Source organism: Massilia sp. PWRC2 (genome assembly GCF_049896725.1).
Classification (GTDB): Bacteria; Pseudomonadota; Gammaproteobacteria; order Burkholderiales; family Burkholderiaceae_D; genus JAFCUW01.
The window spans coordinates 338344-436631 of the sequence record NZ_JAFCUW010000003.1 but is presented as its reverse complement, the minus strand read 5'-3'; the positions used below and the strand labels follow the sequence as shown (position 1 = coordinate 436631).

Annotated in this window: 65 protein-coding genes (1 of these 65 running past the window's edge); 18 read left to right on the top strand and 47 right to left on the bottom strand. The window is 60.5% G+C overall.

The window, feature by feature from the left end; genetic code table 11:
* Positions 1-76: 76 nt before the first annotated feature.
* Entirely contained in the window at positions 77-1249 is a 1173-nt protein-coding gene (locus ACP7BZ_RS09530; protein ID WP_426112408.1) for a restriction endonuclease subunit S, read from the bottom strand.
* The gene (locus tag ACP7BZ_RS09525; protein WP_426112406.1) at positions 1239-2792 is read right to left on the bottom strand and encodes a type I restriction-modification system subunit M; all 1554 of its coding nucleotides are present in this window, start codon (positions 2790-2792) and stop codon (positions 1239-1241) included. Before ACP7BZ_RS09525 ends, ACP7BZ_RS09530 begins: the two co-directional genes overlap by 11 nt.
* 407 nt (positions 2793-3199) lie before the next feature.
* Here ACP7BZ_RS09525 and ACP7BZ_RS09520 point away from each other — a divergent pair, with 407 nt between their 5' ends.
* The 3 genes from ACP7BZ_RS09520 to ACP7BZ_RS09510 all read left to right on the top strand — a co-directional run bounded on the left by ACP7BZ_RS09520 (position 3200) and on the right by ACP7BZ_RS09510 (position 5651).
* Positions 3200-3922: a hypothetical protein gene (locus ACP7BZ_RS09520; RefSeq protein WP_426112404.1), complete on the top strand. Its 723-nt coding sequence runs from the start codon at positions 3200-3202 to the stop codon at positions 3920-3922.
* Positions 3923-4213: 291 nt separating this feature from the next.
* A complete protein-coding gene (locus ACP7BZ_RS09515; RefSeq protein WP_426112402.1) occupies positions 4214-5143 on the top strand; it encodes a hypothetical protein in 930 nt (309 codons plus the stop codon).
* A gap of 316 nt (positions 5144-5459) precedes the next feature.
* Positions 5460-5651, top strand: coding sequence for a hypothetical protein (locus ACP7BZ_RS09510; protein ID WP_426112400.1), 192 nt, complete (start codon positions 5460-5462; stop codon positions 5649-5651).
* A gap of 363 nt (positions 5652-6014) precedes the next feature.
* Here the strand turns inward: ACP7BZ_RS09510 and ACP7BZ_RS09505 are convergent, their stop codons facing one another.
* Together ACP7BZ_RS09505 and ACP7BZ_RS09500 are read right to left on the bottom strand one after the other, a co-directional pair.
* Positions 6015-6791, bottom strand: coding sequence for a hypothetical protein (locus ACP7BZ_RS09505; RefSeq protein ID WP_426112399.1), 777 nt, complete (start codon positions 6789-6791; stop codon positions 6015-6017).
* Positions 6792-7494: 703 nt separating this feature from the next.
* Positions 7495-8001, bottom strand: coding sequence for a hypothetical protein (locus ACP7BZ_RS09500; protein WP_426112397.1), 507 nt, complete (start codon positions 7999-8001; stop codon positions 7495-7497).
* A gap of 547 nt (positions 8002-8548) precedes the next feature.
* Between ACP7BZ_RS09500 and ACP7BZ_RS09495 the strand changes: the two genes are divergently transcribed.
* The 6 genes from ACP7BZ_RS09495 to ACP7BZ_RS09470 all read left to right on the top strand — a co-directional run bounded on the left by ACP7BZ_RS09495 (position 8549) and on the right by ACP7BZ_RS09470 (position 14576).
* A complete protein-coding gene (locus tag ACP7BZ_RS09495; protein ID WP_426112395.1) occupies positions 8549-8755 on the top strand; it encodes a helix-turn-helix transcriptional regulator in 207 nt (68 codons plus the stop codon).
* Positions 8752-9696 carry a helicase RepA family protein gene (locus tag ACP7BZ_RS09490; RefSeq protein WP_426112393.1) on the top strand — a complete coding sequence of 315 codons (945 nt, stop codon included), beginning with the start codon at positions 8752-8754 and terminating at the stop codon, positions 9694-9696. Before ACP7BZ_RS09495 ends, ACP7BZ_RS09490 begins: the two co-directional genes overlap by 4 nt.
* The gene (repC, locus tag ACP7BZ_RS09485) at positions 9686-10594 is read left to right on the top strand and encodes a replication protein C, IncQ-type (protein ID WP_426112391.1); all 909 of its coding nucleotides are present in this window, start codon (positions 9686-9688) and stop codon (positions 10592-10594) included. Before ACP7BZ_RS09490 ends, repC begins: the two co-directional genes overlap by 11 nt.
* Before the next feature lie 2205 nt (positions 10595-12799).
* Positions 12800-13468 (top strand): ParA family partition ATPase, encoded by a 669-nt coding sequence (gene parA, locus ACP7BZ_RS09480; RefSeq protein ID WP_426112389.1) that lies wholly within the window; start codon positions 12800-12802, stop codon positions 13466-13468.
* Positions 13465-13824 carry a hypothetical protein gene (locus ACP7BZ_RS09475; protein WP_426112387.1) on the top strand — a complete coding sequence of 120 codons (360 nt, stop codon included), beginning with the start codon at positions 13465-13467 and terminating at the stop codon, positions 13822-13824. Before parA ends, ACP7BZ_RS09475 begins: the two co-directional genes overlap by 4 nt.
* A gap of 392 nt (positions 13825-14216) precedes the next feature.
* Positions 14217-14576: a hypothetical protein gene (locus ACP7BZ_RS09470; protein ID WP_426112385.1), complete on the top strand. Its 360-nt coding sequence runs from the start codon at positions 14217-14219 to the stop codon at positions 14574-14576.
* Between the two features lie 174 nt (positions 14577-14750).
* Here the strand turns inward: ACP7BZ_RS09470 and ACP7BZ_RS09465 are convergent, their stop codons facing one another.
* Together ACP7BZ_RS09465 and ACP7BZ_RS09460 are read right to left on the bottom strand one after the other, a co-directional pair.
* Positions 14751-15332: a hypothetical protein gene (locus ACP7BZ_RS09465; RefSeq protein ID WP_426112383.1), complete on the bottom strand. Its 582-nt coding sequence runs from the start codon at positions 15330-15332 to the stop codon at positions 14751-14753.
* 244 nt (positions 15333-15576) lie between these two features.
* Positions 15577-16644 carry an HAD domain-containing protein gene (locus ACP7BZ_RS09460; protein ID WP_426112381.1) on the bottom strand — a complete coding sequence of 356 codons (1068 nt, stop codon included), beginning with the start codon at positions 16642-16644 and terminating at the stop codon, positions 15577-15579.
* Positions 16645-17424: 780 nt separating this feature from the next.
* Between ACP7BZ_RS09460 and ACP7BZ_RS09455 the strand changes: the two genes are divergently transcribed.
* Positions 17425-19065, top strand: coding sequence for a recombinase family protein (locus tag ACP7BZ_RS09455; protein WP_426112379.1), 1641 nt, complete (start codon positions 17425-17427; stop codon positions 19063-19065).
* A 682-nt stretch (positions 19066-19747) separates the two neighbouring features.
* Here ACP7BZ_RS09455 and ACP7BZ_RS09450 read toward each other — a convergent pair.
* The 30 genes from ACP7BZ_RS09450 to ACP7BZ_RS09305 form a co-directional block, all read right to left on the bottom strand.
* Positions 19748-20650, bottom strand: coding sequence for a Brp/Blh family beta-carotene 15,15'-dioxygenase (locus tag ACP7BZ_RS09450; RefSeq protein WP_426112377.1), 903 nt, complete (start codon positions 20648-20650; stop codon positions 19748-19750).
* Positions 20647-21825: a lycopene cyclase family protein gene (locus tag ACP7BZ_RS09445; RefSeq protein ID WP_426112375.1), complete on the bottom strand. Its 1179-nt coding sequence runs from the start codon at positions 21823-21825 to the stop codon at positions 20647-20649. The genes ACP7BZ_RS09450 and ACP7BZ_RS09445 overlap by 4 nt, the downstream gene beginning before the upstream one ends.
* Positions 21809-22789: a phytoene/squalene synthase family protein gene (locus tag ACP7BZ_RS09440; protein WP_426112373.1), complete on the bottom strand. Its 981-nt coding sequence runs from the start codon at positions 22787-22789 to the stop codon at positions 21809-21811. The genes ACP7BZ_RS09445 and ACP7BZ_RS09440 overlap by 17 nt, the downstream gene beginning before the upstream one ends.
* Entirely contained in the window at positions 22786-24300 is a 1515-nt protein-coding gene (gene crtI, locus ACP7BZ_RS09435) for a phytoene desaturase family protein (protein ID WP_426112371.1), read from the bottom strand. Before crtI ends, ACP7BZ_RS09440 begins: the two co-directional genes overlap by 4 nt.
* Positions 24297-25178 (bottom strand): polyprenyl synthetase family protein, encoded by an 882-nt coding sequence (locus tag ACP7BZ_RS09430; protein WP_426112369.1) that lies wholly within the window; start codon positions 25176-25178, stop codon positions 24297-24299. Before ACP7BZ_RS09430 ends, crtI begins: the two co-directional genes overlap by 4 nt.
* Before the next feature lie 113 nt (positions 25179-25291).
* Positions 25292-26074, bottom strand: a complete 783-nt coding sequence (locus ACP7BZ_RS09425; RefSeq protein ID WP_426112367.1) for a bacteriorhodopsin-like — start codon at positions 26072-26074, stop codon at positions 25292-25294.
* Between the two features lie 84 nt (positions 26075-26158).
* The gene (locus ACP7BZ_RS09420) at positions 26159-26473 is read right to left on the bottom strand and encodes a hypothetical protein (RefSeq protein WP_426112365.1); all 315 of its coding nucleotides are present in this window, start codon (positions 26471-26473) and stop codon (positions 26159-26161) included.
* Complete coding sequence (locus ACP7BZ_RS09415; protein ID WP_426112363.1) at positions 26470-27117, bottom strand: sigma-70 family RNA polymerase sigma factor; 648 nt, start codon at positions 27115-27117, stop codon at positions 26470-26472. The genes ACP7BZ_RS09420 and ACP7BZ_RS09415 overlap by 4 nt, the downstream gene beginning before the upstream one ends.
* A 169-nt stretch (positions 27118-27286) precedes the next feature.
* On the bottom strand, positions 27287-28525 hold the full coding sequence (locus tag ACP7BZ_RS09410; RefSeq protein ID WP_426112361.1) for an MFS transporter: 1239 nt from the start codon (positions 28523-28525) through the stop codon (positions 27287-27289).
* Between the two features lie 145 nt (positions 28526-28670).
* The gene (locus tag ACP7BZ_RS09405; RefSeq protein WP_426112359.1) at positions 28671-29021 is read right to left on the bottom strand and encodes an energy transducer TonB; all 351 of its coding nucleotides are present in this window, start codon (positions 29019-29021) and stop codon (positions 28671-28673) included.
* Positions 29022-29075: 54 nt separating this feature from the next.
* On the bottom strand, positions 29076-29414 hold the full coding sequence (locus tag ACP7BZ_RS09400) for an energy transducer TonB (protein ID WP_426112357.1): 339 nt from the start codon (positions 29412-29414) through the stop codon (positions 29076-29078).
* Between the two features lie 77 nt (positions 29415-29491).
* On the bottom strand, positions 29492-31267 hold the full coding sequence (locus ACP7BZ_RS09395; protein WP_426112355.1) for a methyl-accepting chemotaxis protein: 1776 nt from the start codon (positions 31265-31267) through the stop codon (positions 29492-29494).
* A 501-nt stretch (positions 31268-31768) separates the two neighbouring features.
* A complete protein-coding gene (gene dusA / locus ACP7BZ_RS09390) occupies positions 31769-32779 on the bottom strand; it encodes a tRNA dihydrouridine(20/20a) synthase DusA (protein WP_426112353.1) in 1011 nt (336 codons plus the stop codon).
* Between the two features lie 360 nt (positions 32780-33139).
* Positions 33140-33337, bottom strand: coding sequence for a hypothetical protein (locus tag ACP7BZ_RS09385; protein ID WP_426112351.1), 198 nt, complete (start codon positions 33335-33337; stop codon positions 33140-33142).
* A gap of 186 nt (positions 33338-33523) precedes the next feature.
* Entirely contained in the window at positions 33524-34372 is an 849-nt protein-coding gene (locus ACP7BZ_RS09380; protein ID WP_426112349.1) for a hypothetical protein, read from the bottom strand.
* Positions 34369-35940 carry a hypothetical protein gene (locus ACP7BZ_RS09375; protein ID WP_426112347.1) on the bottom strand — a complete coding sequence of 524 codons (1572 nt, stop codon included), beginning with the start codon at positions 35938-35940 and terminating at the stop codon, positions 34369-34371. Before ACP7BZ_RS09375 ends, ACP7BZ_RS09380 begins: the two co-directional genes overlap by 4 nt.
* Positions 35941-35948: 8 nt before the next feature.
* On the bottom strand, positions 35949-37712 hold the full coding sequence (locus tag ACP7BZ_RS09370; RefSeq protein WP_426112345.1) for an OmpA family protein: 1764 nt from the start codon (positions 37710-37712) through the stop codon (positions 35949-35951).
* A gap of 520 nt (positions 37713-38232) precedes the next feature.
* The gene (gene typA / locus ACP7BZ_RS09365) at positions 38233-40065 is read right to left on the bottom strand and encodes a translational GTPase TypA (RefSeq protein WP_426112343.1); all 1833 of its coding nucleotides are present in this window, start codon (positions 40063-40065) and stop codon (positions 38233-38235) included.
* A gap of 180 nt (positions 40066-40245) precedes the next feature.
* Entirely contained in the window at positions 40246-41178 is a 933-nt protein-coding gene (truB, locus tag ACP7BZ_RS09360; RefSeq protein ID WP_426112342.1) for a tRNA pseudouridine(55) synthase TruB, read from the bottom strand.
* 99 nt (positions 41179-41277) lie between these two features.
* Positions 41278-41682 (bottom strand): 30S ribosome-binding factor RbfA, encoded by a 405-nt coding sequence (gene rbfA / locus ACP7BZ_RS09355; protein WP_426112340.1) that lies wholly within the window; start codon positions 41680-41682, stop codon positions 41278-41280.
* Positions 41683-41763: 81 nt separating this feature from the next.
* Positions 41764-44622: a translation initiation factor IF-2 gene (gene infB, locus ACP7BZ_RS09350; RefSeq protein WP_426112338.1), complete on the bottom strand. Its 2859-nt coding sequence runs from the start codon at positions 44620-44622 to the stop codon at positions 41764-41766.
* A gap of 46 nt (positions 44623-44668) precedes the next feature.
* Positions 44669-46234 carry a transcription termination factor NusA gene (nusA, locus tag ACP7BZ_RS09345; protein WP_426112336.1) on the bottom strand — a complete coding sequence of 522 codons (1566 nt, stop codon included), beginning with the start codon at positions 46232-46234 and terminating at the stop codon, positions 44669-44671.
* Complete coding sequence (rimP, locus tag ACP7BZ_RS09340; protein WP_426112334.1) at positions 46231-46719, bottom strand: ribosome maturation factor RimP; 489 nt, start codon at positions 46717-46719, stop codon at positions 46231-46233. Before rimP ends, nusA begins: the two co-directional genes overlap by 4 nt.
* A 312-nt stretch (positions 46720-47031) precedes the next feature.
* Positions 47032-49083 carry a 23S rRNA pseudouridine(2605) synthase RluB gene (rluB, locus tag ACP7BZ_RS09335; RefSeq protein ID WP_426112332.1) on the bottom strand — a complete coding sequence of 684 codons (2052 nt, stop codon included), beginning with the start codon at positions 49081-49083 and terminating at the stop codon, positions 47032-47034.
* Positions 49067-49852 carry an SMC-Scp complex subunit ScpB gene (scpB, locus tag ACP7BZ_RS09330; RefSeq protein ID WP_426112431.1) on the bottom strand — a complete coding sequence of 262 codons (786 nt, stop codon included), beginning with the start codon at positions 49850-49852 and terminating at the stop codon, positions 49067-49069. The genes rluB and scpB overlap by 17 nt, the downstream gene beginning before the upstream one ends.
* Positions 49853-50240: 388 nt before the next feature.
* Positions 50241-51251, bottom strand: a complete 1011-nt coding sequence (locus ACP7BZ_RS09325; protein ID WP_426112331.1) for a glucokinase — start codon at positions 51249-51251, stop codon at positions 50241-50243.
* A 132-nt stretch (positions 51252-51383) separates the two neighbouring features.
* Complete coding sequence (locus ACP7BZ_RS09320) at positions 51384-52316, bottom strand: VTT domain-containing protein (RefSeq protein WP_426112329.1); 933 nt, start codon at positions 52314-52316, stop codon at positions 51384-51386.
* 128 nt (positions 52317-52444) lie between these two features.
* The gene (locus ACP7BZ_RS09315) at positions 52445-54166 is read right to left on the bottom strand and encodes an ABC transporter ATP-binding protein (protein ID WP_426112327.1); all 1722 of its coding nucleotides are present in this window, start codon (positions 54164-54166) and stop codon (positions 52445-52447) included.
* A complete protein-coding gene (locus tag ACP7BZ_RS09310) occupies positions 54163-55191 on the bottom strand; it encodes an ABC transporter permease (protein ID WP_426112429.1) in 1029 nt (342 codons plus the stop codon). The genes ACP7BZ_RS09315 and ACP7BZ_RS09310 overlap by 4 nt, the downstream gene beginning before the upstream one ends.
* Positions 55191-56129, bottom strand: a complete 939-nt coding sequence (locus tag ACP7BZ_RS09305) for an ABC transporter permease (RefSeq protein ID WP_426112325.1) — start codon at positions 56127-56129, stop codon at positions 55191-55193. Before ACP7BZ_RS09305 ends, ACP7BZ_RS09310 begins: the two co-directional genes overlap by 1 nt.
* A gap of 545 nt (positions 56130-56674) precedes the next feature.
* Between ACP7BZ_RS09305 and ACP7BZ_RS09300 the strand changes: the two genes are divergently transcribed.
* Positions 56675-59458, top strand: coding sequence for a TonB-dependent receptor (locus ACP7BZ_RS09300; RefSeq protein ID WP_426112324.1), 2784 nt, complete (start codon positions 56675-56677; stop codon positions 59456-59458).
* Positions 59459-59546: 88 nt separating this feature from the next.
* Here ACP7BZ_RS09300 and ACP7BZ_RS09295 read toward each other — a convergent pair whose 3' ends face one another.
* Positions 59547-59750 carry a hypothetical protein gene (locus ACP7BZ_RS09295; RefSeq protein WP_426112322.1) on the bottom strand — a complete coding sequence of 68 codons (204 nt, stop codon included), beginning with the start codon at positions 59748-59750 and terminating at the stop codon, positions 59547-59549.
* A 433-nt stretch (positions 59751-60183) separates the two neighbouring features.
* Here ACP7BZ_RS09295 and ACP7BZ_RS09290 point away from each other — a divergent pair, with 433 nt between their 5' ends.
* The gene (locus tag ACP7BZ_RS09290; RefSeq protein ID WP_426112320.1) at positions 60184-62970 is read left to right on the top strand and encodes a TonB-dependent receptor; all 2787 of its coding nucleotides are present in this window, start codon (positions 60184-60186) and stop codon (positions 62968-62970) included.
* 109 nt (positions 62971-63079) lie between these two features.
* Here ACP7BZ_RS09290 and aroG read toward each other — a convergent pair whose 3' ends face one another.
* Positions 63080-64138, bottom strand: coding sequence for a 3-deoxy-7-phosphoheptulonate synthase AroG (gene aroG / locus ACP7BZ_RS09285; RefSeq protein ID WP_426112318.1), 1059 nt, complete (start codon positions 64136-64138; stop codon positions 63080-63082).
* Between the two features lie 55 nt (positions 64139-64193).
* Here aroG and ACP7BZ_RS09280 point away from each other — a divergent pair, with 55 nt between their 5' ends.
* Together ACP7BZ_RS09280 and ACP7BZ_RS09275 are read left to right on the top strand one after the other, a co-directional pair.
* Positions 64194-64619: a hypothetical protein gene (locus ACP7BZ_RS09280; protein WP_426112316.1), complete on the top strand. Its 426-nt coding sequence runs from the start codon at positions 64194-64196 to the stop codon at positions 64617-64619.
* Complete coding sequence (locus ACP7BZ_RS09275) at positions 64616-67498, top strand: TonB-dependent receptor (protein WP_426112314.1); 2883 nt, start codon at positions 64616-64618, stop codon at positions 67496-67498. The genes ACP7BZ_RS09280 and ACP7BZ_RS09275 overlap by 4 nt, the downstream gene beginning before the upstream one ends.
* Before the next feature lie 450 nt (positions 67499-67948).
* Here the strand turns inward: ACP7BZ_RS09275 and tldD are convergent, their stop codons facing one another.
* The 3 genes from tldD to ACP7BZ_RS09260 all read right to left on the bottom strand — a co-directional run bounded on the left by tldD (position 67949) and on the right by ACP7BZ_RS09260 (position 74600).
* The gene (gene tldD, locus ACP7BZ_RS09270) at positions 67949-69409 is read right to left on the bottom strand and encodes a metalloprotease TldD (protein ID WP_426112312.1); all 1461 of its coding nucleotides are present in this window, start codon (positions 69407-69409) and stop codon (positions 67949-67951) included.
* Positions 69410-69557: 148 nt separating this feature from the next.
* The gene (locus tag ACP7BZ_RS09265) at positions 69558-70355 is read right to left on the bottom strand and encodes a carbon-nitrogen hydrolase family protein (RefSeq protein WP_426112310.1); all 798 of its coding nucleotides are present in this window, start codon (positions 70353-70355) and stop codon (positions 69558-69560) included.
* 72 nt (positions 70356-70427) lie between these two features.
* On the bottom strand, positions 70428-74600 hold the full coding sequence (locus ACP7BZ_RS09260) for a YhdP family protein (RefSeq protein ID WP_426112308.1): 4173 nt from the start codon (positions 74598-74600) through the stop codon (positions 70428-70430).
* A 337-nt stretch (positions 74601-74937) separates the two neighbouring features.
* On the opposite strand from ACP7BZ_RS09260, the gene glnE reads away from it, so the two are divergent.
* On the top strand, positions 74938-77685 hold the full coding sequence (glnE, locus tag ACP7BZ_RS09255) for a bifunctional [glutamate--ammonia ligase]-adenylyl-L-tyrosine phosphorylase/[glutamate--ammonia-ligase] adenylyltransferase (protein WP_426112306.1): 2748 nt from the start codon (positions 74938-74940) through the stop codon (positions 77683-77685).
* Positions 77686-77811: 126 nt separating this feature from the next.
* Here the strand turns inward: glnE and ACP7BZ_RS09250 are convergent, their stop codons facing one another.
* The 3 genes from ACP7BZ_RS09250 to tkt form a co-directional block, all read right to left on the bottom strand.
* On the bottom strand, positions 77812-80619 hold the full coding sequence (locus ACP7BZ_RS09250) for a TonB-dependent receptor domain-containing protein (RefSeq protein ID WP_426112427.1): 2808 nt from the start codon (positions 80617-80619) through the stop codon (positions 77812-77814).
* Positions 80620-80996: 377 nt separating this feature from the next.
* Positions 80997-82010: a type I glyceraldehyde-3-phosphate dehydrogenase gene (gap, locus tag ACP7BZ_RS09245; RefSeq protein ID WP_426112304.1), complete on the bottom strand. Its 1014-nt coding sequence runs from the start codon at positions 82008-82010 to the stop codon at positions 80997-80999.
* 63 nt (positions 82011-82073) lie between these two features.
* Positions 82074-84071, bottom strand: a complete 1998-nt coding sequence (tkt, locus tag ACP7BZ_RS09240) for a transketolase (RefSeq protein WP_426112302.1) — start codon at positions 84069-84071, stop codon at positions 82074-82076.
* A gap of 162 nt (positions 84072-84233) precedes the next feature.
* On the opposite strand from tkt, the gene ACP7BZ_RS09235 reads away from it, so the two are divergent.
* Positions 84234-84956, top strand: coding sequence for a 16S rRNA (uracil(1498)-N(3))-methyltransferase (locus tag ACP7BZ_RS09235; RefSeq protein ID WP_426112300.1), 723 nt, complete (start codon positions 84234-84236; stop codon positions 84954-84956).
* A gap of 103 nt (positions 84957-85059) precedes the next feature.
* On the opposite strand, the gene ACP7BZ_RS09230 is transcribed toward ACP7BZ_RS09235, so the two are convergent.
* From ACP7BZ_RS09230 to ACP7BZ_RS09220, 3 genes are all read right to left on the bottom strand, one after another.
* Positions 85060-88140: a TonB-dependent receptor gene (locus ACP7BZ_RS09230; protein WP_426112298.1), complete on the bottom strand. Its 3081-nt coding sequence runs from the start codon at positions 88138-88140 to the stop codon at positions 85060-85062.
* A 451-nt stretch (positions 88141-88591) separates the two neighbouring features.
* Positions 88592-91657 (bottom strand): TonB-dependent receptor, encoded by a 3066-nt coding sequence (locus ACP7BZ_RS09225; protein WP_426112296.1) that lies wholly within the window; start codon positions 91655-91657, stop codon positions 88592-88594.
* 414 nt (positions 91658-92071) lie between these two features.
* Positions 92072-95155 (bottom strand): TonB-dependent receptor, encoded by a 3084-nt coding sequence (locus ACP7BZ_RS09220; protein WP_426112294.1) that lies wholly within the window; start codon positions 95153-95155, stop codon positions 92072-92074.
* A 370-nt stretch (positions 95156-95525) separates the two neighbouring features.
* Here ACP7BZ_RS09220 and ACP7BZ_RS09215 point away from each other — a divergent pair, with 370 nt between their 5' ends.
* Positions 95526-97154 carry an NAD(P)/FAD-dependent oxidoreductase gene (locus tag ACP7BZ_RS09215; RefSeq protein WP_426112292.1) on the top strand — a complete coding sequence of 543 codons (1629 nt, stop codon included), beginning with the start codon at positions 95526-95528 and terminating at the stop codon, positions 97152-97154.
* 381 nt (positions 97155-97535) lie between these two features.
* Positions 97536-98288, top strand: partial view of a TonB-dependent receptor gene (locus tag ACP7BZ_RS09210; RefSeq protein WP_426112290.1) — the 5' portion only. It continues 1959 nt past the right edge of the window; 753 of the gene's 2712 nt are visible here — the first part of the coding sequence; it begins with the start codon at positions 97536-97538; its stop codon lies beyond the right edge, outside the window.

Below are 98288 nucleotides of genomic sequence, written 5' to 3'. Positions count from 1 at the left end.
CGACGGCGAACCCGGCGTCAAGACTATCTGGCTCGGAATGAAGGATGTCTACGTTGCAGCCAAAACGATGGAGAAATTACGCGACCGAGCCAATGCCAAGACTTATGTATAACGAGGTGGGTTTAAGGACCAGCAATCGCTTCAAGTCTGCAACCGTTACATGTCCGAGTCCCGTTGTTTGTTTATTTCGGGCTAGCTCAGCAAAGACCGGGCGTAAATGCTTAAGCGTCCTTAGCAAAAACGACCGCTCGTGTTCCTCTTGCGGTAGTACCCGGAAGATATGCTGGTTCAGCCACGATTGGCCATGAGTCCACACGAATGTGTCAATCGACGTATCTGGGTTGCCCGACCAAGAGAACAATATGTCCGCAGTATTGATACGATACTTTTCGGGCATGACCACGTCTGAATAAGCTGTTTGGGAAGACACTCCGGCCTTGAGCTCAGCAATTTTTATGATTGGCAGTCCCCGACGCTCCAAATTTGGCGAAAACGCCTTGTATGCGGCTCCATTGATGTAAGTTGCCAAGTCGTACACAGGAACTCGCGACCACCCTCGCGGCACCAATCCGAACTCCGACGCCTCAAACCCATCTGGAAACAGCGCTGCCGTGGCCTCATCCATGCCGTCAGGAACAGCGCCCTCCATCTTGGCGTGCACCGGGTCGAAGTCGACAAACCACGATTTGAACAGCGTTTGAGCGATGGCCTCGAGCGTGGTATTTGTTTCTTGCAATAAGTCAATCCGGTTTTTAAGATTGTCGAAGAAACTGACAAGCTCAATTTGGTCGGCTTCGGGCGGGACTGGCACGGGGAAGTGCGAGATTGAGTCGAAAGTTATTTGCGGGAAAGTTCCCGACCGCGACTCGGCAACGCGCTGAAATTCGTTTAATGCATATTTGTTGGTCAGAACGTGATACAGGAATCGCGGCAAAACTCGACCAAGCGTCTGGATGACCATAAACTTGGTCGAAACAACATATTTATCTACGTCAAAATCAACATAGGCAAACCGTCCGTTTTCCGGTCGGATTTCAGTCAAGAGTATGTCGCTTTGACGAAGCGCCTTCTTCGCTTGACCTGGAAGTCCATCGCCACTGCTCAATGTCGAATGTAAAAACCTTCCATTAAGCACGTCACCTGTATTTACGAATACAACTTGAGGGTGAGTTTTGAATGAAAAAGGGCGTGATGCATTGATAGCTTCCTTCCCGAGTTCACTAACTGGCCACTCAGAATTAAAACTCATACCCCAGCCCTCCTAGCTTCTGCCGAATCAACTGGTCCAGTTCTGCGCCCTTAGCCATCTGCTCACCCAGCTTCTCAGTAAGCTGCTGCATCTTGGTGGCAAAGTCCTCATCGTTGTCTTCGACCTCTTCCGCACCGACATAGCGACCAGGCGTGAGCACGTGGCCATGCTCGGCGATTTCGGACAGCTTGACGCTCCGGCAGAAGCCAGCAATATCCTGATACTCGCCAGCATCCGCTTCACCACGCCAAGCGGCGACAACGTCCGCGATGCGCTCAATCACCTCGTCAGTCAGCTCTGACTGCACGCGGCTAATCATGGTCGCGACTTTGCGCGCATCAATGAAAAGCACTTCGCCCTTGCGGTGACTCTTCCGCTTGACCAAGAACCACAAACATGCCGGAATCTGCGTGTTGAAGAAAAGTTGGCCTGGCAGCGCCACCATCACTTCCACCACATCGGCATCGACCATGGCGGCGCGAATGACTCCCTCATTGTTCTGGCTGGAGCTCATGGAGCCGTTGGCCAGCACGATGCCAGCGCGGCCGGCCGGCTTGAGGTGATACAGCATATGCTGCAGCCAGGCGTAGTTGGCGTTGCCTTGCGGCGGGTCACCAAACACCCAGCGCGGGTCACCGGTCAGGCTACCGTGCCACCAGTCGCTGATGTTGAACGGAGGGTTGGCTAAGATAAAGTCGGCTCGTAAATCGGGGTGCTGATTGCGAGTGAACGTGTCGCCAGGCTCACGGCCAAGATTGAAGTCAATTCCCCGGATGGCCAAGTTCATTGCAGCCAAACGCCAAGTAGTGGGATTGGCCTCTTGCCCGTAAATGGAAACGTCGCCCAGCTTGCCGCCGTGTGCTTCGATGAATTTTTCGGACTGAACAAACATACCACCGGAACCACAGCACGGGTCGTAGACCTGGCCGTGATGTGGGCTGAGGATGGCGACCAGGGTTTTGACAATGCTTACAGGCGTGTAGAACTGCCCACCGCGTTTTCCCTCAGCGCTTGCAAACATGCCCAGAAAGTATTCATACACTTGACCCAGGATATCGCGGGCAACGCTGGGGTTGTCGCCAAATCCGATGGTGGAGACTAGGTCCACCAACTCGCCGAGCTTCCCGTCGGGCAGTTGGGCTCGAGCATAGCGCTTATCTAAGATGCCTTTTAGTTTCGGATTTTCCAGCTCAATATGCGTCAACGCGTCGTCAATACGCTTGCCAATATCAGCCTGCTTCGCGGCGCTACGCAGGGCTTCCCATCGCGCTCCCTCCGGCACCCAGAAGACATTGGTGGCCTTGTAGTAGTCGCGGTCCTCCAGCTCTTCAGCAACGAGCTCCGCATCGGAGTCGTGCAGAAAATAGTCGTCGGCCTGGTCTGCAAACCGCTTGGTCAGTTCAGCCCGGCGAGCGTCAAAGGTATCGGAGATGTACTTGAGGAAGATAAGGCCTAGGACAAGGTGCTTGTACTCAGCGGCGTCCATGTTGGTGCGCAGCTTGTCGGCAGTCGCCCACAGTGTCTTCTTGATGTCTTCGAGCATTTGGCAGCTAGTAATTTGTGATGGCAAGGTTCACATTATGACCATTTTTCCTATGCTGTAGGGAAATAGTGGGCGTGGCCGCAGCATCTAGGGCACGGTATCGTTCTAGTTGATTGCTCCGAAAGATTGTCACCAATAATCACGCCACTTTTTGGAGTAGCCGTCTCAAAAAATTGCGCCGAAAATCTCGTGGGGTTGTGAGTTTCAACGCCGAACAGCCCGCACTACCTGCTCGAGTTGCTTTTCCCCGTTCACAATCTAAGCCACTCACGCGCGCGGAGGGAGCGTCAGCTCTATTCGATGCTAATTGCCGGCGCATAGGTCCGGGTCGCGCAGCTCTCTTTGAAGACACTTCTCACTCGTGTCAGGCATGGCATACTCGACCTTCAGCCTTCCAAGGAGTACGCATGCCACGTTGTCACCTCTGCCACCTTGATAGAGAGCTTCGCAACTCTCACATCGTCCCAGAATTCTTGTACAAGAATTTATATAACGATAAGGGGCACTTAATGGCAATCAACGGAGTTGGAAGTCGAGGATGGGCGCCCTTGCAGAACGGCCTTAAGCAACAGCTTTTCTGTGAAAATTGTGAGCAACATTTCAATAATTACTTTGAAAAGCCGTTCCTTGAGCGATGGGTCCGAGGTAAGCCGCTTCCCGAAACATGGAATGACATGGAGTTCGTTCAGTGGGCGACGTTCGACTACAGCGCTTTCAAATTATTTCATCTTAGTGTTCTCTTTCGCGCTTCTGTATGTTCATTGCCGACGTTCAGCGATGTGTACTTGGGGCACCACGAAGAGCGCATTCGTGGTCTACTACTCGACCGAAAACCCGGCTTGCATTCAGAGTATCCAATATTCGGATATGCCGTTGTCCATCGCGAGAGTCACAAATTGATAGAGATGGTGACCAGGGCTGGAAAATCGAGCATCAACGGACATCGGTGCTGGGGACTTATGTACGGAGGGGTGCAATGGTGGATATCGGTCTCATCTCATAGGAATATTGAATTCGAAAAGGCGGGACTCCAACCTGATGGACGCATGCCATTCCACGCAGTGCCTTGGGACGAAGTCGACGTGATACAAATGGCGGCACAGGCACTGCGGGCGGTGTCGAAAAAATGAAAGTCAACATCGACGTTTCTGAACACCCAGTTCTGGCCAGTTGGTTCCAGCGGAAACGCAAAACTCGCGGCCAAGAGGACACGGACTTTTGGATAAAAAGTCAGGTCGTTACGATTGGCCAGTTTTCGCATGGCAGCGATGGCGTTGCGAATTGCATGTCCCGCCTCCGGGGTTGGCTGGGTCTCCCAGCCGCACACTGCTTGAATGTGCACATGGACGAGCGAAATTCCTGGTCGCCTAGAGCTCATAAATTACCAAATAAACGATATAAATAATTATCCAAAACACAGCATGAACACTGCAATAACCGACGCAACGTCAGCACTGTCCGACAGCTTTCTCGCCGTGCGTTCAAGCAAGCTGAAAGAGTTGCGCACCTCGATAGGTACTCTCCGGCAGCTCAATTACTCAATGGCAGCAATCGCGAAGATTTCTTTAGTAATCGACACGAATATAGTTCTCGGAGAACTGCGTTGGCTGACTTCAAAGCGACGCACTGGCGACGCAAAAACAAGTTTGATGGAGGTGATAGAAGCCGAGACGCTGCACCTGTATGGCCCGCCAATTTTGTTCGCAGAGGTCGAGGAAAAGATTCCGCTCATCGCTTCAATGCAAGGCCTGGACGCCGAGGTGATGCAAAAACACTGGCAGGTCTACAAAGCCAAAATTACGCTCGCGATTCCCGACGAGAACTTGGTCAAGTCACTCCAGTCTGGAGTCGACCCAGACGACGCTGAATTCGTCGCTCTGCAGCAAACGCTCGGGGCAGACGGAGTCCTCAGTAAGGACCAACATATCGCGGCTATGGGCGGGAATAAGGTCTCGCTCGATTGCATCTTTAACCTACGCGACTACTCGCGCACGGTCGCAATCGAACTAAACATCAAAGTCGCAGGCGTCAACTTTACCCTTGCCGGCCTGACCGCAATTCGCGCGTGCGTTGGTGGCATACAAGCGCTCTCGCGAAGCATCAAAGCTGCGCCCGACTGGCTGAAGTTCGCTCTGCTGCTCTGCGCCCTTCTCACGCTTGCAAATCCTCGCAGCAGAGCCAAAGTGGTCGGTGCCGTAAACAACCTGCTCGCAGGCGCTGCTTCGGCAGCACCTGCAGTGCTCGACTTGATTTCTGTCGCGGCGCAGCTAGCAAACGAAAATGCGAGTCAGGCAAAAGCTCACCTGGCTAACGCTCTCGCTGATATCTCAAAGGTCCCGAAGGCCAACTGACTGAGTTCGGGGTGCCTAGAACAATTTTTCCCAACATGGATTTGCTGGCCTGCGCGGTGAAGGTACAGTGAAGACCAAGTACCCGTCAGACGTGTATCGCGCTATTCGTCTGGAACGTAGCGTTCGACGATTCTATCGACCAGGCCTTCCCGTGTACAAAGGCCCTTCGATGGGTTGATGCTACGGCCCTTCGTTACAACGTCGAAAAGGAAGTCCGAGCGGAGTGCGAAATGTCCCTCCGTAAGAAGGCCCAGGAGTGGGAGGCTGCCAAGGCGCACAAGGACGCACTGCTCAAGCAACTCACCGCGATTGAAGAATGGCGAAGGACCTGGACCGTGCGGGTTCGCTTCGCCGATTTGTGGATGAGATTGCTGCGAGCAAAACGGCGCCGGCGGAGCTTGCACGAAGCCTTGAGCTGATGGCACTGATGGCCAACTGGCTTGACCCGGCCCCGTGGCCTGAAGTCGACCGCGTGGCAGAAAGCAATCCGTATGGAAGTCTTTGGTAATTTTCCCGCGGTACCCGCTCAAAAATGAATCGAGGGCACGGTTGGGGCGCGAACCTATAGAATTGTTAAGGTGATTTATATCGTTTATGCCGTTATAACTATCACTATCATGTTCATCACCAGCCTCGCAAGCGTGCTCAACCATCGTTGACAGACCCTTTCGTGCTGCCTTGAGGCTTCACACTACGCGTCGATTCTGGTTTTCAGGCATAGTCCAATATTTCCAGCGGGGTGACGTAGACCCAAGCCGCAGATATTTTACCGATAGTGACCGTGTGAGACATTCAGCGGCGAATACCTAGAGCACGGTAACTCCTCGCTGTCTCGACACCTAAAATAGTGGCGAGACGGCCCCTTGGCAGGTTAGGCTGTTTTCTTTGCCCGCGAGGCTCTTGCCTTCGTTTTCCCTACCACTTCCGCCACCGCTTTTAGTCTAGGTTTGACCTTCTTGGCTGACTTCGGAACTTCCGCAGAAATCAATTTGTCAACCTTTCTTACGGCTGTTATTGGTGGCGCTTTCACCGACTCATTCCTCGTCACCACGGTGCGAAGCTTAGTGACCTTCACCGACAATCCGCGTGCTGCAGCAGCCGCGGTTGCTTTGGCAAACTTGTCTTTATTTTCCTCGAGGTTCTGAATTGCGTCAGCAACCGAAGCGTCCCTTGCAATAAAAGCTGGAACATCTTTGATTTTTCTTCTAACGGCTTTTTCCTCAGCTGCGCTTTGATGTCTCTGCAAGACTGCATCTGCTGATTTTACTTGTGCCGTGAGCAGCTCGAGTTCGCACACAAGCTGTGTTTCCGTTTTTTCATTGCTGCCGGCGGGTTCCTGGGCAAATTTCGTCGTCCGCTCATCAAATTCGCAGAGCACTTTCATAAATTCGCGGTCTTCCTGACGTGCAATCCTATAGAAACGCTCACGCTCTTTGTCGGTTGCATGAGCGCTGCTAGACCGCAGGAAATAAAAATCGCTCCCTGCAGCGTGCTCTGCCAGCTTTGAAAGCATTTTGGTGATTACCCAGGCTCGTCGCCGGTATTCATTTGAAGCCTCGGTTTCCACCTCAACATCACCGCGTCTCCCATATTTCTTGATGAGGGCAAGCATCTCTGCCATTTTATCGACAGATTGTTTATTTATCATGAGTTCTTCCGATTAATGAGTGATTTTTTGAAATAATTATATCTTAGGGGAAACATGCTTAGGGGCATTATTGCATAGCGCCGAATAAAATTGGCCATGCACTATGCACTCTGCCGTTCAAACAGCCTCTTACAGCGCGGTTCTAAGGGGGGAATGCAAACAAGGGCACGCCTGGCACCAACCGCCATTACGACCAGCACAAGGAAATCGCGGCGTGCAACTTTCCTGCATCAAGGCCGCTGGACGCCTGCGTTGCTAGGCTGGATGAGTAGCCACATGCGTGCACTCAGGTGTTTCAGCGCCTTTATGAAGCTGTGCCCGCTCCCTGCGGCGCACTATCCCAGAAAACGGCACCATCCGGGCCTAGGACAAACGGGCCCCGGAAACTGTGCGGTATGGCGCTCGCCTGCGCCAAACAGACTCGCAGGACTTGGACCACTGAGAGCCACGTTGGTCGACCGGCTACTTAGTGAGCAGTATCACTTGCAGCGTGCCTCGGGATTCCACCGAAGCGCGTCACGGTGGACAAAGGCAGGACATCGTACGGTTGGAGACGGCCGGCTCCCTGAGTTCAACACAACAGTGTCGTCAGATGGACGCATGCAAGACAGCGCGCCCTCACCCATCGCACGCTGCAATCGGTGCCGCCATGTTGGAGAAAGCCATTTCGGGTGTGCAGCGTGCGAAAAACACCCGACCAGCGTTACGCCTTCTCCGGAAGCCAGGTCATACGATTACTCATAATTTCAACTTTGAGGTCAGCGATTTCCATCGTCCCAACATGCCCCCACCAATCCTTCTGGCTAGCGTTGACTTTTGTAGCAGCCTTCGCGAGGCCACGCCAGATTTTTGACTTCATCTTTGCCTCTTTCCGCAAGTGCTCGCCAAACTTGAGCCGGCTAACCGGGCAATGGAAGCGAACCAAACCACCAGCGATTTCTCGCAGCTCTTCCAGCGTCAGCATGCGAATAAAACCCCGAGCACTGTGTAAAGGCTTTAGCGCTGTAGGTTCAAACTTTGGGTGCGTAGAGAACCAAAGAATAGGACGTTCTGGTTCACTAACTCCGATGTCGGAAGGTAGAAGCAAACCAGATTTTTTGATGAGCTCGTATTTGTCGCCTGTAGTGTAATGCCAAGAAATCATCGAATCCTTTTTATTTGAATTTTTGCCGAGTAGTGGGAAAATTGAAGGTAAAACAAAATGGTCCATTTCCCGCGCCGGGCCTATAAACCTATTGCGCGTGGCTGTCCATTCTTTTGGTTTTTAAAGAGCAAAAGCCACCCCATAAGAAAACGTGGACAAAAAAAAACCTCTATTGCGTTAGCAATAAAGGTTTTTTCCCAAATCCTATTGCACATGGCAATAGGACCTGGAAAAGTCCACGTCCGCTTTATGGGGGGACGCCGCATCGTTGTGATGCGATGAATTGAGTATTCCACACGGAAACTTTATTGTCAAGTGTCGTTAGTTCCTTCTGCAACTCGTCGCTTGTTCTGTAAGCGTCGGCTCACGGCAGCACGCCCTGCCTCGCAACTTGGCGTCCCCTGTAGGTCGGCACATAGTGCTCGGCGCAGGAGGGACACAATAGACATACCGGCTTCAGAGGTGGCCAGTATCAATCGCCACCTGCCACGGTGGCCAAGCGCGCATATAAATTCATCCCTTATACCGCTCACCAGTACACCACGTACTGGCACGTATGGCCGGCAACAGACCGATGCAGGCCTGTACATCCACCGTCACCAATGGGAGCTGCATGAACAACGCACTATTAGATTTGAACGAACTCGGCGCCTTGCTTGGCCGCAGCCCGGAAACGATTAAGAAAGACATGAAGCGGAATCGCCTTGCTGTGCCGCCGCGGCTTCACATTCCAGGAACACGGTTGCTCCGCTGGCGGCAAATCGATGTGGACTGCTGGCTCGCCAGTCACGTTGAAAGCCGTCAGGGGGAGCTCGAATGAAGAAGATAATTCCGTTGGGCATACGCGCCGCTCTTAGCGCCAACGCACCAACGCTCGACTTCGTTCTTCCCGGGTTAACAGCCGGGTCCGTCGGCACTGTGGTCGGCGCAGGGGGGGTGGGGAAGACAATGTTGCTCACCCAACTCGGGATTGCAGTGGCGACCGGCTCGCCGGCTTTCGACAATCCGCTGACGCCGCGCAGCGCGCCGGCGCGCGTTGTGCTCATCGCGGCCGAAGAATCGTCCGACATCCTTCGCATTCGCCTACACGCGATTAAGAAATGGATGGACCTTCAACGTGAAAAATCTTCGGGCGCTACCGTGGCCACCGAAAGCGAATTCACGGCTCTGCTGGAAAAGAATCTACTGCTAGTCCCAGCGGCAGGACAGTCGGTGGCTCTCGTCAGCAATGGCGCAACGACCGAATTCTTCGAAACTCTTTGCCAGTTTTCCTTCGGTGCACGGTTAATCATTATCGACCCACTACGCAGACTTCATGACGGCGACGAGAACAGCTCTTCTGCGATGACCTACATCGTGCAGGTGCTCGAGGCGCTGGCAAAGCGTACCCGCGCCGCCGTGATTGTGGCTCATCACATAGGCAAAGCGTCGATGTTCAACGGGACCACAGATTTGGCGGCAGCGTCTCGCGGCTCCAGCGCACTTACGGACGCCGTACGTTGGCAAGTCAACCTGTCAGGCATGTCCGAGAAGGTGGCGTCGAAACACCGGCTATCGGGACAGCACAAATTGTATGCCTGCCTCGATTTTTCCAAGGCAAATTACATCGCGCCGGAACCAACGATATGGCTTAAGCGACTCGATGTTGGAGTGCTGACACACACGATTTTGAAGAGCGTATCGTCTGCCACGCAACATGGCGGTAAGAAAAGCAATATCGAGGGTACACACGTTACTAAGGAGAGAGTCTATGACTGGTGAGATGCGTTTCGAATTTGCCCTCCAGGAGCCGGCGCTGGCCATTGCTCCGGTGTTTTTAGTGCTGAGGAAAACAGCGCGTGGGAAGCTCGACGTTACCCGCTCGTTTGGCGAATCCGCTGTGCGGTGGCGTGGCCCCGATGCTTTGGGCATTCCGGAGCAGTCGGCACTACTAGCACTGCTGTCTATTGCGGGGCAACAGTCGTTTTCCATCGACCCAAATAGCGCCTTAGGCGACAAAGCAAAGCTGCTGAATCAACTATCCTGCGAGGGGCCGCAATCTGACGTCGCAGTCGTAATAGCACATTGGCGAAAGATTGAAATTGCAGCCGGTTATAGTTCTCATAGCGGGAAAAACATCACGAACATTAAATCCGCTGTGAAACGGCTGGCGGAAACCACTATTTGGGAATACCGTGACGGAATCGAGTATGAGTCGAGGCTACTGTCCTGGATTCGCGGGAATGATAATGGTGTGATTATTGCGCTAAATCGGAGAGCGACCGATGCCATCTACGGCAAGCAGTTCATCAAAATTTCGCTCGGAGAGCGCAACACGCTGCCGGAAGAATTCGCCAAGGCCTTGCACGCCTACCTCAGCGGTTCCATGCGCGCTGGCTCAAGCCGACGCCTGACAATAAGCAAGCTGCAGGCGCATATCTGGAGCGGCGAAGTGACAGGCAGCACACGCCGCAACAGGGACAAGAAACTGCGTGCCGCGTTACTGGCAATTGACCTGCTGCCCGCGTGGCGTTGTGTCCTGCTGCCTGGGGGACAGGTGGACATCCGGCGCATTAGTGAGAGCACTATCGAGCACAAAACGGCTGTGAATGACCGCGCGCCGAAAGGCATTGGCAAACGCGAAACGGTTCCGATGTCTTTGGTAACTACTGCTCTTTGATGGTGCGCGGCGGAGGCGATGTCCGCCCTGGTCTTGAGAATGCCGCCGCTATCGCTGCGCCGACGACCTGCGTGCGGTTCATGCGCGCGCGAAGAGCCCGCATACCTCGCAACGGCATGCGGGTTCGACCCTTCTTCAGACAAAGTAGCTGTCGAAGAGTATCGTGCAAGCCGGCTGGCCAGAACGGGCTTGTTGGGTGCGATGAGGCCCCTATCTCAGAGCGAGCGCGGCGCTCTCGCCGTACGTGTCCGGCGAGCGTCCCTACAACGGCCAACTGCCGGTCTCCGGACGTCGGCGATAGAGCGTATCTTTGACTGGTCTGAGCGCGTAGCGGTCGTGGCGTGAGTGGCGCTGTGCCAAGCGTACAGGCCGCCACTAACGTCACTACCCTGATTCGCTGCTGAGTGCAGCGACCTCAGGGCAAGCGAGCCGTGCTGCATGGGGGTACACGCGCAACGCCTCGGTCAACTGGAAGTTGAACGCCCTTCACGTCAGCGTGCTCTTTCCGCCGATTTCCGCCTCCCACGCCATGGCCGACCGCTCCCGCTACTGGTTACCTTCAAAGCTCCATATGGCGTCGCGGTGCTGCAGGCGTCGTGGAAAAACACGCGACCTCCAGCGACGGGCCACATTCCGCACCGAATGAGGAGGTGGGAACTATCGACGACGAAACCGGGAACTATCGCCGCGCGCCGGGAACTATCGACGACGGCAAAAAAACGCACAAAACACAGGAAAAACCTACCCCAAATAACGTCTGCGGGGCCGCTGCCGGGTCCCCACTAGGAATAACTACGGACGACGCTTCGGTCCGCGCCTATGGGCGCTGCCCTCGCTTAAAAAACGGGCGTGCGTGGCAAAGAGACCCGCACTCAGACCCCGTCTTAAAAAACTTATCTTAATAAAAGACGAAAGTGGCGCTGGCGCGCAGTTGTCCAATGTGCCGCGTATTCCGATTCGGCCTCGTGGCGCCGCTGAGGCATTCGTGCCAATGGATGACCGCTAGCATTCCTGACGGAACTGCGCGGCCTTCCTCGAAGTACGATGCCGGCCTCGGAGAAAAACGGGAACTATCGACGACAAAACCGGGAACTATCGCCGCGCGCCGGGAACTATCGACAACGGCAAGAAAATGCACAAAAGGCAGGAAAAAACCCAGCCAAAATTACGGTAGCAGGGCCACTGCCGGACCTCCACTATGAATAACTACGGCGACGCTTCGGACCGCGCCTATGTGGCGCCGTCCTCGCTTGGAAAAATGGGCATGCCTGGCAATGAAAGACGGGCGGGGACTTTCTTCTTATAAAACATTTTCTGAAAAAAAGTGCCCTAAATGCTGTTGACCAAGAGCGTTCGGCACGCACAGGAAGCCATCCGCAATCGATACGGCGACGCGTCAACGGGGGACTCAGACAGGGACCGGGACACGCAGTGCGCCATTGCAGTACGCGATTCCAGCGCCACCGACCGGCATCTGCCGGCCTTTGGCCAACGGAATTGGCCTGCCCCTCGCAATGAAGCCTTGGCCGCTACGGCGTGCCTCTCCCCCACTCTTATCCCACATGTTACTTCCACAACCCTCAATCAACGATGCCGGGTGTCGTTCCGCAGCGCCCGTCCTAGAGTGCACGCGCGGCTCCACGGCGGGCTGAGGTCGCACAGCAACCCACACATGATTAACGGCGCCCATCGCTCTGGTGCTGACCAGTCACCGACACTGAATTGGCAAACGCACTTAGGATGTTGAAATTATCATATAGACCATTAATATCGTTTATATCATTTATACCATAAAATTCATTCCATCCTGTCACGCGGGTTGTATCGTAATAGCTTGTTGCGTGCCGCTCCGCTTCTGGCCGGGCTAATACCGTCTCTCACCTCTCATCGCTGCCACCACCAGAAGTCGCCCGCACCCGGCCGGCCATTCGCAACCGTCATCCTCTGCTCAAAAATTTGATATCGCCAGCGCTGTTTCCACCGCGCGTTCGCTATACGTGCATAGACCCCAACGCGAACATGATTTGAAACATCGGTATGCGCGCCGTCGCGTTTTTCCGCTTCCTTCTGCGGTTGCCCGGTTCGCTCCGGTGACCGCAGTAGCTTGGGCCACGTCCCACCGCCGATATAAATCCATTCGCTACATATCAGTAGAACGAATACGACCGTTCCAACCGAAAGCATTGTCAATAAAAGGAAACCAATATGCGTAAAGAAGCCTTCCTAATCGCAGTAACGCACCCCAAGGGCGGGGTCGGCAAAACAACCACCACCATGGTCCTCTCGGGTGAGCTCGCTGAGCGGGGGTACCGTGTTCTCGTGGCGGATTGTGATGCGCAGGCATCAGCGTCCGCCTGGGCCAACGCAGCGCCGGAAGGTAAGCCGTTTCCGGCAGCAGTTGTAAACCTTTCGGCGTATGCGGGAAAAGTGCATCGCGAGATTCAAAAGCACCTCGATAACTATGATTTCATCATCGTCGACTGTCCGCCGGGATTGGATTCGTTAAGTCCGCAGTCGGCGATTCTCGTGGCTGACCTGGTCATCGTTCCAATGCCACCGTCACCCGCCGACCTCTGGGCGTGTCTGGGAGCCAAACGTCTGATTGAGCGGGGAATGGAATTAAATCCATGCTTGATTGCCGTCATTTTGCCGAACCGGGTCGTGCGAACATCGTTGTCAAACGCCATCATGAAGGAATTGAATGAGTTCGGCATTCCGTTGATGTCGTCGCGGCTGACGAACCGAACCGCGTATCAGGAAGCGGTCGTGAGCGGCGTTTCGGTTTCGGCGTTGGGTCGCGATGCGAAGGCGGCGGCCGATGAGGTCAAAGCACTCGCCGACGAGGTGTTGGCACTACTGGGAGAATCCAAATGACGAAAAAGATGTTCGACAATGTCAAGGTGCGGGCGACAGTCACGCAACAGGATGTGGCTTTGGTGGACCGATTCGAAAAGGCGGATTCTATCCTGCTGAAGGCCCCGGAATTCGTTCCAGAGCCGGTGCCACCCCCACAAAAATCGTCCGTCATACGGGATACGTTCTCGATGCCTCCGGATGACTATGCCAGAATCGAGGAGCTGCGCATCATTGCAAACAAGGAGGGCCGGAGTTCGACAAGTAAAAGCGAAGTCGTGCGCGCCGGACTACAAGCACTCGGCCTCCTCAATGGTCAACAATTGGTAGAGGCCCTTGGCCGGCTTGAAAAGCTGGTGCCTGGCAGGAAAAGCTAATTCATCTCATACCGTTATAACGCTCATCGCGCTATAACGGTATTTTTCCGCTGGACAGCACGCTGCCTAACCCGGCGCTGCGCCACATCCAAAGAAATTTCCGCGCCGGGGGAGTGAGACTGCATTGCATTCTTTTATCGAAATAAATTTTGACATCAAAACTTGTTAGAGGACTGCGGCAATGCGCCAACGGATTAGCCTCTAAATCCGCTCTATGGGAATTGCGCCTGAGAAAAAGCAGGATAGCCGCTCATGACGAGTCCCGGCACGACATGCTCCTCCTCTACCTTCAGTATTTTTACTAACCGACGCGAGCCTTTTTTGAAAAATGTACCTATACGGTACAAGCCCATCCGATTTTCGCTGGCGCTTCAACCAGAAAGGACATATCCATGAGCAACTTACAAACCAACTTGGCAGCACAATCCTCCGCATTGCGTCAGCACAGGACACTGACGCCTTCTCCTTGCGTCCAAGCTGAACCAAGTAATTTGCTCGACGCACTTATTGAGCATTTAGGTGTGAGGAATGATGCGGCACTGTCGCGAGCGTTATATTTGTCCGCACCGATGATTAGTAAACTTCGCAGTAAAACGCTCCCAGTCAGCGCCACCGTATTGGTTCGCATGCACGATGTCACCGGCCTGGGCATCCGAGAGCTTCGGGCGTTGATGGGCGACCAGCGCCGCAGATTCGGCATCGATGACTTTAATGATTTGCAAGAACACGAGTGCAGTGAACCATTGAACTAATAGAACAGGTACCCGAAGATTTCATTCAACAAGCGCCATCAACCAGATTTCTGGTGGGTGGCGCTTTTTCAACGGTGCATGTCCGAGCTGAACACGACATCGCAACGCAGCTTTGCTCCCACCGCTTAAGTTCAATTAAAAAAGGGCTCGCCGAAGCGAGCCCTTGAATTATTGTTATTTGGCAGGTTCGTCGTCGAGCACAACGTTCAAGCACACCTCTGACACCGGAATTCCTTCACAATCGCTCGGAATCGTCGAGAGCCGCATCATAGCTTGAACAGCCTGTCTCAATTCATTCATTGCCTCTTCACCTTGTGGCACCGGTCGCGCCTGATACAAGGTACTCAAGTTTGCAAGTATTCCAGGCTCGCACAAGAATTCCTGCAGGAGCGCATTGTTACTTCCTCGCTGCCCAAGAGATAGAAACACTCCGGTACGACAAGCCTGACCAAAAAACATCAAACTTTTTTCTGAGGCGAACGGTAGCAAGAACCTCAGCTGTTGGTCTTGTATTTGGAGGACAAACACCGCAAAACTTGCATGCCCTACAGTCGTGAAAACATTTAGACTGTGCACAATTTTCTCGTGTTTCTCAACCCGGCTGAAAAAATTATCTGACACATCACCGCACAAATACCAGCTCTGCTGATAAGCATGAGGCAAGACGCCGCCTCGCTCAAACATTTCTGTCCGAACCTCACTTGGTGACAACAAGCGCGCTTGGAACACCGACACATTTTTCTCAGCTAATTTCACATGACCTCCGACGACTCCATGGAGTGGAGTCTCCCTGCGTATAGCAATCTTCGCTAAAAAGAAGTTTCGCGAAATTCCGCATTGCCATTTATCGGATTGCTTCGATGAGCAAACGCATGGCGAACACCTCAATTTGCAAGCTTGATGCAGGACCGATTTGTCGGAAGTCGTTCCCATTCCCGAAATAGATGTATTTCTGTTCCAACGCTGACTTTAAACGCTGAAACTGCGCCCCACGGGCGGGCTATCGCTCGCGAAATGCTTCAGCTAACAGCAATACTTCTGCTAGCCGTCCCGATTCCAGAGCCTCGATGGGGGCTTGGCCTAGGCGCACGGATTTGCTAGTCAAGAAGTGGTATTTCGATGGCCCAGGCAGGCTTCCGAGAGCCAGCGACACGGCGTTGACGGCTTCTTTGGCATACCTTTTGTCCGCGAAGAAAGCGGGGTAGTAGCGCTCGCCATCAGGACCCTCGAAAAAGAATAGTTGACCAGATTCGATTGCCGCGCAGAGAGCATCCGCACTAACGCTGAGCCGAGCCGCGAGTTCAATGCCGTTGATGAGTTCCTTGCGCTTAATCCGGGCGAGGACAGCCATTGCCGATGCCTGCCGGAACTCAGCCATTATCTTCGCTCCAGCCACTATCGACCCAGCTGTGGCGAGTGGCACGACCTGACGGGTGAACGCCTGGCGCAGTATCTCGTGCACTCGCGCATCTTCCTCAAGAGCGTCAATCATTTCAGTTTCCGTGATGCCGGGAAGCCCCTGCAAGCGGTCCGCGGGCGGCAGAACATTGCCGACTTTTGTTATTAATTCAAGCGGCTGTCCCGTGCATAGTGCTTCGAGCATTGTCGCCAGCTCTGCTGCAACACCAGGCTGCGCAAGGCCAAGCACTGGACTCGTTGGCGCCACGACCTGGTGCTGTCGCTCTGCAGGCCAGCCACACACGTCATCGTCGAGCGCTAGCCACCGGGTAAGTCCTCTTTCTTCGGCATCGATATCGATGCTATCAAACCGCGTCGGTGCCGGAAACGTAGTGGCTCCGATAACCCGAGCCTGGAGCTTAGGCGAAAGCTGAGCGATAGCAAATTCATACCCAAAGGCGCGGACCCACGACGTGGCCAGAACGATTCTCAACTCCGGGTACGGTGCCAGCAGCAACTCGAGCAGTGACATGTACCGAAACAGCGGCTGGTCCGTAGGCTCGCCGCGCACAAATACGCGCGGTTGTAGTGGCGCTTCCGGCGTAACGCGCACGTCTGTCGGATGCAGAATTCCGTCATAGTCGAGGTAGAGAACGGGATTAGTAGTCATGCTAAAAGCATACGCTCCACCCAGCGTTTGCGCACGCAGATGTAGGGAGGAATTGAAGAAACCGCCGAAAACGCTATGTGACCCTTCCTAGTTTCGACGTCAAAACTGCGTAAGCGTTGAGCGGTTATGGACCGACGTAACTGCCCCGGCCGGCCGGGGCAAAGCCAGCGTGGCAATCTGTGCTATCCCTGCACGCCATTACGACGTCGATGCTACTGAGTTTCGACGTCGAAACTGCTTGCGGCGACGTTGATTAGACACCGAACCACGACCATTATTCAGAGGTATCGCTGAACTGTATGAGTATACAAATCTCGTATACTTTTGGATACCGAAGCCTCGGGCGCATGGCAGGGGTCGTCTGGAATTCGAAATATTTCTCGCCACGTTGACCTGAACGCCAACCGCACTTTCTTACAGCGCCGCCGCCAAGCGGCCGCAACCAGTGCGCCCAGCACATCCGTACTTTATTCAACGCAAATTTCATCTCCTCCCGCGCGACCGCCTCGCAGGGGTCGTCAGCTTGCGAAGCGATGTTGCAAGACTTTCGTGCCATTCAAATTCCTTAGCTTCTGGCCAACTTAGAAAATTGCCCCCCTTTATCAATTGAACAGGCATCTGTTTTGGATGAGCGGTGGCTACACGTAGTGCAGTTAGGCAAATAGGACATTTTAAGAAAGGAAAGAACAACGTGAAATCAGGTCACCCTATGTCGGATTTAATCGACATTTTTGTAGAGATAGCCGCCGCACTACCGCCGCAACCATTTCAGGAGCAAGCATGCAAAAATCAGCAATCTACGCTAGATATTCCACCGAAGAGCAAAAAGCCACCTCTATCGAGGACCAAGTCAGACGTGCCCGGGAAAAAGCTGAAGACCTAGGATATTCGGTGCCGGACGAGCTTGTCTTTTTCGACGCCAACATCACCGGCACAGCAAAGGGTTTAGCAAAACGGAGTGGCTACGAGAAGCTTCTACGTGCCTGGGAGCGTAAGGAATTTGATGCGCTCGTCGTTGACGAGGTGAGCCGTCTCGCACGTGACGCTGTCGCGCTAGCGCACTTGCAAGAACGCGTTGAGAACAGCGGTGTACGACTTTTGTCTACAGACGGAATTGACTCGGCCACCCCAGGATGGCAGTTACAGTTTGGCTTCTGCGGAGTGATGGCGTCGCATTTCGTCAGAGAGACAGGACACCGAGTCATTCGTGCCATGGTTGGCCAACTCGAGCGGGGGTTCATGATTGCCGCGCCCCCGTTTGGATATACCCAGTTGCGTGAGACAGAAGCAGGTACCGTTTGGCTTGTAGATGAGGCTAAGGCGGCCTACGTGCGCGAAATATTCTGTCGTCGCAGGAATGGAGCATCACTTTCAGCCATCGCGCTATGGCTAAACGAGGAAGGCGTCCCCACGCCAAGGAAGTCTAAGGACGCGGCAATACGTTATTGGCGCCCTGGAACAATATTTCAGATGCTGCGAAATACAATCTATCGAGGCTTATTTATATGGAACGGCAGCCCTTTCACTAAAGCGAAGCGGAAGCGCGGTGGAAAAACTCTAGCACCGGTAGATTATCCTCGGCCAGGGTTGAGAATTATTGACGACGAGACATGGTTCTACTGCAACCAAGAGGGAAAAGGACGCGTCGTGCGAGGCGGGGGAAGGCACCTCTTCGCAGGTCTGGTGCAATGTAGCAAGTGCGAAGCGACGCTAACAGTCGCGACCGGCGGTGCCGTACCATCATTGTATTGCGCGCAATGCCAACAAGCCGCTGCGGCGGGGGTGCCAGGACGCGCGGGAACGTATGTATCAGCGAACGGTTTGCAAACCCTGTTGACATATGTTCTCGAGCGTATGTTTGCCGGTGAAGCTGAACAGGTTTTCCGGGAGCGCTTGAGAACACGGCTCGAAGGTGGAAACGGGGTACGCATTCTTGAGCTCAAGCGGATTGTTGTCAAGCATGAAAATAAGCTCAAGATGCTCTTGCGTATGCTCACGGCGGCCGATACGGAGGACCCTGCAGTAGAGGCAGAATACCGCCAAGTGCTGGTCAAAAAACGTGAGCTCGCGGCCGAGCTTGCGCGTCTCGAAACTCTGGAAAGGAGCGTCGATAAGGTCACGATTGAGCGCCAGCTTGAAGTCAATCCAAGAGGGCTGACGCCGCGAATTTTTGGGCCTGAAGTCAAGCCAGAACAGGCACGAGCGGCGTTGCGGCACATTTTTCCGTCGATTCTCTACCTTGGAAAGCGCAGTAGATTTAGCTCAGAATTTATCCTCGAGTTTGCCCATGGTATCGCGCTCGCTGAGCTCAGCGACACGGCCGTCGTTGATGGTGAGATAACGCGGCTCCAGTACAGTGTTACAGGCGGCCCCAGCCGACCATCACGGTGGCTCATTGAAGAACAGGAAATCGCAGGTTAATTCTGAGGGCGCCCCCAACCGGACGCCTTTTTTTTTCTAGTACTCTTTCATCATATTCTGGGACCACAGTATGTTGAACTCATAATGGGAATGCAGGTATGCATTTTGGCAGCGGACCCCTCACTAGCGCTCAGATTGGCTCGGCTCGAAACAGCTGGTCAACCGACTCCGACTACGTATTTAGTGGCAGAGCGAACGTCGGCGTAGGCACCTTCAGCCCCGACGCCTTAGCATGCATGCCGCCTCAATAGGCCAGGTAACAAGTGCCCAGGCCAATCTGCGCGTTTCCATCGTCTTGTGTCCCAGGACCTTTGTCAGCTGGTTACTCTTGATGCTACAAACGCGCGACGCCCAAAAGTGAGGTTATCGCGTCTCCGGCATCAGCCTGAACTTAAAGTCATTACCCAGCCCCACCGGTTGCAAAAATTTGAAAAGTACGCTCCACGGGCGTCATCAGGAGCGAAAAACTGCTACACTTCCTGTTACACATAGCTGTGTAACAACACGCCGCAAACCCGCATGGATACTGGGGTCTGCGAATGGGTGGTGGTTCCCCATCAGCCACCCCACAGAATTGGTAGTAAATCAAAGACTTACAGGCGCAAGCCGGTAGGTCTTTTTTTCGGCCCTATGCTGCGCTGACGGCGCGCACTCAGGCAACCGCAGGCAACCTCAGACGACATCAGCCAACGCCGGCGCTTGGCCTGACCCAGTCACGCCAGCGCACCGGCTCCACCAGCGCCATGTGCGGCACCGTCAGCGCGGCCAGCCCGACAAACAGCCATTGCATCAGGGCCGCCTCGAGCGGCTGCGCGCGCCAGTAAAAGGCCGCAGCAGCACCCAGCCCGAGCGTGGCCAGCATGGGAAGCAGCGCGACCCGACCGAGGCGCGCCGCCGCATCGGCATCGGCGCCGACATACTGCCAGGTGCGCACCATGTGGCGCGCGCTGTGCATGGCGCAAAAAAAGACGGCGAACCCCAGCAATGGCGGCGCCATCAGGGCCAGGGCCGCCGTGACCGCCATTTCGAGGCCGCTCAGCCAGTTGCTGCGCGCCTGCCAGGCCGCCGTCAGCGCCGTTGCCAGCAACCATGGCCCGCTCAGCTGGTGCAACACGCCCGCTTGAGCGGCAGCCATTGGCGCCATCACCAGGAAGGCGAACAGACGCGCCATCTCCCCTTCATGGAACAGGGCCGGTAGCACGATGACAGCGCCGCCGTACAACAGGCGCGCCGTACGCCGGCTACCACGCGCCGGGTCGCCCGAAAAATGCAGCGCCGACAGCAGCAGAAAGCCGGCCAGGAACAGTGACGGCGCGTAACGCCACAGCAGCACCACCAGCAAGGCTGCGCCCACGTAGGCCAGCACGAAACCACACCATCGGCGCCTACCATGTACGCCGTAGAGTTCCTCGGCGAACAACGGATCGAGCGCGCCGTGCGGCACGCCCAGCAGGAAGATCAGTGCCGCGAGCAGCACCAACATGGCAGCACCGTCGAGCGCGGGCGCAAGGCCGGCGGCGGCGGCGGCGGCGACCGCGCCGCCGATGGCGCAATACAACAATCCTTGGGCACGCAGCAGCATCATGATGCGGACGCGGCGCGGCGACGCCCTGCCCGTTCTACAAGTGCGACCGGTAACTGGCGCAGGAATGGGCCGGCAGGCAAGGCGGCGACGATACGCGCGCAGTCGGCCAGGCTGCCCTGGTCGCTCAGGAAGCGTGTCAGACAGGCGCTGTCGACCGCCTCGAACAGGCGCAGAAACAGCGCCGGCGCGATATCTGGCCGGGCCCGCAGCAGCGACAGGAACAGTGCGTCGAGCGCGCGCAGCAGCGCTGCATCGAGCGCATGCCCAAGCGGCAATCCTCCCTCGCCGAGGCGCTCGGCGCAGCGTGCGGCCCAACGCTGGATGCGCTGGAATGCATAGCCGGTGGCCGGGCGCGCCGCCCCCTGCATGATGCCGGCATGCACATAGGTGGGGTCCGCCGCCGCGCCTTGCTCGTGCAGGCCCATCGGCAGGATACCGTGCTCGCTGCGCAGCACCCGGCAGGCAGCGCCGCCGGTGCGCCCGGCAATGGCCCGCTCGAGCGCGGCCCGCAGTTGCGACGGTCCCAGTGGTTGCGGACCAAATTGCGTCACTTCGACCAGCGCATGGCGCGCCGACAATGGCAGCACATAGGTGAACTCGATGCGCTGCGGCGCGGCGTGGCGAAAATCCATCAGCGCCACGCAGGCGGGGTCGAACAGATCCTCCGAGCAGGCAATTTCATGGCCGTAAAACGACTGCCACAGGGTGGCCGCACCACTGCGCGGTGTCGCAGTAGCACGGGTATCGACCACCCGCGCCGCGCGCACGGGGCCCTGCCGGGTTTCCATATGCCAGCTGCCGCCAGCCTTGCGCGGGTTGCTGGCGAGCGCTTCGCCCAGCCGCAGCGTGATCGCCGCCGTACGCCCAATCAGCGTGAGCGCCTCGGCGTAAAAGGCGCCGGCGCTGATCCGCTGGTAAGGCATGGCGCTGCAATCGACGCGCACCTGCCCGCCGTCGGTATGGATGGTCAGCGCATGCCAGCGCTGCTCGACCAGATGACGCAGCGGCGCTGCCGGTTCGCCCCAGAAACACCAGGTGCGATCGTTGCCATACGCGGGGCGCGCTTCGATGATCAGCGTGCGCGGACAGCGCGGCCCCAGCGCGGCCAGGCGCATGGCCAGACTCAGCCCGGCGCAGCCACCGCCGAGGATGATCAGGTCATAGTCGGTGCGCATGCGGACGTTCGCTGCGCGGCAGCGCATACGGCAAATCGGCAAAGTGGGCGTGCAGCGCCGGGTCGTGCAGGCGGTGCGCGCGCCAGCGGTGGGATGCCAGCGGCAAACTGCACAGGGCATGCAGCGTCAGCGCTGCCTTGCTGCGCGCCGGGACCACGGCGCGCGCGTGCCAGAAGGCGTAATCGTGACGCCGCAACTGCGCGCCAATGGCCCGGTACAAGCGCGCCGCGACGAGGATGGCGCCGCGTGCGCGCAGCGGCAGATAAGGCAATCCCTGCTCGCCGCTGCGATAATAAACGTCGGCCTGTGCCAGTAATGCAGCCACGCATTGGCGCAGCACCGGCTGCAGCGCTGCAGCCGGTGCAATGAGCAATTGTGGCGCCAGTGCCCCCACCCGCGAGGCCGGCAAATAACGCCGGCCGGCACGCGCGTCTTCGCTGACATCGCGGCAAATATTGGTCAGCTGCATGCCGATGCCAAGGTCGAGTGCATGGCGCAGCGCCGCTTCGTCGCGCACGTCGAGCAGCTGACACATCATCAAGCCGACCGTACCGGCGACCCGGTAGCAATAGCGCAGCAAGGCGGCGTCGTCGACGATGCGGACCGGCAACAGGTCGGAAGCCACGCCGCGAATCAGTTCGAGCATCAGCGCGGCGTCGATCGCGCACTCGGCCATCAGCTCGAGCACATCGCGCGTGGCCGGGTCATCCGAGCAGCCGGCAGCAATGTCGTCGCTCAGCCTGGCCAGTGCGCGCTGCGCCTGCTCGACGCAGGTCGCTTCATCGGCAAGGTCATCCACATAGCGGCAAAAACCATACAGGCGGGTCGCGCGCGCGGCGTGGCTTGCGCTGAGCAAATGCCCGGCCCAGTAGAAACTGCGCCCCTTGGCGCGCAGCGTGTCGGCGGCGTTGACCAGCGCAGCGCGCTGCGCGCGGGTGGGTGCTGGCGTGCTGGCGGGCGTCATGGCAGCGGCACCGCCACGCCGGCGGCAGGAATTAGCGCATCGACCACCTTGGCAGAACACAGCACGCCCGGCAAGCCAGCACCGGGGTGGGTGCCGGCGCCGGTCAGGTACAGGTTCTCGATGCCTTCGGCGCGGTTGTGGAAACGAAACCACGCCGATTGCCGGAACAGCGGCGCAACCGAAAATCCGGCACCGTACACGCTCAGGTAATCATGCTCGAAGTCGTGCGGGGTCTTGAAAAAATCAGCAGTGATGCACTGCTGCAGTCCCGGCAGCAAGGTCGCATCGAGCGCAGCCACGATGCGGTCGCGCAACAACGGGCCCTGTGCCTGCCAATCGATGGCCGCTTGCAGGTTGGGCACCGGGCACAGCACATAAAAACTGTCGCAGCCCGCTGGTGCGAAGCTGGGATCGGTGGCGGTGGGGCGGTGCAGATACAGCGAAAAATCGTCTGCCAGCACCTTGCGGTCAAAAATATCCTTGAGCAGCTCGCGGTAGCGCACCCCCATCGAAATGGTGTGGTGCGCCACCTGCGGATAGGTGCGCGTGGTGCCGAAGTACAGCACGAACAAGCCCATCGAATAATGCGCAGCAGCCAGTTTAAGACGCGCCGACAGCGCCTGCTGGCGCGGCTTGAGCATGGCGCCGTACAAGTGGGCGGCATCGGCGTTCGATACCACCAGATCCGCACCGAGCGCGGCGCCGTCGTCGAACTGCACGCCGGTGGCACGGCCGTGCTCGATGCGGATCGCTGCCACGGTGGTGTGCAGGCGCAGCACAATGCCCTGGCGCTGCATCAATTGCGCGAGGGCGGCGGTAATGGCGCCCGTGCCGCCCATGGCAAAATGGACACCATAGGCGCGCTCGAGAAAATGGATCAGGCCATAGATGCTGGTGGTGTTGAAGGGATTGCCGCCTACCAGTAGCGGCTGGATGGAAAACGCCTGGCGCAGTTTGGGACTCGACAGATAGCGCGATACCAAGCCCCACACGGTGTGATAGCTACCCAGTCCAATCAGACGCGGGATTTGCCGCAGCATGGTGGTCAAGCGGTCGAAGGGCTGGGCCGACAGTTCCGTGAAGCCGACCGCGAAAATACGTTTTGAATGGTCCAGCAAGGCCAGGTAGCCGGCGCAGTCGCGCGGCTCGATACGGGCGATCTCGGCCATGGTTTGCTCAAGCGTGCCGCCGTAATCGAAGGTGTCGCCATCGGCGAAACGGAAGCGGTACCAGGGTGTCAGCGGCACCAGTGTCAGATGGTCAGCCAGGCGCTCGCCAAACAGTGCAAACAATTCTTCGAACAAAAATGGTGCGGTGATGACGGTGGGCCCGGCATCATGTCGAAAACCACCGTGTTCGAACACTTGGGCACGGCCACCTGGGGCGCCGCCGCGCTCGATCAGCGTGACCTGGTAGCCCTTGGCGCGCAGCCGCAGCGCGGACGCCATGCCGCCGAAACCGGCGCCGATAACGATGGCGTGCGCGCCGCCCTCCGTCGCCGCGTCTCTCACAGGCGCCTCGCCAGGCGCTGTGCCAGTGCGATCAGCAAGTCGCCGCTGCCATCAGGCAATTCACCGGCGGCACTGATCGCCCGCTCAAAATGAAGGTGGGCAAGCCGCACTGCTGCCGCCCGCGCGGCCGCCTGCTCACCCGCCTGGAGCAGCACAATGTTGAATGATGCAGTTTTTTTGAGCGGGTTGGCATCGATGCCGATGTCCTCGATATCGTCCACGATCTGGTAGCCAACGGCGAAACTTTCGGCGGCGCGGCGGGCGCTGCCAAGCAGGTCGACGCGGCCGGCGGCCAGCAGGGCCAGTTCAGTCGGCAAGCTCAGTAAAGCGCCCGATTTGGCCATCGCCATCGCTTCGTAGCTGGCGATGTCAGAGCCGGTCGGGCCGCTCAGGTCGATGCACTGGCCGTGGATGGCGCGTGCGGTGCGCGCCACCGTCAGGCTGAGCAGGGCTGGCAGGCGCGCCGCCGCGCTGAACGCGCCGAGGGCGCCGTAGGCAGCTGCCAGCATCAGGTCGCCGGCGCAGATGGCGGTGTTCGCGCCAAACGCTGCCCACACCGTCGCCGCACCGTGACGCAGGGTGTCGCCGTCTTGTAAGTCGTCGTGAATCAGGGACGCGTTGTGCAACAGTTCAACCGCACTGGCCAGGGCGATGATGTCGTCACCCGCCAGTTGAAGGCTCAGCCCGGCATGGATGGCCAGGCGCGCGCGGATGCGCTGGCCGCCGCTGTGCAGATGGTAGGCAATGGCCTTGCCCACATCGGCATGGACTGGCTGCTTGAGCGCAGCGGTCGATTCGAAAAGATGGGCTTCGACCGCCGCGAGCAGGCGCTCGAAGGTGGCAGCCGGGGCGGCAATGACGGGCGTTGGAAGCAGCACCTGATCAGGTAATAAGACAGCATGCGGATACATGGTTTTGCTCCAGCGACTGGGAAAATGCCACCAGGGCCAGAAGCCCCGGTGGCTCATGCACTCACCTTCAGGCGGCGAACTCAGGCACCAAGCTTGCGTTCGGCAGGCGATACTGCGACATGCGCGTCGGCGGCAGATTTGCGCACGGCGATCATGTAGACCAGTACCCCGAAGACGGCTTTGGCGACGATGTCAGCGACGGTGTAGCCCACCTGGACGGCCGTGGTGGCAGCACCGCCGGTAAAGCCGATCATCGGGAACACGAACACCACCGGGTAGAAGCACCACGACACCACGGTCAGCCAGCGTGCAGCGCTGATCAGGCCGCGCGCCGATTCGGGTTGCGAGTCGATCGAACGCTTCAAACCGACGAACAGGTCGTAGACAATGATCACGAAGGGGATCATGGCCAGCGTCCACCAGAGCCAGCGGGTGGCTGGAATGGCAGAGATTTCACCCGGGTAGCCAAGCACGACCATCAACGCTGCCAGGATGCCCAGCTTGGTCCCTTTTGCCACCGTTTCGGCCGGCGACAAGCGCATGACCAGAATCAGTTCGATTAACAGCAGCGGTACCGTCAACAGCCAGTCGACGTAGCGATAGGCGTCGTTGAATTTGACGCCTGTTGCGGTCACCTGGCCTGCCAGCACCGTGTACGAGGCTTCCCACGAGGCGAAAATACGGATGTAATGGTAAGCCGCGATCAGCGTCACCAGACCGGTGACGGTAATGGCCGTCTTGTAGGGCGCGGCAACCTGCGAACGCCCCAGAAAAAAGAACACCGTCGCTGCGCCCATGACGGCAATGGCAAATGAAAACGCGTTAAACACTAATTCATACTGGTCTAGGGTGATGATATCCATGGATTCTCCGAATCTTGTGAGTTCACAAGCTGATTATTGTTATTCCGGTGCAAAGCGAGCCCAGCACGGATCCGCTTCCTCGTATCAAAGCCATTCGTTGCGATCGCTTTCGGGATCGATTTCGGCATCTCTTTCGGTACCACAATCGGTACCACATTCGGCAGCGTGCCCGGCTTCGGCAGCGGCGATGAATTGCATGATCGCCGCGCTGTAATTCCGGTCAGGACGACAATTGCCCTGCATAGCATCTTTTACACACTGCACTGCCATCAGGGACTCGATCAACACTGGTGCGGCATCGAGTTCCTCAATGGCAGCCTGGAATGCGGCAACGCTCATCTCTTCTTCGAGCAGTTCCAAAACGGATTCGATGTTGTTACTGGCTGCGATCGAATTCAAAGAGACCTCATTGAAATAGCTTTGCTAAGGATTGGACGTATATCGGAACCAATAGTTGCACGCGCACGGAAAATAAGTGAACGTACCGTATTGAGCGGCATCAGCAGCTGGTCGGCGATTTCCTGATAACTCAAGTCGTCACGCTCGCGCAGCAGGAAGGCACTGCGCATGTTGGGCGATAACTTGGCGATCGACTCATCGATGCCGGCAGCCAACTGGGCGCCGATCAGATAGTCGTCCGGCCCGGGCGCCAGACCTTCCCAGCTGGCGTTTTCCAGCGGCGTCACCGTTTCAAGCAGCACATCCATCGAGACGGCAGTTTCGGCCTGCACCTGGCCATCCCTGAAATACGAGGTGGTCAGGTTGCGGGCGATCGCGTACAGCCAGGTGGAAAATGCGCTTTCGAAACGGAAGCCTGGCAAGCTGCGGTACGCGCGCAGAAAGGCTTCCTGGGTCAGTTCCTCGGCCACGGCGCCATTGCGCACCGAGGTGTTGATCAGCGCGGCCACCCGGCGCTGGTATTTGGTTACCAGCACTTCGAAAGCGCGCAAGTCGCCGTCGCAAAAGCGGCGGATCAACAGATCGTCGACTTTGCCAATTTCGGACAGTCCGGGCCGAGGATGCGCCTGCAACAATGTGGACATGGGGTGCCTTCTACAAGCGTGTCCGGCGCGGTCGGATTCCGTCGTCTATGTATTTCTTAAACGACCATGATAATAACCATGTTTGGGTATTTATGTTTGACCAACTTTTTTGACCATCAGGCGCCCCAGTGCAGGGCGCGGTATCGAGCGCCGGTCCAACGCGCCAGCATTAAAAGTTGGTGCTGGTGGCCTGCTTGGGTCGGCCGTCCGGCTGGGCCGCCGGCAGCGCCTGCCAGCGCCACAACTGCCACCCCGCCCAGCCGGCCAGCAGCGCGCCCAGCGCCAGCACCAGGCGGGTGTCGACCAGCGCCAGTACTGCGCCCGCCAGCGCCATCAGGATGTTGGCCACGCAAAAGATCGTCGACAGCAGCCCCATCACCGCGCCTTGGCCATAGTGGCCGAAGCGGTCGGCGCACCAGTTCGGCATGATGGCGTTATAAAAGGCATTCGGGATGCCAAATGCCACGATGGCGACCAGCCCCATCCACAGCGTGCCCAGCGCCACGGCGGCGACCATCAGCGCCACGCCGAAGGCGAACCAGCCAGCGCGGCGCAGCGGCGCCACCTTGCTGGCGCGGCCGGCAAAGGTGAGTGCACAGGCAGTCATCAGGCCGCACAGCAAGGCCGTCATCCAGGCAATACCCCGGGCATCGTAATGGGCCACCTCCACCAGCCACAGCGGATAGAACTCGTAAAAGGCCGTCACTCCGCAGGTGAACGCCAGCTGGATGACGAACAGGGTGCGCAGTTCAGCGTGCTGGAGCAAGTTAAATGAATGCTGGCGGCGCGCCACATGCCACCAGGACGTCGTCGCCGTCGATGGCGTCTCGCGCGGCAGCACCAGCGCCACCAGGACAGCCATCACCAGCAGCGCCACCACGGCCACCCAGAACGGCGTGGTGATGCCCCACTGTAAGGTAAAGCCGGCCAGCAACGGCCCCGCCAGCCAGCCCGTATAAAAGGCGCCGTTCAGCCATGAAAACGCTTGCAGGCGCTGCGGGCCTTCGAGGCGGTCGGCCAGCATGGCGCGCGCCACCGCGCCATTGCCTTCAAGCAGACCAGTAACAAAGCGGGCCAGCAGGAACAGCGGGTAGGACTGGATGACCAGCGCCCACGCCGTCAAGGCATGGCCGATGGCCGCGCCCAGCGCCGTCGTCAACAGCACCGGGCGGCGGCCATAGCGGTCTGACAGCGGCCCCATCAGGGCAGCGCCGATCATCAGCCCCAGCGGGTTGATGGTCAATGCCAGGCCGAACAGCAGCTTGGGCGGCAAGCCGAGAAAGTGATTGAACTGGTTGACGGTGCCGGCGGCGAACAGCGGCGGCAGGATTGGATACGGCAGCGAAGCGCCGATGGTCGATAGTAGCGCCAGCATGCAGGCGGCGCCGATCAGGAGCGTGTTTTTCATGCCGCACAATATACGGACCGGCCTGGCGGGCGTCCATGCTTTCCGACTGTGCGCAAGCCGGGGTGCGGGTCAAACAACATGCAGCGGATGTTGTAATGCAAATAGCCGGCAGGCGCCGGCTATTGATGGGGAAACGCAAGTGAACTTAATCGAGCTTCCAGGCGTAATCGACCTTGGTCCAGGTCTGCGCTGGCGCGCCATCCTTGGTGCCGGGCTTGAACTTACAGGCACTGATCGATTTCATGGCGGCCTTGTCGAGGCTCTTGAAGCCGCTGGTTTTTTCCAGCTTCGCTTCGACCACCGCGCCATCGGGTGCCACCAGGAAGGACATCGAGGTGGTGCCCTGCTCTTCGTTCATCAGCGAGGACTTTGGATAGTCCGCCTTGCAGGTCTTCGAATCGAACACGGCCGGTACTTCAGCAGCAGCCACGGCAGCGGTCAGGCTCGACAACATCACAGCGGCAATGACACTCAGATAACGCGATTTTGCAGACATACCAATTCCCCCATTAATTAACTTAATTCAGCAACGCGTGCCGCGACCCGACGATCACAGCTTCCAGTTGTAATCGACCTTGGCCCAGGTTTGCGCGGGCGCGCCATCTTTCGTGCCCGGCTTGAATTTGCAGGCGCTCAGGCCTTTCAGCGCGGCCTTGTCGAGGCCCTTGAAGCCACTCGATTTTTCCACTTTCGATTCCACCACGGTGCCATCGGCAGCGACCAGGAAGGCCAGCGACACTTCGCCCTGCTCTTCATTCATCAGCGAGGCTTTTGGATAGTCGGCCTTGCAGTTCTTGACGTCGACGCTGGCGGGGACTTCGGCGGCCAGGACGGTGCTGGCGAAGCCGGTCAGGATCAGGGCGGCGGCGCTACGGATAAGCTTGTTCATGATTCAAGTTCCACTTCGTATTCAATAAGTTAATCAAAAAGGTCATACGCACATCGGTGCCGGAAGCCCGGCCTTGCTTAAAATTCTTCCCACTCGTCGGCGCCGCTGCTCGCTGCAGCGGTCGCTTTCTTCGGCTTCACCGGGGCCGCGGCTGCTGCCGGAACGGCGGCCGGCTTGCGCGCGGCGGCCGGCTTTTTCAGGGCCGGACGGGCCGCTGGCCGGCTGCTCGATGCAGCCGAGGCCGCTGGCGCCAGCGCCAGGCTGTGCGACGGCGCTGCCAGTTTGACCTGCTCGCCTTCAACCAGCTTGAAGATGCTGACCACGTGCGCCAGCTCGCTGGCCTGATCTTGCAGGCTCTGGGCGGCGGCGGCGGCTTCTTCCACCAGCGCAGCATTTTGCTGGGTCATCGAATCCATCTCGATGATCGACAAGTTAACCTGGGCAATCCCGGCGCTCTGTTCCTGGCTGGCGTTGGCAATTTCTCCCATGATGTCGGTGACGCGCTTGACGCTGGCCACCACCTCGTCCATGGTGACGCCGGCCTGGCCGACCAGCTTGCTACCGCGTTCGACTTTTTCGACCGAATCACCGATCAGGGTCTTGATTTCTTTCGCTGCAGCAGCCGAGCGTTGCGCCAGGTTGCGCACTTCCGAGGCGACGACGGCAAAGCCGCGGCCCTGTTCACCAGCCCGGGCCGCTTCCACCGCAGCGTTCAGCGCCAAGATATTGGTCTGGAAGGCGATGCCATCGATGACGCCGATGATGTCGACAATCTTGTTGGCCGAGGCGTTGATCGAACCCATGGTATCGACCACTTGCGAGACCACTTCCCCTCCCTTGCGGGCCACTTCGGAAGCGCTGGCGGCGAGCTGGTTGGCTTCACGGGCATTGTCGGCGTTCTGTTTCACGGTAGAGGTCAGCTCTTCCATGGCGGACGCAGTTTTCTCCAGCGAACTGGCTTGCATTTCAGTACGCGAGGACAGATCGATGTTGCCGGCGGCGATTTCACGCGAGGCCGTGCCGATGGTCTCGGTACCGACGCGCACCTGGCCGACGATGTTGACCAGGCTGTTGCGCATTTCTTTCATCTCGAACAACAGACTGCCCTTGCTGGCATCGTCGATGGCAATCGACAGGTCGCCGTGGGCGATCGAACCGGCAATTTTAGCCGTGTAGTCAGGCTCGCCACCGAGTTGCTTGAGCAGGCCGCGGGTAATTACCACGGCGGCCAGCACCGACAGGGCGACGGCGATGGCGCCGAGGATCAGCATGAAATTACGGGCGCTGTCGTAAGCCGATTTGGCATCGACCTGGCTCTGCGTGTTGAGCTTGTCTTCCAGCGCGGCCAGTTGATCGAGCGCATCCATCCATTTTTTCTGGGCTGGTTTGATTTCCTTGATCATCACGCGGGTGGCATCTTCGGCCTTGTTGGCCAGCCACAGTTCCTGCGCCTTGGCAATCGCCGGCAAAGCGATCGCTTCGAATTCCTTGGTTTGCGCCAGCAGGGCTTTTTCTTGCGGCGACGCTTCGATTGCAAATTTATCGGAGAGTTTTTTCTCCATCTCGTCGTACTTGCGGGTCTGGTCCTTGACGCGGTTCAGATCGGCTTCCATTTCGTCAGGACCCGACATCATGGTGAGAATGCGCAAGGAATTGATACGGTCGCTGACATTGCCACGCATATCGATGACGTAACGGGTGACCACGTTGTTGACGCCGACCACGCGGTCGAGGCGTCCCTGGATCTGCCCGGTACTGAAGATACCGATGATCGTCACGGCCACCAGGAAGAACAGCACCAGCGCAAAGCCAAGGCCGAGGCGCATGCCCACTTTCATATTGGATAAATTCATTTCGTATCTTTTTCTAGGAGACGTTGTAATCGGCTAAGCCAGTTATGCCGGCTGTTATTTGCTTCACGCCAACAGTTGACGTATCGCAAGTTGCTTAAAGGATAGAATAAATTTTTTGACTGCGGATGCAAATTCGAGAAAAGCCGCCATTTTGTTACAAAACAACAACAACCAACTGGCCCGGTCTCTGTTACAAATGGCTTTACTGAATGGTAATTATAGGAGGCTATATTGCCAGCGAGCAAGCGAATGCTTGCGTTACCGCAAGGACTGTTGTTTCTATGTGGAAACGAGATGGCCCTTGATGCACGCTTGAGTCACATTTGATGCAAGCGAGTCATTGGCCTCCCCATGGCAGGGCGACAACGCGCCGCCATGGTGCGACATGGCCGGGGCCGCGCACTGGCGGGACGGAGCGGGAAAGATCAGAGTGACAATGCTTGCGGGCGCTTGCGTTACTTCAAAGGCAATGCAAGCGCCGCGGCCTTGCCAGAGCGAGGGTCAGGCGCTGCGGCGCTGCATGGCGGCGGCCGCTTCCAGCAACAGGCGCGGGTCGGCGCTGGCCAGCCGGGTGGGATCGGACATCATCTGGCGGAACAGGCGCGCACCGGGCAAGCCCTGCATCAATCCCAGCATGTGGCGGGTGATGCTGTTGAGCTTCAAGCCCCTGCCACCGAAGGCATCGAGTTGCGCCTGGATGTACGGAATCATGGCTTCGAGCACTTGTTCGCGCGATTTGACGGCGCTGGCGTCGCCGTAAAAACGGGCATCGTACTCGGCCATGACGTAGGGGTTGTGGTAGGCCTCGCGGCCCAGCATGACGCCATCGACGTGCTGCAGGTGCAGGGCGATCTCGTCGCTGGTCTTGATGCCGCCATTGATGATGATTTCCAGCGCCGGAAAATCGCGCTTGAGCTGATACGCCGTGGCATAGCGCAGTGGCGGAATCTCGCGGTTTTCCTTGGGAGAGAGGCCCTTCAGGATGGCATTGCGGGCATGCACGATGAAGGTCTGGCAACCAGCGTCGGCAATGGTGCCGACGAAATCGCGCACAAAGCTGTAATCGTCGATCTTGTCGATGCCGATGCGGTGCTTGACGGTGACGTCGATATCGACGACGTCGCGCATGGCCTTGACGCAATCGGCTACCAGTTGCGGCTCTGCCATCAGACAGGCGCCAAACGCGCCCTTCTGCACCCGTTCGGACGGGCAACCGCAGTTCAGGTTGATTTCATCGTAGCCGTATTGCTGTCCCAGTTTGGCGGCGGTTGCCAAATCGGCAGGATCGCTGCCGCCCAGCTGCAGGGCGACCGGATGCTCTTCGTCATTGAAGCGCAGGTGCCGTTCGACGTCGCCATAGACCAGCGCGCCGGTAGTGACCATTTCCGTGTACAGCCAGGTGTGGCGGGTAATTTGACGGTGAAAGGTACGACAGTGGCGGTCGGTCCAGTCCATCATCGGGGCGACGCTGAGGCGGCGGCCGTTCACGGGGTTGTCGGTGTTATCTAGCATGCTGCTCTCTTGAGACCGGAGGGCGAACGCCGCATGGCGTGCCAACAGGGATGGTGGCGCTGGCGCAAGGGATGGTTGCGCCCGCGCCCGCGGGAGGGCCATTATACGCGAGGGCGCTGATCGCCCCGGCCATCGGCAGCGCCGGCAACACGCAGGCGCCCGCAATCCGCGCCGCGCGCCGCGCCAAGATCAGCTGGCCGGGTGGGCGCGGCTGCCATACTCGGCCTCGTCGAACAGGCAGGTCAGCGGTGCAGCGGCCGCCATGGCCGGTCCCTTTGTATAAAAATCCTCGGCGTCACTGGCCCAGGACAGCCGGCGCGCCGGCGCGTCCGCTAGCCAGGGACGGAAATTCGTCGCTGTCTAGGCGTGCAGGCCGGGGGCGATCTGGTAGCGTGTCGCCAGCGCCATCAGGGCCGCGACGGGTGCATCGAGCACGGTGCGGCCATCGCCGTCACCATGCGCGTGCCACTGGCCGTCGGCCGATACGGCGTCGATGGCGCCGGTATTGGCAATGCGCAGCTGGCCGGCCGCCAGGCGGTCGACGAATGCCTTGCGCAACAGACGCTAGAGGAAAATGCGCACCGCGCTCGGCAGGCGCGCATCGGCGGCGAGGGCAAGTGACTGGGAGTTGCTGGTTGCAGTCGGTATTGGGAAAATGTCGTTCAGTACACACATGGAACAGGTACCGCGGTGCCTGTCCCGTTTTTACTTGTATAAACGCCCTTCCCCGCAAGGCTGGCGTTTTCAGCGTCCCAGACTAATGTTATTGAGCAAGGCAGGCTGACCGATCTCGACCACGGTGGCATTCGATTTCTGGAAATACTGATTCCAGAAACTGAGCAGCGAGCGCATGGTCTTGGGATCGCGGTACTTGCTGCCCTTTTTGGCGTCGTCCGCCAGCAGGCCGGTACCGATCACGTAGATTTTGGCACCACCGAAGTCGCCGAACAGGTCGTTATCCGCAGCGAGCTTGAGTTCGCGGGCGCCATCGATGTTCTTGACCGACATACCCTTGTTCTCATAAAAACTGCTGACCGAGGAATTTTCCAGCATGTCGGAAGCGATCAGCACGATCTTGCGGCTGGCTGTCGAATTTTTCACCCGGCTCGACATCGATTTGAGCGACGCCATCACATCCGATTTGGCCAGGTCCGCATTGGCGCCGGCGAAGGCGCCGCGCAGGGCGGTGCCGATCGCTTGCATGGCAATTTGCGGCTGGCGCTTGGCGCAGGCATCGAATTTGTTGAGTACCGGCTTGGAAATATCGTCACGGGCGGCGGCCGCAATGGCCGGCTCGATGTTGCCGGCACTGACCACCTGGGCATAGTGCCCCTGCGAAAACGCCGAAAACGTCATGATCGAAAAGGCGTTACCCGGGCCCATGAAGAGGCGGCTGTTGTCGGCCACCTGCTGTTGCAAGGTTGCATCGAACAAGGTGGTTTGATCGACCAGAATGAATAATTCGGTGCTGCTGGCGGCCACCGTCACGCCCAGCTTGTGGTCGTAGCAGCTGGGGACCGCTTCTTCCACTCCGGCAAAGGCAGCGTTGCACAGCAGGGCTGCCGCCAGCATGATTGCTGTACGGGCGATCACAGCAAGTCCTCCATTTCGGCAGCGCGGCGCTTGGTGGCCGATTGCTTGGCCTGCTTGCGTTGCTGCAGTTCGGCTTTGACGGCGTCGTACAGCGTTTCACTCAAGGTGTCGAGAAACGCCAGTTTGGCCTTGGCATCCTCGCCCAGCTGGTCGAGCTGGTGCAGCGCGGCGTCGAGCTGCGCATCGTCATCGGTAACGTGCGCAGGCGCTGGGGCGACCACAGCGGCCGGCGCCGGCGTCACGCGTGGACTGCGCTGCTTGGCGATTTCGAGGTCTTCGTCGGCCTGGCTCTGCTCGGTGTGGCGGGCATCGCGCTTCTTTTTGCGGTAAGCCGTGTCCTGTTGCTCGGTGACGTCGAGAAATTCGAGGAAGGATTTATTGGGGTGAATGGCGACGCCATTGCCCTGCTCGGCATGGCGCTGGATCATGCGCTGGTGCAGGTTTTCCAGTTGGGTCTGTGCCTTGTCGATGTACTGTTGCGACGCGCTGCGCACATCGCCATAGGTGAGGAAGCGGCCCTTGCCCAGCGCCTTGAAGGCGGCCTTGCTGTTTTCACCGGCAAAGCCCCAGCGGTAACCAAAAAACACCCCCAGCGCTTGCAGGAACACGAACAGCACGGCCAGGATGAAGAAGGTCACCCAGTAGCCATGCAAATCATATTGCGCCGCTTCATCGACCGCTTTGCCGTCAGCATCCTGGCTTTGCTTGCCGTCGGCTTCGGGAATGACGTTCTGCTTGGCCAGATCCAGTCCGGCTGCCGCGCTGCCGCGCTCGCGCAGTTCAGCTTTCTGGGTGGTGACGATGTCGCCCATCAGCTTATTCGCGCTTTGCACCCGCACATAGGTGGCGCCGATGGCGATCATCAGCACGAAGGCCAGAGTGGCCCAGGCCACCACGAAGCTGGCATCGGTGCCCACGCGGTTGCTGACCTGGGTGTACTCGGGCTGGTCGTCGTCGAGGTGCTGGGGCGCCGTCAGCGGCATCGAGCGGCTGCGCAGTTTGCTCTTGCCGCCGTCTTCGATCCAGTCCTTGCGGGCGCGCTTGATTTTCATGGAAACGTACAACTCGTGGCCGGCAAAGTGGGTCAGCAACACGCACAGCGCCGAGACGATGAAGGCAATGCCGACGGCCGCATATTTTTGCGTGGTTTCGCTGGCGCCCGGCACCGTGTAGCCGGCCAGCACATAACTAAAACCCTGCGCTTCGATGAACACAAAGCCGATCACCAGCACCCAGATCGCCAGCGGCGTCAACGAGCGGCCGTTATCGCCCGCCTTGTGCAGATACGTCATGCGCTGCTCGAAATCGTTTTCCGACTGCACTTGCACGAAGGTTTTGTAATCCTGGCACAAGGTGCGTTCCGATTTGAACCAGCCACTGCCATCCTGCAGCTGGTGCAAGTCTTTCGACAGGCTATTGAGCTTGCCGATTGCAGGGAACACGTACCAGGTATTGAGCCACCACCATTTGAGTTTGTCCCACAACAGGGAAATGACAAGCGCCGCAATCAGCGTGTATACCAGCGTCCACAAGAGGACGGGATAAGTATGGATAAGGTCGGATAGCATGATAATTCTCAGTTGGCAATGGCGGGTTTGAAAGGAGAGACGTACAGGCGATTGTCATGGGCATAGACGATATTGCCGCCCTTGGCGACGCTGCCGCCATTGCGGTTGTAGACAATATCAACGCATTGCATGCCACCGGCGCCGCCGGTAAACATGCGGTACAAGATGCCGCCTTCGGCCAGGTAGGTATTGACTTCAGGGCGCATCGACACGTCCGGCTTGGGATTGCGATTGGCAGCCGGATCATAATTGGCGTACACCTTCAACTCCGGCATTTGCGCCAGCGTCGCTTCACTGGCCAGCACGGCGACGCGGTTGATGACGATCTGGTGGCCATTGACGCGCTCGCTCCAGCTCTTGCCGTACAGGCCGGGAACGTGCTCGGCCACTTTATAGGTGGCGCCATCCTTGAGTGCGCGCACGGCGCCGGCCACGCGCGGGCGGTCCTGCGAACAGTCCGACAGTACCGGGGCATCGTCAGCGTAGGCGCTGCTGATCAGGGAAAACAGGGGCCGCTGGTGGGCCAGTCTGCCGACGCTGCTGGCCGCCAGCGTCGCCTGCGCCAGCGGGGCGCCGCCGAAATCGAGCTGCTTGCCGCTGGTCTTGAGCAGTGGCGCCTTGGCGGCGATGACGGCGGGGGCGCTGGCCGCGGGGACCGTGGGGGCCGTGGGGGCCGCAGTAGCAACCGGGCGCGCCGCCGGTGTAGTTTTTTCAGCGGCCTTGGCCACCACTTTCGCGCTGGCGGACTTGTCGGTCCCAGCGCCGGCCGCCGCTGGCGTGGCCGGTTTTGTCGTGCGCGCCTCGCCCTTGGTGGTCGCTGGCGGCCGCGTCGGTTCGACCGCCGCCACGCTCACTGCATCGGTCCTGGCAGGCACCGCCCGGTAAAACTGGTAATTCGAGCGGCGCGCTTCGAGGTACTTGCTCAGATTGGCTGTGCTGCTCAATTCAACGATTTCGACCCGGCGGTTTTCCGCGCGTCCCGCTTCGCTGTTGTTGTCGGCCACCGGGTAGACTTCGCCGCCACCCTGATAATAAATCTGCTCGCGTGGAATGCCGCGGCGCTCCAGATACTGCGCCACCGCCTTGGCACGGCGCTCCGACAAATCGGCATTCAGGGTGGAGGAACCGGTATCGTCGGTATGACCGACCAGCAACAATTTGCGATCGGCGCCGGCGCGCAAGATTTGCTCGCGCTGGCCGGCATCGCTGATGCTTTGCGCCATCTTGGCCTGGTTGTAGACGTCGGCAATGGCGGAGAAATACTGCTCGGCGCGACGGGTCAGCACATCCGAATTGCTTTCAAAGTGACCGCCGGGGCCGCCCTCGTCCTGCACCGACACCACATTGCCGATCGCCGTTTTCTTCACTTCCGCAGCGTTGCCCGAGCGGCTCAGTGCGGCATCGCTCATCACGCCGCCATCGCTGGCGACTGCGGAAAACGTCATGCGTAACTGGTAATCCTGGGCCACCTTGGCCATGTCGCAACGGCGCTTGTCCATGTCGGCGCCGATCATCGCGCCCACCGTGGTGCCCAGCAATGCACCGGCGAGCATGGCGCCGCGGTCCTTGTTGCCCAGTTTAGCGCCAATCAGGGTGCCGACCAGGGCGCCGGCCACCATGCCGGTATTGCGCGCGTTATTCGAGCAAGGATCCGGATTATTAAAGGTATTCGTGAAGCTGCCATTACCCTGCTGCCCGGGCGCGGTGGCACATCCGGCCAAACAAAGGGCAACGCCAGCGGCAGTGGCCTGCTTGATTGAAGCAAATTTCATCGGTAAAAACCTTATCCGTGAGGTGAAAGCGGGCGACTGTCATCGAGGACAACACCTGGTATGCGCGCCAAAAGTTGAAAAACAGCAATAGTTAAAGAAATGGCTAATCATTTTAATTATTTCCCGATTGTAATGATGCTTTATCGCCACTGCAAGTTTCTATTCCGGCACTGGCGACGACGCCCATCAGCACGCCGATCGTCGACGCAATAATTGTGTCAATCCGGCCGATGAGCAGGGAGGTGGCGCGCGCCAACCAGGCCTGCGAGCACGTCAATCCTCACAAATCATCACCCCAGACACATTGAAAATGGCTAAAATCAAAAATATGTGACGATTTGATAGATTTTGCAAATGCCGCAAAATAATGACGGGGCGCCAGTGGCATGCACGCACGGCAGCCACGCACACGGTCGCCGTCGCGTACGGAAAAGGAAGAAGCAATCAACATGCGCTGCCGGCGCTGGCGGCAGGCGAAAAAAAAGCCCGCAGCAGCGGGCTTTTTGATGTCACCGAGGAATTACGCCTCGCGACCGGCGCGCTTGCGCTCGTTTTCTTTCAGGTAGCGCTTGCGCAGGCGGATCGATTTCGGCGTGATTTCGACCAGCTCGTCATCGGCGATGAATTCAACCGCGTATTCGAGCGACATTTGCACTGGTGGCACCAGGCGCACTGCTTCGTCGGTACCGGACGAACGCACGTTGGTCAGCTGCTTGCCCTTGATCGGGTTGACCACCAGATCGTTGTCACGCGAGTGAATGCCGATGATCATGCCCTCGTAGACCGGGTCATTGTGAACCACGAACATACGGCCACGTTCCTGCAGTTTCCAGATGGCGTAGGCGACAGCGGCGCCGTCATCCTGCGAGATCAGCACGCCGTTACGACGGCCAGCCATTTCACCGCGGGTATTGTCGACTGGACCGTAGGCATCGAACACGTGGCTCATCAAGCCGGTGCCGCGCGTCAAGGTCATGAACTCGCCCTGGAAGCCGATCAGGCCACGGGCAGGAATGCGGTACTCGAGACGCACGCGGCCCTTGCCGTCCGACTCCATGTTTTGCAGGTCGCCACGACGACGGCCCAGCTCTTCCATGACGCCGCCCTGGTTGACTTCTTCGACGTCGACCGAGAGGTTTTCAAACGGCTCATGGCGCACGCCATCGACCATTTTGTAGACCACGCGAGGACGCGAAACCGCCAGCTCGAATCCTTCACGACGCATGTTTTCCAGCAAAATCGTCAGGTGCAATTCGCCACGGCCCGACACTTCAAACACGGTGTCGTCGTCGGTCGGTGCCACGCGCAGGGCGACGTTGGCTTTCAGTTCGCGGTCGAGGCGGTCACGCAGCTGGCGGCTGGTAACGAATTTGCCTTCACGGCCAGCCAGTGGCGAGTTGTTGACCATGAAGTTCATGGTCAGGGTCGGCTCGTCGACGGTCAGCATTGGCAGCGCTTCCGGGGTGTCCGGTGCGCACACGGTCGAACCGATGCCGATGTCTTCCATACCGTTGATCAGCACGATGTCGCCGGCGACGGCTTCATCGACCAGCACGCGCTCGAGACCCTTGAAATTCAGCACCTGGTTGATGCGGCCCTTGATCGGGGTCGAGTCAGGGCCGTTCAGGATGATCACATCCATGCCCGGCTTGACACGACCGCGGTTGACGCGGCCAATGCCGATCTTGCCGACGTACGACGAGTAATCGAGCGAGGTCACTTGCATCTGCAACGGGCCGTCCGGATTGTCGTCACGCACAGGCACGTATTGCAGGATGGCGTCGAACAGCGGCTTCATGTCGCCGTCACGGACGTCTTCGGTCAGACCGGCATAGCCGTTCAGGCCCGATGCGTAGATGATCGGGAAGTCGAGCTGCTCGTCGGTCGCGCCGAGCTTGTCGAACAGTTCGAAGGTCTGGTTAATCGCCCAGTCCGGGCGCGCGCCTGGGCGGTCGACCTTGTTGACGACGACGATCGGCTTCAAACCCAGTGCCAGCGCCTTGCGGGTGACAAAGCGGGTCTGTGGCATCGGGCCTTCCTGCGCATCGATCAACAGCAGCACCGAGTCAACCATCGACAGCACGCGCTCGACTTCGCCGCCGAAGTCGGCGTGGCCTGGGGTGTCAACGATGTTGATGTGGGTGCCTTCGTATTCGACGGCGCAGTTTTTCGACAGAATGGTAATGCCGCGTTCTTTCTCCAGATCATTCGAGTCCATCACGCGGATATCGACTTGCTGGTTCTCGCGGAAGGTACCGGACTGACGCAGCAGCTGGTCGACCAGGGTGGTTTTACCATGATCGACGTGGGCGATAATGGCGATGTTACGAATTGCGCGTTTTTGAGTAGACATGTCGTGATGAACTGAGCGTAATGAACTGAGAGAGGCGTACGGGGTACGCGGTGTACGAGGGTGTACGATGATTCGAAATGCGGTAACCGACGAGTATAGCACGCCCGGACCGCAATTGCGTTGTGTCCGGGGAAATGTGCGACAATTCAATGGCTTGGCTGGGCTGCAGTGCCGGCCATCTCAGCCAGTAAAAGCGATCAGGCGCTCGGGTGCCAAAATGGCGTATTCCTGCAACTGGGCGGTGCCCAACAGCTTGTCACCGGTGTCACCACTTGCATACACGCGCACCCTGCCCTGCCCAGCCGGCACAACGACGTCTTCCTTGCCCAGCGCCAGCCGCTGGCCATTCAAGAAGCGCCTGGCCAGCTCCTCTGTCAGATGGATGGCAGGGAACGAGGCCAGCAAGGCGTCGACCGGTGCCAGCATCGACAGCGGCGCCGGATTGGCTTGCATGTCTTCCAGCGTCACCATGCCGGCCACCGTCAGCGCACCCACCTGGGTGCGGCGCAGGGCGTTCAGGTGGGCGCCGCAGCCGAGTGCATTGCCAATCTCTTCGCCGAGCACACGGATATACGTGCCCTTCGAACAGGTGACGGACAGCTGCAGAAAGGGCGCCTCGTAGCTGACAAACTGCAGGTCGTGAATGGTGACGGGACGCGCTTCGCGCTCGAGCGTGATGCCCTCGCGCGCGTACTCATAATATGCCTTGCCGTCGCGTTTTAACGCCGAGTACATGGGCGGCACTTGCAGAATGGGACCGCGAAACTGCGCCAGCACCGCTTCGATCTGTTCGACCGTGACGTTCACGTCATGGGTGGCGATTGCTTCGCCCTCGGTGTCACCGGTGTTGGTGGTGATGCCCAGGTGGACGGTGGTCAGATAGGTTTTATCGGCTTCCAGCAAATCCTGCGAGAACTTGGTCGCTTCGCCAAAGCACAGCGGTAGCAAGCCGGTGGCGAAGGGGTCGAGGGTGCCCGTGTGGCCGGCTTTCTTGGCGTTCAAGATGCGCTTGGCTTTGATGAGGGCGTCGTTTGAGGACAGGCCGACCGGCTTGTCGAGCAGCAGCACGCCGTCGACGAGGTCGCGGGGTTTTTTGGTGTGGGTTGGCTTCATTGGCTGCGGGGACTGGCACCCTGCGGGTGCCTGTCCCCATTCTGTGCGGTGTTGGCTGGGTAAATTGGGACAGGCGCCAGGCGCCAGTCCCCCTGCTAATTACGCTTCTGGCTCAGCATCGGGCTCGGCATCGGCCGCCCGGATCGCATTGGCCTGGTCGATCAGCAAGGACAATTCCATGCCGCGCGAGGTCGACGTATCGTGCACGAAATGCAGCGCCGGCAGCGTGTGGATGTGCAGCAGTTTACCGAGCTGGTTGCGGATGAAACCGGCCGCCGCCTGCAAGCCGTCATTGGTGTTCTTGATGACTTCTTTATTGTCGTTGAGCAGCGTATAAAACACTTTCGCGTGCGCATAGTCCGGGGTCAGTTGCACCTCGGTGATGGTGACCATGCCGATGCGGGGGTCTTTCAAGCCGCCGGCGATGATGACGGACAAATCCTTCTGGATCTGGTCAGCCACGCGCAAGCCGCGCGCGGGAATACTTTTGCTATGTTTGGCCATGATTTTCTGTGACTCGCGATAAAAACACGGGGCGCCGATCAGCATTGTGCCGATGGCGCCCCGGATGACTTCAGTTGCCGCTTACAGCGTGCGGGCGATTTCCTGCACTTCGAACACTTCCAGGGTGTCGCCAACCTGGATGTCGTTGTAGTTCTTCAGCGACAGGCCGCACTCGAGACCGGCGCGTACTTCTTTCGCATCGTCCTTGAAGCGCTTGAGCGATTCGATTTCGCCCGTCCACACCACGATGTTGTTGCGCAGCAGGCGCACCGACGAGACGCGCTTGACCACACCATCGGTGACCAGGCAACCGGCAATCGCGCCGACTTTCGACACCAGGATGACCTGGCGAATCTCGACCTGACCGGTAACGGTTTCGCGTTTTTCCGGTGCCAGCATGCCCGACAGCGCTGCACGAATTTCTTCGATGGCGTCGTAGATGATGTTGTAGTAACGGATATCGACACCGTTCGACTCGGCCAGCTTGCGCGCCTGTGCATCGGCACGGGCATTAAAGCCGATGATGACCGCTTTCGAGGCCACCGCCAGGTTGACGTCCGACTCCGTGATACCGCCAACGGCCGAGTGCACAACCTGCACGCGCACTTCCGAGGTCGACAGTTTCTGCAGCGAGCTGACCAGCGCTTCGAGCGAACCCTGCACGTCGGTCTTGACGATGATCGGCAGATTCTTGACTTCGCCTTCGGCCATTTGGTCGAACATGTTTTCCAGCTTGGCAGCTTGCTGCTTGGCCAGTTTGACGTCGCGGAATTTACCCTGACGGAACAGACCAATTTCACGGGCTTTACGCTCGTCAGCCATGACCATTACTTCTTCACCAGCGACCGGCACTTCGGTCAAGCCCTGGATTTCCACCGGGATCGATGGACCCGCTTCGGAAATCGACTTGCCGTTTTCGTCCAGCATGGCGCGCACGCGGCCAAACGACGAGCCAGCAAGGATGACATCGCCACGACGCAAGGTACCGGACTGCACCAGAATCGTCGCTACCGGGCCGCGGCCCTTGTCGAGACGTCCTTCGACCACCAGGCCACGGGCCGGCGCATCGATCGGTGCTTTCAGTTCCAGCACTTCGGCCTGCAACAGCACTTGCTCGAGCAAGTCTTCGATACCGGCGCCGGTTTTGGCCGACACTGGCACGAACGGCGATTCGCCACCGTATTCTTCCGGCACCACCTGTTCGGCAACCAGTTCCTGCGTCACACGGTCCAGATTGGCACCGGGCTTGTCGATCTTATTGATCGCCACCACCAGCGGCACGCCGGCTGCTTTTGCGTGAGCAATCGCTTCCTTCGTTTGCGGCATCACGCCGTCGTCCGCCGCCACCACCAGGATGACGATGTCGGTGGCTTTCGCACCGCGCGCACGCATGGCCGTGAACGCTTCGTGGCCCGGGGTGTCGAGGAAGGTGATCATGCCGCGCGGCGTTTCGACGTGGTATGCGCCGATGTGCTGCGTGATGCCGCCCGCTTCGCCGGACGCCACTTTGGCACGACGGATGTAATCGAGCAGCGAGGTCTTGCCGTGGTCGACGTGACCCATGACGGTCACGACCGGCGCCCGCGAGACCGACTCGAAGTGGGTGTGTTCACCCTGATCGGCCAGCAGCGCTTCCGGATCATCTTCCGCCGCGGCAAAGGCTTTGTGGCCCATTTCTTCGACCAGAATCATGGCCGTTTCCTGGTCCAGCACCTGGTTGATGGTGCACATCTGGCCCAGCTTCATCAATTGCTTGATGACTTCGGAAGCCTTGACGGACATCTTGTGGGCCAGTTCCGCCACCGTGATGGTTTCAGGGACGTGAACGTCCTTGATGACCGCTTCGGTCGGTGCCTGGAAATTGGTTTCGCGATCATCGGCGTGCGAATTGCGACGACCGCCCTTGGCGCCACCGCGCCAGCCATCACGGCCGCCGGTGCCGACGTTACCGCGCGGTTTAATTGCACCCGTGGTACCGCGTTTCTTGGCGTCGTCCGACCAGGTCGACGACACATTGGCCGACTTGATCGATTTCTTATCGGGTCCGAGAACCTTCTTGGCGTCAGCCGGCTTGTCGCCCGGCTTTTTGTCGGCCGGCTTGTGCAGCGTGCCTTCGGCCGTTTTCGGCTTGATCGCAGCCACTGGCGGCGCGACTGGCTCAGGGGCCTTGATGGCGCGACGGGGCGCGTTCATCATGGCCTTGATCTGGGCGACTTCGTCGGCGACCGCTTTGCGGGCCTTGTCGTTCGCTTCAGCGCGTGCAGCAGCATCCTTGGCAGCGGCGGCGAGTTTGGCTTTCGCTTCGTCGTCGGCGGCTTTCTTGGCAGCGGCGGCAGCGGCGCTGGCGGCGTCGTCGGCCGCAGCGGCGCCGGCGTTAGCCGCCGTCACTGCAGCAGCGGCGGCGCGCTTGCTCTCTTCCGCTGCCTGCTTCTTGGCATCGACTTCGGCCTGCTTGGCCTGGGCTTCTTTTTCGGCGTCGAGCTTGGCCAGGCGTTCCTGCTTTTCACGCAGGTCCGCTTCCTGGCGCGCAATCAGCTCCGCCTGGCGGCGCACTTCTTCTTCACGACGCGCAATTTCTGCGGCATCGATGACCGGTGCGACCGGCGCGACCGCTTCCACCACGGGCGCGGCCGGCTCTTCACGCTGCACGAAGGTGCGCGTCTTCTTGACCGCCACCTGGATGGTGCGGCTTTTGCCGGAAGCGTCAGCCTGCTTGATCTCCGAAGTTTCCTTGCGGGTCAGCGTGATCTTTTTCTTTTCCGTGTCGGCCGCCGCGCCGTGGGTACGGCGCAGATGGTTCAACAGCTTATCCTTATCATCTTTCGACAATGGATCTGACGTCGAACTTTTCTCGACGCCGGCAGAACGCAGCTGCGTCAGCAGCAAGTCTGCAGGCATCTTCAGTTCGGTGGCAAATTGGGCTACGTTGTTACTCGCCATTCAGTCCTCTTTTCTATGTGTCGCTGAGATGATAATGATTCGCAAATTAAGCCTTGGCCACTTCTGCCAGGCTCCAGGCTTTCGCCTGCAGCGCCTTGGCGCGGTCGTCATACTTTGCGTCGACCAGCTTCATCTCGTCGTCGGTCACATCGTTAAATTCATTCTTGATCAGGTCGCGGGCGCGCTCGCTTGGCAGTGCCAGGATTGCGCCGAACTCGTCGTATGCCAAACCGGAAAACGCTGCCACCGACTTGATGCCGGCCAGGCCGAGCTTGCCGGCGGTGGTGCGATCCATGCCTTCCAGGCCGACCAGTGCTTCGTCCATGCCTTCGAGACCTTCTTCGGAAGCGATCGCTTCCGTCACCAGGGCGTCACGGGCACGGGTACGCAATTCGTTGACGGTGTCTTCGTCGAACGATTCGATGTCGAGCATTTCCGAGATCGGCACGTAAGCGATTTCTTCCAGCGAAGCGAACCCTTCTTCGACGAGGATGTCAGCGACTTCCTGGTCGACGTCGAGTTTTTCCATGAACAGGGCGCGTACCGCTGCGGTTTCCGCCGCGGCCTTGTTCTCGGATTCTTCCGCCGTCATGATGTTGATCTTCCAGCCGGTCAGCTCGGCAGCCAGGCGCACGTTCTGTCCCGAGCGGCCGATGGCGATGGCGAGATTTTCTTCGTCAACGACCACGTCCATGGCATGCTTTTCTTCATCGACCACGATCGACGACACGTTCGCCGGAGCCAGCGCACCGATGACGAACTGGGCCGGATCATCCGACCACAGCACGATGTCGACGCGTTCGCCACCGAGTTCACCGGTGACAGCCTGCACGCGCGAACCGCGCATGCCGACGCAGGTACCGATCGGGTCAATGCGTTTGTCTGACGTGTACACAGCAATCTTGGCGCGCACGCCGGCATCGCGGGCAGCCGATTTAATTTCCAGCAGGCCCTGCTCGATTTCCGGCACTTCCAGTTCGAACAGCTTCATGATGAAGTCCGGCGCGGTGCGCGACAGGATCACCTGGGGGCCGCGCATATTGCGGTCGATGCGCAGGATGTATGCGCGGACACGGTCGCCAATGCGCAGATTTTCCTTCGGGATCATCTGGTCGCGTGGCAGGCGCGCTTCGATCTTGCCCGACTCGACAATAGCGTCGCCGCGTTCCATGCGCTTGATGGTGCCGGTGACGAGTGAATCACCACGCTCGAGAAAGTCGACCAGGATCTGTTCGCGCTCGGCGTCACGGACGCGCTGCAAGACGACCTGCTTGGTGTCCTGGGCGAAACGGCGACCGAACTCGACCGACTCGATCGGCTCTTCAATATACTCGTCGACTTCGATGTCGGGAATTTGCTCGACCGCTTCGAAGTGCAAGATTTCCTGATCAGGCAATTGCAGGCCGGCGTCATCTGGCACCACGTGCCAGCGACGGAAGGACTCGAACTCGCCGGAATCGCGGTCGATCGAGACGCGAATATCGACTTCGCCTTCGTAACGCTTTTTCGTGGCCTGGGCCAGGGCGAATTCGAGCGCGCCGAAGACGACATCCTTATCGACATTTTTCTCACGCGCCAGCGCATCTACCAGTAACAATACTTCGCGACTCATGCTTTGCCCTTCTTAAAATCCACCTGCGGCACCAAACGTGCCTTATCCAGGTCCGCCAGCGTAAACTCAAGCTGAGCAGGACCATCCTTGCTTTCAAATTCCAAACCGATCTTGTCGCCCTGCGGCGCCTGCAAGATACCCGTGTAGGTCTTGCGGTTGGCGCTGCCGGGAAACGCCGTGCGCAGCTTGACGGTGCATTCTTCACCGGCGAAGCGCTCGAAGTCAGCCATCGTGCGCACCGGGCGGTCGAGCCCCGGCGACGAGATTTCCAGCCGCTCGTAGGCGACGTTTTCCACCGTCAGCACATGCGAGAGCTGGTGACTGACCGTGGCGCAATCTTCCACCGTGATCAAGCCTTTTTCTTCGGCGTCGGCCGCGGTGAAATCGATATACACGCGCAAAATGCCGCGCTCGCCCCGCTCGACATCGACGAGGTCATAGCCCAGCCCGGTTACCGTTTTGGCGATCAAATCAAACTGCTGCAATCGACTTCTCCAGGTCCCACGTCCGGCCGCCCGGGGGCGCACACAGACAACAAAAACGTTTTACCAAAAAAAAATGGGCAAATGCCCATCCCTCCAAAATCTTTAACCACTTCAAAGCACTTGCTCGCCGGATCAATGTGTTGACATCAATGCGTCGCTTGAAAGGAACTTTTATTAGGTTAGCGATTATAGCGCTTTTTGCCATACCCTGCAATCGCGCTGACGTCAATTAAACAATCCAGCGACCAGAAAAAGACGCCACAGGGGCACTGGCACCTTCGGCGCCTGCCGCATGCCTGAAACGCCGTAAACTTAACCGCGCCGCCCGCGCCGCGGCATGCCCTGATCGGCATTGCGTGGCGTCTGCTGCCCCTGCGGACGGCGCGCCGCGCCACCGGCATTACCGAAACCGAAAGTCGTTTGCAGCGGATCGGGCTGGCGTGGCCCCTTGGCAGGGCCGCCATTCGGACGCCCCGAACCACCGGCACCGGCCGCACCGCCATTCGGACGGCCCTGCCCCGCTGGCTTGCCGCCCTTAAATCCCTTGCCGCGCGGTGGAGCGCCATTGCCAGGCGCAAACGATGGGGCATCGCCAGCGGTCGGGTGACCGCCCGCCATGCCGCCGTAACCGGCGCCCACCGGTGGCGTACTGCGGCCCTGACCACGCCCGCCGCGACCACGACCGGCGGTGCCGGCAAATGGATCGACATTGCGGTTGGTGTCGCGGTCGGCGCGATTGCCGTCGACTTCGCCAGGCACGCGGGTCAGGCCAAAGCCGCCGCTTGCCGCGGGACTGGCACGCTCAGCCTTGGCCCGCGGGCCACGACTGTCGGGCGCAACCTTGTCGCCCTTTTTTTCCACACCAAATGCGCCGAGCAGCGAGCGCACATCGTTTTCTTCCAGCTCTTCCCAACGACCGCGCTTGAGGCTGCTTGGCAGGGTCATGGCGCCGTAACGGGTACGGATCAGGCGCGAGACCGTCAAACCGACCGCCTCGAACATGCGGCGCACTTCGCGGTTGCGACCTTCGCCAATCACCACGCGGTACCATTTGTTGATGCCTTCACCGCCGCCATCGGCGATCTTGGTGAAGGAGGCGCTACCGTCTTCGAGCTCGACGCCGGCCAGCAATTTCTGGCGCATGCCTTCTTCCAGCTCGCCCAGCGTGCGCACGGCGTATTCGCGGTCGATGTTGTAACGCGGGTGCATCAGGCGGTTGGCCAGGTCACCCGAGGTGGTAAACAACAGCAAGCCTTCGGTATTGAAGTCGAGGCGGCCGACGGCCAGCCATTTGCCGGCCTTCATGGTCGGCAGGCGATCGAACACCGATGGACGGCCTTCCGGATCGTCGGCGCTGACGATTTCGCCGGCTGGCTTGTGGTACACCAGCACGCGCGGCGGCTTGGTGGTCACCTTGCGATGAATTTGCTTGCCATTGATGCGCACGGCATCGGATGGCAGGATGCGCTGGCCGATATGGGCCGGCTCGCCATTGACGGAGACGCGGCCGGCAACGATCAAGTCTTCCATGTCGCGGCGCGAACCGAGGCCCGCTTCGGCCAGCACCTTGTGCAGCTTGGGGGCGTCGTCGTCGGAGGTCAGGTCGCGCTTGGGTGCCTTGACGGGGCCGCCGCGGCCGCCATCGTTGGCATCGAAGTCGTCCGAGGTGACGTACGAAAAGACGGCGTCGGCATCGTCGCCGCCGCGGGCTTTCTTGTGGTGTTGCAGGCCGGGATTGCCCTTCTTGTTCTTTTTGACGCGCGGCTTGGCGTCGGCGCTGCGCTCGGGACGGGGAGCGCGCTCGGGACGGACGTGTTCGCCCGCAACGGCAGCGGCCACGCCCTCACCTGCCTCAGGCTGCTCGCCTTCGGCGCGCGGTGGACGCGCTTCGCGTGGCGGCCGCGCTGGCTTGGCGGGGCGCGCCGGCCGCTGCTCGCGCATCTGGCGCGGGCCGCGCGGGGCGCGGTTGCCGCGTTCGGGGCGGCCATCGCCGTCGCCGTCATCGGCGTCGCTGGCAGCGTTGAGCGAAGGATGGGCGGCAGCGGCAGCAGCGGCGGCCTGGGCGGCAGCAGCAGCAGCAGCGGCGGCGCGCGCTGGAATCACCTTGGCCGGGCGCGCCTTGCGCTGCACCACCGGGTGATCGTCATGGACAGCCGAAGCGGGGGCGGCGGCAGCCGCCGCTGCGGGGGCTACCGACACGGCGCCAGCGACATCGTCGCCAGCCGGCGTGACCCGCTTGGCGCGCGGCTTGCTGATGCCAGCGGCATTGTCCGCTTCGATCTGCGCCTTGGTGCGGCGTTTCGGTTTGATGGCGGCGTCGGCGCCAGACAGGTCGGTGTCAGTTGTTTTATTTGTGGTGTTCATCGTTTATGTCTGAAATGTCTGAGGTCTGCTGACCTGGCGCGGCATCAACCGGTGTGTCTGGCGCAGGGTCGTCAAGGGGAGCTTCACCAACGGAAGCATTGGAGCTGGCTGCAACAGTAATGCAGCCCGCGCCGTCGTTACTGGCGGCCGTCTGGGCCGCCGCTTTGTCAAAATTTTCTTGCAAGGCCGCTTCCAGCGCCGCCATTGCGTGGCCGTCGCCAGCGACGGCCACTTCCTGCAAGGGCGGCAACTGGGACAGGCTGTTCAATCCCAAATCATCCAAAAAGTGCCTGGTGGTACCCAGCAGCGCGGGCCGGCCAATGACTTCGCGGTGGCCAATCACATCGATCCAGCCGCGGTCCTCCAGCATCTTGATGGTCTGCGAATTGACCGTCACGCCGCGAATCTCCTCGATGTCGCCGCGGGTGACGGGCTGGCGGTACGCAATGATGGCCAGCGTTTCCATGGTTGCCCGCGAATATCTTGGCGGTTTTTCCGGACTGAGGCGATCGAGATACACCTTCATTTCCGGCCGGCTTTGAAAGCGCCAGCCGGTCGACAGACTGACCAGCTCGATACCGCGCTGCTGCCAGTCGTGGCGCAGCTCTTCGAGCATCAAGCGGATGCTGTCGGCCTCGACCCCGCCCCCCAGCGGCTGACCATGGTCGTCGACGTCGACAAACAGTTTTTTCATGCTGTTGATGGACAGAGGCTCACGCGCGCACAGCAGCGCGGTCTCGAGGACACTCTTGGCCTCATCAGTATTCATAGCAGTGTCAATGGATCTTGCAAAAGCGATGCAAAGAAAAATGGTCGTACACCGGTCAACGCGGCAGATCGGCCTGTGGCCGACCGGCACACGGCCGTCGTCGAAACTGGCATCACGCACCCGGATCGGGAACGCTGGCGCGATTAAAACAGAAATTTGTCAGATGGCGCGAGCGCCGCTCAGGGGCCACTCGATCAGCCAGCGGGGGGCGCGCGGGCCCTAAGCTGTTGATTATTCAGTGAAACGTTTGCGGATCACGGGCGCTGCGCCACCGGGGCGGCACGTGCGCTGCTAGCGATACGCGATAACGATCGACATCGTCACTTCGAACTGCGGCCATTGTACCCGATAAAACCGCCAGTGGCGCAGTGCGACTGTCGAAGCAGTGTCAAGGCGCCGTTGCCAGCTGTTCGGCCAACAGCGCCGACACGCCAAGAAACGCCGGATATTCGGCGGTAATGACCCAGGTCGGCACCTGCGCCAGGTAGTTGACAAAGCGGCCCTTCTGTTCAAAACGGCGGCGGAATGACGAGGCGGCAAAGCGCGCGCCCAGCCGCGGCACGATGCCGCCGCCTATATAGATACCGCCCTGCGCACCGAGGGTGACGGCGAGGTTGCCAGCCACCGTGCCCAGCATGCCGCAAAACGCTTCGATCACCTGGTCGCACAGGCTGCAACTGCCATCGAGGGCGCGCGCAACAATCGCCGGCGTGTTCAACTGTTCGTCTGCCACACCAAGGTGGTGCGCCAGCGCGCTATATATGAGCTCGATCCCGGCGCCCGACAAGAGGCGCTCGGCCGACACGTGTTCGAAGCGGCCCCAGGCAAATTGCAGGATCGCCAGCTCGGTGGCGTCGGCCGGCGAAAACGTCACGTGCCCGCCTTCGCTGGGCAGCGCACTCCAGCGCGTGCCACAAGGAATCAGGCCCGACACGCCGAGGCCGGTGCCTGCGCCCAGCAGACCCAGCGGACGGTGCGGCTGCGCCACGCCACCACCGACCTGGCGCTTTTGCGGCCCAAGGTGGGGCAAAGCATAAGCGAGCGCACTGAAATCATTGACCACCAGCAGGGTGTCGAAGCCGCACGCCTGTTTGAGGGCAGCAATCGAAAATTCCCAGTGATGGTTGGTCATGCTGACCAAATCACCCACCACCGGATTGGCAATCGCAATGGCAGCGTGCCGCAGCGGCGCCGTCAGCACCGCCGCTACTTGCGGCAGCGCCAGGTAAGCCTGCAGGGCCAGCTGCAGCGAAGGGTAGCTGGCGGCCGCCAGTACTTCGATCTGGCCGATGGCGCCGGGCGCGATTTCGAGGGCGAAACGGGCGTTGGTGCCGCCGATATCGGCCAGCAGCCGGGGACCGTCGGCGAAGGGATGGGCGGGGAAAGTGGTTGCATTCATGGTCATCAAGCTTAAGGAATTGCAGCCAATGACGCAAGCGCTGTTTGTAGCTTTACTACATTTTAACGCGTAAATATGGCGTTATTTTCACCGCCCGTACGCTATCGCAGGGGGTGCATCACCGTAATGATGCTACACGCTGGTCGCGGCGGCAGCCTGGTGGCGGTTCCATGCGTCGAGCCCGCCTTCGAGCGCGCGGGCCCGCTGAAAGCCGTTGGCGATGAACTGGCGCGCCACCTGAGCGGCAGTGACGTCATTCGGGCAACTGCAGTAGACGACGATATGGCGCTCGCGGTCGAGCGAGGCCATCAGTTCGCCAGGGGCGCACCGGGCAAAAGGCAGGGAGCCGGGAATGGCTTGCTCGAGTTGCTGGGCGGTCAGGCTGCGGGCATCGATGATGACGGGCGGCGCCGCGCTATCGAGCAGGCCGGCCAGTTCGGCCATGCTGATGCGCTCGATGGGCAGACTGCGGCGAAAGCGCTGCCGCTCGACATATTTATACAGCACGAAGGCCGCCAGCAGCGTCAACAGACCCATCAGCGCAAAGCCGCCCATCGTTTCGAGGGCATTGAGCAGGTCGGCGACGCCATCGCGGAACAGCATGCCCAGCACGATGCCAACCGCGCTCCACAGCACGGCGCCGGCAATGCTGTAGGCAAAAAAGACGGCCGTGGTGACGCCCATGGCACCGGACAGGGGCGGCGCCACCGTATTAAAACCGGGCACGAACTTGGCCACCACCAGCGACTTGGCGCCCCAGCGGCGGAATTTGTCTTCGGTCTGGCTGACGCAGTAATCGGGCGACAGCGAGATCTTGCACAGCAGTCGCAGCACGCGCTTGCCATAAAAGCGCCCTGCCTTGAACCAGAAATAGTCGCTGATCAGGCAGGCAGCGACGCTGGCAGCCAGGCACGCCAGCGGGTTGATTTCGCCGCCGGCGGCCAGCGCCCCGGCCACGATCAGCATCGGCATGGCGGGGATGGGCAACCCGATCTGTTCGAGCAGCACGGTGCCGAACACGATGAATATGCCGTAGGTTTGGATCAGGTAGACAAGATGGGACATGCATCGATGGTAGCGGAAATTCGCGCGCGCCGTTGGCTGCCGTTGGCTGCGACTGGCTGCTGCTGGCTGCGGCCGGCTGACAATCACCGCCGCCGGCCACCGACGGCAAGCGTCGCTCCCCTGCGCCGTCAGCGACCGCGTGGAATTGCTGCCAGCAGCGCCCGCGTGTATGGCTGCTGCGGGTGATTGTAGAGCGTATCGGCGGCAGCCAGTTCCACCACTTTACCGTTCTGCATCACCATCACCTGGTCAGCGATGTAGTGGACCACGGCCAGATCGTGCGAAATAAAAATGTAGCTCAGGCCAAATTCATCCTGCAAATCCTGCAGCAGGTTCAGTACCTGGGCTTGCACCGAGACGTCCAGCGCCGACACCGATTCGTCGCACACCAGGATCTCCGGCTGCATGGTCAGGCAGCGCGCTATGGCAATGCGCTGGCGCTGGCCGCCGGAAAATTCGTGCGGATAGCGGTGCATCGCCTGCACCGGCAAGCCGACCCGCAGCAACAGCGCTGCGGCCATGGCGACGCGCGCGCTGTCATTTAAACCGATGCGGTGGATGCGCATCGGTTCGAGCAGAATCTGGCCCACCGTAAAACGGGGATTGAGCGAGGCATAGGGATTCTGGAAAATGATCTGGAGGCGCCGCTTGTACGGTTGCCAGGCGGCCTTCGACAGGGCGAACAGGTCGCGGCCGTCGAACAGCGCGCGGCCGGCGCTGGCCTGGTGCAGGCGCAGCAGCGTCAAGCCCATGGTGGTCTTGCCGGAGCCGGATTCACCCACCACGCCCAGCGTGCGGCCGCGCGCCAGCGCAAACGACACATCGTCGACCGCCTTGAACTCGCGCTTGCCGAACAGGCCCTGGCGGACATAAAAACTTTTCGACAAGCCTTCGACCACCAGCACCGGTGCGCCAGCGCCCGCAGCGCGGCGCGCCACCGATGGCACGCTGCTGGCATTCGCGCTGGGCTCGGCAGCAGCGGCCATCACCTCGTCGATGACGGGCAGGCGGCGCGGATGCCGGTCCATGCGGGGCCGACAGGCCAGCAGCGCGCGCGTGTAGGGATCGGCCGGGCTGGCGAAAATTTGCGCGGCGCTGCCCGCTTCGCGCACCACGCCGTGGCGCATGACGATGACGTGGTCAGCGATGTCTCCCACCAGCGCCAGGTCATGGGTGATGAACAGTACCGCCATGTTGCGCTTGCGTTGCAGATCGGCCAGCAATTGCACGATCTGCTGCTGGATGGTGACGTCGAGCGCGGTGGTCGGCTCATCGGCAATGAGCAGTTGCGGCTCGCAGGCAATCGCCATGGCGATCATCACGCGCTGCTGCTGGCCGCCCGACAACTGGCTCGGGTAAGCAGCGCTCTTGTGGCTCGGGTCGGGAATACCGACTTCAGCGAGCAACTCAAGGGCGCGCGCGCGCGCCTGGCGCGCGCTCATGCCCAGGTGCAGGCGCAGCACTTCGGCAATCTGAAAGCCGACCGTGAATACCGGGTTAAGCGACGACATCGGCTCCTGGAAAATCATGGCGATGTCCTTGCCACACAGGCGGCGCCGTTCCGCCAGCGGCAAGCCGAGCAGCTCGCGGCCGGCAAAACGAATCCGGCTGCCCGCATCGATGCTGCTGACAGCACTATCGAGCAAACCCATCACGGCCAGCGAGCTGACCGATTTACCGCTGCCCGACTCGCCGACCAGGGCAACGGTGGCGTTACGCGGCACGTCGAACGAGATACCCTTGAGCGCTTCCACGCTGGTATGTTGATCGACGCGAAAGCGCACCCGCAGATTGCGCACCTGCAGCAGCATGGCCGCGTCAACGGCCGGCGTGGGATCGAAAGGCGTCATTTGAGCTTGGGGTCGAGGGCGTCGCGCAAGGCGTCGGTGAGCAGGGAAAAGGCGGTCACCAGCAGCGCCATGGCGATGGCGGCGGCCGTCATCTGCCACCACTTACCGAGGATCAGTTCGTTCTGCGCTTCGTTGAGCATGCTGCCCCACGACACCGTGCCGACCGGCACGCCAAAGCCGAGAAACGACAGAATCACTTCGGCCTTGATGAAACCCACCACCAGGATCGACAGCTGCACCAGCGCCACGTGGCTGACGTTCGGCAAGATATGGGAAAACATCTGGCGCGCATGCGAGGCGCCGATGGCGTCGGCGGCCATCACGTATTCGCGCGCCCTGTGCTTCATGTACTCTGCGCGCATCAGGCGAAACGGCCCGGTCCAGCCGGTCAATCCCAGAATCAGCACGATGGTGCCAACGCCCTTGTGCTGCAGCACCGCCGCCACGGTGAGGATCATCAGGATGGATGGAATCGCCGTAAAAATGCTGTAAAACCAGTTGAAGGCGTCATCGACCACACCGCCGTAAAAGCCGGCCAGCGCGCCGAACAGGGTGCCCAGCGCCACCGCCAGGCTGGCGGCGACCAGGCCGACGACGATCGAGGTCTGGCCGCCCTTGATGGTCTTGCCGATGATGTCGTGCCCCCATTTGTCGGCGCCGAACGGCAGGCTGGCGCGGCGCTCGGCAGGGGCGATGGCGCCGTGGCCGCCGGCGGCGCGGATCGCCTTGATGTCGTCCAGCAAAGGGTCGAAGCGGTTGTCGGCTGGTACTGCCGGCGCCAGCGGCGCGGCCGCATCGGCCACAGCATCGAGGTCGGCGCCGACAAACGATGGCGGCGCATAATTGACGCCCACTTCGCGCTCCCAGCCGGCGGCGACCAGCCCCAGGCTCGACAACAACACCAGCAGCAGGAAGGCGCCCACCACCACCAGCGCGCCGATGGCGACGCGGTCGGCGCGCAGGCGGCGCCAGGCCAGCGTCCACAGGCCGGCAGAAGCGTTGTCCGCTGCCATCCTGCTGGCCATCATTTGAGCACCACGCGCGGATCGACCGCCTGGTACAGCACATCGGTCAGTAAATTGAACAGCATGGTGGCGGCCGCCACATACACGGTGATCGCCTTGATGACGGGAAAATCGCTGCGCTCGACGGCGAGAATCACTTCGCGGCCAATGCCGGGAATCCCGAAAAAGCGCTCGAGCAAAAACGCGCCGATCAGCAGCGCCGGCAAGTTTGCCATCAGATGGGTGAGAATGGGAATGGCGGCGTTGCGCAACACGTGCACCCAGACGATGCGGCGCTCGGAGAGTCCCTTGGCGCGCGCCGTGCGGACATAGTCCTGGCCAGCCTCGTCGAGCACAAAACTGCGGTACAGGCGCAAGGTGGGCGCCAGCGAGACGACCAGGCCGATCAGGATCGGCAAGGCGGCGTAGCGCAGCAGGTTCTCGCCCAGACTGGCGCCCCAGCCCTGCACAGGGAACCAGCCCAGCTGGTACGCCAGGCCATATTGCAGCACTGCGATATACACCAGGATGGAAATCGACATGCCGACGGTACAGGCGAGCATGACGGTGCGGTCGAAGCGCGAGCCGCGCGCGAAGGCCAGCGCCAGCGCCAGCGCCACCGCCACGCCGGTCTCAAGGATCGTCAGGGGAATCAGCACCGTCAGCGACGGTCCCAGCCGGCTGGCGATGATGTGTGAAACGGGCTCGCCCGTACTCCAGGCATTGCCAAAATCAAAGGTCACAATCTGCCGCACAAAAATGCCCAGCTGCACCCAGACCGGCTGGTCGACCCCCAACTGCTGGCGGATGCTGGCGATCTGTTCCGGCGACGACATCTTGCCGGCCAACAGGTAGGCAGGATCGCCACCGACCCAGTTAAACAGGACAAATACCAGCAGCACCACCCCCGCCATCGTGGGCAGCATCTGCCACAGGCGACGCGCAATATAGGCAAGCATAAACATTCCGGCAGGCCGCGGCCGCTAAAAGGCGTAACGATAACGCAAATCAGCGGTGTCAGGGATCATTGCCGGGTCAGGCACATGTCACTGAACTGTCACAATAAAACAACAAAACCGGTGAATTCAACTTTGCCAATACGCAAGGTTCACAAAAATATTTTTGATATGTATCTTTTACTGCATCGCAGCATAAACACGGGACTCTCGACTAACCATTAATATCTGGGCGCTGTCCGCGCTCTACCCCTACAACATAATTTCACTGCTGCAGTGCAACATTAAATAAATTTACAGTTGCACTTACGCAAAGATGTGTTGTATCCCCACAAATTGCTAAGAGGCAAGGCATTGACACCCGCATACGTGGGTGGTCAGATGTCTTCCGCTGGAAATTTATTCTTACTAATATTTTCTCGCACCCCCTAATGCTGATGTGCAATTTGCCCGTCAGGCAGTTGAAATTTTCTCTTTTTTCGGGCTGGTGGCGAATACATCTACGCCGCGCCCCCCATTTTTAACCACCGCAATTCTCTGGAGTTCATATGTACAAGAAAACAGCTGTCGCCCAAGCGGTTTCGCTGGCCCTGGCGGCAATCGCCCTGGCCCAGCCTGCCCTGGCGCAAGAAGCCGTCTCGGGCGCGCCGATCCAGCGCGTCGAAATCACCGGTTCGAGCATCAAGCGCGCCAGCGCTGAAACCGCTTCGCCGGTGCAGATCATCACCGCCGCCGACCTTGCCAAATCGGGCAAGGGCACGGTCGCCGAGTACCTGCAAACCTTGACCGCCGACGGCGCTGGCTCGCTGCCAACCGGCTTCGGCAATGGTTTTGCCGCCGGTTCGACCGCCATTTCGCTGCGTGGTCTGGGTGCCACCTCGACCCTGGTGCTGCTCAACGGCCGCCGGATGGCGCCGTTTGCCCGCGCCGATGATGGCCAGAAAAGCTTCACCGACCTGTCGACCGTGCCGATGGAAGCTGTCGAGCGCATCGAGATCCTCAAGGACGGCGCTTCGTCGACCTACGGCGCCGATGCCATTGCCGGCGTGGTCAACATCATCCTGAAAAAGAATTACCAGGGTCTGACCGCCAAGGTCGAACTGGGCGAATCGCGCTACCGCGACGGCGAAACGCAAAAAGCCTCGGTTACCTGGGGCAAGGGCGACCTCGATACCGACGGCTACAACGTCCTCGTCAGTGCCGAGCTGTATCAAAACAACGAACTGCTCAACAAAGACCGCGCCGACCGCGCCTGGATCGGCCACGGCGACATCCGCCCATGGGGCTATCCGCTGGCCACCCAGTTCGCCGCTGGCGACGTCCGTGGCGGTGTGGCTGGTGCCACCCCGACCGGCGCCATCCGCAATCCCTTGACCAACGCCTACGAATACCTGCCAGGCTGCAGCACCTTCTCGACCTCGGTGCAACCGGTGCCAGCCAATGGCTGCGTATGGCACGCGGACCAGTTCCGCTCGATGCAGCCGCAAATCAATGGCGGCAATCTGTACGCCCGCGGCACCAAGATCATCAGCAGCGACCTGCAGGTCTACGCCGAAGCCGGCTACTCCAGGCGTGACACGGCGTTCACCCTGACGCCCGCGTCGATCACCCCGACCATCGCTTTCCCGCCCAACGCCACCTTCCCGACCGGGGTGAAGAACTTCGGTTCCGGCGCCGGCACCACCATCGTGCTAGCCGCCAATCACCCGCAAAACCCGTACGGCGTGCCGGTGCGCGTGCGTTACTCGGCATTCGACGTCGGCGCCAGCACCCGTTCGGCCGACAATGCCTTCAGCCGTTTCGTGGTGGGCGTCAAGGGCAACAAGTTCGGCTGGGATTTCGATGCCGGCTATGTGCACTCGCAGTCGACCCTCGATCTTGCCTACAGCAACATGCTCAACATGAACGTGGTGGCAGCGGCGCTGGGCAATCCGGCCAGCCCGTACTTCCCGTACTACATCGGTACCCAGGCTGGCAAGAACCCCGCTTCGCTGTACGCAGCGATGGTGACGACGGCCACCTCGCACTCGGTCACCAAGCTCGACATCGTCGACTTCAAGGCTTCGCGCGAGTTCTTCCAGCTGCCAGGCGGCGCCCTCGGCGTTGCAGTGGGCGCCGAACACCGCCGTGAAAAACTCGACAACCCATCGTTGTCGGGCACCCTCGACGGTTCGATCAACTCGTCCTACGTGGCCGCCAAGGGCGACACCAATGTGTCGGCCGTGTTCGTCGAAGTGGCAGCACCAGTGCTGAAAACGGTTGAACTGTCCGCCGCCGCCCGTTATGACAAGTACGCCAACTTCTCGGCCACCACGCCGAAAGTGGGCGCCAAGTGGACCCCGGTGCGCACCTTTGCCCTGCGTGGTACCTACTCGGAAGGCTTCCGCGCACCAGGTCCTGCTGAAGCCGGCGTCGATTCGCAGTCGACCGGCACCGCCACTGCCCGCGATCCAATCCGTTGCCCGAATGGCACGCCGGCACCGGGCGCCAGCACCAACGATTGCTCCGCTTCGATCGCCGCCGTCAAGGTCGGTAATCCGAATCTGAGCCCGGAAAAATCGAAAGGCGCCACCCTGGGCCTGGTATGGGATCCGCTGAACAACACCAGCCTGTCGCTGGACGCCTGGAAGATCAAGCGTAGCAACGAGATCAACCCGCTGCCGTACAGCGAAGCGGCGGCCCTGCCGACCGCTGTGCGTTCGGACAACAACCTGGTCGTCAATGGTGTGGTGATCCCCAACTCGGGTACCCTGCTGATCTCCAAAGCGCCTTACCGCAACTCGAGCTACACCGAGATCAAGGGCGTCGATCTGGACATCAAACAGCGCTTCGGCCTGGGCAGCTACGGTCGCGGCACGGTGGGCCTGACCTGGACCCACATCGCATCGTGGATGCGTGCTGAGTCAGAAACCGTCAAGTACCAGTTTGCCGGTACCCACGGCAATTGCGATACCTCGAACTGCGCCGGTACGCCAAAAGACAAGATCAGCATGGTTGCTGGCTGGGACTGGAATGCCTTGAACGTGACGGCCACCGCCAACTACCGTTCGGACATGAAAAACGTCCTGTTCGTCGGTGACGTCTGCGCGTCGAAACTGGCCAATGGCGCCGATGCACCGAACGGCTGCAAACTGGCATCGTTCACCACCATCGACCTGTCGGCCCGTTACAACCTGACCAAGAACATTCAACTGTTCGGCTCGATCAACAACCTGTTCGACAAGATCGCCCCGCTCGATCCGTTGACCTACGGTGGCCTGAGCTACAACCCGATGGATGCCAGCGGCGCCATCGGCCGTTACTTCAAGGCCGGTGCCCGTTATTCGTTCTAATCCCGTTCTACTCGTTGAGGCCGGCCGCAAGGCTGGCTGACAAACAAAGGGCGCTGAGAGATCAGCGCCCTTTTTTTTGCGGCTTTTTTTAGGCGGCGAACTTCCCCATGATCTCCTCGGCGCTGCCGCCAGCCTGCCGTAACGTGCCGCCACCATCGTCCGCAGCGTGTAACAAATAGCGCGCCAGGCGGTGCGCCGCATGGCATAAACCGATGGAAAATCCCTCTTGCGGGCGGCGCTGCTGAGCGCCACAGCAGCGGACGGCGGCGCTCAAACCGTCGCAATTAAACAACAAATGCCTCCTGTGGGCAGTGCCCGCGATACGCCATCGTAAAAAAATATGTGATGTGCACATTTTGCTGCACTGCAGCAGGACGCTGGCCTGCCGTGGGCACCAGCGAAAAAAAGCACCCCAGGCTGCGCAGTGTGGTGATTGCCTTGCACGCAATATTGCATCGCAATAATAATCAGATGGCATATTGTCAGCTGGCAAAGTTGTGTTGCATTCCCACGAATTGCTTAAATACAATGTGTTGACACCAATAGACCCGGATGGTCATATATTCAAACGCAAGGATATTTTCACTACATTTACTGAAAATGCAAATTGTAAATTTTCATTTAAGACATAAATTAGTTTTCCCATTCCATTCTTAGCCATCAACGCGAATACACATTCTTCGCAGCGTGACGTCTTTTAACCATTGAAATTCCCTGGAGTTCATATGTACAAGAAAACAGCTGTCGCCCAAGCGATCTCGCTGGCCCTGGCGACACTCGCCCTGGCCCAGCCCGCCCTGGCACAGGACACCGTTTCGGCCGCCCCCATCCAGCGCGTCGAAATTACCGGTTCGAGCATCAAGCGCGCCAGCGCTGAAACCGCTTCGCCGGTGCAAGTCATCACCGCTGCCGACATGGCCAAGTCGGGCAAGGGCACGGTCGCCGAGTACCTGCAAACCTTGACCGCCGACGGCGCTGGCTCGCTGCCAACCGGCTTCGGCAATGGTTTTGCCGCCGGTTCGACCGCCATTTCGCTGCGTGGCCTGGGTGCCACCTCGACCCTGGTGCTGCTCAACGGCCGCCGCATGGCGCCGTTTGCCCGCGCCGATGATGGCCAGAAAAGCTTCACCGACCTGTCGACCGTGCCGATGGAAGCAGTCGAGCGCATCGAGATCCTCAAGGACGGCGCCTCGGCGACTTACGGCGCCGACGCCATTGCCGGCGTGGTCAATATCATCCTGAAAAAAAATTACCAGGGTCTGACCGCCAAGGTTGAACTGGGCGAGTCGCGTTACCGCGATGGCGAAGCGCAAAAAGCCTCGGTTACCTGGGGCAAGGGCGATCTCGACACCGACGGCTACAACGTCCTCGTCAGTGCCGAGCTGTATCAAAACAATGAACTGCTCAACAAAGACCGCGCCGACCGCGGCTGGATCGGCCATGGCGATCTCCGGCCATGGGGCTATCCGCTGGCCACCCAGTTCGCCTCCGGCGATATCCGTGGCGGTGTCGCTAATGCAACCCCGACTGGCGCCATCCGCAATCCCTTGACCAACGTCTACGAATACCTGCCCGGCTGCAGCACCTTGTCGAGCTCGGTGCAACCGGTACCAGCCAATGGTTGCGTATGGCACCAGGACCAGTTCCGCTCGATGCAGCCGCAAATCAATGGCGGCAATCTGTATGCCCGCGGCACCAAAATCATCAGCAGCGATCTGGAGGTCTATGCCGAAGCCGGCTACTCCAGGCGTGACACGGCGTTCACCCTGACGCCCGCGTCGATCACCCCGACCATCGCTTTCCCGCCCAACGCCACCTTCCCGACCGGCGTGAAGAACTTCGGTTCCGGCGCCGGCACCACCATCGTGCTGGCCGCCAATCACCCGCAAAACCCGTACGGCGTGCCGGTGCGCGTGCGTTACTCGGCGTTCGACGTCGGCGCCAGCACCCGTTCGGCCGACAATGCCTTCAGCCGTTTCGTGGTGGGCGTCAAGGGCAACAAGTTCGGCTGGGATTTCGATGCCGGCTATGTGCACTCGCAGTCGACCCTCGACCTCGCCTACAGCAACATGCTCAACATGAACGTGGTGGCAGCAGCGCTGGGGGACTCGACGAGCCCGTATTTCCCCTACTACCTCGGTGCCCAGGCTGGCAAGAACCCCGCTTCGCTGTACGCAGCGATGGTGACGACGGCCACCTCGCACTCGACCACCAAGCTCGACATCGTCGACTTCAAGGCTTCGCGCGAGTTCTTCCAGCTGCCAGGCGGCGCCCTCGGCGTTGCAGTGGGCGCCGAACACCGCCGTGAAACACTCGACAACCCATCGTTGTCGGGCACCCGCGACGGTTCGATCAACTCGTCCTACGTGGCCGCCAAGGGCGACACCAATGTGTCGGCCGTGTTCGTCGAAGTGGCAGCACCAGTGCTGAAAACGGTTGAACTGTCCGCCGCCGCCCGTTATGACAAGTACGCCAACTTCTCGGCCACCACGCCGAAAGTGGGCGCCAAGTGGACCCCGGTGCGCACCTTTGCCCTGCGTGGTACCTACTCGGAAGGCTTCCGCGCACCCGGCCCTGCTGAAGCCGGCGTTGAATCGCAATCGACCGGCACCGCCACCGCCCGCGATCCGATCCGTTGCCCGAATGGCACGCCGGCACCGGGCGCCAGCACCAACGATTGCTCCGCTTCGATCGCCGCCGTCAAGGTCGGCAATCCGAATCTGAGCCCGGAAAAATCGAAAGGCGCCACCCTCGGCCTGGTGTGGGATCCGCTGGACAACACCAGCCTGTCGCTGGACGCCTGGAAGATCAAGCGTAGCAACGAGATCAACCCGCTGCCGTACAGCGAAGCGGCGGCGCTGCCGACCGCTGTGCGTTCGGACAACAACCTGGTCGATGCAAGCGGCGCCGTGATCCCCAACTCGGGCACCCTGCTGATCTCCAAGGCGCCTTACCGCAACTCGAGCTACACCGAGGTCAAGGGTGTCGATCTGGATGTCAAGCAGCGCTTCGGCCTGGGCAGCTATGGCCGCGGTACGCTGGGCCTGACCTGGACCCACGTCGCGTCGTGGTTGCGTGCCGAGTCGGCCACCGTCAAGTACCAGTTTGCCGGTACCCACGGCAATTGCGATACCTCGGACTGCGCCGGTACGCCAAAAGACAAGATCAGCCTGGTTGCTGGCTGGGACTGGAATGCCCTGAACCTGACCGCCACTGCCAACTACCGTTCGGACATGAAGAACGTGCTGTTTGAAGGCGACCTGTGCGCATCGAAACTGGCCAGCGGCGCCGATGCACCGAACGGCTGCAAACTAGCATCGTTCACCACCGTCGACCTGTCGGCCCGCTACAACCTGACCAAGAACATTCAACTGTTCGGCTCGATTACCAACCTGTTCGACAAGGTCGCGCCGCTCGATCCCCTGACCTACGGCGGCATGAGCTACAACCCGATGGACGCCAGCGGTGCCATCGGCCGTTACTTCAAGGCCGGTGCACGCTTCACGTTCTAATCCCCGTTGCCGTCGTTGAGGCCGGCCGCAGGGCCGGCTGACCAAGGGCGCTGAGAAATCAGCGCCCTTTTTTATGGTAGCCGGCCCGATTGCGCCGCAATGCTCGCCCTTATTCGCGGCACAGCCGGCGCTGACGCACCGCCGCCGCCAGGTTGTCGAGCACCAGCAGGCTGCTTTCCCAGTCGATGCAGCCATCGGTGACTGACTGGCCGTACACCAGCTCCTTGCCAGGCACCAGATCCTGCCGCCCCGCCACCAGGTTCGATTCAACCATCACGCCGATGATGCGGTCCGCTCCGGCCGCCACCTGGCGGGCGATATCGGCGCACACGGGCACCTGGTTTTCCGGCTTTTTCGAACTGTTGGCGTGCGATGCGTCGATCATCAGGCGCGCCGCCAGCCCCTGCGCGGCCATCTGGCGGCAAGCATCGTCGACGCTGTCGGCATCGTAGTTCGGGGTCTTGCCACCACGCAGGATGATATGGCAATCCTCGTTGCCGTTGGTCGACACAATGGCCGAGTGGCCGCCCTTGGTCACCGACAGGAAGTGGTGCGGCTGCGAAGCGGCCTTGATGGCCTCGACGGCGATCTTGATGTTGCCATCGGTACCGTTCTTGAAGCCAACCGGACACGACAGCCCCGACGCCAGCTCGCGGTGCACCTGCGACTCGGTGGTGCGGGCGCCGATCGCTCCCCAGCTGATCAGGTCGGCGATGTACTGCGGACTGATCACATCGAGAAACTCGGTACCGGCCGGCAGCCCCAGCTCATTGATATCGCGCAGCAGCTCGCGCGCCATGCGCAAGCCATCGTTGATCCGAAAACTGTTGTCCATGTAGGGATCATTGATCATGCCCTTCCAGCCGACGGTGGTGCGCGGCTTTTCGAAATACACGCGCATGACGATTTCCAGTTCGCCGGCATAGCGGCCGCGTTCGGCCGCCAGCCGCGTGGCGTACTCCATCGCCGCTTTCGGATCGTGGATCGAACAGGGGCCGATCACCACCAGCAGGCGGTCATCCTGGCCGTGCAGGATGCGGTGCAGGGCCACGCGCGCATTGGCCGCAGTGGCACCGGCCGCTTCGCTGCAGGCGAACTCGCGGATCAGGTGCGAGGGCGGCGTCAGTTCCTTCATTTCGCGGATGCGTAAATCATCGGTGCGTTGCATGCGGTTCTCCGGGCAGGTAAGGACAAGAATCAAACGATTCGATATAAACGTCGGGATGAAAAAAAACCGCCATCTGGCGGTTATCGAGTTGTGCTGCTTCGGGTTCTGCTGTTACGAACACCTGCCGCTACTCCACCGCCTGCTGGCTGGAATGGCTAAAGTAAAAAAAGCAGGTAAACCACAGTGGTGTATGCATGGCGAATCCGAAAACGATGGACTGACTATAACAACAAGGGGCGCGGCTTGGCAAGCGCTTTGTCGGACGGAAAAATCAGCGCAACAGCGTTGCAGGTATCCCACAGCGCCGAAGGCGAACGGCGAGCCGTTTGATTTGCCGCAGCGTGAGCACGGCGGCCGATGCAAAACTCGACCCATCACCACCAACGAATCACGCTGCTGCTTGAGAATCGGCAACTTTTCTTTAGGGATTTGTTGCGCCAAGTTCAGAAAAGCCCATGCCCACAACTGGAGTTCGACATGAATGAAACCATCCTGTCCCGCGCCCTGCGCCAGCTCGCCTTGCGCCACCTAACCACCGGCGGCGCCGTTGCAGCGCTCGGTGTGGGCGCGTTTTCTGCGCCGGCCCTGGCTCAGGTTGAGCCGGTGGCCCAGCCGGGCCAGCCCATCGCCCGCGTTGAAATCACCGGTTCCAACATCCGCCGCGCCGAAGCCGAATCGTCGAGCGCAGTACAAACCCTGAACCGTGCCGACATTGAAAAAACCGGCCGCACCACGGTGGCCGAACTGCTGCAAACGCTGGCCGTCGACAACCAGGGCTCGGTGCCATCGAACTATGGTGCCGGCTTCGCCCAGGGTGCCTCCGGTATTTCGCTGCGCGGCCTGGGCGCCGCCTCCACCCTGGTGCTGCTCAACGGCAGGCGCATCGCACCGTATGGCCTGGCCGATGATGGCCAAAAGGTGTTCGCCGACCTCAACATCATTCCCAGCGACGCCGTCGAGCGCGTCGAAATCCTCAAGGGCGGCGCCTCGGCCATTTACGGTTCCGACGCCATCGCCGGCGTCGTCAACGTCATCCTGCGCCGCGATTTCGTCGGCACCACGGTGCGCAGCAGTTACGGCACGTCGCGCTACTGGGATGGCCGCGACGGCCGCGTCGCCATCACCCACGGCTTCGGGCAGCTCGACAGCGATCGCTACAACATGCTGTTCAGCCTCGAATTTGGCGGCAAGCGCGAAGTCTACAACCGCGACCGCGACGATCGTCGCCAGATCGGCCGCGGCGACCTGCGCGACCTGGGTTTTTCCGCCCAGGAAGCGCTCGGCGGCACCGGCGCCATCACCACCAACAACGCTGCCGGCAGCGCCGTCAACGGCAATGTGCGCAACCCCGGCACGCTCGATTACTACAACCGTGGCAACCTGGCCGGGGTCGGCTTTACCCGCACCTTCCCGAATGCCGACTGCCGCAATTTTACGCGTCATCCACAGGGCGACCCGGGCGGCGGCTGCCTGACCGACGCCGCGCAGGAATACAGCCAGATCCAGCCGCGCCAGAATTCCTGGAACCTGTTTAGCCGCGGCACCTTCCAGATGTCGCCGGCCATGCAGGCCTACGGCGAACTCAATTACTACTGGAGCGAATCGAGCTCGGTGACGACGCCGTCGGGCATCAGTGGCTCGGTCGGCTACCCGGGCGGGCCGGTCAGCAATGCCGGCGTCGCGCTCGGCGCCAGCCATCCCGACAATCCGTATTTCGGCACCACCGCGCGGCTGCGCTACCTCGCCGCCGATGTCGGTCCGCGCATCGGCGACGTCACTTCCAAATTCGGCCGCGCGGTTGCCGGTATCAAAGGGACCTGGCTGGACTGGGACATCGACAGCGCCCTGCTGTTCTCGGCCAACCGTGTCAACCACGACCAGTTCGGCTTCCTGCAGCGCGACGTCACCTTTGCCCTGCTCAACCCGAGCGCTGCCAATGTGGCCGCCGCCAGTGCCAATCCGCGCTATGCTGCCCTGCCCGCGGGTAGCCTGTGGCGCATTGGCGAAAATGCCGGCCTCAATTCGGCGGCGATTTACGCCGCCCTGTCGCCCACCGTCAGCAACAACGCCGAAACGCGCATCGCGCAAATCGACTTCAAGGCCACCCGCGAATTCGGCCAGCTGGCCGGTGGCCCGCTGGGCGTGGCGCTGGGCGCCGAATACCGCCACGAGCGCACCGAACTCAATCCGCCGTCCGGCACCGAGACCGGCAATATCATTGGGCTGGGCTACTCGGCCTACTTCGGCCGGCGCAACGTCAGCGCCGCCTACGCCGAAGTGCTGGCGCCGGTGCTCAGCACGGTCGAGCTGTCGGGCGCGTTGCGGGCCGACCATTTTTCCGATGTCGGCAATGCCTACACACCGAAGGTGGCGGTCAAGTGGACGCCGCTGCGGGTGCTGGGCTTGCGCGCCAATTTCGCCAAGGGGTTTCGCGCCCCCAGTGCGGCGGAAAATGGCGTCGGCGGTCTGGCCGCCTTTTCCACTGCCAGCGATCCCCTGCGCTGCAATCTGGGGGTGACGGCCGCCTGTTCACCGGCGTCGATCGCCTTCATCACCTCGCCCAACCCGGCGCTCAGTCCCGAAAAATCGCGCAATTGGTCGGTGGGCGCCATCTGGGACCCGCTGCCGCGCACCAATGTATCGGTCGACTTTTGGCAAATCAAGCGCAAGAACGAAATCAACCAGGAGCAGACTGACGCTGCCATTGCCGCCGGCCATATCGCGCGCGACCCGTCGACCGCCTCTGGCATTGCCGGTGACCCTGGCGCCATCACAGCGGTGCTGGCGCGCTACGTCAACTCGGCGCAGACGCGGGTACGCGGGGTCGATCTGGACGGACGCACCGCCTTTAATCTGGGCAGTGGCAACGGCACCCTGGGCATGGACATCAAATGGACGCACCTGTTCAAGTGGGAGCGTACCGAGCAGGACGGCAGCACACGCGATTTTGCTGGCACCCACGGCAATTGCGACGTCACCAACTGCATCGGCACGCCCGACGACCGCGTCAACCTGGGTGCCACCTGGGACTTGGCGCCGTGGCGGCTGTCCGCGGTGGTCAACTACCGGGCGCCCATCAAGAACGTCCTTTTCAAGAACGACCCCGACGGTTGCGCATCGCACTTTGCCAATGGGGACGACGCCCCCAATGGCTGCCGCATCGCCTCGTTTACCACGCTGGACTTGACGGGCCGCTGGACCCTGGGACAGAACAGCGAACTGTTCGCGACGATCCAGAACGTGCTCGACAAGGTCGCACCACTCGACCCGCTCACCTATGGGGCCACCTCCTACAATCCGCTCGACTATAGCGGGGCCTTAGGACGTTATCTGAGCCTGGGTTTCCGGCACAAGTTCTAAAACCGTCAAACAAAAGTACACCCCTACTTTTGTTTGGCCCGACATGAGAAGCCAAGGTAAAACCGGCTTGGAGGCGCAAAGATGGTCAGGTAATCATCACTGGCGGAGCCAGTGATGATTAGGGCGACGCAAACCCGACTTTGCGCAGCGGCGCCTCGGGGCTGAGCGTCTGTGGCGCGCGCGCCGTCAGAGCGAGGCTGCAAGGCGTAAAGCGAAAATGAAAGTCGAAGCAGTAGTAAAAATCGAAACGTAAAGGGGGTAACCACATGCGAACTAAAACGCTTGAGCCCCGAGGCGAACAGTGAGCAGAATCGGGGTTGCGTCTCCTAAATAATTACTGGCTTTACCGGTAATTATTTCCCATTCATCTTTGCGCCTATCAGCCGTTTCTACCCTCCGCTTCTCATTTCGGGCCAAACAAAAGTAGCGGTGTACTTTTGTTTGATGTTTTCATCCGGTCCCACCAACGGTGACATCTTCGATACGCAGGGTGGGCTGGCCGACGCCGACAGGGACGCTCTGGCCTTCTTTGCCGCACACGCCCACACCGGAATCGAGGCGCATGTCGTTGCCGATCATGGAGACGCGATTAAGCACGTCAGGACCATTGCCGATCAGGGTGGCGCCCTTGACGGGGTAAGTCACCTTGCCGTTTTCGATCATGTAGGCCTCACTGGCCGAAAACACGAACTTGCCATTGGTGATGTCGACCTGGCCGCCGCCGAAATTGACGGCATACAAGCCATTCTTGACGGAGGCGAGAATTTCCGCCGGATCTTTGTCGCCGGCCAGCATGTAGGTGTTGGTCATGCGCGGCATCGGCAAGTGGGCAAACGATTCGCGCCGGGCATTGCCCGTCACCGGCATTTTCATCAGGCGCGCATTCATGGTGTCCTGGATGTAGCCGCGCAGGATGCCGTCTTCGATCAGCGTGGTGCACTGGGTGGGATTGCCCTCGTCGTCCATGTTGATCGAACCACGGCGGTCCTGCAGGGTGCCATCGTCGACCACGGTGACGCCCTTGGCAGCCACACGCTCGCCAATGCGGCCAGAAAACGCCGAGGACCCCTTGCGATTAAAGTCGCCTTCGAGACCGTGACCGATCGCTTCGTGCAGCAATACACCGGGCCAGCCCGGTCCCAGCACGATCGTCATCGGACCGGCCGGCGCCGGCCGCGCGTCCAGATTGACCACCGCCGCCTGCACTGCTTCCGTGGCGTACTGCTCGAGCACGGCGTCGCTGAAATAGCCATAACTGAAACGGCCACCGCCACCGGACGAGCCCATCTCGCGACGGCCGTTCTGTTCGACGATGACGGTGACCGATACCCGCACCAGCGGGCGAATATCGGCGGCCAGCACGCCGTCGCTGCGCACAACCAGCACCACGTCGTATTCACCGGCGAGACCCGCCATCACCTGGACCACGCGCGGGTCCTTGGCGCGCGCCATTTTTTCCACGCGCTCGAGCAGCTTCACCTTGGCGGTGGCATCGAGCGAATCGAGCGGATCATTGGGCAAATACAGCGAACGCCCACCGGTCGGCACGGTCACACCGGCCACCTTGATCTTGCCGCTACCGGCACGGGCAATCGTGCGGGTCGCGGCCGCCGCTTCCATCAGGGCGAATTCGGAAATTTCATCCGAATACGAGAACGCCGTGCGGTCGCCCGACACGGCGCGCACGCCGACGCCCTGGTCGATTGAAAAGCTGCCGGTCTTGACGATGCCTTCTTCCAGGCTCCAGCCTTCGCTCTTGGTAAACTGGAAATACAGGTCGGCATAGTCGACCTTGTGGGTGAACATGCTGCCCAGCGTTTTGAGCAGCTTCGATTCGTCGAGGCCGAACGGTGTGAGCAGTACGTCACGGGCCACGGCCAGCGTGGACAGATTCGGTTCAAATGGGATCATGGTGTGTCCTAAAATATTCACCCAAAAGTATAAACCACCTTTGGGCTGGTGCTAATGACGGCGCAGCGAAATGCTGCTGCAGGGTGGCGATGGTCAGACTATGTCCCTGGCAACGGCGGACACACGGCGGGGCGCACGGGGCGGCCCCCTATAAACGACGATGTTGCAGCGCTGGCAAACTGCTGCGGATGCCGTCGATCAGCGCCTGGTCGATCGCGCCCGTGATCAACCCTTCCCCTTCAGCCAGCAGGGCGGTCACTTTGCCCCACGGATCAATCAGGACGCTGTGGCCATAGGTGCGGCGGCCGTTGGCGTGCTGACCGCCCTGCGCCGCTGCCAGCACATAACACTGGTTTTCAATGGCGCGCGCGCGCAACAGCACTTCCCAATGGGCGCTGCCGGTGGTGTACGTAAACGCCGCCGGCACCAGCAGCAAGGTGCATTGCCCCATCGCGCGAAACAGTTCGGGAAAGCGCAGGTCATAACAGACAGCCAGCCCGACCTTGCCAAACGGCGCCTCGAAGGTGACGACGTCGGCGCCCGGCACGATGGTACGCGCTTCGTCGTAGGTTTCGGCACCCTTGTTAAAACCGAACAGGTGGATCTTGTCATAGCGCCGCGCCACCTGCCCTGTGGGGTCGTAGATGAGGGTGGTGTTCATTACCTTGCCAGCCTCGGGCGACTGCAAGGGAATGGTACCGCCGGCGAGCCAGATGCCGTGGCGGCGCGCCGCCGTTGCCATGAAATCCTGGACCGGCCCGGCGCCTTCGCGCTCCGCCTGGGCCACCTTGTCGGTGTCGTTCATGCCCATGATGGGCCAGTATTCAGGCAGGCTGACCAGGGTCGCACCGCGCTCGGCCGCGCTAGCGATCAGGCGGCTGGCGGTGGCGATATTGGTGGCAACGTCTGGCGTCGAAATCATCTGGATCGCGGCAACTGTAGTCATGGTGTTCCTTGTTCACGAATTACTGCGTCCCGAAGCACGGCGTCAGCCCCGGCGGCCAGTGTAGCGCAGCTTTTATTTTGCCGTCGGCTTGAGCGCTGTTCGCTGCGCCAGCTTGGTCACCACCGGCGCCTTCCACGGCCCCTCCACCTTCATTTCGTAGGTCAGGGCCGCCATCATGGGCGCCCGCAGAAATAGCTGGGCCAGGAAACTGCCGATGCCAATCACCGGATTGACCGCCAGCGCATACACCAGCGGTCCCGTGCCCAGATTAAATTCCGGCACCACCACCACACGCAAGTTGGTCGATTCGTTGGCAATGTCGGCACTGCCGTCCATTAACACGGTGGCGGCGACGCCGTACATCTTCAAATTCTCCGTTTTCAGCACGCCCTTGCTGATGACGGCCGTGGCGCTGATGCCATCGAAGGCCAGCCCTTCGGAAAACACATCGTGGAAATCAAGCTTGAGCAGGCGCGGCAGCGCTTGCAGACTGAGCACGCCGAGCAGCTTGGCAGCACCCGGGTCTTTCTTCAGAAACTGGCCGGCGGCAACGTTGAGGGCGATGGCGCCGGACAGGCTGGCGGCGTCTAGCGAATAGGGCAAGCCATTCCAGCTGACGTCGCCAGAGAGCTTGCCCTTGCCGCGCTTTAGGGTGTCGGGAAAGCCCAGCCGGTCGAGCAGGCGCCCGGCATCGGCGATGTCGAGGTTGAAATTCAAATTGGTCGCACTCTTGCCGTCGCGGATCAACCACTTGCCAGTGGCCTTCAGTTCGCCATCGGGATTGACCATCGATAATCGGTTGATGCGCCATTCGCGGCCGGCGGCGACCCGTTCATTGCTGGCCGCCAGTTCCAGCCGGCCCAGCGGCTTGTTGAACAGCTCGAAACGCTCGGCAATGATGTCGAGGGCGGGAATGGTCGACGCCGCGCTCTTGCCGCTCTCGAGCAAATCTTTGACCTCGGCTGCGGCTGACTCGGGAATGATCAGGGTGGCCAGGCGCGCCGTCACCTTGCCCAGGCCCTGGCCATTGGCCGGCTCGTCCCAGGTCAGGTAGCCGGACGCCTGGCGTGAATCGATATTCGCCTGCCAGCTCGATTTCAGGTGCGAGACGCCCACCACCACGTTATTGAGCTTGCGTTCGGTGATGATCAATTCGTCGGCGCGGCCGGCCAGCACGTCGGCGGTGACGTATTGCGCCAGCCCCTGCGGTCCCGCCGCCGGCTCGGTCGCCGTTGCCGCAGTTGCCATCGCCGTCGCGGCCGGCCCCGCAATGGCGCTGCCCAGCGCCAGCCACTGGTCGACATTGAGGGATTTCATGTTGACGTTGAACATGACGCCACTCTCGTGCTCGGGCGCCGGCACATTGACGCCTACACCGCCGCGCAACACCATCCACGGCCCCTTGCCCTGCTTCTGGCGCAGGTAGCGGGCGCTGATGGCAGAACCGAGCGTCAATCGTATGTCGTCGCGCACCACATTGGCGTCGCCGGTGGCCAGGCCGCTGAGGACAAAATGCAGTGGCATCGTGTCTTGCGCCGGCGCTTTCGCCAGCGGCGCCGGAAAGCCCAGGCCGAGACCGGCGAGGGTCGAATCGACCGTCACTTCGACCCGGTGTTCGCGCACGGCGATGGCGCCGGTAAACCGCGTCTCGCCGCTGAAATACGAGGTCAGGCGCTGCACTTCGGGCACCGGCCAGGCCTTGCGCAAGCCGTCAGCGCTGAGCTGGCCGGCCAGCTTGATGAGGATGCTATTGTCTTTCTGGCTGCCGCCCGTCAGCGCCAGCGGACCACCGAGGAAACTGGCGCCCACCCCATTGAGGTTGACCCCGCGTTCGTTAAATTCGATCTTGCCGATGGCCGCCTGCAGCGGCGGCAGTTCGTCGAACAGCACGACGTCATTGTTCAACAGCTGCAGGGCGCCCTGCACCTTGGTGTCGAGCGCATGGGCGAGCGGCATGCGCAATTTTAAATTCAGGCGCGCACCGTTGCTGGCACGGGCGTCGTCGGTAAAATGGCCGATCCATTCGCTCACCGGGCTGAGCGTGACGTAGTGCAGCAAGTCTTGCAGTGGGCCGGCGGCGCTGCCGTCGATTTCCAGCTGCATGTCGCGCGAGAGCAAATCGGGGACCACTGCCTTGACCGCCGTGAGGGCGACGCCGGCGGTGACGGCGGTATCGGCCTTGATTTCCATGCGGCTGCGGTCGAACACGATGCTACCGTTGATGTGCTCAGCCTGTGGCCACAGGGGCGCCTTGCCATCCCTGGCAAAGCGCCCCGGCGTGTAATTCAGGCGGGCATTTTCAAGCCGGCCGGCGACGCGAAATTCACCGCGGTTGCGCTCGGCGATGGTGTCACCCTGAAACGGAAAATGCGACAGCTCGCCGCGCAGGCGCAGGCTGGTGTCTTGCAGGGTGCCGTCTTCGAGCGCACCAACGAGCCACTCGCGCAGATGCGGCGGCGTTTGCAGGGGCAGATAGCGCGCCAGCGTGTTGATGGAAAATCCCGTCAGGCTGCCTTGCAGATCCGCTTCGCCGGCAGACTTGCCATGCACCAGCGGTAACAGATACTTGCCGTGTAAATTGACCTTGAGGGTGCCCTGCAGGGCGTCGAACTGGTCGATCTGCACGGCCAGCTGTTCGCTGCCGACAAAATTCCAGCGCGCGCGCAGCGCCAGCTGGTCAAATTTCATGGTCGGTTCGGCAAACCATTGGGGCAATTCGACTGCCAGCTGGGGAGCATCGAGCAGCACGCTGCCGCCGCGCTCACTGGCGTCGATACTGCCAGTGAGTTGATCAAAGCCGGGAATGGCGGCCATTGGCGTGACCGCTTCGCTGCTGGCGGTTTTGGCCACGGCCAGCCGCGCTGGCCGCGCATTCACGCCCAGCTGCTCAACCTGGCCGCGCACGCGCCACGCACGCAGCGACGGGTAGCGCCCTTCCCATTCGGCCGACAAATTTTGCAGGCGGCCACGGGGCGCCAGTTCGGCCAGCAGGCTGCGCTCGGCCGGTGCCAGCGGCAGTTGCGCAGCCAGCTGGGCCACCAGCGCCAGATCGAGCTGACGGGCGCTGACGACGGTTTTTTCGCGCTTGCCCGCCGTTGCCGGCGTGTACGACTCGGACAGCGTGGTGGGCGGCAAAATCAAGCCGTCGCTGGTGATGACGGCGAAGCGGTCAAGGGCGATGCGGTGGCCGTATTTGCCGAAGGTGGGCGTGCCTTCGGCTGCCACCGGGGCGATGGTTTCGCTGGCCGACAGGCGGCCGCTGACCTGCGCCAGCGCCAGCGGCGGGCCGCCTGGCGCCAGCCGCGCGGCAACGTCGGCCAGCGCCAGATCGGCGGTGAAGCCGGCCAGGCGGGCCTGGTCGAGCGTCAGCCAGGCGCGTACCGAGCCTTTGCCCTGCGCCAGTTCGAACGGGTAATCGAGGTAAGGCTTCCAGGCCGCCAGATCGGTGTCGCGCAGGTCAGCGTACAGCTCGCCTTTCCACAGCGCCACGTTGGCGCGGCTGGCGCCGAAGCGGGGGCTGGCGAAATCGGCGCGCAGATCGAAGGGCGCGGCCAGGCTCGCTGGCGGCGTGGCGCGCACGGCCAGCCGGTGGCGGTTCCAGTTGTTGGTCAGGGTCAGCTCGACCTGGTCGAGTGCCAGCGTCGGCGCGCCCCGTTGCAGGTCGGTCCAGTCGATGTGGCCGTCACGGATGACGATGTGGTGCTGGCGCAGTGCCCAGTCATTCGGCGCGCCTTTGCTGCCGGCGTCGAGCACCATGCCAGCCACACTGATGCGCCCGGCCCCATCGCGGCGCACGTCGAGGCGCGGACGGATCAGTTCGAGTGACTCGAAGCGGGCGTCGCCGGCCAGCAGCGTGCGCCAGCCGAAGGTGGCCGAGACGCTGGGCAGACTGAGCGCTGTTCTGCCCTGGGCGTCGCGCAGCACGACGTCGCCCAAAAACAGATTCGGCCGCATGCCCTGCCACGACGCGTAGATGCGGGCAATCGAGACCTGGTTGCCGACCGCGCGGCTGGCCAGCTGCTCGATGTCGGTCTTGTAATACTCGATGTTGGGAAGAATGGCGTAACGCAGCAGCAAAAACAGGATGGCGAAGGCGAAATACAGCAGCAAGGCCAGCCGCACACTCCAGCCCAGGATATGGTGCGAGGCTTGATCGCACAAGCGCCAGGCCGCACGCACACTGCGCCAGCGCTGCGCCAGGGGCGGGTGCGTGGTGACGCCCTCGGTTTCCTGGCTGTCGATCAATTGATTAATATAATACTCGCGAGTAAGAACCACGGCGGCCGTGCACCACCGGGGTTCGTCATAATGTGGTTCCACCGTGGCGCTTGCACCATCGCCGCCGCCTGGCTTACCATCGTTGTGCTACAACCACGGGACGGATTTTACCGCATAGCTCGCCACACAGAAACGCCGCTGGCACCTAGGCATGCAGAACCGTTGCGGTGATGCCGCCAGCGTGCCACGATCGAGCATGTTTTTTGCATGGTCTGGCATTTTTGCTTCGACCGCGCCCGCCACCGTCCCCCCTCAACCTCACCCTCCCCTTCGCCACCGCGCCGCCCCGATGAACGCAGACCCCATGAACGCAGCCACCGAGCGCCTCGCTCCCGTCAATTGTTCGCACTTTTACCAGCGCTGGCTGGCGGCCGATCCGGCCCGCGCCGCACGGGTGGCGACACTGGCCCAATTATCGCTCGAACAGTGCGACTTCGGCGCGCAACTGCAGCGTGAACTGAGCGAGGCACGCGCGCCCCTGCCGCTGCCACGCGGCCTGCGGCGCCTGCGCAACCTGGTGGTGTGCGCGCTGATCGAACGCGATCTGGATGGGCGCGCCGACCTCGCCGAAGTGGTGGCAACGATGACGGCACTGGCCGATTTTTCCATCACCACCGCGCTGGCGCCTTTGATGGCCGAGATGGTGGCCCTGCATGGCGAGCCGATCGGCAGCGAGTCCGGCTTGCCGCAGCAATTGATGGTGCTGGCGATGGGCAAGCAGGGCGGTGGCGAATTGAATGTGTCGTCCGACATCGACCTGATTTTTGTGTATCCTGAAGATGGCGACAGCGCCGCAGGGGCCGGCCAGCGCAGCCTGTCGAACCAGGAGTTTTTCAGTCGGCTGGGCAAAAAGCTGATTGCCGCCCTGTCCGAAGTGATCGAAGATGGTTTCGTGTTTCGCGTCGACATGGCGCTGCGGCCAAACGGCAAGTCGGGGCCGCTGGTGGCCAGCCTGTCGATGGTCGAACACTACCTGATCGTCCAGGGGCGCGAATGGGAACGCTACGCCTGGGTCAAGGCGCGCGCCGTCAGCGGCAGTGCGGCCGACATTGCCGCCCTCGACGCCATCGTCCGCCCCTTCGTCTACCGCCGCTATCTCGATTTCGGCGTGATCGATGCCATCCGCACCATGCACGGCCAGATCCGCGCCGAGGTCGACCGCCAGGAGCGATTGCACCCGGACCGCAGCAACAACGTCAAGCTGGGCCGCGGCGGCATCCGCGAAATTGAGTTTTTGGCGCAAGTGTTTCAGCTGATCCGCGGTGGCCGCGATGCCGCCCTGCGCGAACGCTCAACCCGCGCTACCCTGGCGGTGCTGGCCGACAAGCAGTTGCTGCCGCCCGACACCGTTGCTGCCCTGCTTGATTCCTACACCTTCCTGCGCAACCTCGAACACCGCCTGCAATACCGCGACGACGCCCAGACCCACACGCTGCCCGGCAGCGACAGCGAGCGCGCCATCCTCGCCAGCATGATGGGGATGGCGGACGCCCCTACCCTGCTGGTGGCGCTGGCGGCGCACCGCGCCTTTGTGGCGTCCCAGTTCGACGCCATCTTCAGTGAAAAAGTTCCCGACCAGGCCGAGCAGCAGGACAGCATGCAGCTGCAGTCGAGCACCGGCGAGGCCGATCTCGACAATCTGGCGGCGGTGGAAGTGCGCCTGGCCGCGCTCGGCTTCGACGACGCCGCCGCCGCCGCCCGCCGGCTGATGGCAACCTGGCATGCGCCGCGCCTGCAGGCGATGCCGGAAGCGAGCCGCACCCGCCTGCTGGCCCTGCTGGGCACCGCCCTGCCGCTGATTGCCCGCGTGCTCACCGAAGCCGGGGTCGGCCGTCCCAGTGCCACGCTGGCGCGCCTGCTCGATTTTTTCGAAGCGATAGCGCGCCGCTCTTCTTACCTCTCGCTGCTCACCGAATATCCGCACACGCTCGAACGGGTGATCCGCATGATCAATGCATCGGGCTGGGCCGCCACCTTCCTGTCGCAGCATCCGATCCTGCTCGACGAACTGCTCGACGACCGCATGCGCGGCAGCGCGCCCGACACGCTGGCGCTGGCGGCCGAACTGCAGGCGCAGCTCGACGGCGCCGCCGGCGACACCGAGCGCCAGATGGACATCCTGCGCGACTTTCACCACGCCCAGCTGTTTCGCCTGCTGGCACAGGATCTGGCTGGCACGCTGTCGGTCGAACGGCTGGCCGACGATTTATCCGCGCTGGCTGACCTGATCGTCGCCGCCACCATCCAGGCGGCCTGGCAGACCATTGCCAGCCGCCACCGCGCGGTGCCGCTGTTCGCGGTGATCGCCTACGGCAAGCTGGGCGGCAAGGAACTGGGCTATGTGTCCGATCTCGACGTCATTTTTCTGTTCGACGACGACGACCAGGAAGCGCCCGCCAATTATGCCAAGCTGGCCCAGCGCTTCATCACCTGGATGACCGCCCACACCTCGGCCGGCATCCTGTTCGACATCGACACTGCCCTGCGTCCCGACGGCGCCTCCGGCATGCTGGTGTCGTCGCTGGCGGCGTTCGAACGTTACCAGGCCAGCTCGGCGTGGGTGTGGGAACACCAGGCTCTCACGCGCGCCCGCTTCGGCGCTGGCGACGCCGCCATCGGTGCGCGCTTCGAAGCGATCCGCGAACAGGTGTTGACCAAGCAGCGCGATGGCGCCGTCCTGCGCACCGAAGTGCAAGCCATGCGCGCACGCATGCACAAGGCGCAGGCAGGCGGCAGCGGCTTCGACCTCAAGCAGGGCGCTGGCGGCATGATCGATATCGAATTCATGGTGCAATACTTGGTGCTGCGCCACGCCCATGACTGGCCGCAACTGACCGCCAACAGCGGCAATATCGCGCTCTTAAAAACCTGCGGCGAACTCGGTCTGATCGATCCAGTGCAGGCGCGCCAGGTGGCCGACGCCTACCGTGCCATGCGCCGCCTGCAGCACCAGATCCGCTTGCAGGGGCAAGACAACGCGCGCGTCGAGTCCGCGCTGGTGGCCAGTCACGCGCAGGCCGTGATCGCCTTGTGGCAGACGCTGTTCGCCTGAGCCGGCCGGCCGGCAGCGCGCAGTCGACGAATTGATGGGCGAAAAAAATCCGGCGCGCACGCCGGATTTTTACAAGCAGATGGACTATTTACAGCACATTAAATGCAGCACAGTAAATGCGGCACATTAAAACGCATAACGTGCGCTGACATTGAAGTAACGGCCAGTGTTGTTGGCCAGACCAGCGTTGTAGCCGACCAGTGGCTGAGCCGGATCATATGGCGCCTTGGTATCGAGCAAATTCTGGATATTCAAGTTCAGCGTCAGGTTCTTGAAGCCCGTGTAGGTATAGCCCAGGCCGACCGTGGTCCAGCTGTTGACCGAGCAGCTTGGGTAAGCGGTCTCGTACAGCGGGATGGTGGTGTTGCGGTTCGGCTTGGCGTCGCTTGGCTTGGCGGTACCGTAATAGCAGAACGGCTGGGCGTAGGTGACATCGCCTTCTTTTACGCGCAGCAACGAGATCGGGCCGACGTAGCGGATCGACGCGTTGACCGAGTGGTCGCCCAGCGTCCAGTTGGTCGACAGCGTGGTTTTCCACTTCGGATTGTCGATACCGGCATTCAGGTTCCAGTCGTAGATACCGGCACGGGCACCGGCGACGTTGTTTTCAACGGCGCCAACGCTTTCCGAAATCAGGTAGCGGTAGATGTAGGTCGAACGCAGGGTGGTGGCAAACTGGCCGCGCTCGCCCAGGTTGTTACGCAAGCGGAATTCCAGATCGACGCCCTGCACTTCGGTCGCGCCCTGGTTTTGCCAAGGGGTCTTGACCGACAGCAGGATGCCGGTGCCCGGTACCGGCTTGCCGCTGGCATCGGTGACGAAGTTGGCCGGGTTCGGATCACGCACGATATTGCCTGGCGTCTTGTCTTCGTTCTTCAGTGCATCGAACGCGGTGCCCAGGGCAATTTCGCCTTCTTTGCGGATCTTGTAGAAGTCGACCAGCATGTCGAAGCTGCTGCTCGGCGAGAAGATAAAGCCCAGCGAATAGCTCTTCGAGGTTTCTGGTTTGAGGTCAGGGTTGTAGCCGCCCGAACCGGAGACTTGCTTGGCGCAATCGGCAGCGGTTGCGCCTGGCTTCGGTGTGGTCTCGTCTGCTTCGCAACGCTTCGGATCGAACACGCCCGACAGGAAGAACTGGGCGCCGCCCGGGGTCACCTGGATCAGAGCCGGGGCACGGAAGCCTTCGGCATAGGTCCCGCGCACCGCAAAGCTGTCGCTCACGGTCCACTTGGCGCCGGCTTTCGGCACGAAGTTGGTCTTGATGCCAGGATACTTGTCGACGCGGCCGGCAAAGTCCATCTCGAAGTTTTTCAGGATCGGCGTACGCAGCTCGACGAAGGCCGAGTGGACGTTGCGCTCGCCATCGATGATAGTGTTCGACAGGCCATAGATATCGCCGCGGGCCACCAGTTCATCGGGATTGAGCTTGATCTGTTCCTTGCGCGTTTCAAAACCGATTGCCAGGCCCATTGGACCGCCGGGCAGACGGCCGAACTCGGTGGTGGCCTTGCCATCCCACTGGGCGATCTGCGAATAACCATTGGTCAGCACATCGTGGCCAATGGTCGGATCGGCGGCCAGCTGCGCCAGCGTGGTGCCGGTGTTGAGCTTGCGCAGGGTGGGCAGGTAGAGGCGGCCGTAGCTGGTCTCATCCTTCTTGGTGCGGTTCCACAGCACCGCGGTTTCCCAATCCCACGACAGGTTGCTGCCACGCAGGCCAGCGAGCACGCGATAGCCGTCATTGACGGTTTTCGAGCCGCCGCGCAGGTTTTCGAAGCGGTAACCGACCGACGCGCGGGCATCGGTGAACGGGTTGTCCGGGTGGCCGATCGGCAGGATCGCCTGGAATGGCAGGCCGACGCCGGTGGACGTGAAATTGGTGACACTGCCCTGGCCGATGGTGATCGGCGCGCCCGTGTACTCGCGCTCGCTGCGGGTGGCGGCCACTTCGGCAAACGCCGAGGTGGTCTGGCCCAGCTTGATTTCGCCGCGGCTGAGGAAGCTGGCATCTTTGCCGGCGCCCTGGCCTTCGAGGAACTGGTCAGCGTTGTAGTTACAGAAGGTACGACCGATCAGCACGCTGGTCGGCAAGATGCCATCCTTGGTGCCGCCGGTGATTTGCTGCGAAGCCGGGCAATCGGTCTTGAAGATCAGGTTGGTCGGGCCGGTGGCCTGGGTCACGCCGAAGTTTTTCGAACCGGCCGTGCGCTCACGGTAAAACGCCGGGTGCGAGGATACCGAACTCGAGTAATCGGAACGGAAGCGGCCGTTCAGGTCGACGTATTGCTGGTACTCGATATCCTTGACGTCGCGGCGGGCCACGCGGTCGCGCGAGCTGACGTCGACGGTGGCAAAGACGTTGTAGCCGTCGGCGTTCAGGTCACCCTTGCCGGCGATGAAGTTGACGCCCTTGGCACCGAAGCGGCGGTCATCGTTGGCGCCGTAGCGGGCCGCCACTTCGACACCACGGAAGTCCGAGCGGGTGATGAAGTTGATGACGCCGCCGATGGCGTCGGAACCGTAGACGGCGGAAGCGCCGTCTTTCAAAATTTCAACGCGGTCGATGGCTGACAGTGGAATGCTGTTCAAGTCGTACAGGGTCGAGTTGCCGTCGTTCGGATCGGCGTAGGCCGACGGCGCCATGCGGCGGCCGTTGATCAGGATCAGCGTCGAGGTCGAGCTCAGGCCGCGCAGCGAGGCGGTCGCCACGCCGCGGGCAAAGCCGGAGCCGCCTTCGAAGTCGCGGTTGGTGTCGGTACCCATCGACGGGACCTGGCGCATCAGTTCGGCAACCGTGTTGGCGCCACTGGCCTTGATGTCCTTGGCGGTCAGCACTTCGATGGGCGAGGTGCCTTCCTTGTCGGCGCGCTTGAGGTTCGAACCGGTGATGGTGACCTTGGTCAGGGATTGTTCACTGGCCAGTTGTTGTGCCATCACGGCTGGGACGGATACAAGCGTCAATGCAACTGCGATCACGCTACGCTTGAGTAAAAATGGATGTGTCAAAAGATTCCCCTGTGTAATTTTAATGTGGTCGCTGCGCTCACCCCGCCTAATGCGAAAGGGGTAGTACGTACGAGCCATGGAGGCAGAATCTCACACAGTGTTAATTTTCGTAAAGATGCTTTACGCAAATATGACAATATGGTGACAAAGTGTTGTATTTATTCACAATAGCGTTATCAGAAACTCTAGCTGAAACGCTTCATTGAGCACCACGTCGAGCCTCTGATCGCCAGTAGCGCGCGCCTGTTTCAACGGACGAAAAAAAACCCGGGCCATGGCCCGGGTTGTTGAATTTATGAAACCTATTACTTGGCGTTCATCAACGCCACGGTGGTGTCGAGCATGCGGTTCGAAAAACCCCACTCGTTGTCATACCACGACGATACTTTCACCAGGCGGCCCGACACCTTGGTCAGGGTCGAATCGAAATTCGACGATGCCGGGTTATGGTTGAAATCGATCGATACCAGCGGTTCGGTCTGGTAAGTGAGGATGCCTTTCAGAGGACCTTCGGCGGCCGCTTTTTCCATCAGTGCATTGATTTCTTCGACTGTCGTATCGCGCTTGGCGATGAAGGTCAGGTCGACCAGCGACACGTTGATGGTCGGCACGCGAATGGCAAAGCCATCGAGCTTGCCGTTCAGTTCGGGCAGCACCAGGCCGACCGCGGCGGCAGCGCCGGTCTTGGTGGGGATCATGCTCATGGTGGCCGAACGGGCGCGACGCAAGTCTTCGTGCATGACGTCCGACAGCACCTGGTCGTTGGTGTAGGCGTGGATGGTGGTCATCAGGCCGGTTTCAATGCCGATGGCGTCATTGAGGGGCTTGACCAGCGGCGCCAGGCAATTGGTGGTGCACGAGGCGTTCGAGATGACGGTATCGGTCGCCTTGAGCACGTTCTGGTTGACGCCATAGACGATGGTGGCGTCGACATCCTTGCCGCCCGGCGCCGAAATGATGACTTTCTTGGCGCCGCCCTTGAGGTGGGCCGAGGCCTTTTCCTTGGTGGTGAAAAAGCCGGTGCACTCCAGGACGACGTCGACACCGAGCTCGCCCCATGGAATTTCTGCCGGGTTACGCTGGGCGAACACGCGGATCGGATCGCCGTTGACGATCATGTTGTCGCCATCGACCGTCACGGTGCCGGGGAACTTGCCGTGGGCCGTGTCATAGCGGGTCAGGTGCGCGTTCGACTTGGCGTCGCCCAGATCGTTGATGGCGACGATCTGGATATCCTGCTGTTTACCGCCTTCGTAGAAAGCGCGCAATACGTTGCGGCCGATGCGGCCATAGCCATTGATGGCAACTTTGATCGTCATTCTCTGCTCCTCAGTAATAAAAACTGTTGTCGGCGCCGCAGGCCGGCTGCGGCTGCGCTTGTTTTATTGCGCCAGCACGATCATGGCCTTGGCCACGACGTTGTCGACGGTAAAGCCGAAATACTTGAACAACTCCGGTGCCGGAGCCGATTCGCCGAAGGTGTCGATGCCAACCACGGCGCCTTCCAGGCCCACATATTTGTACCAGAAGTCGGTGACGCCCGCTTCGATGGCCACGCGTGGCACGCCACGGGTGAGCACGCTGGCTTTGTACGACGCATCCTGGCGGTCGAACACGTCGGTCGACGGCATCGACACCACGCGCACGGCCACGCCCTGCGCCGTCAAGGCGGCAGCGGCCTTGACCGCCAGTTCGATTTCCGAACCGGTAGCGATCAGGATGATTTTGGCGGCGGCGGCGTCTTGCAACACGTAGCCGCCGCGGGCGATGTCGGCGATCTGTTGCGCGGTGCGTTCCTGGTACGGCAGGTTTTGGCGCGAAAAGATCAGGGTCGACGGGCCGTGCTGGCGGCGCACGGCGGCGCCCCAGGCGACGCTGGACTCGACCGTGTCGCACGGGCGCCAGTTGTCCAGGTGGGGAATCAGGCGCATCGACGAAATATGCTCGACCGACTGGTGGGTGGGGCCGTCTTCACCGAGGCCGATCGAATCGTGGGTGAACACGAAAATCGAGCGCAGCTTCATCAGGGCCGCCATGCGCAGCGCATTGCGGCTGTAGTCAGAGAAGGTGAGGAAGGTGGCGCCGAATGGAATGAAACCGCCGTGCAGGGCGATGCCGTTCATGATGGCGCTCATGCCGAATTCGCGCACGCCATAGTTGATGTGATTGCCAGGCTTGCCGGAACGAACGTTGACGCTTTCTTTCCAGTTGGTTAGATTCGAACTGGTCAGGTCGGCCGAGCCGCCGAGAAATTCTGGCAGCACGGGGGCCAGCGCCTGGATGGCATTCTGGCTGGCCTTGCGGGTGGCGATGGTTTCTTTCTTGTCGACGCAGGCGGCAATGGCGGCGGCCAGGGTGGCGTCAAAGTCGGCAGGCAGCTCACCGGCCATGCGGCGTTCCAGCTCGGCCGCTTCAGCGGGGTACTGTGCGCGGTAGCTGGCGAAGGTGGTGTTCCATTCGGCTTCAGCAGCGGCGCCGCGGGCCTTGGCATCCCAGGCGGCATAGACTTCCTGCGGCATGACGAAGGGCGCCGCATCCCAGTGCAGGTTGTCGCGCACGGCCGCCACTTCTTTCTCGCCCAGCGCGGCGCCGTGGACCTTGTCGCCACCTTGCAGGTTGGGCGAACCCTTGCCAATGATGGTTTTGCAGCAGATCAGGGTCGGCTTGTCGGCCTGGCGCGCCTGCGTCAGGGCGGCGTCGACGGCAGCGACATTGTGACCATCGACGGCGCGGATAACGTTCCAGCCATAGGCTTCGAAACGTGCCGGGGTGTCGTCGGTGAACCAGCCTTCCACCTTGCCATCAATCGAGATGCCGTTGTCGTCATACAGGGCGATCAGTTTTTTCAGGCCCAGGGTGCCGGCCAGCGAGCACACTTCGTGCGAAATGCCCTCCATCAGGCAACCGTCGCCGAGGAACACATAGGTGTGGTGATCGACCACGGTCAGATCGGGCTTGTTAAATTGCGCGCCCAGCAGGTATTCGGCGAGCGCCATGCCGACGCCGTTGGCCAGGCCCTGGCCCAGCGGACCGGTGGTCGTTTCGATGCCGGGGGTGACATCCACCTCCGGGTGGCCCGGGGTCTTCGAGTGCAGCTGGCGGAACGCCTTGATGTCATCCATCGACAGCGCGTAACCACTCAGGTGCAGCAGGGCGTAATGGAGCATCGAGCCGTGGCCGTTCGACAGCAGGAAGCGGTCGCGGTTGGCCCAGTGGGGGTTGGCCGGATTGTGCTTGTAATGGCCGTCCCACAGGGCGACAGCGATATCGGCCATGCCCATCGGCATGCCAGGGTGGCCCGAGTTGGCTTTCTGGACTGCATCCATTGCCAGCGCGCGGATTGCGTTGGCCATCAAGGTGGTGGTGTGCGTAGGTTTCATCGGTCGGTGTGGTGGAGTCTGGGTGGGGTCTGGGTGCATCGTGCAACGGCAAGGCGGCAAGCGGGCAGCAGTAAACTGCGGCGCTCAGCCAACTATTTTACCAGAGTGGGGGGCTGCGCCTTAAAATGCGGCACACTATTTAGCCCGTCCCAAGGTCTGCGCATGCCCCGTTTCTACTGTCCCCAGCCGCTTGTCCAGGGCGCCACCATTGCCCTGCCCGCTGCGGTAGCCCATCACGCCCGCGTGGTGCGCCTGCAGCCGGGCGCACCGTTGACGCTGTTCAATGGCGAGGGCGGCGAATGGTCGGCGCAGTTGGCCAGCCTCGACAAGCACGGCGCCAGCGCCGTGCTGCTGGCGCATGCAGCGCGCGAATCCGAGTTGCCGTACGCGATCACGCTGGCGCAAGCGCTGCCGGAAGCGGCGAAGATGGACTGGATCATCGAAAAGGCCGTCGAACTGGGGGTCGCCGCCGTGCAACCGCTGGCAGCGCAGCGCAGCGTGGTCAAGCTGTCGGCCGAGCGGGCGGAAAAGCGCCATGCGCACTGGCACGGGGTGATCGTGGCAGCGTCCGAACAGAGCGGGCGCAACCGTGTTACCACCCTCGCCCCGCTGGCCCGCCTGCACGACTGGCTGGGCGCGCCGCGCGCGCAGACGGTGCTGCTGTCGCCGCGCGCCACGCAGTCGCTGTCGCAATGGGCGGCGGCGACGGCGTCGTGTGCGCTGGCGCTGGTGGTCGGTCCGGAAGGCGGCTTGACGCTGGAAGAAGAACAGGCGGTGGTGGTGGCCGGCGGCCTGGCGCTATCGATGGGGCCACGCATCTTGCGCACTGAAACGTGCGCGCTGGCGGCGCTGGCCATGCTGGCCGCGCACTGGGGTGAGGTGTAAGAAACTGCGGCACAACAACCGGGTAAACAAAATAAAAAAAGCCGGCAAATTCGCCGGCTTTTTTGCGTGCTCGCCGTAGCGGGCAGCGGTCAGATCAGAACGATCAGAACTTGTGGTTGAACTCAGCCGTCAGACGCGCCGAACGTGGTGCGGTGTAGCTGATCACGCGACCAAAGCTGGTCGAGACGTTGGCGGCGTTCGAGTTGTAGATCTCGCTGATGTTCTGCACGGTCTGCTTGTTGAACACGTTGTAGACGTCGATCTTGAACATGAAGTCCTTCATGAACGCTGGCTTGTAGGCGAAGTTCATGTCCAGACGGGTATCCCAGGACAGATTGCCCTGCGAACCGCGTGGGGTAGCCACGCCGTCGCAGAAGAAGAAGGCCGAGCCATAGTCACGGGCCGGGTTCAATGGGCCGTAGCTGTCTGGCAGGTTACCGATACAGTTCTTCGGACGACCCGACGACAGCAATGCGTTACCACCGAGCGAGAATTGCGGGGTGATTTCGTAGTAGCCGAAGGCCTTGATCTGGTGCGTACGGTTGTTTGGCGTCAAGCCAGCCGAGTTCAGACCGATTTCAGGGAAGTCGAATACCTGGGTGGTGGCGACGTCAGCCTGGCCGATGTCAGACAGGGTCTGACCTTCGGTGTTGCCGTACGAACGCGACCACGTGTAGTTGACCTTGGCGTACCAGCCATTGCGGAAGCCGTGCTCAAGCGACAGATCGACTGCCTTGTAGGTACGGACCACTTTGTCGTAGCCCAGATCGGCCGCGCTCAGGTGAACTGGCGTGAGCGCATTGCCTGGACCGGCGTATTCGACCAGGAAGTCATTGGCGATACCTGGATTGAACAGGGCGCAGTTGAAGCCTTCATACTTGCTGATGTCGATCTTGTGATCGGTCGCATACTTGTAGAAAGGACGCGCATCGCAGAAGTCATCGACCGTGCTTTTCAGGGTACGGTAGGTGGCTTTACCGCCGATGGTGTACTCAGGGGTCAGTTGCTTGTCGAAACCGATCGACACTTCATCCTGGTAGTGCGACTTCATGTTTTGCGCGGCAACAGTGCGTGGATCTTTTGCCTGGCCGAACTCATTGTTAGGCGACACCAGGGCGGAGATCGGATTGAGGCCAGTCGGTTCGCCGGTGGCTGGGTTGACACCGGTGTAGGTGTAGTACTGGACCGCTTGCAGCGAGCTGCCGGCGCCACGGACGGCGACGTTGGTCGGGATCTGCAGGTGATAACGGCCGCCGTTGGCGTACAACTTGGTCGACGAATCGCCCATCACATCCCACGAGACGCCCAGACGCGGTGCCAGCTGATGGCGCTGCGAGTAGTAAGCAAGGTGGTCGCCGTTGTAGTTGGTGAACTGCTCATTACGCAGGCCAGCAACGAACAGCACATCCTTGTTGATCTGCCATTTGTCTTCGACGTACTGGGCAGCCTGCTCAACCGTTGGGGTCGACACGCGGCTGAGCAGGTTTTTGCTGACGAAGTAACCCTGGGTACCCAAACCGCCACCGGAAGCAGGCGAATTCGAGTTCGATGCCGGGGTGGCATTCGGGTTGGTCAGGCGGTCATAGATCCACGAACCGCCGCCGGCGGTCTGAACACCAGCGAGCGAGCTGATATCGTTGTGGTCGAGACCGGCGCGCAGCAGGTGGTTGCCCAGCTTGTACTCGGCATCGATTCGGTAGACGCGCTGTTTATCCTGCGCGCCAGGGGCCAGCAGGGTGCCGGTGGTTGGCTGGGGCAGGGCATAGTCGATGCCTGGGTATTTGATGCCGGCGGCATTACCACCGGTCACAACACTGGTCTGGAACACGCCCGGCACGAAGCCGAACGGCGACTGCGAGTGCTTGACGATCGAATCGCCATACATGGCGGTCAGGGTCAGGTTGTCGGTCAGGTTACCGGTGTATTTACCAATGCGGAATTCGCCGCCCTGGGCAGCAGCAGCCGGGGTTGGGCCCCAGTTGGTGTAATTCTGGCCGCTGGTCTGGGTGGCGCCCACTGCATGGGTATTGAAATCGTAAGAGTAGTACTTACGATCCGATTTCGGGGTATCGCCGAACTGGGTGTATTCCAGGCGGTGATTGTCGGTGATGTTCCAGTCCAGCTTGACCAGGTAACGCTCGGTCTGGTTGGCGATGGTTTCCCAGCCGTTCGAGTAGGGAATGGTACGGGACGGGACGGTGTTGGCGACGCGGTTGTCGGCAAAGTTACCCTTGATCGACTCGTAGTCGACGAACATGAACAAGGTATCCTTGATCAGCGGGCCGCCCAGCGACACGGAACCGCTCTTGCGCTCGGCCGTGTTGTTGTTGTTGTACAGGTAGATCTTGCCATCGGTGCCTTCCGTTCCAGGCTTGCCCACGGTTGGGTAATAGATATTCTTTTCTTTGGCACGCAGATTGTTTGGAGAAATGTACGCTTGTGCGCCGATTTCCCAGTTGTTGGTACCGCTCTTGGTGGTGATGTTCGACACACCGCCCGTTGCACGACCGAACTCGGCGCCGTAGCCGCCCGACAGGATCTGCGCATTGGCGATGGCGCCAAACGGCAGTTCGGCAGCGCCGACCTGCAGCAGCACGTTGGTGACCGGGAAACCGTTCACATAGAACGAGTTTTCCGACGCCGATGCGCCACCGATACTTGGCGCATTGATGTCGCCGTAACGGGAGTCGCCGCGGGTGGTACCCGGGGTCAGCTGAATGATGGCACCGACGCTAGGGGCAATCGGCAGCGCTTTGAGTTCGCGCGCGGTGAAGGTGGCGCCGTTGGTGGTGTTGGAAACGTCAATGCGGCTGCGGCGACCGGTAATCTGTACCGCTTGCACTTCGGTACCGGAGGCGAACGAGGCGTCCACGCCCTGACCGACCAGTACTTCGACGTTGATGGTGTTGACAACGGCACCGGCACGAACCAGTTCCACTTTGTAGCGGCCGGTTGGCAGTGCGGTGGCTTGATAGCGACCGTTCGCTTCAGGCGTGATGCTCCGCTTCAAGCCCGTATCAACGTTCAGAACGTTGACCGTGACACCGGCGGGCGAACCCACGTTACCGAGAATGTTACCGGTGGCGTTCGACTGCGCAACTGCCGGCGACATCACAGCGGCGGACAGGGCCGCGGTGCTGAATGCGATCGTCAGTGCACGTGCTACAACAGTTTTTCTAAACATGTGATTTCCTAATTTGTTTTTTAAGCGTTTCTTGTAGAGCGGCTCTGGTAAAGGTAACTTCAAATCACGGCGAATATGCGTTATTCCCCCGTACAGTACAAACGCCCGCGCAAATGGACGAAGAACAAACATCGTTAAGTCGGCGTTAACAATATTTATGCTATACATGGAAGCATGCCGAAACAAGCAGTGTCAATGTTACTTAGATGCTCATGTGCATATAAACAACAGTTAATTTTTTTCATACTTGTATTGCCCCAACGTGCACAACCCGCGCACCGGAACGGCGCACGGGCGAGCGCGGAAGTCGCCATGCGCACCAAACTGGCCGGGCCGGCCGTCACATTTCAGTCAGCCCCTTATCGACGGTCCCCCAGGGCAAAAAAAAACCGCAGACCAGGGTCTGCGGTTTTTTTTGCGCCACCGGCAAGCCGGCGGTAAAACGCAACAATCAGAACTTGTGATTGAATTCGACGCCGAAACGCACCGTCCGTGGCGCCGTGTAGCTGATCACCCGGCCATAGGTGGGGCTCACTGCCGCTTCGGTGGTGTCGCTGTTGTAGGTCTCGTCGATGGTTTGCACGGTCTGCTTGTTGGCGACGTTAAACACATCGAGCTTGAATGCCAGATCCTTGAGCATCGCCGGGCGATAGGTCAGGTTCAGGTCGAGCCGCACGTCCCATGGCAGGGTGCCGCTGGTGCCGCGTGGACGGTCCTGGCCGGCGCAGTAAAAGAACACCGAACCATAGTTCTTGTTCACATCGGCAAAGGCGGGCGACTGATTGGCACCGAAGCAGTTGATCGGCCGGCCGGAGGCGGCCAGGAAGTTGCCACCGACAGTCCACGACGGCGTGATGTCGTAGAAACCATAGGCCTTGATCGAATGCTCGCGGTCGTTTGGCAGGCGACCATAGGCGCCCACCATCAGCTCAGGCGTATCCCAGGTCGAAGTGGCAGCGACGTCGGTCTGGGCATTGTCGGAACGGGTCTGACCTTCGGTGTTGCCCTTGCTGCGCGACCAGGTGTAGTTCACCCGACCATACCAGCCATTGCGCAGTGGATGTTCGGCGAACAAGTCGACGGCGGCATAGGTTCGGCGCGCCTTGTCGAAACCGAGCTGCTGCTTGGTCAGGTGCACCGTGGTGTAGTTGCTGGCGGTGCCGGCGTAATCGACCAGGAAAGTGGCATCTTCGCCCGGATTGAAGGAGACGCAGCCGGTGCCACCATAATTTTTGGTATTAATGCCATGGTCGACGGCGTACTGGTCGAACAGGGTGCTGTCGCAGTAATCGTCGATGGTAGCGCCAAGGCGACGGAAAGTGACTTTGGCGCCCATGTTCAGGCTCGGGCTAAAGGCTTTTTCCAGGCCCAGTGTCACTTCATCCTGGTATGTCGCCTTGATGTCGGTGGCGGTCAGGGTCTTGGCGTCTTTCGGCTGGCCCAACTCGTTGTTGGTCGAGTAGACCGGCGACAGTTCCACCAGCCCAGTTGGCTGGCCGTAAGCGTCGGTGCCGGTGTAGGTAAAGGCCTGGCGAGTGTAGGTCGAACGCGAAGCACCGCGCACTGCCAGGTGGGTCGGGATTTGCAGCGTGTAGCGGCCGGCACTGCCGTACAGCTTCAGGCTCGAATCGCCGTTGACGTCCCAGCTGGCGGCCAGCCGGGGCGACAGGGCATTCTTTGCGTCGAGGAAGGTTTCGCCGTCACCGTTGGTGTTCTTGAAGCTTTCGTTACGCAGACCGGCCGTCACCAGCACGTTCTTGGTGACTTGCCACTTGTCCTCGACGTACTGGGCCGACTGCTCGGAACCGGCACTGGTGACGGTGTCGAAAATCGTACGGCGCACATAGTAGCCCTGGGAACCCAGACCGCCGCCACTGGCTGGCGACACGCTGACCGGACCAAACGGGATCTTCACGCTCGGGTCGGCTGCCTTGAAATACGTCCACAGGCCGCCACCGCCATAGTTTTGACCGATGTCGGACGATTCGAGCTTGTTGTTGTCCAGACCGGCGCGGATGGTGTGCTGGCCCAGCTTGTATTCGAGATCAAAACGCTTGGACTTGATTTTGCTCAGCGATTCGCCATTGTCGACGGCGCCCGACAGCACTTGCGGGCTGAAGTAATTCAAGCCAGGGGCGCGCGTCGCAATCGGTGCGCTGACCTGGAAGATATTGGCAGGAACATTGCCAATCGCATCGTAGACGCTCGAGCCTGGCGTGCGGCTTTCGCCGGCCAGCGCCGTCACCGTCAGCGCATCGGTCAAATTGCCCGTGTAGCGCAAGATCTTGACATCGGCGCCCACCGAAGGTGAGAAGTCGGCATTGTTCTTGTAGTGCTGGGACGCCGTTTGCGCACCGATCACGCCTTTGGCGCCGTCGGCGGTGGGATATGTATAACCGAACAGCTGGCGGTCGCTGCGGCCGACGTCGCCCATCAGGGTCGCTTCGAGCCGGTGATCATCGCTCAAATTCCAGTCGAACTTGCCCAGGTAACGGCTGGTCTTGTCCTGGGTTTTTTCGAAGCCGGACGAAGCGAGCGAGGACGAGGTGCGAATGCCCAGCACGCGTTCCTGGTCGGCTTTGCGCTCTTCCACGGCGACGAACATGAACAGCTTGTCCTGCACGATCGGGCCGCCGATATAGGCGCCGGTGATCGACTCGTTGCGCTTGGTGTTGTCAGCCTGGCGATACAGGGTGCCATCGGTCTGCGCGTTTTGCGCGTAGCCGGTCTTGCCGTAATACAGGTCTTTGTTTTTCGCGCGCGTCGAGTCTGGCGTCACGCTGGCGGTGGCGCCGACTTCCCAGGTGTTGGTACCGCTCTTGGTGGTGACGTTGACGACGCCACCGACCGAGCGGCCGAACTCGGCGCCGAAACCACCGGTGAGGACCTGGGCTTGTGCAATCGCGCCGAACGGCAGCTCGGAGGCGCCCAGCTGGGTGACCGGGTTGGTGACAGGGAAACCGTTAATGTAGTACGAGTTTTCCGACGCACCGCCGCCGCCGAACGAGGCGCCGGCCGTGTAGCGCGAATCGGCACGGGTGGTGTTGGGCGCCAGCTGGATGATGGCGGCCACGCTTTGCGTGGTGGGCAGCTTGGCCAGTTCGCGCGCGGTGAAGACGGCGCCATTGTTGGTATTGGACACATCGATACGGCTACGGCGCGCCGTCACCTGCACCGATTGCACTGCAAGGAAAGAAGCATCGACACCCTGGCCGACGATCACGTCGACTTCCTGGGTGGTGACGACCTTACCATCGCGCACCAGGTCAACCTTGTAGTGGCCGGGGGCCATGGCGGTCGCGCTGTAGCGGCCCGAGGCGTCAGGGGCGACCGAGCGACGGGCGCCCGTGTCGGTGTTGAGCATGTTGACGGTCGCACCGGCTGGGGCATCAACACGGCCATTGATGCTGCCTGCAGCGTTCGACTGCGCCATTGCCGGCGACATCACGGCAGCGGACAGGGCCGCCGTGCTGAACGCCAGCGTCAGGGCGCGTACTACAACAGTTTTTCTAAACATGTGATTTCCTAATTTTATAAGCCTCACGCGTGGTTCGGCTGGTTAAGTCTGACTCTTATTCACGGAAAAATTGCGTCATTCCTCCGTTACCGCAACGACTCGTCCTTGGACGAAATAATGCATACGAACTAATCCGTATTGCATATATGCAGTGCATGGAAACATATCGCTTAAACCAGTGTCAATGCTTCCAGGCATGTCATTACGCCAAGAAACAACATTGTGTTAAATGTATTTTTTTGCCGCAGTCAATTTACTTTGTAGTGAGCGGAAAGCACTATTGCCGGGCTTGGCCGGTACACTTCGCGGGAACATGGACAGACCGATTAGCGGTGGGGAAGAAATGCGTGGCGGTTCGGGCGTAAAAAAACCCGCTGCACGGACGCAGCGGGTTGCAGGAAAATCAGACGAAGGTTAGAAACGGTGGTTGTACTCGGCCGTCAGGCGCACGGTGCGGGGGGTGGTGGTACTAAGGGTGCGACCGTAGCTACTGCGCCCCGCATTGCCACTGTTCCAGCGCTCTTCGACGTTTTGCGTCACTTGCTTGTCAAATACGTTGAATACGTCGACCTTCAGCGCCAGGCCGGTAATCGCGGCGGGACGATAGACCAGGTTCAGGTCCAGCCGGGTATCCCATGGCAGGCGGCCCAGCGTGCCGCGCTCGACCAGCACGTTGGTGGCGATGGTGGTGCCGAAGCAGTAGTGCGGACCGTTGCTGTAGTTGGGCGTGGTGCCATCAAACAGGTAGCGGCCAATGCAGCTGCGCGGACGGCCCGAGGAGGCCAGCGCGTTGCCGCCAATCGTCCATTCTGGCGTCAGTTCATAGAAACCATAGGCCTTGATCTGGTGCTCACGATCATTGGGGAGCAAACCATTGGCGCCAATCATCAGCTCGGGATAGTCCCAGGTCTGGGTGGCGGCGACGTCGGTCTGGCCCACGTCAGAGAGCGTCTGGCCTTCGGTATTGCCCTTGCTGCGCGACCAGGTGTAATTGATCTTGCCGTACCAGCCATTGCCCAGGGGATGCTCGGCGAACAGGTCGATGGCGCGGTAGACCCGCTCTGCTTTTGGAAAGCCGAGGTCCGCCGCCGACAGGTTCACCAGCGTCAAGTCCTTGGCGGTACCGCCATTGTTGGTCGAGCCGCTGTAATCGACGTAGAAAGAATTTGGCTCGCCCGGGTTGAAGGTGGCACAGCCGAAACCGCCCCAGTTGGCCGTATCGATCTTGTGATCAGCGGCGTATTTTTCAAACGGACGGGCATCGCAAAAGTCATCGATGGTCGAACGCAGCTTGCGGTAAGTGGCCTTCACGCCGAAATTGAGCGCAGGCGAGAGCACTTTTTCAAAGCCCAGCGTCACTTCATCCTGGTAAGTTGGCTTCAGGTCGACGGCCGACAGGGTGCGTGGCTCCTTGGCCTGGCCATATTCGTTGTTCGACGACGCCGGCGCGGACAGTTGAATCAGACCGGTTGGCAAGCCATTGGCATCGACGCCGGTGTAGGCAAATGACTGCACGGTATTGGTCGAACGGCCGGCACCGCGCACGGCCAGGTGGGTAGGAATCTGCAAGTGATAACGACCGGCCGAGCCGTACAGCTTGTTGGCGGCGTCGCCGGTGACGTCCCACACCAGGGCAAACCGGGGGGCAATCTGGTGCTTTTGCTCCAGGTATTTGACGTGGTCGCCGTTCTGGTTGTCAAAGCCTTCCACGCGCACACCGGGGGTGATCAGCAAATTTTTGGTGATCTGCCATTTGTCTTCCAGGTACTGGGCATTTTGATTCGAGTAGGCGTTGGTGGTGTCGAAGAACAGGTTCCTGGTGACGTAATACCCCTGCTGACCGAGCGGGCTGGTGGTGGTGCCGGGTCCTTTTGAGATGCCGCCGCCCAGATCGAAGTCGGCCTTGGGATCGTCGTTGCGCAGGTAAGTCCAGGAGCCACCGCCTGCAGTGACTTCGCCGGCATTGTTTGAACTGAGCTTGTTATTGTCGAGGCCAAAGCGGATCGTGTGGTCGCCCAGCTTGTATTCGAGGTCCAGGCGGAAGGACTCGATCTTGTCGCGCGCATTGTCCGGCAGCACGGTGCCGGACACAGTTTGCTTGTTCACATAGTTCAAGCCCGGGGCTTGCGTGTCGGGCGTAAAACTGGTGCTGAACAGGGTCGGGTTATACCCTTCAAATTCGTTGACATGCTTCGATTTCGACTGGCCATACAGCGCTTGCACCGTAAAATTGTCGGTCCAGTTGCCCGTGTACTTCAAGATTTGCACTTCGGCGCCATTGTCGTTGACGTTCGATTCGGTCTTGCGCGACGACACAATGCCATTGCGGGTGGGCGTGAACGGCGCGGTAGTGCTGTAGGGATAGCCGCTGTAGGTGGTTTTCACTTCCGGGGTATCGCCGATGAACGATGCTTCGAGGCGATGGTTATCGGTAATGTTCCAATCCAGCTTGGCAAAATAACGATCGACCTTGCGGCTCGACTCATTCCAGCCGCCCGCCGCTGCGCCACCGATGCGCACGCCATTGACAGAGTCGCTGCCACTGGTGCGGGTGCGCGTGGTCTCGCCCGAGACAAACATGAACAGCGTGTCCTTGACGATCGGACCGGAAAGGTAAGCACCGACCTGGTCGAGTGTCTGCGTATTGTCGTGACGGGTGCGATAGATGGTGCCGTCGGTCTGGGGAAAACGGCCAGTATTATCGTAAAACAGGTCCTTGGTCTTGGCGCGCAGCGAATTCGGTTCCGTGCTGGCGGACATGCCGATTTCCCAGTTGTTGGTACCGCTCTTGGTGGTGATGTTGACGACACCGCCCACCGAGCGGCCAAACTCAGCGCCAAAACCGCCGGTCAGGATCTGCGCCTGGGCGATGGAGCCGAATGGCAGTTCTGAGGCACCCAGCTGGGTCAAGGGATTGGTGACCGGAAAACCATTGATGTAGTAGGCATTTTCCGAGGCGCCGCCACCGGCGAAACTGGCGCCGCCAGCGTAGCGCGAGTCGACCCGGGTGGTGTTGGGTGCCAGCTGGATGATGGCGTCGACGTTTTGCTGGATCGGCAGCTTGGACAGTTCGCGCGCGGTAAACGTGGCGCCGTTGTTGGCGCTGGAGACGTCGATGCGCGAGCGGCGACCGCTCACCTGCACCGTCTGGATACCGCTCGAGACGCCGGCAAATTCGGCTTCGACCCCCTGGCCGGCCAGCACTTCCACCGTCGTCGTCTGGCCGGCGACGCCGCCCTTGAGCAGCGTCACGCTGTAGCGGCCAATCGGCAGGGCCGTCATGGTAAAGGCGCCACCGGCGTCCACCGTGGCAGTACGGGTCTGATTGGTATCGATATTTTTGACGACCACGGACGTCGCCAGTCCCGGCGTAATCTTGCCATACACATTGCCCGAAGCATTCGACTGCGCCATCGCCACTGGCGTGACGGCGGCGACCAAGGCAGCAGTACTGAACGCCAGCGACAGCGCACGCACCAACACGGATTTTCTTAACATAGTGATTTCCCTGATTCTAAGAAGCGGGTCTGTCGTTTGCCCGCATGATTGTTAAACGCTACATCACCGAATTTTCACCACCTGCTTCTTCCTCGCTGCCGAACAAGAAACAATTAAACATGTTTTATTTAAAAACAATATTTACGTTATACATAGAACCATGGCGCCAAGTTTGATGTCAACGGAACAAAATCGAACGGTGCATATAAACAACAATTATTTTTTATACAGATTATGCTTTTTGCATTTTCGGATGGCTGTGGCGGGACCGCGCTCAGCGCCTGACGGCTGATCGCCGGCCCTGATGCCGCAGGGCCAGGCGGGTCGGTTAAAATGCCCGGTCTTACGGCATTTTTCGATAGCTATCTCCATGTTGCGAATTAACGAAATCAAACTCCCTCTCGATCATGACGACAGCGCCCTGCGCGCGGCCGTCGTCGCCAGGCTTGGCGTGAGCGACGCCGACGTCATTGCGCTGACCATGTTCAAGCGCAGCTACGATGCCCGTAAGAAAACCGCCATCGTTCTGATTTATTCGGTCGACGTGACCGTGCGCGATGAGGCCGCCGTGCTGGCGCGGCTCAAGCACGATGCCCACATCGGCCCCTCGCCCGACATCAGTTACCAGTTCGTCGCCGGCGGCCAGCGCCTTGCCGGTCATCACCAGGGCGAGCGTCCGGTGGTGGTGGGCACCGGCCCGTGCGGGCTGTTCGTCGCGCTGGTGCTGGCGCAGATGGGTCTGCGGCCGATCATTCTGGAGCGGGGCAAGCAGGTGCGTGAACGCACCGTCGACACCTTCGGCTTCTGGCGCAAGCGGGTGCTCAATCCAGAGTCGAACGTGCAATTTGGCGAAGGGGGCGCCGGCACCTTTTCGGACGGCAAACTGTACAGCCAGATCAAGGACCCCAAGCACTACGGCAGGAAGGTATTGATGGAATTCGTCAAGGCCGGCGCGCCCGAAGAAATTTTGTACGTCAGCAAGCCGCACATCGGTACCTTCCGGCTGGTCAAGATGGTTGAGCAAATGCGCGAGACCATCATTGCGCTCGGTGGCGAATACCGTTTTTCCAGCAAGGTGGTCGATGTCGAGATCGAGCGCGACAGTGCCGGCAACGGCGAGGTGCGCGGCGTCATGCTCGCTGGCGGCGAGCACATCGCCACCCGCCACCTGGTGCTGGCGATCGGCCACAGCGCCCGCGACACCTTCGAGATGCTCTACGAACGGGGCGTGTATATCGAAGCGAAACCGTTTTCGGTGGGCTTTCGGGTCGAGCACCCGCAGTCGCTCATCGATGCCTGCCGCTTCGGCCCGAATGCCGGCAACAAGATCCTCGGCGCCGCCGACTATAAACTGGTGCATCACGCCAGCAATGGCCGCTCGGTCTACAGTTTTTGCATGTGCCCCGGTGGCACCGTGGTGGCGGCGGCGTCCGAGCCGGGCCGCGTGGTGACCAACGGCATGAGCCAGTATTCGCGCAACGAACGCAATGCCAACAGCGCCATCGTGGTCGGCATCACCCCGGCCGACTACCCGGGCCACCCACTGGCCGGCATCGCCCTGCAGCGCGACCTCGAAGAGCGCGCATTTGCCCTCGGCGGCGGCACTTACGATGCACCAGGCCAGCTGATGGGCGACTTTGTCGCCGGCCGCGCCTCCACCGCATTCGGCGCGGTGGTGCCGTCGTACACGCCGGGGATTCACCTGACCGACCTCGCCACCGCCCTGCCCGATTACGCCACCCTGGCCATGCGCGAAGCCTTTCCCGCCTTCGACAAGCAGATCAAAGGATATTTCCAGCCCGATGCCCTGCTCACCGGGGTGGAAACGCGCACCTCGTCACCGATTCGTATCAAGCGGCGCGATGATGATTTACAAAGCTTGAACACGCGCGGCCTGTTTCCGGCCGGCGAAGGCGCCGGCTATGCGGGCGGCATCCTGTCGGCAGCGGTCGATGGCATCAAGGTGGCAGAAGCGGTGGCCATGGCCATGGCGCCCTGATACAGCACGCCCTGCCCAACCAAACCGGACTGCCTGTCCGGTTTTTTTTCGCCTCGCAGATCCTTGCATATAAATGATTAAAACGATAATAACCATTAAGATTTTTACCTGTAACAGACTGTATCAAATGTAATTTTTTGACTTTACATTGTCAGCAAAAAACACCTAATGGTTTCGAGCTAGCCTTACGGCGGGCTGGCTTACTTTCTGTGTCAAGGCGCACACGATAGCGAAACAATTGCGTTGTATCCCCGCGTACATATCTCGTGCCGCCTTGACCGTGCTGATCAGCGGATGGTGTCATGCGGTGCCGCCCGTTTCGGGCGACGGCGCGGTGCCCCCGGGCGCCCCGCCGAGAACAGTTCACGAGGAGTTGTAACCATGATGGAAACCGTATTGTCCCGCTCACTGCGCCTGATGTTCTCCAGCAGTGTGGCCGTCGGCCTGGGTCTGGCGAGCCAGGCCGCGCTGGCACAGGAAGCGACTGCACCGATGCAGCGCGTTGAAATTACCGGCTCGGCCATCAAGCGCATCGACGCCGAAACCGCGGTGCCCGTGACCGTGCTGAAAATGGATGACCTGAAAAAACAGGGCGTCACCACCATCGAACAGGTGATGAGCAATCTGGCCATTTCGCAATCGCAGCAGGGTACCAGCCAGGTGGTCGGTCTCGGTACCGGCGGCGCCTCGTTCGCCGACCTGCGCGGCATCGGCGCCAACAAGACGCTGGTGCTGCTCAACGGCCGCCGCCTGGCCAACAACGCCTTCGACAGCTCGGCGCCCGACTTGAACATGATCCCGTTTGCCGCCCTCGACCACGTGGAAGTGCTGCGCGACGGCGCCTCGTCGCTGTACGGCTCGGATGCCGTTGGCGGTGTCATCAACTTCATCACCAAAAAAGATTTCCAGGGTGGCGTTGCCACGGTCGGCTACGACCAGCCGAAGCAGGCTGGCGGCGTGTCGAAATCGATCAACGTGGCCTTCGGCAAGGGCGACCTGGCCAATGATGGCTGGAACATTTACGGCATCATCGACCACCAGGAACAAAAGTCGATCAACGGCTTGCAGCGCGACTACAACCGGCGCTATCCGGGTGGCCTGTCGTCTTCGACCAGCCCGGCCAATTACTACCAG

What these genes read in the sequence shown, in the direction of transcription:
- infB (WP_426112338.1), bottom strand. Translation starts at nt 44,622, where the DNA reads ATGGCGAGTAACAACGTAGCCCAATTTGCCACCGAACTGAAGATGCCT.
- tldD (WP_426112312.1), bottom strand. Translation starts at nt 69,409, where the DNA reads ATGATCCCATTTGAACCGAATCTGTCCACGCTGGCCGTGGCCCGTGAC.
- ACP7BZ_RS09505 (WP_426112399.1), bottom strand. Translation starts at nt 6,791, where the DNA reads ATGATAAATAAACAATCTGTCGATAAAATGGCAGAGATGCTTGCCCTC.
- gap (WP_426112304.1), bottom strand. Translation starts at nt 82,010, where the DNA reads ATGACGATCAAAGTTGCCATCAATGGCTATGGCCGCATCGGCCGCAAC.
- typA (WP_426112343.1), bottom strand. Translation starts at nt 40,065, where the DNA reads ATGTCTACTCAAAAACGCGCAATTCGTAACATCGCCATTATCGCCCAC.
- aroG (WP_426112318.1), bottom strand. Translation starts at nt 64,138, where the DNA reads ATGCAACGCACCGATGATTTACGCATCCGCGAAATGAAGGAACTGACG.
- rbfA (WP_426112340.1), bottom strand. Translation starts at nt 41,682, where the DNA reads ATGGCCAAACATAGCAAAAGTATTCCCGCGCGCGGCTTGCGCGTGGCT.
- ACP7BZ_RS09300 (WP_426112324.1), top strand. Translation starts at nt 56,675, where the DNA reads ATGTACAAGAAAACAGCTGTCGCCCAAGCGGTTTCGCTGGCCCTGGCG.
- ACP7BZ_RS09320 (WP_426112329.1), bottom strand. Translation starts at nt 52,316, where the DNA reads ATGTCCCATCTTGTCTACCTGATCCAAACCTACGGCATATTCATCGTG.
- ACP7BZ_RS09440 (WP_426112373.1), bottom strand. Translation starts at nt 22,789, where the DNA reads ATGACGCCCGCCAGCACGCCAGCACCCACCCGCGCGCAGCGCGCTGCG.
- repC (WP_426112391.1), top strand. Translation starts at nt 9,686, where the DNA reads ATGACTGGTGAGATGCGTTTCGAATTTGCCCTCCAGGAGCCGGCGCTG.
- ACP7BZ_RS09230 (WP_426112298.1), bottom strand. Translation starts at nt 88,140, where the DNA reads ATGTTTAGAAAAACTGTTGTAGCACGTGCACTGACGATCGCATTCAGC.
- ACP7BZ_RS09310 (WP_426112429.1), bottom strand. Translation starts at nt 55,191, where the DNA reads ATGGCCAGCAGGATGGCAGCGGACAACGCTTCTGCCGGCCTGTGGACG.
- ACP7BZ_RS09470 (WP_426112385.1), top strand. Translation starts at nt 14,217, where the DNA reads ATGAGCAACTTACAAACCAACTTGGCAGCACAATCCTCCGCATTGCGT.
- ACP7BZ_RS09395 (WP_426112355.1), bottom strand. Translation starts at nt 31,267, where the DNA reads ATGAATTTATCCAATATGAAAGTGGGCATGCGCCTCGGCCTTGGCTTT.
- ACP7BZ_RS09490 (WP_426112393.1), top strand. Translation starts at nt 8,752, where the DNA reads ATGAAGAAGATAATTCCGTTGGGCATACGCGCCGCTCTTAGCGCCAAC.
- ACP7BZ_RS09305 (WP_426112325.1), bottom strand. Translation starts at nt 56,129, where the DNA reads ATGCTTGCCTATATTGCGCGTCGCCTGTGGCAGATGCTGCCCACGATG.
- ACP7BZ_RS09410 (WP_426112361.1), bottom strand. Translation starts at nt 28,525, where the DNA reads ATGAAAAACACGCTCCTGATCGGCGCCGCCTGCATGCTGGCGCTACTA.
- ACP7BZ_RS09400 (WP_426112357.1), bottom strand. Translation starts at nt 29,414, where the DNA reads ATGAACAAGCTTATCCGTAGCGCCGCCGCCCTGATCCTGACCGGCTTC.
- ACP7BZ_RS09425 (WP_426112367.1), bottom strand. Translation starts at nt 26,074, where the DNA reads ATGGATATCATCACCCTAGACCAGTATGAATTAGTGTTTAACGCGTTT.
- ACP7BZ_RS09450 (WP_426112377.1), bottom strand. Translation starts at nt 20,650, where the DNA reads ATGATGCTGCTGCGTGCCCAAGGATTGTTGTATTGCGCCATCGGCGGC.
- ACP7BZ_RS09235 (WP_426112300.1), top strand. Translation starts at nt 84,234, where the DNA reads ATGCCCCGTTTCTACTGTCCCCAGCCGCTTGTCCAGGGCGCCACCATT.
- ACP7BZ_RS09495 (WP_426112395.1), top strand. Translation starts at nt 8,549, where the DNA reads ATGAACAACGCACTATTAGATTTGAACGAACTCGGCGCCTTGCTTGGC.
- ACP7BZ_RS09510 (WP_426112400.1), top strand. Translation starts at nt 5,460, where the DNA reads ATGGCGAAGGACCTGGACCGTGCGGGTTCGCTTCGCCGATTTGTGGAT.
- ACP7BZ_RS09415 (WP_426112363.1), bottom strand. Translation starts at nt 27,117, where the DNA reads ATGTCCACATTGTTGCAGGCGCATCCTCGGCCCGGACTGTCCGAAATT.
- ACP7BZ_RS09315 (WP_426112327.1), bottom strand. Translation starts at nt 54,166, where the DNA reads ATGACGCCTTTCGATCCCACGCCGGCCGTTGACGCGGCCATGCTGCTG.
- ACP7BZ_RS09500 (WP_426112397.1), bottom strand. Translation starts at nt 8,001, where the DNA reads ATGGACCATTTTGTTTTACCTTCAATTTTCCCACTACTCGGCAAAAAT.
- ACP7BZ_RS09225 (WP_426112296.1), bottom strand. Translation starts at nt 91,657, where the DNA reads ATGTTTAGAAAAACTGTTGTAGTACGCGCCCTGACGCTGGCGTTCAGC.
- tkt (WP_426112302.1), bottom strand. Translation starts at nt 84,071, where the DNA reads ATGAAACCTACGCACACCACCACCTTGATGGCCAACGCAATCCGCGCG.
- truB (WP_426112342.1), bottom strand. Translation starts at nt 41,178, where the DNA reads ATGAAGCCAACCCACACCAAAAAACCCCGCGACCTCGTCGACGGCGTG.
- rluB (WP_426112332.1), bottom strand. Translation starts at nt 49,083, where the DNA reads ATGAACACCACAAATAAAACAACTGACACCGACCTGTCTGGCGCCGAC.
- nusA (WP_426112336.1), bottom strand. Translation starts at nt 46,234, where the DNA reads ATGAGTCGCGAAGTATTGTTACTGGTAGATGCGCTGGCGCGTGAGAAA.
- scpB (WP_426112431.1), bottom strand. Translation starts at nt 49,852, where the DNA reads ATGAATACTGATGAGGCCAAGAGTGTCCTCGAGACCGCGCTGCTGTGC.
- dusA (WP_426112353.1), bottom strand. Translation starts at nt 32,779, where the DNA reads ATGCTAGATAACACCGACAACCCCGTGAACGGCCGCCGCCTCAGCGTC.
- ACP7BZ_RS09530 (WP_426112408.1), bottom strand. Translation starts at nt 1,249, where the DNA reads ATGAGTTTTAATTCTGAGTGGCCAGTTAGTGAACTCGGGAAGGAAGCT.
- glnE (WP_426112306.1), top strand. Translation starts at nt 74,938, where the DNA reads ATGAACGCAGCCACCGAGCGCCTCGCTCCCGTCAATTGTTCGCACTTT.
- ACP7BZ_RS09325 (WP_426112331.1), bottom strand. Translation starts at nt 51,251, where the DNA reads ATGAATGCAACCACTTTCCCCGCCCATCCCTTCGCCGACGGTCCCCGG.
- ACP7BZ_RS09275 (WP_426112314.1), top strand. Translation starts at nt 64,616, where the DNA reads ATGAATGAAACCATCCTGTCCCGCGCCCTGCGCCAGCTCGCCTTGCGC.
- ACP7BZ_RS09475 (WP_426112387.1), top strand. Translation starts at nt 13,465, where the DNA reads ATGACGAAAAAGATGTTCGACAATGTCAAGGTGCGGGCGACAGTCACG.
- ACP7BZ_RS09290 (WP_426112320.1), top strand. Translation starts at nt 60,184, where the DNA reads ATGTACAAGAAAACAGCTGTCGCCCAAGCGATCTCGCTGGCCCTGGCG.
- ACP7BZ_RS09370 (WP_426112345.1), bottom strand. Translation starts at nt 37,712, where the DNA reads ATGAAATTTGCTTCAATCAAGCAGGCCACTGCCGCTGGCGTTGCCCTT.
- ACP7BZ_RS09460 (WP_426112381.1), bottom strand. Translation starts at nt 16,644, where the DNA reads ATGACTACTAATCCCGTTCTCTACCTCGACTATGACGGAATTCTGCAT.
- ACP7BZ_RS09445 (WP_426112375.1), bottom strand. Translation starts at nt 21,825, where the DNA reads ATGCGCACCGACTATGACCTGATCATCCTCGGCGGTGGCTGCGCCGGG.
- ACP7BZ_RS09515 (WP_426112402.1), top strand. Translation starts at nt 4,214, where the DNA reads ATGAACACTGCAATAACCGACGCAACGTCAGCACTGTCCGACAGCTTT.
- ACP7BZ_RS09525 (WP_426112406.1), bottom strand. Translation starts at nt 2,792, where the DNA reads ATGCTCGAAGACATCAAGAAGACACTGTGGGCGACTGCCGACAAGCTG.
- ACP7BZ_RS09455 (WP_426112379.1), top strand. Translation starts at nt 17,425, where the DNA reads ATGCAAAAATCAGCAATCTACGCTAGATATTCCACCGAAGAGCAAAAA.
- parA (WP_426112389.1), top strand. Translation starts at nt 12,800, where the DNA reads ATGCGTAAAGAAGCCTTCCTAATCGCAGTAACGCACCCCAAGGGCGGG.
- ACP7BZ_RS09215 (WP_426112292.1), top strand. Translation starts at nt 95,526, where the DNA reads ATGTTGCGAATTAACGAAATCAAACTCCCTCTCGATCATGACGACAGC.
- ACP7BZ_RS09265 (WP_426112310.1), bottom strand. Translation starts at nt 70,355, where the DNA reads ATGACTACAGTTGCCGCGATCCAGATGATTTCGACGCCAGACGTTGCC.
- ACP7BZ_RS09280 (WP_426112316.1), top strand. Translation starts at nt 64,194, where the DNA reads ATGAAAAAAAACCGCCATCTGGCGGTTATCGAGTTGTGCTGCTTCGGG.
- ACP7BZ_RS09520 (WP_426112404.1), top strand. Translation starts at nt 3,200, where the DNA reads ATGCCACGTTGTCACCTCTGCCACCTTGATAGAGAGCTTCGCAACTCT.
- ACP7BZ_RS09220 (WP_426112294.1), bottom strand. Translation starts at nt 95,155, where the DNA reads ATGTTAAGAAAATCCGTGTTGGTGCGTGCGCTGTCGCTGGCGTTCAGT.
- ACP7BZ_RS09375 (WP_426112347.1), bottom strand. Translation starts at nt 35,940, where the DNA reads ATGCTATCCGACCTTATCCATACTTATCCCGTCCTCTTGTGGACGCTG.
- ACP7BZ_RS09405 (WP_426112359.1), bottom strand. Translation starts at nt 29,021, where the DNA reads ATGTCTGCAAAATCGCGTTATCTGAGTGTCATTGCCGCTGTGATGTTG.
- ACP7BZ_RS09250 (WP_426112427.1), bottom strand. Translation starts at nt 80,619, where the DNA reads ATGGCACAACAACTGGCCAGTGAACAATCCCTGACCAAGGTCACCATC.